This is a genomic window from Acinetobacter silvestris (genome assembly GCF_002135235.1).
Taxonomy (GTDB): Bacteria; Pseudomonadota; Gammaproteobacteria; order Pseudomonadales; family Moraxellaceae; genus Acinetobacter; species Acinetobacter silvestris.
In genome coordinates, this window is record NZ_NEGB01000002.1 from 519,042 (window position 1) to 602,763 (window position 83,722).

The following is an 83,722-nucleotide window of genomic DNA, read 5'->3' on the forward strand; positions in this document are numbered from 1 at the left end:
ACCTTTATGATTTACAAATCTTAATCATCTATGTATGCCATCTCAAAGCAAACCGAACCATCTGGCAAAACAGTTACTTACAATTCAATGCAGCTAAAGATATTTTAGAAAATTACAGATAAAAAAAGACCATGCTAGTGAGCATGGTCTATTAAAATGGTGGCTATGACGGGATTTGAACCTGTGACCCCAGCATTATGAGTGCTGTGCTCTAACCAGCTGAGCTACATAGCCTTAAACTTGTGCGCGTATTATCTACTGTAAACAACAGTACGTCAAGCACTAATTTAAAAAATTTATTGAAGTGAGCCGATAAGCCGGGTTCTGTCGTGAACGATCATTCCTCTAGGCGTACAATCACTCGTACGCTCAAGCGACCTACCCGAATCCAGCACGGGCCGTGCCTCAGGATTCCTATTTGGTCTTGCTTCTGGTGGGGTTTACCTTGCCGTGAACTGTTACCAGACACGCGGTGCGCTCTTACCGCACCCTTTCACCCTTACCTCCCATTTCTTCGAAAAGAAACGTTTATGGAGGCGGTCTACTCTCTGCTGCACTTGCCGTCGGTTTACACCGCCCAGGCGTTACCTGGCACCCTGCCCTATGAAGCCCGGACTTTCCTCCCCTGTTTCAATCACGGAGATCTACGCAGCGACGATCGTCTGGCTCACTTCGGGGCGAATCTTAACAAATTTCCAAGCTAATTACTGGTGTTTTTTTGAGCAATCAGTTTTTTATATTTTTCCATCAAATCATCATGACTTTCCACATGATTTGGATCATGCGGAATACAATCTACTGGACAGAAAAGTTCACACTGCGGTACATCATGATGTCCGACACATTCAGTACACAAATCAGGATGAATTTCATAGATGAGTTCACCCATGAAAATCGCCTCATTCGGGCATACTGGCTCACAGACATCACAATTGATGCATTCATCGGTTATATATAAAGACACTCTACCAACCTTGTTGATGCTTACGATTAAAAGCTTCTACGACACATTGTGGTACAAACTTACTCACATCACCTTTTAAGCGTGCAATTTCTCGAACCATCGTCGAGGAAATAAATGAAAATTGCTCAGAAGGTGTCAAAAATACGGTTTCAAAATGTTGGTCTAATTGACGATTCATATTTGCCAATTGAAATTCGTATTCAAAATCTGAAACGGCGCGTAATCCCCGGAGTACTGCAGTTGCATTTTGTTCACGCGCAAAGTTTACCAACAAGCCATCAAAACCGACAAATTCTACATTAGCAAGATGACTTAAAGATATTTTCGCTAATCTTACTCGCTCATCCAAACTGAATACTGGATTTTTATGATGTCCAATTGCAATTGCAACAACGACCTCATCAAACATTCTTGCTGCACGAGCAACTAAATCAACGTGACCATTGGTAATTGGATCAAACGTCCCCGGATAGATGACACGAGTTTTAGACATCCATTTTTACTCTAGTTTGTTATTTGTACCTATAGTTTACCAAAAACTTAGTTTTTAGCGAACATTCTGCTTAAATTTGAAATCACTTCACCTTATGATGAGTTTAAGGCAAAATATGTCTAATCTTGGAATATTTGTATTATGTCGAAAACAATCGTGGTTAAAAAAAATAATGGTGGAACTATCGCGCAAAATAAACGTGCGCGCCACGATTATTTTATCGAAGAAAAATTTGAAGCAGGCCTATCATTACAAGGTTGGGAAGTAAAATCATTACGTGCTGGACGTATGACGATTACTGAAAGCTATATTCTTTTTAAAAACAATGAAGCTTTTCTTTTTGGCGCACAAATTCAACCGTTGTTGTCAGCTTCGACCCATATTGTCCCTGAAGCCACACGTACCCGCAAACTATTACTGTCGCGTCGTGAAATTGAAAAGTTACTCGGAGCTGTAAACCAAAAGGGTTACTCATGTGTGCCTTTAGCGTGTTATTGGAAAGGTCGCTTAGTCAAACTGGAAATTGCACTGGTTAAAGGTAAGCAATTACATGATAAACGCGCGACAGAAAAAGACCGAGACTGGCAACGTGATAAAGCCCGTATCTTCCACAAATAAAGTTGTAAACCATAAAAAACCTCCAATTGGAGGTTTTTTTAATTTCAATCTTAATTTAAGCGATTCAACAAGAGCCCGAGATATTCACCAAATCGAGCGGCTGTTTCCAAATCCCCTTCAGGTGGCGTGATTTCAGCAGGTGCATTATCGGACTGGGTCATTAAGCCCAAAAAGCTCGACATACGGTTAATATCTTGCGCACCACGTCCGGTAGGCATAAAAGGTAAACCTGCCCACAACATCCCATGCTGCATAGCAAACAAATTAATTTGTTGTAATACTGCTAACTTATCGCCACTCAAACCACCACCATTGGTAAAACCAGCAGCGAGCTTACCCTGCCATGTTCGAGCCAACCATCGTTTAGACGATTGCTCCATAAATTGCTTCAAGGCTGAGGTCAGACTTCCCATATAAGTCGGACAACCCAAAACAATCGCATCTGCTTGATCTAGTCTCTCCCAATCCACATGTTCAATGTTCATGCAGTATACCTCTATGCCGGCTTGCTGAGCGCCTTGAGCAATAAAAGATGCAACCTTGGCAGTGTGTCCGTATGGACTATGATAAACGATGGCTAGAGATTTTGAAGATAAAGACATATCAATAAAAGCAGTAAATTTTAATGAAGTTTAACAGTTTCAAGCCATAAACACGAATGTTGCCATGCGTCCCGTTTTTGCTTCACGGCGATAGGAAAAATATTCGTCCACTTGTCTATAACTACACTGGTCGCCACCAAGTACAGTTTCGACCCCGTGCTGTTTCAAGATATAACGTGCAATGGCATACAGGTCAGCATAAAACTTGCCCACTTGCTCGCCGACTTGAAAAGCACTATCTAATTCTGGATATTGACCACAAAAAGCCAATTTTACTTCTGCACCAATTTCAAAGTTCGGCTGACTAATTGCCGCACCCAACCATGCCCACGTCGGCTGAGACTGCATTTCAGCAATGGTATTTTCAACAATACCTTGTGCCAAGCCTCGCCAACCTGCATGTAAATTGGCAATTTCACTCCCTTGAGCATTACCCAAAACAATCGGTAAGCAATCGGCAGTCATCATCATCAAGGCATGCGCTTTACGCTGCGTAACCAGACCATCCCCTTCTAATGCTGCAAATGGAATTTCTTCATTCACAGTATGACAAATGGTGCTGTGAGTTTGTGTCATCCAAGTCATTTTATTGACGCCATAAGTGGCAAACTCATCCAATAAAATCATACGATGTTTTTGCACACGTTGTGGGTCGTCTTGTACATGCAATGCTAGATTGAAGCCCTGCAATTCAGGTAGCGCGGATAGCAAGGCCTTCGGATGTTGAATATGGGTTTGCCCCACATAGATTCCTTGAGGTAAACCCTGAACGAATTGCATGTGATTACACTCTCCCTGATACTTCAAAATCAAAAGCTTGAATTAGACTAGCAACAGACTTTACGACTATTGAGCAAAATTTTATGTTGATAGCTAAATTACCCACATCAATAGCAACGTATACCTAATATGGAGAATCCTATTTAAAATAAATTTTATTTTTAAATAGGATCTAACTCCATCATACTGAATCTACTCCTCAGTACATCAAATATTAATACGCTTTATTTTCTTTACGCAGCACTTCTACCAAAGCAGCAAAGTCTTCTGCCCAAGGTGCTTCAAACATCATTTCTTCGCCAGTACGTGGATGGACTAAGCCCAATTTAGACGCATGTAAAGCTTGACGTTTAAAGCCTCTTAATGCCTCGGTTAAGGTCTCAGAAGCACCTGCAGGTATACGAATCCGCCCTACATAAACAGAATCACCCAATAAAGGATAGCCAAGATACATAAAATGCACTCGAATTTGATGGGTACGCCCCGTTTCAAGTTGCGCCTGTACTCGAGTAAAGTTTTGGAAGCGTTCCTTAACATTATAATGCGTTACCGCATCACGTCCGCCGGGTAATACTGCCATTTTGATACGATCAACTGGATGGCGTTTAATCGGCTCATCAATCGTTCCACCGGCAATGATCGTGCCATAAGTGATCGCATCATAAATACGATAAACTGATTTCTTAGCAAGCTGCTTGCTTAAAGAAAACTGTGCTTCCAAAGTTTTCGCAACCACCAATAAGCCACTGGTGTCTTTATCAATACGATGTACTAGACCTGCTCGAGATAATTCCGCCGATTTTGGATGATGATACAAGAGCGCATTTACCAAGGTTCCGTTTGGATTGCCTGCGCCAGGGTGCACAACCATTCCAACATGTTTATTGATGATGAGAATATCATCATCTTCATAAACAATATCTAAAGGAATATTTTCAGGCTGTGCTGTAGTTTGAGCTTCTAGCTCTACATCCAAAGTCAAATGCTCTGAACCATCACATTTGTACTTTGGCTTAACAATGTTACCATTCACCAACAAATGACCAGCTTGCATCCACTGTTTCAGTTTTTCACGTGAAAAATCACTCCAAACTGTGGCTGCAACTTGGTCAATTCGTTGCCCTAAATAGCTTTCATCCAGTTGAAATTGCAACGATAAACGTGTTGCAGTTGAGGCAGAAGTATGATTATCTGCATCCTCAGAATCTTCAAGTAAATTGAAATCATTTTCTGGGACATTAGAATTAGAAGATTGTGCTGAAGTCATTTGCTCATTCGGACAAAAGTGGTTTAATAGCGCAATTGTAGCCTATTGCCCGTATAAACAGAGGAATTTTTATGTCGCTACCACATTATAAAGTTACAATGCTTGCATTATCCTTAGGTTTAGCAACGGCTTTAGTGGGCTGTAGCAGCAATCCGAAGAAAGAAATTATTGATACTGGGCCAAAATCCAGTGAGCAAATTTATTTCGATAAGGCCCAAAAAGCATTGGATCGTGGACAATATGGCGATGCAGCAAAATCACTAGAAGATATTGATACCTATTATCCAACAGGTAATTATGCCCAACAGGCCCAATTAGAATTACTCTACGCTAAATTTAAACAAAAAGATTATGAGGGTACTATTGCCCTTGCAGATCGTTTTATTCGTCTAAATCCACAACACCCAAATGCAGACTATGCCTACTATATTCGTGGTGTGGCGAATATGGAACAAAACTATGACAACTTAATGCGCTACACCTCATTAAAACAAGCGCATCGTGATGTCGGTTATTTAAAAGTTTCTTATCAAAATTTTGTTGATTTTATTCGCCGTTATCCAAGTAGCCAATATGCTGTAGATGCTGCGCAACGAATGAAATTTATTGGTCAAGAATTAGCTGAAAGTGAAATGAATGCTGCTCGTTTTAACATTAAACGCCAAGCTTGGTTAGCTGCGATTGAACGCTCACAATGGGTTGTTGAGCATTATCCTCAATCGCCACAAATCCCTGAAGCATTAGCAACCATGGCTTATGCGTATGGTCAACTCGGGGACACAGCGACGGCTCAACAATATATCAATGTACTGAAACTTAACTATCCACAGCTTGTAAAAGCAAATGGTGAAGTAAATTTACGCGCTGCACGTAAAGAAGGCAGTTGGTTGAATCGTGCTACTCTCGGTGTTTTAGGTCGTCAAGAAACCACTGAAACTCAAGAATCTACGGTACAAGAAAAGTCATCAGCAACTGAACATAGCTGGTTAAACCGAATGAGTTTCGGCTTACTAGATAAATCAGGACAGCAACCCACTTCAGGTGACTATACCCCTGTAAATGAAAGCTTAAACGATAGTCAGCGCAACAAATAAAATTGTATTGAATAGCATAAAAAAGATGGGTTTTTACCCGTCTTTTTTATGCTTTGATATTTTTAAAATCAAATCTACGTTAAACTGAGCACTTTAATTTCTCAAGTTTAAGTCTGGCTTCTTTTATGGCAATTCCACAGCATACGATAGATCAAATTTTAGATCGGACAGATATTGTCGATTTAATTGGTCAACGTGTGAAATTGAAAAAGACAGGACGTACCTACTCAGGTTGCTGCCCATTTCATCAGGAAAAATCGCCATCATTCCATGTTTATCGGGATAAACAATACTTTCACTGCTTTGGTTGTCAAGCTAATGGTAATGCTATTCGCTTTTTAATGGATCTTGAAAGTCGAAATTTTATTGATGTCATCAAAGATTTATCCAGCCAAACAGGCATTGAGCTACCCCAAGATAATCAAGATCATAAGCGGCTTTCCTATAAACGAGAAATACCAAAAGTTACGGCTACAGCAACGACTCTTCCCCCATCAGTACCGCAATCCTCTGATGTTGAATCCGCCATTACCATTCCAACGGATCCTTTTGAAGCTTTTCAAAATTATCCAGATTTTGATCCAGCTCAATACGATTTTGAAGTTCCGCAACAACCCATCACTCAAGATGGAAACCTATACGATCTGCTAGAAAATGTAGCGCAGTTCTACGAACGGCAATTACCACAAAGTAAGAGTGCCCAACAATATTTTAAAAAACGTGGACTCAGCGCAGAAACCATTCAGTTCTGGCGTTTAGGCTATGCACCCGAGGACTGGCAACACTTAGAAAAAGCCTTTCCACAAGATATTGAAGGTTTAAAACTGGTCGGTTTAATTCGCTCCAGTGACAATGGTCGTGACTTCGATTTATTACGAGAGCGTGTCATTTTCCCGATTCGAGATCCGAAAGGACGTATTGTCGGTTTTGGTGGTCGTGCTTTAAATGATGAAATCAAACCCAAATACATCAACTCACCTGACTCTGAAGTTTTTCATAAAAACCAACTACTCTATGGTCTTTACGAAGGACGCAAACAAAAAGCGCAAAATTGGCTGATGGTTGAAGGTTATATGGATGTCATTGCACTTCAGCAATATGGCATTTCAGGGGCAGTCGCAACGCTAGGAACTGCAAGCAACACCGAACATTTAAATATTCTATTTAAACAAAACAATCAAATTACCATCGCCTTTGATGGGGATGCCGCAGGCCAAAAAGCGGCACGTCGAACTTTAGAAATTGCACTGCCATTATTAAATGATGGTCGCGAACTCAAGTTTTTTGTCATGCCTAAAGAACATGATCCCGACTCTCTCATCCGTAAAGAAGGTATTGAAACCTTCCACAGAGAGTGGCAACAAGCACCGTTACTTTCAGATTTTGTCTTTGCACTCCTAAGCCAACAATATGACATCACCACACCCGAAGGTAAAAGTCAGGTGATGGCTGAACTGAATCAACTAACCGAATTATTACCCAAGCTCGGTTCATATCGTTATCTGTTACGTCAATTTTTTAGAGAAAAACTGGGGTTTAATAAAAAATGGCAACCACAAGTCAATTTAGATGCTTCACTCTCTTTTAACATTCGCACCAAAGATGAAGATTTTGCAGTGGCCATTTTAATGCACCACCCCTTCTTATATATTCACTTTGAAGTGTTACGTGCCTTTATTCAACCACATGAACTGTTGGCACAAGTTCTAGCCACTTTTGACAAAATTTTTGATGAACTACCAGATAATCAAGAATTAGCTACTTATTATATTTTAGGTGCATGTAGTGCATATCATTTAGAACTTGCAGAAATTATGCAGCGTACCAATATTCAAACACTCACCCACGCCCCTGAAATGGCTGACAAATTAGCGTCGGAATACAGTTTAGCCTTACAAGAAAAGTATCTCAAAGATAAACTCAAAGCACCACAATCACTAATTGAATCGCGTAATTTAAGACAACAGCTGAACGAGCTAACCAAAAAAATTAGTTTAAAACTCATTCATAGCTAAAGAAAAAGGAGATTAATGTTGTTTGGGCTTACGTTGATTTTGGAAAATTTCATCTAAATTTTCCTGTAACCATTCAAAGTGTGAAGGATCGTCGTGTTGGGCAGCATTCCGTAATAACATAGACGTTGGATGTAAAAGTTTCTGCGTCAGTCGATGTGCAAAATTTTCTAATACTTTTTCAGGGTTTTCACCGGCTTTTAAATGCTCCAATGCGAATGCCAACTCGACATGGCTTAGCTGTTCGCCTTGCTCACGGTAATGACTAATCGTCCCACCCGCTTCATGCACTTTTTGTTGTGTAATTAACTGTGTGACCAGCTGATTGACCATCACTTCAGCTTCTACCGCAGCTTGTCTACGCTGTGCCAAATTTTCATCAATGACACTTTGCAGGTCATCCACACCGTAAAGGTAAACACCATCTAAGGTTTCTACTTTTGGATCAATGTCACGCGGTACAGCCAAATCAACCATCAGCATTTGTTTATAACGACGTTTTTTCAGCGCCGTTTTCACATCTATAAATGAAATAACCTGATGTAAACTCCCAGTACAACTCGAAATAACATCTGCACGATGCAAATGTTGTGCAAGCTCAGTAAAAGGAATCACCTCAACCGCAACACGCTCATTGATTTCTTGTGCGAGTAAGTCAGCCCGTTCTTGTCCACGGTTACAAATCAGAATTTTAGCCACGCCCATTTCAGCCAAATGCTTTGCTACAAGACTGTTCATTTCTCCTGCAGCAACCACCATTACGGTTAGTTTTTCAGGCTGACTAAAGACTTGTAAGGCCAATTGTGCGACTGAATAGCCCATCGATACCGCATGACTACCCACTGCAGTTTCAGAACGAACCCTTTTCGCTGCATAAAATGCATATTCAAAAATTTGATTTAAATTTTGTGAAACAACTTCGGCATCTTTAGCTAAAGAAAGGGCTGTTTTGACTTGACCTAAAATCTGTGGCTCACCAAGCATTAAGGAGTCTAGCCCACTGGCAACGCGCATCAAATGTGAAACTGCATGTGCATCCTCATAACGGTACACATGTTTTGACAATTGTTTTACATCAATACCATTGGTTTGGGCGAGCCAATCTAATACCATTTCAGCATTCTCTGCCATGGCATAGACTTCAGTACGATTACATGTAGAAACTACCACCATATCATTTAAAAATTGATGCTGATGCTGTACTGCAAGTAAATCCTTTAAACGTTCAGGATTAAAAGCAACTTGCTCACGTAGCTCTACAGAGGCAGTTTGATGATTGACACCTAATGCAAAGAAAGACATATCAGATCATCATTTCGCTAAATTTATGCTATTGTGCAATAACGGTGTCATAAAAAGCATTACTTGGATCAAGAGAAATTGTGTCAAACAAACAGCCGAATAAACGGCATGAATATAAAGCAATATTCTACCACATTCTTATTGATGGGTAGCATCGCGTCTAGTGCTCATATTAGAGCATCTGGAGAAATATATCATACAAAATATAATACTGAAGCTATAAAACAGAGTATGATCGCTGAGTTTGCCTTAGCCTATCATGATACAGCAACGGCTTTACATAATTATACGGTACTGGCAATCCGCAGCGATTCGACCACAGTCAAGCAACGTGCGCTCAATGTTGCGATTGAACAGAATGATTTAAAAGCCGCCCTAGATATTGCGACACATTGGGTCGTACAAGAACCAGAAGATATCCCTGCAAAATTCTATTTAGCACACATCGCATTAAAAACGCATGAATATGAATTGGCTGCTGAAACTCTGGATAGCATTCTTACCATCGATCCAAATGCCGATTTAGAAAAAATTCTAGAAGGGATTGCGCCAGAATCTGAAAAAGATCGACACAACTTACTTAAGACATTGCGTGCCAGTAAAGAAAAAGAAAATCCCTCTGTACTTATTCTGATTGCAGGTTTAGAGGCACAGAATAATGAAATTGAATTGGCTTTAAAAACAGTCAATAAAGCACTCCGAAAGCGTCCAAAAACCACAGGTTTTATCCTAATGAAAGCCAACCTATTAATGGCTTTAGGCGATGAACAAGCAACAATAGACTGGTTTGAAAACAGCAGCAAAAAGCACAAATATAATTTAGATATTCACTTAGCTGAAGTTCGGTATCTGATCAAAATCAATCAGCCTGAAATTGCACTTGATAAGCTTAAAAAAATCATTAAAACATGGCCAGATGCAGAAGAAGCTTTATTCATTGCAGGCTTAACGGCTATTGATTTAAAAAAATACGATCAAGCTGAACAGTACTTGGTCGAACTGCGCTATTCAGCACAATATCAAAATGATGCCTACTTTTACCTTGCCGTAAATGCAGAACGTAAACAACATTTTGAAACAGCTAAAGCCTATTATCGACTGGTAGATGGCAATTTATATACAGTCTCTAGACGTAATTTAATTTCAATTTATGATCAACAACAAAAACTCAATGATGCCTTACGTTTTTTAACGCAGGAACGTGTTAATTACCCACAACACGCGAGTTTTTTATATCAAGCACAGGCTGAAATTTTAAAAAAAATGAACAATAAAAAAGCAGCTTTGCGCTTACTCACTGAGGCGGTTAAAAACCTACCCGATGATCCTGAAATTTTATATTCAGGAGTGTTATTGCTCGACCCATTTCAAGACCGTGATCAACTAGATAAGGCTTTAAAAAAACTACTACAACTTGAACCGAATAGCCCAACCTATTTAAACGCCTATGCTTATACTTTAGCTTTGCAAAATAGACGCTTAGATGAAGCGCGGAATTATGTAGAACATGCCTTAGAATATGCACCAGAACAAGCTTCAATTTTAGATACGCTGGGCTATATTAGCTTTTTACAAAATGACTTTGAAACTTCATCTAAGGCTTTAGCGAAAGCCTATGAAATTAGTCACAGTGTGAATATTGGGGTGCGTTATGCCAAATCTTTATACATGCAAGGTGCTCTACCCGAATTTAGTCATGTGTTACAACAATTACAACAAAATCACCCCAATGATCCGCAATTAGAGCCATTAAACTCGTTATTGTTACCGCAACACCTTAAAAAGAGTTAACTATTTTTATGCAAGCATTGAGCAAAATTATTTTCGCGATCACTGCCACAGCAAGCTTAGGCTTTACAGGTTGTCAAAAAGTGGTAAAACCCGTACTAAGCACACCTACAATTGAAATGCCGACCAATCAAAATATTGCACAAAAGCCAATCAATCAGTTTAATTTGGAAGGTAAAATTGGGGTTAAAACGCCTCAACAATCTGGTAGTGCTTTCTATACATGGGTACAAGATCAAGAAAACTTTGACATTCAATTCAACGGTATTTTAGGTTTGGGTAAAACCATCATTATAGGTAAACCGGGCGAAGTCAGCCTAAATAGTTCAAAAACTGGATTAATAACAGCCGAAACCCCCGAAGAATTGTTGGAACGTGCTACCGGTTGGGTTGCACCCATTACCCATATTGTCGATTGGGTTCAAGCCCGACCTGCGACAAGCAATTCTCAAATCCAAACTGATTCAGCTCAACGCATTTCTCAAATTGATGAAGATGGTTGGACTGTAAACTTAAGTTATAATGATAACGCCACCTTACCAAACAAGTTAATTTTAAAGCAGCAACTTGAAGCTGGTAAAGAAAACCGTATTACAATGGTTATTCAAAATCGTTAACTTTTTAAAAAGTTTAAATTTCTATGATTCGAGTCCCCTCTCCAGCAAAACTCAATTTGTTTTTGCATATTACTGGTCGTCGTGAAAATGGCTATCACGAACTACAAACTATTTTTCAGCTGATTGATTTATTTGACTGGATAAGATTTGATCAAATAAAAAATACCGACATTTCAATTGATGGTTTAAACAGCGTCGATTTAGAAAATAATCTGATTTATAAAGCGATTCAAATTTTAAAACCCTTTGCAAAAGCACCCACTGGTTTAAAAATCAACATTCAGAAAAATATTCCGATGGGCGCAGGTTTGGGTGGAGGTTCATCTAATGCTGCAACCACACTGATTGTAGTCAATCAACTCTGGCATTGTGGTTTATCTATTGAACAATTAGCTGAATTAGGTCTGAGCTTAGGTGCAGATGTACCGATTTTTGTCCATGGGCGAAATGCATGGGCAGAAGGTATAGGTGAACAATTAACATTCATAGACTTAGATCAAAAACAATACATTGTGCTAAAACCTGATTGTTTTATCAGCACTCAATTGCTTTTTTCACAAAAAACATTGACAAGAAACACGAAGCCTACTAAATTTTGCGCCTATCAGATAAAGCCATCTGATTTTAGAAATGACTTCGAGCCATTGGCAAAAAATTTATATCCTAAAGTCGATGAAGCGATGCAATACTTAGATCAGTTCGGTATCGCAAAACTTACAGGTACAGGTGCTTGTGTTTTTACTGAAGTAACCATTGATATGAATGTTGATGAAATTTTAGCGCATTCACCTTGTAAAGCTTACATTGTGAATAGTTTAAATGAGTCACCGTTAAATCATTTCAGGGTTATATGATAGGGGCGTCGCCAAGTGGTAAGGCACCGGGTTTTGATCTCGGTATCCGTTGGTTCGAATCCAGCCGCCCCTGCCATTATTTTTCATCTGTAGATTGTGTATTTTAGGGGCGTCGCCAAGTGGTAAGGCACCGGGTTTTGATCTCGGCATCCGTTGGTTCGAATCCAGCCGCCCCTGCCATTAAATACACCATCAAATTAGGGGCGTCGCCAAGTGGTAAGGCACCGGGTTTTGATCTCGGCATCCGTTGGTTCGAATCCAGCCGCCCCTGCCATTACTTTTCAAGAAGATAGAACAAACCTATCAGTTAATTGTTAATTTACCTTGACAAATTTCGATAAAGATATTAAAGTTCTGCCGCATTAGGGGCGTCGCCAAGTGGTAAGGCACCGGGTTTTGATCTCGGCATCCGTTGGTTCGAATCCAGCCGCCCCTGCCATCTAATTTTATACATTTCAACCGCCAAGGGTGCTTCATGCCCAATCTTGTCGTTTTTAGTGGAACAGCGCATCCACAATTCGCCCAAAAAGTCGTTAGCCATTTGCATATTCCGTTAGGAGCAGCAGCTGTCGGTAAATTTTCTGATGGTGAAATCACTGTCGAAATTACTGAAAATGTGCGTGGTAAAGACGTCTTTATAGTACAACCCACTTGTGCCCCAACGAATGATAACCTTATGGAAATCCTCGTTATGGCTGATGCTTTGCGTCGTGCAAGTGCTGGTCGTATTACTGCAGTTATTCCTTACTTTGGTTACGCGCGCCAAGACCGTCGACCACGTTCAACTCGTGTTCCAATTACCGCTAAAGTTGTTGCAGATATGCTTACAACCGTGGGAATTGACCGTGTTGTCATGATTGACTTGCACGCCGACCAAATCCAAGGCTTCTTCGATATTCCTGTAGATAACATCTACGGAACTCCTGTTTTACTTGCTGACCTTCGTCAACAACAACATCATAACTTAATGGTGGTTTCACCTGACGTTGGTGGTGTAGTTCGCGCACGTGCCGTTGCCAAGCAAATGGGTGATATTGATCTAGCAATTATCGACAAACGCCGTCAGAAAGCAAATGAATCACAAGTGATGCATTTGATTGGCGATGTTAAAGACCGTGACTGTGTCATTGTCGACGATATGGTGGATACTGCAGGTACATTATGTAAAGCTGCCGATGCACTGAAAACTTTTGGTGCTCGTCGTGTTATCGCTTACGCAACTCACCCAGTTTTATCGGGTAAAGCGTTAGAGAACTTACGTAATTCTGTGATCGATGAACTTGTCGTTACTGACACAATTCCATTGTCACAAGAAGCATTAGAACTTGGTAAGATTCGCCAAGTTTCTGTAGCAAGTATGGTTGCAGAAACAATTCGTCGTATTAACAACGAAGAATCTATTAGCGCGATGTTCGATTCTTATCTATAAAGCGCAAAATTTTCAAAGCCCTGTTATTTAACAGGGCTTTATATCACTGAACTGGTCGAAGGTTCAGTTTATTTTAAATCTTAATGAGGAAATGTCATCATGGCAAACTTCGTATTAAATGCAGTAGCTCGTGACGAATCAGTACAAGGGAAAGGTTCGAGCCGCCGCCTTCGTCTTCAAGCTAAAGTTCCAGCAATCATCTATGGTGGCGAAGCTGCTCCAGTAACTGTAACTTTAGAACTTCGTGAACTTGTTAAAGCTTTAGAAAACAACGATTTCTTTGCAGAAGTTGTTGAAATCAAAATCGGTGATAAAGTTGAAAGCGTTAAAATCCAAGCTTTACAACGTCACCCAGCAAAAAACACACCTATGCACGCTGACTTTAAACGCGCATAAGTGTTAATGGTGTAATTAGTGTCAAAACTTTCACTGATTGTTGGTTTGGGTAATCCGGGAACGGAATATGCCCAAACCCGCCATAATGCAGGCTTCTGGTTCGTAGAACGCCTTGCACAACAATATGGCATTCAACTCAAAACTGATCCCAAATATAAGGGTATCAGTGGTCGCGGTAATATCGAAGGTCAAGACGTTCGTCTGCTATTACCCACAACCTTTATGAACCTTTCTGGTCAAAGTGTTGTCCCCTTCGCAAAATTCTATCAAATTGCTCCTGAAGCAATGCTGATTGCTCACGATGAACTGGATATGAACCCGGGTGTCATTCGCCTTAAATCAGGTGGTGGACATGGTGGACATAACGGTTTAAAAGATATTGTTCCACATCTTGGTGCAAACTTTCATCGTTTACGCATTGGCATTGGACATCCTGGCGCGAAAGAACGCGTATCTGGTCATGTCTTGAGCAAGGCGCCTACAAGTGAACAAACACTTATGGACGATGCAATTCATCATGCTTTAGGCCGTATCAAATTATTGGTCAATGGTGAAATCCAACAGGCAATGAATCAAATAAATGCCTATAAACCTTGAACCATAAAATTAATCTTTGTTAAACAATTTTTCTTGCCTTGATGCTATTTTGAGGGCAAAATGCGCTTTCTAACGCATCCCCCAATAAAGAAGTTATTGTTTAACTAACAGATAACTGTCTTAGGACAACTAGGAGACGCAAGCCATGCTATCTCGTTTATTAAAAGCAAAAATTCACCGTGCAGTAGTCACCCAAGCAGAACTTCATTATGAAGGTTCTTGTGCTATTGATGGCGTGTTATTAGATTTAGCTGGTATCCGTGAATACGAAGAAATCCATGTTTGGAACGTTACGAATGGTAAACGTTTCACAACTTATGCGATTCGTGGTGAAGAGCATTCAGGGATTATCTCTGTGAATGGTGGTGCTGCACATCAAGCAGATGTCGGTGATTTGGTTATTATTGCAACCTTTGGTGATTTCACTATTGCTGAAGCCAATGCACATAAACCACGTTTAGTTTACGCAAATCCAAACAATACGGTAAATCACACCGCGAACTGTATTCCCGTTCAAGTAGCCTAATACAATCAAGATCCAAAAAAACCCGCTGCTAGCGGGTTTTTTACTATATAAACCATCTAATTTTATCGTTTTCATACTCAATACTTTTTCTAAAAATATAAAACAGACCTATAAACCAACCCAATAAAACCATACTGAGTATTATTAGTGCGATTAACAGAACTGATGGTTCTAAAAATGAGGCTGATTTATTGAGAAAGTTAAGTCTATAATAATACTACATCGCTTCAGGGCGGGGTGTAATTCCCCACCGGTGGTAAGTTAAACAGACTTTTCAAGTATGATTTAATTAGCCCACGAGCCTATCATATAAATCTGAAATTTATTTCAATGAGTATTGATTCGCAGATTTGGTGAGATACCAAAGCCGACGGTATAGTCCGGATGAAAGAAGACGACGTCACACCCAACATATCCAATGTAAATAAAACATTTGGATTTGTTTTGTAACGCCACTATTTCTCATGTCCTGAAATGTTCAATCGTACTTTTTTATTACGCGAGCGTTTCAATGTCTAGTTTAATTCAACCCGAAATTTTCTTTTCAGCCCTTCCCCCTGCTGAACAACGCATTCAACAAGCCTTAGAAGACATCCGCCAAGGCAAACCCGTTTTGGTAATGGATGATTTTGATCGTGAAAATGAAGCCGATTTAATTGTTGCGGCAGAGACACTAACTGTCGAAACTATGGCACGAATGATTCGTGATGGTTCAGGCATTGTTTGTTTATGTCTAACAGAAGAATTAGCCGATCATTTAGAACTTCCTCCAATGATTACCAATAACTCTAGTCAGTTTAAAACAGCATTTACTGTAACCATTGAAGCTGCTGCGGGTGTCACCACAGGCGTTTCCGCTCAAGACCGTGTAACCACTATTCAAGCAGCTATCAAAGATGGTGCAGTTCCAACTGATTTAAGTCGTCCAGGACATGTATTTCCTCTACGCGCTCGCACCGGTGGTGTATTAGCACGTCGCGGACATACCGAAGGAACCATTGATTTAGCGCGTTTAGCAGGTTTAAAACCGAGTGGTGTACTATGTGAATTGACTAATGTCGATGGTACGATGGCATCTGGTATTCAAGTTTTAGCTTATGCACAAACCCATCATTTAACAGTTATTACGATTGAAGAAATTGTACAATATCGCTTAATGCATAATCTTTAATTCAAAAAGTGAAAGCCCCAACCTACCATTGCAAGTCGGGGCTTTTCACTGATGAGTTCACTCATCTTCATCTAATATACGCAATAAATGATGGCGCATCCCATCGGCACGTAAAAAAGCAAAATCATAACTCGCAGTTGCCAAAGCCAATACTCTTCGCTCGAACTCCTGCCAAATGGGTTTAATTTGTTGAGCGCTAAGACCTAATCCACTCTCTTCCGCTAAGTGCTTATTTTTTTCACATAATTTTAAAGCATGATACAACTTGCGACCGCAACTTGCGCTCTCCAATATCCGCACCCTCTTTCCATGAATAAAGCCCTCTACATGCTTTATATTGGCCAAAGGTAACATCGGAACTAAAATTTGATCCAATTGTGCATCCAAACGCTTCCATACCACTAAGCGCTGCTCAGCATTGTATGTATTCCAATGAATGACTTCATGGTTAAAACGTCGGCAGCCACGACATACCGCATCACCAAAGACCGTAGAACAACGTCCTGCACATGGAGTCAAAGATGGTATTCGGCGATCATTACTCAAAACAAAAACCCTCACACAAAACCATATTTATTTTATGGTTTTCTCGCTTATTTACAAAATTCGCGTTAAAATACGCGCCTTGAATTTTGTCCTATCATAATACATTTGGAGTATTCCATGAACGCTACTGTAGAACAGCTTGCACCTGTAGAACAGCAAGCGACCACAAGTTGGGTTGTTGCCGCGCTATATCAATTTAAAGAAGTTCAAGATCCCACCGATCTTCAACAACGTCTTTTAGATTTAGTGAACAGCATAAATTTGTGTGGAACTCTAATTGTTGCAAGTGAAGGCATTAACGGAACCGTTGCTGGGGATCGTAAATCAATTGATCAAATTCAAGCCTTCCTACTCAATGAAGGTTTTAATGCGATGGAATATAAAGAATCACACAGTGATGATAAACCATTCCGTAAAATGAAAATCAAACTCAAAAGTGAAATTGTTACCCTTGGAGTTGAAGTAAAGCCACGCGATTTAGTCGGCCATTATCTTGATCCGAAAGAATGGAATGAACTGATTGCACGTGACGATGTCATCTTAGTCGACACTCGTAATGATTACGAATACAAAGCAGGTACCTTTAAAGGTGCAGTTGACCCTAAAACTGAAACTTTCCGCGAATTCCCAGAATACGTTAAGCAAAATTTGGAACAACATAAAGATAAAAAAATTGCCATGTTCTGTACAGGTGGAATCCGTTGTGAAAAATCAACATCGCTACTATTACAAGAAGGCTTTAATGAGGTTTATCACCTTAAAGGTGGTATTTTAAAATACCTAGAAGAAACCCCTGCTGAAGAAAGTATGTGGGAAGGTGAATGCTTCGTATTTGATGGCCGTACTGCCGTGACCCATGGTGTAGAAGAAGGTCAAAACATTAAATGTCACGCCTGTGGTTGGCCTTTACTACCAAGCGAAGTTGAACTCCCAAGCTATGAACATGGCGTTTCATGTGTTTACTGCATCGATAAAACCACGGATAAACAAAAAGATGGTTTCCGTATGCGTCAATCACAAATTATTGCTGCTAAACGCAAACGCCTATAAGCAACTCCATTTTCAATTTAAATTGCCATCATTCTTGATGGCTTTTTTATTTTCAGCTTGTGCAAATGATGCATTTCTTAATAGCTTTTGAAACTGACTACACTCTAAAGGATTTTCATATTGACACTGAGCCACGTGACGCAGACTTTGTCTCAATGCATCTAATTGCTGTATTTGAGCATCAATTTCACTAGCACGTTGTTCAAGTTTATTTTTATCAATAGGTTGAGATTTATTCTGCAACATTTTATGTAATTGTTTAAGTGTAAATCCAGCCTGCTTTCCCAAACCAATTAATAATAATTGATCTACAACTTGAACTTGAAAAATACGTTGTAACCCTTTACGACCAATCGAACGAATCAATCCCTCATGTTCATAATAGCGAATAGTTGAACTAGGAATGCCTGTTCGTTTGACCAATTCTGCAATACTTAGCTCATTCATCTTGACTTGAAGTTCACTTCAACTTGTAAAGTAGATCAATCTAAAGTACTTCTAGTGATATTCAAATGACTTCAATCGAACTTTATAGCACCATATTCATCATAGCTATCCTAGCCACACTGTGGATTGATCTTTATTCATTCTGCTTAAAACGTTACTTTAATATTCCATCTTTAGATTATAAATTTGTCGGAAGATGGATTATCTATCTATTCAAAGGAAAGACCTTCCATCAAACCATCTTACAAACCCCTATTGTAAAAGGTGAAAAAGCAATAGGCTGGATCAGTCATTATTTAATCGGATTAATATTTAGCGCTATTTTTATTTTAATGGTCGGAAAATCATGGCTTGCCAATCCACAACTACTGCCCGCACTCACTTTTGGACTAAGCACTGTGATATTCCCTTTTTTAATTATGCAACCCTGTTTTGGTTTTGGTGTAGCTGCATCAAAACTCCCACAATCGAATAAGGCTCGACTAAAAAGTTTATCTACCCATGCTTTATTTGGAGTTGGTTTATATTTAGGCGCTATAATTTTAAAGATGTTACATCCACTTTAAATAGCATAGGCATCATTCATACAATGAGTAATAAAATTAAATATACAAATCAGTGATGTAATTCTTTTTTATTAAATTTAGGATAGGACTAAAAATAATGTATCGAAACTATGACTGACTGGATTATTTCCATTATGGAACAACTAGGCTACTTTGGGATTGCCATCCTAATGTTCCTCGACAACGTGTTTCCACCGATTCCCTCTGAGGTCATAATGCCCTCAGCAGGCTTTACCGCATCCAAAGGACAACTGCTGCTTTCAGGTGTTATTATTTCAGGCAGTTTAGGATCACTCATTGCAGCAGCTTTGCTCTATTGGATTGGTCACAAAATTCCAAATCAAAAAATTTTTAACTGGATTGATCGCTACGGTAAATTTCTTTGGATCAAATCTAAAGATGTAGAAAAAGCCTTAGATTGGTTTGAAACATACGGGCATCGAATCGTATTTTTTGGACGAATGATTCCAGCTATACGTTCACTCATCAGTATTCCTGCGGGAATGAGTCACATGCCCTTCTGGAAATTTATGACCTATAGTGCTTTAGGAACAATCATTTGGACAACGTTTCTAGCTTGTATTGGTTATTATTTTGGTAATAACATTGCACTAATGCAGGAAATTCTTAATCGAGTCGGTTATGTGATATTAAGTCTCGTATTTATTTTTTTAATATATTGGGCTTACCGCAAATTTTATGCAAAAAAATAATTTTGCCGTATAAAATACAAATGAAATCGTTTTTCTCAACAACATATACCGTTGCATTAATTTCATCTAACAGCCTCAATCAATAAATTAAAGACAATTTAAATATGAAGTATATTCTGTTTACACTACTTTCTTAACAATGATTGAATCCCAAGTCTTAATACACTTTCAAGCACACTCAAAACCCTATTAAAAAATTCCAATTCCATAAAAAAACACCTCAATTGAGGTGTTTTTAAAGAAACTCGATGATTATTTTGGTGTGTGATACATCAAATAAATTTCATTTAAGTTTGCAGGAATTTCTTCTGCAATTTCATCCATCAACTGGCCATTACGACGGAAAGATTCCATTTGTGGATCTTCATCATCTACACCACTAAACACCATCATTGGTAAAGATAAATCAACCAATTGTTCTTCATGTTCAGGTGTGAACCAAGCTTCTTCGTTAAGGAACATTGCGTCAACAAAGCCAACACTCCAATCACCTAAACTTGACTCTACCTCAGCTTCTTCAATCTCAAAAGGAAACTCAATTCCTTCTTCATTGGCTAAGTTCTGACGAATTGCTTCTAACCATGCCTTAATTTGCTCAATGATTTCCTTCGGAACTTTATTTTGATTTTTATCAAAAAGCTCGTCTAACCATTGATCAAAAGCTGGGCCTACTGCAGTTGCGCATAAAAAACCATGAGTTGCAGCAAAATCTAGACCATGCTCATTTTGGTCACCATCTAGATACTCACTCAACAGGTCCAAATCTAAAGCACTCATTTCGATTCCAACATATCTGAATTAGGGAGTAGCATAGCATTTTCACAGGCTATACCCAATCTGAATTTATTCGTCTTTATCATCAAAATCATCATCATCATCCAGATCATACTCAAAATCTTTCAGTTCACGATCTAAACGGCGTTGTTCAAGTAAATCATCTATCAAACGGCGCTTTTCCAAAGACTCTTTGGCGCTTATTTTGCTAGGTGACTCTTCAAAACTAACATCATCATCACCGTAGTTATCATCTAGTTCAAAATCTGTAGAAGACACTAAAACTACCTCAATGTGAAAAAATGTGAATGGGTCTAGGCGCTATTTATCTTAATTTTAAAATATTGTCAATATTTATTTAATTTTTACATATAAAATCAAGATCAGACTTCTATTCAACGCCATTTTTATGTCATGATTAAGCCAATAATTACACAATTTATAATACATTTGTAAAAAATAGCAATCTGGCTTGAAAATAATTTTCACGCCCCAATCTTGATCACAGTAGCTATTAAACTTTAAAGATTTTTCAAACAGATTTGAGCTACCAACTCAGATACTATTTTAGCGAATTGTGCTATCATGCACGGTTTTTCACTGTCACAGATTCAACGAGAAGAGAGCAAAGATGAGCGATAAGCATTCCCCTACTTCGCAAGTAGCGGCTCTGATTAGCCGAGGCAAAGAACAAGGTTACTTAACCTACGCTGAGGTTAACGATCATCTACCAGACTCAATCACAGAAAGTGAGCAAATTGAAGACATTATTCAAATGCTTCAAGATGTGGGCATTCCTGTGCACGAACGTGCGCCTGAATCTGATGATACGATGTTCGAAGGTAATAATGAAGCTGCGGATGAAGTTGCAGAAGAAGAAGCTGCAGCCGTACTTGCCTCTGTAGAAAGTGAACCTGGACGTACCACTGACCCTGTTCGTATGTATATGCGCGAAATGGGTACAGTTGAGCTTTTGACTCGTGAAGGCGAAATTAATATTGCGAAACGTATTGAAGAAGGTATTCGTGACGTTCTTCATTCAATCGCTTATTGGCCAAATGCAGTTGAAGTTGTATTACAAGAATATAATGATTATGAAGTCGGCGAACGTCGTTTAGCAGATCTCCTGTCTGGTTACTTAGACCCTGAGTCTGATGAACCAATTCCAGAAGTCTTAGAAGATGTGTCTGAAGAATTAGATGAAGTTGAAGAAGATTCATCTAAAAAACCAGCCAAAGATGTAAAACTCGATGATGACGAAGAAGAAGAAGCTGAAAGCGATGACGATGATTCTGAAGGCGAGTCTGGTCCAGATCCTGAAATTGCAAAAGCACGTTTCGACGAATTAAAAAATGTTTGGAACAATGCGAAAGCGATCATTGCTAAAGGTGGACGCGATACGGCTGATGCTAAAGAAGCAATGGAAGCACTTGCCACTGTATTTATGATGTTTAAATTTACGCCTCGTTTATTTGACATCATTTCAGAAATGATCCGTGGCACGCATGAACAAATTCGTACTTCTGAACGTGAAGTGATGCGTTATGCCGTTCGTCGTGGTCGTATGGATCGCACGCAATTCCGTACTTCTTTCCCTGGTCAAGAATCCAATCCAGCTTGGTTAGATGAACAAATTGCGAAAGCACCTGCTGACCAAAAAGGTTATTTGGAAAAAGTACGTCCAGATGTTCTTGCATTCCAACAAAAGATTGCTGACCTCGAAAAAGAATTAGGCTTAAGCGTTAAAGACATTAAAGATATTTCTAAACGTATGGCAATTGGCGAAGCCAAAGCACGTCGCGCGAAGAAAGAAATGGTTGAAGCCAACTTACGTTTGGTGATTTCGATCGCGAAAAAATACACTAACCGTGGTTTGCAATTCCTTGACTTGATTCAAGAAGGTAACATCGGTTTGATGAAAGCCGTAGATAAGTTTGAATACCGTCGTGGTTATAAATTTTCGACCTATGCAACTTGGTGGATTCGTCAGGCGATTACACGTTCTATTGCCGATCAAGCACGTACCATTCGTATTCCAGTCCACATGATTGAAACAATTAACAAAATCAACCGTGTATCTCGTCAACTTCTTCAAGAAATGGGCCGTGAGCCAACACCTGAAGAATTAGGTGAACGTCTGGAAATGGACGAAGTTAAAGTACGTAAAGTGCTTAAAATTGCCAAAGAACCGATTTCGATGGAAACACCGATTGGTGATGATGAAGATTCGCATCTTGGTGACTTTATTGAAGACGGTAATATCACCTCTCCAATTGATGCAGCGACTTCAGAAGGATTAAAAGAAGCAACGCGTGAAGTGCTTGAAAACTTGACTGAACGTGAAGCCAAAGTCTTAAAAATGCGTTTTGGTATTGATATGCCAACCGATCACACTTTAGAAGAAGTGGGTAAACAATTTGATGTAACACGTGAACGTATTCGTCAGATTGAAGCTAAAGCATTACGTAAACTTCGTCACCCTTCTCGTTCTGAACATTTACGTTCATTCCTAGAAAACGACTAATTTTACGCGATATAAATGGGAGCTTGAAAAACCGTCAAGCATCCCCATTTATATTATTATGAAATAACACAACGCCTGCAATTATGCGGGCGTAATTAATATAAAAGAGGTGACCATGACTCTATTAGACCGTACACCATCACGTGAGCTTCGAGAAGATCTTTGGGTTTTTCCTATGGATTATCCAATTAAATTAATTGGGGAAGCCCACGAAGATTTACATGTTGCTGTAGTAGAAATTATGGTAAAGCACTTCCCTGATTTTGATGGTACAAGTATTAAAGTACAACCATCACGGACTGGGAAATATCATTCGCTAACTGCACAAATTACTTTTGTAGAACTTGAACAGGTTCACGCACTGTATGCAGATCTAGCAGCTTGCCCATTAATTAAAACAGCACTCTAAGTCTTAAAAATAAAAAACACGCCTTAATGCGTGTTTTTTATTTTTAATATTTACAACTTAACTTAAACTACAACTCAGCTCTAGATATCTTCTTAATCTTGCGAATCTTTATTCATAACAACCTATAAAATAACAGTTTATTCAATAATTAAAAATCACTCCTCCTGTTTTCACATCATAGCTTCTTACCATAAAACAGTAGTTATGATCCTCTAAAAACGCAAACATCATTATGAATTTTATTTTAACGATCAAAATAGATAGACCTTCATAATGAATATTAATTATACAAACTCATTTTAGTAAATTGATTTGAAATACCAAGATATAACCTGACAAGTCCTCCCTATTGCCGTTCTATTTATTTATAATTGATACATTCTTTTGTATTCAAGGACGCATATCACGTGAATAATGCTGTTCTAAAACCCTCTTTAGTTGTGCGCCAGTATTCGGAACTCACTCCCTATGCTGAACGCTTTCAAGAAATGAAAAGCTACACCGAGCAACGTGATGAACATTCGCCAGACCAACTCTGGATTTTGCAGCACCCCAATGTTTTAACCCAAGGACAGGCTGGCAAACCTGAGCACATTCTCATACCCAGTGATATTCCGATCGTTCAATCTGATCGTGGCGGTCAAGTCACTTGGCATGGCCCAGGGCAAATGGTGATTTATTTTATGTTTGATCTTAATCGGCTCAAATGGAATGTCCGCACACTCGTTTCCTTTGCTGAAAATTTAATGATCAACTTATTAAAAAAATCTAATATAGAAGCCTACGCAAAAGCCGATGCACCAGGGGTCTATGTCAATGATCGTAAAATCGGCTCTTTGGGTTTTAAAATTCGTAAAGGTCGTAGTTATCATGGCTTAGCATTAAATATTGATTGTGATTTAACTGGATTTAATACGATTAATCCTTGCGGCTACGCTGGTTTAGAAATGATCCGCATTTGTGATCTTTTACAAAATTATCCCAACTATGCACAGTTATGTATGGATGTGATTGAATATATGAACAATAGCGGTTACTTTAGTGACCTTGAAGTCATTCCATTATAAATGGCTTTATTTTTATCCGAGAATAAATTAGAGTAATTACTCTAAAACATAAATAGAATTTTTTATCAAAGGGATAAGCGAGTGATTTCAACCAAATCAGTAAAACCCGCTTTAGAACAAGCCTACATCAAACTCATGATGGATGTGATTGGTCGAGGCTTGGTGATGGCGAGTCAGGTCGATGATGAAATTAGACATGAAGTGTCTAAATTTCCTGTTGGATTTACTTTATCTATGGATGTCTTTCAAAATGACATTGCATTTATTGCTAAAGTGACGCCACAGCAAGATTTAGAACTCCTTAAATCTTTAGAAGGTAAGCCTGATCTAACCATTACCTTTAAACATTTACATCATGCTTTTTTAGTTTTTTCATTTCAAGAAAGTACTGCGCAAGCATTTGCGAATGACCGTATGATTGCTGACGGTGATTTAAGTTACGCCATTCGTTTAGTCCGCTGCTTAAATAAAATGGAAGCTTTAATCTTACCCAAACTTGTCGCAGAACTCGCAGTGAAAGAATACCCAAGCGAATTAACGTTAAAAGAAAAATTGACTGGCGCAGCAAATATTTACTTAAAAGTTGCGCAATCTTATTTAAAAGGGAGTGTATAACACATGGCTAAACCATATTACGAGTTCTTTTGTCCTGTCAAAGTGATCGCTGGTCATGCCGCGTTAGAACATATTCCTTACGAACTTGCAGCATTAGGCTCTAAACGCCCAATGATCATTACAGACAAAGGTGTGCGTAGCAATCACCTTTTAGCACCCATTGAAGCGGCTTTTGAGCCGACTGATGTTGAAATTGGCTTTATTTTTGATGATGTTCCACCAGACTCTAGTTTGGAAACTGTACAAGCTGCTGCAAAAGCTTACCGCGAAAATGGATGTGATGCCATTATTGCTGTCGGTGGTGGCTCAGTCATTGATACGTCTAAAGCGACCAATATTTTAGTCACTGAAGGCGGTGATGACCTGACCAAATATTCAGGTGCACACAACCTACCAAATCCTTTAAAACCATTTTTCGTGATTCCAACCACATCTGGAACTGGCTCCGAAGTGACGATGGTTGCTGTGGTTTCTGACAACCAAAAACATGTAAAAATGGCATTTGCTTCAAATTATTTGATGCCACACGCCGCGATTTTAGATCCGCGCATGACGCAAACCTTGCCACCACACTTAACCGCAATGACAGCCATGGATGCCATGACACATGCGATTGAGGCATATACATGCATGGCGGCAAATCCAATTTCGGATGCTTATGCAACTGCTGCGATTAAAAAAATCAGCAATAACATGTTCAATGTCTTAGATAATCCAAACGATGCTCAAGCACGTTTAGAGTTGGCTCAAGCATCAACCATGGCTGGCATTGCATTCTCCAACTCCATGGTCGGTATCGTTCATTCGTTAGGACACGCATTAGGTGCTGTTGCGCATTTACCGCATGGTTTATGTATGAACTTATTCCTTCCTTATGTGCTGGAATACAACAAAGAAATCAATGGTGACAAAATTGCCGATCTGTTACTTCCGTTAGCAGGTGCGGATATTTATGCACAAACACCAGCTAATCTACGTGCAGACAAAACCATTGCCATGTTAAACACCATGCGTGACCATCTCTATGCACGGACTAAACTTCCACGTACATTAAGTGAAACTGGCAAAGTGAGCAAAGAGCAATTAGATGATGTGGCTGAAAAGGCACTGAATGATGGCTCGATTATTTATAATCCGAAAGAAGCAACATTCAAAGATTTGAGAAATATCTTAGAAAAAGCTTGGTAATGATTCAAAAATAAGCCGCGTTATAATTAAACTAAGCCTGATGATTTTTATAAACATCAGGCTTTTCTCTAATTAGAAATAAAGCCTTTAGCTTTTTGTATAAAAAAGCATCTTTTTTTTGCTAAAAAATCACAAAGTTACTGACAAAAGATATCATTTAGAGTAGATTGGCGCACTTTTGTTTTATTCGTAGGGGGGATCGTTTCGTCTCAAACGGTCCTTATAAACATGACTGATCCTTGATCAACGATTAAGAGGATAACGCCGTTGACTATTAACACTGGGACTCAACCGGCAGCTAAACTGCAAAAAACGCTAGGTTTCTGGCACATCATTATTATCGGTTTAGCTTATATTCAACCCATGACCTTATTTGATACTTTTGGTTTAGTATCAGAAAAAAGTCATTTTCACGTTCCTACCTCATATATTTTTGCGCTAGCCGCAATCTTACTGACGTCGATCAGTTATGGGCATATGATTAAACGTTACCCTTCTGCGGGTTCAGCGTATACCTATGCCCAAAAATCGATTCATCCCAATGTTGGCTTTATGGTCGGATGGTCTTCTTGGCTAGACTATCTACTCTCGCCAATGGTGAATATCATTCTGGCAATTATCTACTTGGAAGCACTCTTCCCTGACGTTAATCACTGGATCTGGGTTTTCACATTAACTGCAGTGATGACCGCAGTTAACTTACGTGGCGTGCGTTTCGTTGCCAACTTTAACAGCCTCATTGTTTTATTCCAGCTGATTGTGATTGCTGCATTTACGTATCTTTTATATACGAAATTAAATGCAGGGATGAATGCAGATGGCGTAATGAGTGCTGAGCAACGCGCCCATTTATGGAGTCTTACACCTTTCTGGAACGAGCTCACACAAGTGGGTGCACTGATTACTGGTGCAACGCTACTGTGCTTCTCTTTCACTGGCTTTGACTCACTCAGTTCTCTAGCTGAAGAAACCAAAGATACTGAACGCACATTACCACGCGCAATCTTTATGACGGCTTTATTTGCTGGGGTGATCTTTATCATTAGTACCTACATTATGCAGTTGTACTATCCTGGTGACCCTAAAACGTACTTTAAAGATATTGCCGCAACTCAGCCTGAAATTCTATTGATTGGTGGTAGCTTATTCCAATCTGTTGTCTTAGGCTTTGCGATTATTACGGTGATGGCATCGGGTATTTCAGCACATGCAGGCGTATCTCGTCTAATGTATGTGATGGGCCGTGATGGTGTGATTAATAAAAAGATTTTTGGTCATATTAGTCCAAAAAGCTTTACGCCATCCTACAATATTTTAATTGTAGGTGCTGTAGCCTTAACTGCTGGTTTCATGAATCTGGACATGGTAATTTCACTGATTAGTTTTGGTGCTTTAACTGCTTTCACGTTTGTAAACTTATCTGTGATTTCACGATATGCTTTACGTGATGGCCGCACTAAAAATGTCAAAGACATTATCAATTATGTGGTTATTCCATTATTAGGCTTCTTTAGTATCTTTGCTTTATGGCTTGAAATTGAAGCAACCTCATTGAAATATGGTTTATGGTGGGCAATGTTCGGTATTTTATATCTTGGTTATAAAACCAAAGGTTTCCGTTACCCTGCACCACAGCATAATGAACACGAATAATTTCTAATTATTCAATTCAAAAAAAGGCGCTTAATGCGCCTTTTTTATGCAATATAAATTTTCATATACACATAAAAATGCTCTCCTCAGAGCATATTTAAATGACTAAATTGGGTTATTTTAATTCAGCGAAACCTTGTTGACGCCATGCTTCATACAAAATCACAGCTGTCGCATTGGATAAGTTCAAACTGCGTGAATTCGCTGCCATAGGCAAACAAATCCAATGTTTTTCTGGGAACATCATACGGACACTTTCAGGAAGACCACGTGTTTCAGGCCCCATCAACAATGCCACTGGACGGTTTAAATTTGAAGTATGTGGCGTTTCAGAACCTTTAGTTGTTAACGGATAAATCGCATCATTTTCAATGCCATGCTCTTTTAAGAAAGCCAAACAATCAGCAAAGTTTTCCCACACTTTCATATGCGCCCACTCATGATAATCCAATCCTGCACGTCTAAGCCTTTTATCATCCAGTTCAAAACCTAATGGCTTGACCAAATGCAACTGAGCTCCTGTATTCGCGCATAAACGGATGATATTCCCAGTATTTGCAGGAATTTCGGGTTCGTATAAAACAACATGAATCACAAGATTTCTCTACTCTTTCAATGCAACTGGGCTTGAATTTAGCCCTGCCACTGTAATTGTTCACGTAAGCTCACGACCTCACCAATAATGGTCAATGTCGGTGCTTGAATTTGATGTTCTGAAACTTTAGATGCAATATCAGCCAAAGTCCCCACCACCACTTTTTGCTCAGGTGTCGTGCCTTTAGAGATTAATGCTACTGGCATATCTGGACGTTGCCCATGTGCAATCAATTGTTGGCAAATTTTCTCTAATCCAACCAAGCCCATATACAACACCAAAGTTTGATTTGCATAGACCAATTCATGCCACGGCAACTCAGGTGAACCTTCTTTTAAATGACCAGTAAGAAACCGTACACTTTGTGCATAATCGCGGTGCGTGAGAGGAATACCAGCATAAGCGGAACAGCCTGAAGCAGCAGTAATTCCCGGCACAACTTGAAAGCCAATACCCGAGGCGAATAATTCTTGGATTTCTTCACCACCCCGCCCAAAAATAAATGGATCACCGCCTTTTAAGCGACACACACGTTTGCCTTGTTCGGCATATTTAACCAAAAGTGCATTAATACCTTCTTGTGGCACAGCATGATTAGAACGTGCTTTCCCCACATAAATTTTTTCAGCATCACGGCGGCATAAATCTAAAATGGGTTGCGACACCAAACGATCATAGATCACCACATCGGCTTGTTGCATCAAACGTAATGCTTTCAGTGTCAGTAGCTCAGGATCACCTGGCCCTGCACCAACTAAACAAACCTCACCTTTCGGTGTTTTCCATTGTTGCAAAGCTTGCTCAATCAACTCATCTGCAACAGAAATTTTGTCATTAAATACTTGTTCTTTGAGTGGACTCGCATACAAATCCTCCCAAAAAATACGGCGTTCATCGGGGTTTATAATTTTTTCTTTAACCGCAGCACGCCATTTACCTGAAAACTCAGCCAGTTTGCCCATACCATGTGGAATAGTTGCTTCAAGTTGAGTCCGAATCTGGCGGGATAAAACTGGCGATGTACCATTGGTTGCTATAGAAACCACTAAAGGAGAACGATCAACAATCGCGGGTACCATAAAACGACAATGTGGTGGATCGTCCACACTATTCACCAATACATTTTCAGCTTCACAGGCTTCGAAAACTTGGATATTGGTCGCTTTGTCATTGGTTGCTGCAATCACCAAACGATAATTGCGGAGTCGAATATCTGGGCTAAAAGGTACTTGAACATATTGCCCTTGACTGGCAATTACAATCTCAAGTAAAGAATTTTCAATTTCAGGTGCAACCACATCAATGATTGCCCCTGCTTTCGCCAAAAGTATTGCCTTACGATAAGCAATACGCCCACCACCAACAATCAGACAAGGTTGCTGTTGCAACTTTAAAGAGATTGGAAAAATATCCACAAACTACCTCAATATTTTAGATCTGATTGTCTTAAGCAATTTTCATGCACAAAATTGTGCTGCACATTAATTTATTCATTAATTCATAAATTAATCAATAAAAGTTGCACCACCCATATATGGACGAAGTACTTCAGGAATTTCAATTGAGCCATCTGCACGTTGATAGTTTTCCATCACTGCCAACAAAGTACGCCCCACAGCCAAACCAGAACCATTTAAAGTATGCACTAGCTCTGTTTTCTTTTGGTCTACACGGTAGCGTGCCAACATACGGCGTGCTTGGAAATCACCCATGCATGAACAGCTTGAAATTTCACGATAGGTATTTTGGCTCGGCACCCAAACTTCTAAATCGTAAGTTTTGATTGCACCAAAGCCCATATCACCACCACATAAGATGATTTTACGATACGGTAAACCGAGTGCCTGTAAAATACCTTCGGCATGCCCTGTTAAATCTTCAAGTGCTTGCATTGATGTTTCAGGTTTAACAATTTGCACCATTTCAACTTTGTCGAACTGATGTTGACGAATTAAACCACGAGTATCACGACCATAAGAACCAGCTTCGCTACGGAAACAAGGTGTGTGCGCTGCATACTTCAACGGTAAGCGATCTGCATCAATAATTTCATTGCGCACAAAATTGGTCACTGGAACTTCAGCAGTCGGAATTAAATAATATTCTTTTTCGCCCTGAATTTTGAATAAATCTTCTTCAAATTTAGGCAACTGCCCCGTACCACGCAAAGAATCTGCATTGACTAAATAAGGTACATACGCTTCGGTATAACCATTTTTAAGTGTGTGTGTATCCAACATGAATTGAGTCAAAGCACGTTGTAAACGCGCCAATGGGCCTTTAAGTACGCTAAAACGTGTACCCGTCAATTTAGTTGCAGTCTCAAACTCAAGACCACCCATCATTTCACCAAGGTCGGTATGATCTTTAACATCAAAATCAAATTGACGTGGTGTACCCCATGTTAAGATTTCAACGTTATCACTTTCATCTTTACCTTCTGGTACAGATTCATGCGGCAAATTGGGAATAGATAAAGATTTTGCTTCAATCTCTGCTTGCAGTTCATGCAATGCAGCCTCAGCAGCTTTTATTTCATCACCAATCGCACCCATACGTGCCATGATTTCTGAAGCATCGCCACCAGATTTTTTAATTTGGCCTACTTGCTTAGCACCCGAATTACGTTCCGCTTGTAAAGCTTCAGTTTTGGACTGAATATCTTTACGGTGAGCTTCTAGAGATGCCCACTCGTTTACATCAAGTTGCACACCACGTTTTGCTAAGGCTAAATTTACAGCCTCAATATTATTTCTGAGTAATTTTGGGTCAATCATAGCCAATCTTTAAGAAAGAAAAAAACTGACGATAGTGTAAGCTCTTAGCACTTAAAAATACAGTGAAAGAGCAATTCACAGGTTATGTTTCGAATAATAAGACGACAATTTTTAAGTTTGAGGTTTAAAAATTACGGATTACTATATTCTGGCAAACTTGGTAAATACTCGGTTTTAACCAAGTCTTTCGCCATAACATAAGGAAGCGTCAACTCAGACATGCCTTCTGCATAAGAAGCAAGTTCATACAATGGATAAACAAAGACTATACCGTTAACCCCAAAGTAATAGTTATCACTCAATTGCAATTTAGCACGTTCAATATTGTGCTGTTGCAACCAATTCATGTTGGCTTCATAGAGCACATCGGCTACTTTCGCTTCAACATTCGGTTTTAAAATATCAGTTAATGCTAAACGTTTATGCGTAGTCAAATCGAATGTCACAAATTCTTGATGCGACATACCATGCGCAGCACCTGCACTATAAATATAAGACTGAATTGCAAAGGTCGCTAAATTATAATGTTGTGCAATGAATTGCACATAAATTGTATTTTGATTCAAGCCTTTCTGGGTATCTACTTCTGTGCGTGCTTTTGCATCAACCGCAAAAGCATCTGGAACATCTTTTTTAATGCGATTTAAAAAATAACTGTCAATCCACGGGACACCGGTTTGAATCGTTTGCAAATCATACTGTGTACAGCCATCCTCATCACAGTATTGCTTTTTGGAAAGTTCAACACGAGTCACTTTGGCTTGAATTAATGGAATTGTATTTTGTTTTTCTTCGGTAACCGTCTTGACCTGCGGTGCAGGCTTCTCCTGACAGCCAGCCATTAAAACTACAGCGACAGATATCGGAACTGCCCAAAACCATGGTTTCATTACATGTTGTGTCATTTTATTTTCAAACCTTATTACCCTTACCTAGCCCATGCACTATACAAAGCTCTGTAACTCAATGAAATTTAAAAATGTATCTTGAGTAAATAAATTCAAAATTTAAGGCTAAATCCTGACCTTATTGAGGAAAATCCACCCAATTCCCATGAAACCCCAATGGAACACGCACACCCAACTCAATTTCAGCGTGTAATTGCATCTCGGTACCATGCACTTTCAAAATGACAACCTTACTGGGTAAAGCATCAAGATGATGTACATAGGACATTAAGTACCCCACACCTTCCAAGCTCAGCTTGGATTCAGGAATAAAAATAACCTCACCTGTCATCCACTCTTCTCCAAAAGAATACGTGGTTAAGCGTTGCTCTAAGACATCATGACAACGCAATTGATTTGCTGCTGTCATTTTCTTTTCATCAAAACTCACTGTGTAAATATAGCGATGCATCTCACCGGTATAACGCTCATCAATTCGAGGGAATTCTTGTGCTTGAGCATCAATAACGTTACGTTGAATTGAAAGTGCTTTTAAATCAATAACCCAGCGTTCTAATTGTGCTTTTTGCTGTTCAAATGGGCCTTGCTGAGACTGCTTGAACATGTGTTGATGTACCACAAGATCAACAACAATCTGGTTTTTCTCATTTCGATAAGCATTAGCAGCATGAAAAACAAAGCATGGCGTGATATCAATCCACTGAATTTCATTCGCTTGACCAAATTTAGGCAACACTCCAATTCGAGCTTGATGTTGATCATTCCAACAATAAGGTAGACTACTTCCTTTCAAGAGCTGCGCTACAGAAAAAGTGACTGGCAAATCAAAAATTAAAATATCCGTTGCTGTGATGGCGCAGTCATGAATCATTGGACCATGCTTTACAGGAATTTTTACAAAATGAATTAAATATCCATCTTGATCTAAAACCTCATAATAAGCATGCCGAAGATCTAATGCATCATAACAAATCGCATGTAAATACCCTGTTTGATTGTCTTTATGCGGATGCGCAGTAAAAGGTAAATCTGCATCTGTATTAAAAAATTGATGTGTTTCCGTATTTAAATCTAAGTCTAAACGCGCAGGAAAAGTACCCGCTTCAATTAATGCCCAAATCTTATTGGCATGAAAAACCACATTGGTATTCACCACACCATTTGATCCACGGCGAAAGCCATTTTTTAGAGGCAGTTGCTTAGTGTGCTGTACCACATCCGTTTCAATGAAACAGCTTTTAAAACTGATCGCTCGTCCATTTTCAATACGTAAAACATGCAACATTCCATCACCAACAAACCAATGATAAAGCGATGGATTTCCCACATGTATCGGATTTGGTCCAATTCTAAGCAACATTCCATTGAGCTGTGGTGGAATTTCACCATAAACATTTAAATCAAACTGCTCGACTTCAGTGACAGGTGCAAAAACACCCTCTAAATAGGGATTACTTCCCTGATGTTGAGGCTTTCTGTGTAACCAATGCATCCCTTTTTGCATGATACTTTGTCGAAACAGGTTAAGTTTTGATTTCAGCGGGGTCATTCGTGGATAGTCCGTGATTAATCTATTTTCATTATTTTTGAAGTGATTATTATTTTCAGCAGCCATTAAATCCAACCTATTATTCTTGTATTAATTTATATCCTCATAAAGTTTATCTCGACATAAAAGATACATTTTGTTTTTTTAGATTAATGGTTTTTGATTGACTTAAACATAAAAAAAGCAACCCGAAGGTTGCTTTAAAAATATCAGCATAGTGCAATATTTTACTGATCAATAATATCGGTACCTTTAGGCGGCACAAAATTAAAAATGCTTGCAGGAATCGCTGAATTAACTTTCACATTATTAAATTTCACAGTAGTCGTTTGACCCAGCGAATCTTGGAGCACCATTAAATTTGGCGTATTTTGAGCACCAAAGCTAATCGTTAGACTTTGGAAAGCACCATCTTTCTGCTTAGGATACAAAGTATAATAGGTCTTGGTCGCATTCGGTTGAGTAATACGATATGCCTGCATAATTTGCGAAGTATTACCACTTAATAATAAAGCAGGTGTGTTGGCTACTTGGTCATCTAAGCTTTGGCGGACTGCTTGCTGTAGATCTGGATCATAAATCCAAACGGTTTGACCTGTGGTAATAATGGTTTGTTTTGCTGGAGATGCTATTTCCCAATAAAACTTACCTGGGCGTGCAACTTTCATCACACCTTTAAAAGTTTGATTCATATGCTGAGCAGATAAACCTTTCTTTTGTGGAGCTTTACCACCACTCGTCACCTGAGTCGTTTGTTCAAAATTTGCCGTTAGACTTTTAATACCACCTAACTGTTTAACAAGGTTTGCTGTTGCTTGTTGCTCCGATGCAGCAGTTGCCGCAAAAACATTAGTGCTCATTACAGGTGCAAGCATTACTGCACTCATTGCGACAGCAGCCATCGTTTTACGAAGCATATTCATAGGTTCACCTTTTATCTATTTGCTCAAGTGCAATTTATTTAATGTCTCATCTTAAACCAAATTTAATTGCTAATAATTGAGAATATAAGAAGTTTTGTATTTTTATTGCTGTCAATTGTAGAAATTCATCCATCATGATGAAGACATTTCCACCTTGAATACCTATTTTTCTCAATAAAAAACCCGCAAAAAATGCGGGTTTTTTTTTAAAAAAATTAAAACTTATGCAGTTTCAACTTTTACGTAGCGACGGCCAAACTGACCTTTCACTTCGAATTTGATCACGCCATCAGCAGTAGCAAATAAAGTATGGTCACGGCCCATACCTACGTTTGCACCAGCGTGGAATTCTGTACCACGTTGACGAACGATGATGTTACCAGCAGTCACAGATTGACCACCGTACATTTTAACACCTAACATTTTAGGGTTTGAGTCACGACCATTTCGTGTCGATCCACCGGCTTTTTTAGTTGCCATGTCTATTTACTCCTCGTAATTAGCCTGAAATAGCTGTAATTTTCAACTCAGTGAACCATTGACGGTGACCTTGTTGTTTACGATAGTGCTTACGACGACGCATTTTAACAATACGAATTTTGTCGTGACGACCATGGCTAACTACTTCAGCAGTTACTGTAGCACCAGCAACAACTGGAGCACCAATTTGAATGCTTTCACCGTTTACAAGCATTAATACGTCATCAAACGTAATAGTTGCGCCTGTTTCAGCTTTCAACAATTCTACTTTAAGGGTTTCACCCTCAACAACACGGTGCTGTTTACCACCGCTTTGGATTACTGCGTACATAATGTACTCCAAACTAGCCCGTGTCGTCGTGCCGATACTGGAATATATCGATCTTAATACGAACGCCACTGGGAGTTATATAAGGGCAAAGATTTTAAGTGATAATTAATTAAACAACAAGTAATTTTGGCTATTTATTAACATCTAGGTCAAATATTTATAGCTGAATGCTATTTTACAAAATTTGATATCTGTTTCTCATCAATTTTTATAAAAATTGAAATAGATTTTTAAAACAAATCGGCTACTATGTAGTGCAAAAGAATGACGCTGCACTCATTTTTGGATAAATTCAATACAAATCATTAAGATTCGTAAACGTATCTGTTTGTATAAATTACATGACTTGATATTAATTGTTACACTACTCATCAAATTGAATACATTTGCAAGAGGACTCCTTTCACATGACCATCGATTTTAAGCAAGATATTCTCGCCCCTGTTGCCACTGACTTTGCTGCGATGGACAAGCTTATTAATGAAGGCATTAGCTCGAAAGTTGCCCTTGTAATGTCGGTCAGTAAGCATGTGGTTGAAGCAGGTGGAAAGCGTATGCGTCCCATCATGTGCTTATTGGCAGCGCATATTTGCGAAGAACCCAATTTAGTCAATGCTCAAAAGTTGGCTGCGATTATTGAAATGTTGCACACTGCAACGCTGGTGCATGATGATGTGGTCGATGAGTCGGGCTTACGTCGTGGTCGTCCGACTGCAAATGCCACATGGAATAATCAAACTGCTGTGCTTGTCGGTGACTTCTTAATTTCTCGTGCTTTCGATTTGTTGGTCGATTTAAACAATATGGTCTTACTTAAAGACTTTTCCACAGGGACTTGTGAAATTGCAGAAGGTGAAGTTTTACAACTGCAAGCGCAACATCAACCTGATACAGATGAAGCCACTTATTTAAGTATTATTCATGGAAAAACGTCACGCTTATTTGAATTAGCAACAGAAGGTGCTGCGATTCTGGCAGGTAAACATGAATACCGTGAACCATTACGTTTATTCGCTGGCCATTTTGGTAATGCGTTCCAAATTATCGATGATATTTTAGATTACACCTCAGATGCGGAAACATTAGGTAAAAATATTGGTGATGATTTAATGGAAGGTAAACCAACCTTGCCACTCATCTCTGCCTTACAGAATACAACGGGTGAAGAACACGCCATCGTCCGTAAAAGTATCGCAACTGGCGGTATCGCAGACTTAGATCGTGTTATTGAAATCGTCAATAGTTCTGGTGCACTAGATTATTGTCGCCAACGTGCCCATGAAGAAACCACATCGGCTCTTAACGCTTTACAACAATTACCTGAAAGTGACTATCGTCAAGCACTACATAATTTGGCACAACTTGCCTTACATCGAATTCAATAAATTGAAGTTACTTTTTTGCCTATGCATATAATTTTTAATGATCTCTTCCAGAACATGCAGGAACAGCTTGAAATACCTCAAGCGGTTCCTGATGAAAACATCCTCATTGAACTGGTAAAGCGTATACGACCAGAAGACATTAACAATTCAGATGAATCCAATAAAAAATTTAAATCACTCATTCAAGCTTTATTAATTTCACCCAATGCCGCGTCCAATTTTCAAGGCTATTTACTCAAACTAATTAATCACTATAAACAAGCCAATTTATATGCTGACAGTGGCATTTTGTCTTTAGATGGGTTTTGGAATCAACTTGGGCAACGTTTAGGTGCGCATTTTCTACCTTTACTCAAAGATGAATCTGATCTTGGCTATTTAGTTGCTAAAGTCTTTTGCTTAAAAACGGATATAGAATGGTTAGATCAAATTGATGAAAATTTATGGATTCAGCTTTTTCAACTATTAGATCTGGGTCATAGCTTTCAGCATGAAAAGTTAGATATTCAACGTGAAATCATCAAAGCAATTACCGTTTTATCTTACCGAATTAGTGGTATTGGTCTATATCCTGAATTCATTAATGCTCAACCTGAGTTGACCGAATATGAGTCGCCATTTTTAGTCCAAAATCGTGAAATTATAGAATTCATCGAATCCTACAAAAAAATAGCCCAAAATCGTGACAATATGCATGTCATTGCACCACCCAATGCAGACCAAGCTTTGGTCATGATTGAACAATGTCGTGATATTGTTTTCAAAGTTAGACGTGCAATCAAACGTATTGGTGTCAGTTTAAGTTTGACCTACTTATTGGCATTACTTGAGCAATGTTTAGATCGTATTGAGCTACTTTTAAATATCGTCATTAAAGATCCTCAAATTCGCTATCAGTCCTTTGCAACATTATTAAAAGACGTCGTGGATGCTCACTACAGTGAAACGAGTGTGCGTGAATTACTCAAAGCCAATAGCGAACTGATTGCCTTACAAGTCACCGAAAATGCTAGTAAAACGGGTGAACACTATGTAAGTACCGATAAACAAGGATTTCTTGGCATGTATTTCGCGGCGGCTGGTGCAGGCGTGATTATTGCCATCATGGCGACTTTAAAAATACTGGCCAGTCGATTAATTCTGGCGCCATTAATGCAAGCTTTCATTTATAGCATGAATTATTCCTTGGGATTTATGCTCATCCATGTGTTGCATTTTACCGTGGCCACCAAGCAACCAGCAATGACAGCCGCAGCTTTAGCCTCTACTGTTCAACATCAAAAAGGCTCTAAAACTGCTCAAATTGCTGAGCTTGCTGGGTTAATTATTAATATTATTCGAACACAATTTATTGCGATTTTAGGCAATATTTCAATTGCCATTCCAACAGCTGCACTCATTACCTACCTTTGGCAAGCGGTCATGTTTGAGCCTTTACTCACACATACCAAAGCAACAGCACTGTTACATAGTCTAAATCCTTTCAGCTCTTTAGCCATTTTTCATGCAGCAATTGCTGGGGTCTGCTTATTTTTATCTGGTTTAATTGCTGGTTATTTTGACAATATGGCAGTTTATCGCAAAGTAGGCCCACGCTTAAAGGCCCATCCAAAACTCAAACGAATGATGGGGCAACCTCGGTTAAATTCATTTGCAGACTATATCGAGCGGAACCTGGGTGCATTGGCAGGTAACTTCTTATTTGGAATGATGCTCGGCAGTATGGGAACCATTGGTTTTATTTTAGGTTTACCACTGGATATCCGCCATATTGCTTTTGCATCAGCAAACTTTATACAAGGTTTAATAAGCATTAATGGTGCACCCGATATAGGCTTAATCATCGTGTCCTTTTTAGGCGTCATGCTCATTGGTCTTACTAACCTTTTTGTCAGTTTCACCCTCACCATTATTGTAGCTTTAAGAGCAAGACGAGTCCGTTTTGAACAATGGAAACCTCTAGCAAAATTGGTCTTAACACACTTCGTGACACGACCACTCGATTTCTTTTGGCCGCCTCAACAACCATTAAAAATTGAAGATGAAAATTCGACACAATAAAAATTAAATCATTAGATTTTTGTTATTTTTTGTGCAATTTCTTACAGGTTTTTGAAAATGAAATTAGTATAAATTAGCTATTTATACTGACTTGAAAAAAAGTGTACTGACAAGTACACTTCGGGGCATCAATTATTCTCAGTCAAAGCAATGAATATAATCAAGGTGGTTTAATGCCTTATTTACTCCTATTTATCGGCTGTATTGGATTAATTTTCAGCAGTATTGGCTTGCATACTCCTTATATCCAACACTTTGATAATTTTGCTGTTGAATGGATAAGTTTACATCGTTCATCTTTTTTGAATGATTTTAGTGTAAGTTTATCTTATATCGGAGGATTACCTGCCACATTACTTATATGTGGTAGTTGGTGTTTATATCTTTTTTGGCAAAAAAAAATTGCGAACATTCTGTTTATTTGCTTAGGCATTTCAGGAAGTGTAGTACTAGGTTGGTCATTAAAATATTTAGTAGATCGGCCTAGACCCGATACTATATATCAAATGGTTAACACCTATGGTGCTTCTTTCCCAAGTGCGCATAGTCTTTATGCAGCTGTACTGGCAAGTTTAGTCATATTTATATTTTATAAACGTGCACATGCTAAGTTAATCAATGCTCTTGCCTGTTTATGGTGCTTGAGTATGGGGTTTTCAAGAGTTTATCTTGGAGCACATTTCCCTACAGATGTGATTGCAGGCTGGGGTATCGGTTTTATATGGATCGCTTTACTGTGGTTAATAATTTCGCGATCTTTATTGAGAAAACAAATTAATGTTAGATAAAAATCTAAACGAGGTGGAACAATGATGTCGGCAAAGCTTTGGGCTCCTGCCCTTACTGCTTGTGCTTTAGCAACAAGTATTGCACTTGTGGGTTGCAGCAAAGATCCAAAACAAGCACAGCAAGGTGCTGCTGCCCAAAAAATGCCGCCTACAGAAGTTGGTGTCATTGTTGCTCAACCACAAAGTATTGAACAAACAGTTGAACTGTCGGGTCGAACTTCGGCATATCAAATTTCTGAAGTCCGTCCTCAAACAAGCGGTGTCATTTTAAAACGCTTGTTTACTGAGGGGAGCTTTGTACGCGAAGGTCAGCCTCTTTATGAAATTGACGCTGGAATCAATCGCGCGAATGCAGACAGTGCTAAAGCTGCACTTGCTCGCCAACAAGCGAATTTAAATGCATTACAAGTGAAAGCAAATCGTTATCGCCAATTGATCGGAATTAATGCCGTATCAAAACAAGAGTATGATGATTTAGCTGCACAAGTAAAACTTGCTGAAGCAGATGTTGCTGCATCACAAGCTGCTTTGAAAAGTGCTCAAATTGATTTAGGTTATTCAACTGTTCGCTCTCCAATTTCAGGTCAATCTGGTCGTTCTACCGTAACTGCTGGCGCATTAGTGACTGCAAATCAAGCCAATGCTTTGGTGACGATTCAACAACTTGATCCAATTTATGTCGATATTAACCAGTCAAGCACTGAGTTACTTCGTCTAAGACAACAACTGAGCCAAGGTAGTATTGATCGCAGCAATAACACCAAAGTTCGTTTAAAACTTGAAGATGGTACGAACTATCCAGTGGAAGGTAATCTTGCATTTTCTGATGCAAGTGTAAATCCAGATACTGGTACCATTACTTTACGTGCAGTTTTTTCAAATCCGAACCATTTATTGCTTCCAGGTATGTTTGCCAATGCACAAATTGTGCAAGGTATCATTCCAAATGCCATATTAGTTCCACAAGCAGCAATTACTCGTACCCCAACGGGTCAAGCAATGGCAATGATTGTCAATGCAAAAGGAGCTGTTGAACCTCGTCCTGTAACGACTTCTGGTGCACAAGGTCAAAACTGGATCATCACCCAAGGCTTACAGACGGGCGATAAAATCATTGTCGATGGTATTGCGAAAGTAAAACCTGAACAACAGGTTGTCACTAAACCGTATCAACCAGCGGCTGCACCACAAGATCAACCTACGACAGGTACAAAACAAGCGAATGCTGCTCAACCAGCACCAGAAGCAAAAATGCCTGAACAAAAATCTACTTCACACGCATAAGGGGTAGACTAAATGGCTCAATTTTTTATTCATCGCCCTATTTTTGCATGGGTGATTGCACTGGTTATTATGTTGGCAGGTATTCTTACGCTAACTAAAATGCCGATTGCACAATACCCAACTATTGCACCTCCGACGGTCACTATTGCTGCGACTTATCCTGGTGCATCTGCTGCAACTGTTGAAAATACAGTTACGCAAATTATTGAACAACAAATGAACGGCCTAGATGGCTTACGTTATATCTCATCGAATAGTGCGGGTAACGGTCAGGCATCTATTCAATTGAACTTTGAGCAAGGGGTCGATCCTGATATTGCACAAGTCCAAGTTCAAAATAAATTACAATCTGCAACTGCACTTTTACCTGCAGACGTACAACGTCAAGGTGTAAAAGTTACCAAATCAGGTGCAAGTTTTTTACAGGTCATTGCTTTTTATTCACCGGACGAAAGCCTCTCCGCTGATGATATTAAAGACTATGTAAACTCTAATATTTCTGACCCACTGAGCCGTGTTGAAGGCGTGGGCGAAGTACAAGTGTTTGGTGGTTCTTATGCTATGCGTATTTGGCTAGACCCTGCAAAAATGACCAGTTTACAAATCACGCCTAGTGATGTTGCAGCAGCAATTCGTGCGCAAAATGCGCAAGTTGCGGTTGGTCAGCTAGGCGGAGCACCCGCTGTTGAAGGCCAAGTACTGAATGCAACAATTAATGCACAAAGTATGTTGCAAACACCTGAACAGTTTAAAAATATATTTTTAAAAAATACGGTGAGCGGTGCTCAAGTCCGTATCGGCGATATTGCCCGTGTTGAACTTGGTGCGGATAACTATCAATTTGATTCTAAATATAATGGTAAACCTGCAGGTGGTGTTGCAATTAAACTTGCAACAGGCGCCAACGCCTTAAATACAGCCAAAGCAGTTGAAGCGCGTTTAGTTGATTTACGTAAAAACTATCCAACAGGTATGAAAGACCAATTGGCCTTTGATACAACACCGTTCATTAAACTGTCGATTGAAAGTGTCGTACATACCCTAATCGAAGCAATTATCCTTGTATTCATTGTCATGTTCTTGTTCTTACAGAACTGGCGTGCAACGATTATTCCGACACTTGCAGTACCTGTTGTCGTATTGGGTACTTTTGCAGTTATTAATGTTTTTGGTTTTTCAATTAATACATTAACCATGTTTGCCATGGTTCTCGCCATTGGTCTACTGGTCGATGATGCGATTGTTGTCGTTGAAAACGTTGAACGAGTGATGCAAGAAGATCATCTCGATCCTGTTGCAGCAACTGAAATATCAATGAAACAGATTTCCGGTGCGTTGGTTGGTATTACCAGTGTATTGTCTGCAGTATTCGTACCTATGGCATTTTTTGGTGGAACAACGGGGGTAATTTATCGTCAGTTTTCTATCACACTGGTCACCGCAATGGTACTCTCGTTAATCATTGCATTAACATTTACCCCTGCACTGTGTGCAACCTTATTAAAGCCACATGATCCAAATAAAGAATCAAGTAATAATATTTTTGCTCGCTTCTTCCGTTGGTTCAACAGCAGCTTCGAAAAAACAGCACAGAAGTATAAAAACGGTGTAAACCGTATGACACACCATAAGGTCTTCTCTGGTGTAATTTATGTGGCAGTTATTGGTGTATTGGTCGTTCTGTTTAAAATACTGCCTTCTTCATTCTTACCAGAAGAAGATCAAGGTGCCGTCCTGACACTAGTACAACTACCACCAAATGCAACATTAGATCGTACAGGTAAAACCATTGATACAATGACCGACTTTTTCTTACATCAAGAAAAAGATACTGTTCAATCTGTATTCAGTGTTACTGGTTTCTCTTTCACTGGTGTCGGTCAAAATGCTGGACTTGCATTCATTCGTTTGAAAGACTGGAAAGACCGTACAACGCCTGAGCAACAAATTGGCGCTCTCATTAAGCGTGGTATGGCTTTAAATATGATCATCAAAGATGCGACATATGTCATGCCTTTACAGCTTCCTGCAATGCCTGAATTGGGTGTGACTGCTGGTTTTAACTTGCAACTTAAAGATGCAGGTGGCCTAGGACACGAAAAACTCATTGCGGCACGTAATGCAATTTTAGGTATGGCTGCTCAAGACAAGCGTCTTGCTGGTGTTCGTCCAAATGGTCAAGAAGATACACCTCAGTATCAAATCATGATTGATCAAGCACAAGCAGGTGCAATGGGCGTAAGTATTACCGAAATCAACTCAACCATGAGTATGGCTTGGGGTGGTTCGTATATTAACGACTTCATTGATCGTGGGCGTGTGAAAAGAGTCTATGTTCAAGGTGAAGCGAATACTCGCATGATGCCGGAAGATTTGAACAAGTGGTACGTCCGTAACAATCAAGGCACAATGGTTCCTTTCTCTGCTTTTGCAACAGGTAAATGGACTTATGGTTCGCCACGTTTAGAACGTTATAACGGTATTGCTTCTGTCAATCTGCAAGGTACACCTGCACCAGGTGTCAGTTCAGGTGATGCGATGAAAGCGATGGAAGAAATTATCGCTAAATTGCCATCTATGAATCTACCAGGCTTTGACTATGAATGGACTGGATTATCTTTAGAAGAACGTGAGTCTGGCGCTCAAGCTCCATTCCTGTATGCTCTTTCTTTATTGATTGTCTTCCTCTGCCTTGCTGCATTATATGAAAGTTGGTCAATTCCATTCTCTGTATTGCTTGTTGTTCCATTAGGTGTTGTCGGTGCCATGGTACTTACCTATCTAGGTATGACCCTTAAAGGTGATCCAAATCTTTCCAATAACATTTACTTCCAAGTCGCGATCATTGCAGTCATCGGTTTATCTGCCAAAAATGCGATCTTGATTGTAGAGTTTGCGAAGGAATTACAAGAAAAAGGTGAAGAGCTTTTTGAGGCAACATTACATGCTGCAAAAATGCGTTTACGTCCAATTATCATGACCACACTGGCCTTCGGTTTCGGCGTACTTCCTCTTGCTCTTGCAAGTGGTGCAGGTGCAGGTAGCCAACACTCTGTCGGTTACGGTGTACTTGGTGGCGTAATCAGCTCAACCCTTTTAGGAATCTTCTTTATTCCAGTATTCTTCGTCTGGATCCGTAGTATCTTTAAATATAAACCAAAGAACATTAACAATCAGGAGCAATCATCGTGATGCAAAAAATATGGTCTATTTCAGGTCGTAGCATTGCGGTATCTGCACTTGCGCTTGCTTTGACAGCTTGTCAAAGCATGCGTGGCCCAGAACCCGTAGCTCAAGCAAGTATTCCAGAAGGTTATTCAAGTAACACTTCTGGTACTTCAATTGCTGAACAAGGTTATAAAGACTTTTTTGCAGATCAGCGTTTATTACAAGTGATTGATCTTGCTGTCGCAAATAACCGCGATTTACGTACCGCAGCTTTGAATATTCAACGTGCCCAGCAACAATACCAAATCACTGAAAACAATCAGTTACCCACGATTGGTGCGAGTGGTGGCATATTACGTCAAGACACTGCAACGTCAAATGGTGCAAACACCGTTTATAATGTGGGTCTAGGCGTAACAGCTTACGAGCTTGACTTTTGGGGTCGTGTACGCAGTTTGAAAGACAATGCGCTGGATAACTTCTTAGCCACTGCAAGTGCACGTGATGCGACACAAATCGCATTAATTGGTCAAGTTGCTCAAGCATGGTTAAGTTATTCCTATGCTAATGCCAACTTGAAACTTGCTGATCAAACATTAAAAGCCCAACTTGAGTCTTATAACCTCAATAAAAAGCGTTTTGATGTCGGGATCGACAGTGAACTTCCAGTCCGTCAGGCGCAGATTTCTGTAGAAACAGCGCGCAATGATGTGGCGAACTATAAGACTCAGATTGCACAAGCCAAAAACTTACTCAATCTACTGGTAGGCCAACCTGTTCCAGACAACTTATTATCAAGTCAACGTGTAACCCGTATTACCAATGCATCTGCATTATCTGCGGGTTTACCAAGTGACTTGTTGAATAATCGTCCTGATGTACGTAGTGCTGAATATCAGTTGTCCGCTGCTGGTGCGAATATTGGTGCAGCTAAGGCACGCTTATTCCCAACCATTAGCTTAACAGGCTCTGCCGGTTATGCATCAACCGATTTAAGTAATTTGTTTAAAACTGGTGCATTCGTTTGGTCACTTGGGCCAAGTTTGGATATTCCACTTTGGGATTGGGGCACACGTAAAGCCAACATCAAAATTTCAGAAACAGATCAAAAAATTGCATTATCTGGCTATGAAAAATCACTACAATCGGCTTTCCGTGAAGTGAATGATGCTTTGGCTACACGCCAAAATATTGGTGATCGCTTATCTGCTCAGCGTCGCTTAGTCGATGCCACCAATACCACTTATAAACTAGCCAATGCACGTTTCCGTGCGGGTATTGATAGTTTTTTAACGGTATTGGATGCACAACGTTCATCTTATGCAGCTGAACAAGGTTTGTTATTACTTGAACAAGCTAACTTGAATAATCAAGTTGAACTGTATAAAACCTTAGGTGGCGGTGTAAAAACCAACACCACGGATCAAGTTATTCAACAACCTTCAAGTTCTGAGTTAAAACAACAAGCGCAGAGCCAAAACCCAAAATAATTTGATTTAAATTCTAAAGCTCACTTCGGTGGGCTTTTTTGTTGCCTTTGTGATTGTTTTTATCTATCTTCAATGACCGCCTTATTATTAATAATCCCTTATGCAATTAAGTAATCTAGAAAGTGTTCCAGGTCATCACATCATTAAACAATTAGATGTTGTTTATGGCAGCACTGTGCGGAGCAAACATGTTGGACGTGACCTCATGGCCAGTTTAAAAAATATTGTGGGTGGTGAATTAACCGGTTATACCGAACTTTTAGAAGAATCTCGTCAAGAAGCGATGGATCGGATGATTGTAAAAGCACGCAGTTTAGGTGCCAATGCCATTGTGGGTATTCGCTTTTCAACGTCGAATATTGCACAAGGTGCATCTGAATTGTTTGTCTATGGCACTGCTGTTGTTATAGAAACAAATACGCCTAAATTAGCTGATCCCTTTACGGCACACGTTTAATTATGGATGGCTTAATTTTTAAAATCATCCTAACCAGCATCCTTTTTACAATCGGTTGGGGCTTTGGCCGACATATTGAGCGTAAGCATTTTAAAGAACTTGAAGAACAAGAACGTAAACTTGCTTATATTCGTATAGATACCAATAAATTCCAAACCTCAGATTCTCAAGGACAATTGATCAGTAGTAATGTGGTCATTTCACATGACTACTTTAAATATATTATTGCCAATATTCAGAATTTCTTTGGTGGACGCTTAACTGCCTATGAAAGTGTCGTGGATCGAGCACGTCGAGAAGCCATGGTTCGCCTAAAACTGGAAGCTGAAAAAATAGGGGCGACTCACATTATGGGGCTCAGACTCAGTACGACTGAACTTGGTATGCAAGGCGGTATGGTTGAAGTTTTTGCCTATGGTACAGCCATCCTCAACCCACATTAAAATTGAAAATACATGTCCTGAGCATTATAAAATGACAGGACATAAAACACTTACTGCTCAAAAATAGCTTGCCAATAGTGATAGGTCATTTCTTCACCACCATCTAATTTAAACTCATAAAACATCTTTTTAGTTTCAATAATATTGAAATCAACTGAATGTTGAAATGGTCCACCCGCATAAGAAAACGTATGATATTCACCATTTTCACCACAAATATCAACTTCAGCTGGCATTAAATCAATCACTGCCGAACCAATGTCCTGTCCAATAAAAGTTGCATCGAGTTTACTGGCATCCGTCACGATAATTTTGGTTTTTATACCTGAAGCGAAGAAATCTTGTATGACTTCAGTTGAATTTTGATTCCACAAAGGCTCAACCACTTCTATTCCCAATGGATGTAATCTATCTTCGCGATACTTACGCACATCGGTTAAATAAATATCACCAAAAATAAAATGCGCTACACCCTGCGCTTTAAAGTGATTCGCTGCATCTAACATTCGTTGCTCATAGATATCAAGATCTTGAGGCAAAAATACGGGATACAGCGGAATACCAATACTCTCTGCTTGCTTCACCACCAATGCATGAGGAATCGCATGCATTGAAGATAATTTTGTTTCTTCATTTACCGTGGTTAATAATGCAACTACTTCAAATTGATTTTGCTGTAAAATTTTATACAGTGCTAAAGCTGAATCTTTACCACCACTCCAGTTAAATACGGCTTTCTTACGGATATCCACTGATCATTTAACTCGCATTTTTCGGATCATTTTATATAGCGTTCGTGGTGAAAGACGAGAAACAAAAACGCCTAATTTCTCTTTCGCTCCACCAACCACAATATATTCTTCGCCACTCATTAAAGCTTTAATACTTTGCGTTGCAAATTCATCTGCATCTAAGCCATTGGCAGTCGCTTCATTATCATGCCCTTGCGCTTTGCCATCACCATTTAAAGCATTAATAGAGACATTGGTTTTCACGAAACCAGGGAATATCACGGAAACATCGATCCCATCCTGAGCAACTTCAGCACGTAAACTATTCGCCCACATGTGAATTGCCGCTTTCGCAGCAGAATAAGACGCGCGATATTGAGTTCCCAATAAACCAGCTACGCTAGACACAAAAACAATACGCCCCGATTTTTGCTTTAAAAAGGTCGGCAAGACTGTTTTAGTGAGAAAAACTTGAGAAAAATAGTCAACTTCCATAATGGCACGTTCGGTCTGCATGGTTGTTTCGCTAATTAATGCACGTTGACTTAAACCCGCATTATTAATCAGCCAATCGATACGTCCTTTTTTCGCTAATACTTGCTCATAAGCATGACGAACTTGAGACTCATCAGTAATGTCCATCGCAATTGAGATGTGATGATCAGGATGCAACAATCCCACTCGGACATTTTCCAATTCATCAAAGCGACGCGCACTCAAAATAATCTGTGCACCTTGCAAAGCACATTCTTGTGCCAATGCTTTGCCCAAGCCTGAAGATGCTCCAGTAATCCAAACAACTTTATTGTCTAAGCTATCCAAATTCGCCATTTTGCTTTCCTTATTGATTTAGAATGAATTTTAACTTCAATTTTTAGGCTCAGCATTTAAAAAATTTAAAAAATGCTCAAAAAACTGACTTAGCGTTTTTGCATCATACATCGTACCTAATTTATCAAAGCGCTTATAACCCAATTGTGTCGTCACATTAATCACGCCATTTAAGGTTTTATCCACCACTAAATTGAATTTTAACATTTTTTTAGGTTCACGAATTAGGCTCGTCACCCCTTGATCAACCACTTGTGTAAATGCTTTGAGCGCGGGAATAATATATTGATCTCGCTCTTGTTTAATATGTTCAACATGTCCCAATAACTCGGTAATTAAATGATGATCAACTTGATAGGTTAAATAATTTTGCCCATCTTTGACCTCAATCAAATTTTCCAAATAATTCACCATCGGGATTAAACGCTCATTGCCAAAGAATGAGACTGACCAAGGCATATATTTACGCAAGGTATCTAAAATCTGCCCCAATACTTTTTCTGATTCTTTATCACCAGAACTGGATAAAGTGACCATCTGACCAAAAACTTGATCAATCACTTCACAAGCAATATCTGCTAAATTTTCACCTAAAGGCTTGGCTAAATTGTTTTTTTCACCGGCATTGAGTTGCGTATAAATCTCTTGGAATTGCTGATAAGTTTCTGGCTTTAATTTTAGAGCAATCGTATGTGGCATATTTTTTCCCTGTATATAAATTATGCTTTAATCTAATTGTTTTCCTCACAATATTATCAAAGCTGAATGCAATTAACATTGCCTTTTTGACAGATATGCTACGACATAATTCCTAAAATTGGCACGATAAACATACTGAAGGTGAAAGGTGCAACTTCCATAGAAAAATTTGAAAAAATAAGACCACAATACGAAGCAACAAAGCTTTAAATATTTTGCTACAATAGATCTAATTTTTTACTCACTTTTGATCTGTTTTTACTATGACTGATTCTGCGCAAAATATTGCTACGACCTACGATCCAACCGAGATCGAGAAAAAATGGTACAAGACTTGGGAAGACAATGGCTACTTCAAGCCATCTCAAAAAGGCGACTCATTCTGTATCATGATTCCGCCGCCAAACGTCACTGGTAGCTTGCACATGGGTCATGGTTTTAACAATGCCATTATGGATGCCTTGACGCGCTATAACCGTATGTCGGGTAAAAATACCTTATGGCAACCGGGGACAGACCACGCAGGTATTGCAACGCAAATGGTGGTTGAACGCCAATTGGCTGCGCAAGACATTAGCCGCCATGACCTTGGTCGTGAAAAGTTCATCGACAAAATCTGGGAATGGAAAGAACAATCAGGTAATAACATTACCAACCAGATTCGTCGCTTAGGTTCATCTGTAGACTGGTCACGTGAACGCTTTACTATGGATGATGGCTTATCCAATGCAGTGAAAGAAGTGTTCGTTCGTTTGCATAAAGACGGTTTAATTTACCGCGGTAAACGTTTGGTGAACTGGGATCCTAAATTACAAACGGCCCTGTCTGACTTAGAAGTTGAATCAATAGAAGAAAAAGGTTCACTTTGGCATTTCAAATATTTCTTTGAAGATAAGTCACTTCGCACCAAAAATGACAAGGACTATTTAGTTGTTGCAACAACACGTCCTGAAACAATATTTGGTGATGTAGCCGTTGCTGTACATCCTGAAGATGATCGCTATAAACATTTAATTGGGCAAATGATCAAACTTCCTTTTACAGGTCGTCTAATTCCTATTATTGCTGATGATGTTCACGTGGATAAAGAATTCGGTACAGGATGTGTAAAAATCACTCCTGCGCATGACTTCAATGACTATGAAGTTTGGAAACGCTTCTCAGATAAGGCTGATAATGGACAACAAGCTTTAATCAACATTTTGAATAAAAATGCCCATTTATTATCTATGTCTGATGTTAATACTTTAGAAGATATTCTGTCAGCTTATCTACGTGGAATGGTTTTTGACCGCCCTTTAACATTCCAATTATTAAAAAATACTGAATACCCACAAAACGACTACGAAGCCCCTCTCCCATCTGCAACAGAATTTTCAAAACTACATGAAAAACGAAAATCTATTTTTAAAGATAAAAATATCTTTAAAAATATTTTAAATCAGATTATTCCTGAAGAGTATCAGGGTCTAGAGCGTTTTGCAGCACGTAAAAAATTGGTTGAACAAGCGGAAGCTGAAGGCTGGTTAGAACAAATTCTACCACATGATCTTAAAGCACCACGCGGTGACCGTTCAGGCGTGATCGTTGAGCCGTTATTGACCGATCAATGGTATGTAAAAATTGCGCCATTGGCTGAGCCTGCAATTAAAGCTGTGAAAGATGGCGACATTAAATTTGTACCTGAGCAATACAGCAACATGTACATGGCTTGGATGAACAACATTCAAGACTGGTGTATTTCTCGTCAATTGTGGTGGGGTCACCGTATTCCAGCTTGGTACGATGTAGATGGCAACGTTTATGTCGGTCGTAATGAAGCTGAAGTGCGCGAAGAAAATGGCATTGCTGCTGATGTTCAACTCACCCAAGACGAAGATGTTTTGGATACATGGTTCTCTTCAGGTTTGTGGACATTCTCAACTTTAGGTTGGACAGGCGACGCGAAGAAAGATGCGGAAAACTATTTCCTCAATACTTTCCACCCAACCGATGTATTGGTCACTGGTTTTGACATCATCTTCTTCTGGGTTGCCCGCATGATCATGATGACCATGCACTTCATGAAAAATGAAGACGGCACGCCACAAGTTCCATTTAAGACTGTGTATGTACATGGCTTGGTACGTGATGGCGAAGGTCAGAAAATGTCTAAATCAAAAGGCAACGTGCTTGATCCTTTAGACCTTATTGACGGTGTAGATTTAGAAACTTTGGTACAAAAACGTACCACAGGACTCATGAACCCGAAACAAGCTGCGAAGATTGAAAAATCAACGCGTAAAGAATTCCCAGAAGGTATTCAAGCTTACGGTACAGATGCGGTTCGTTTCACTTTCTGTGCACTTGCCAACACGGGTCGTGACATTAAATTCGACATGAAACGTGTTGAAGGCTACCGTAACTTCTGTAACAAAATTTGGAATGGTACACGTTTCGTTCTGATGAATGTTGAAGGTCAAACGGTGGGGCAAACGGCTCGTCCTGATCTTTGGGAATTGCCTGAACAATGGATCGTGAGCCGTTTACAAAAAGCGGAAGCTGCGGTTCAACAAGCCTTTGCGACTTATCGTTTAGACTTGGCTGCACAAGCGATTTACGAATTCATTTGGAATGAATACTGTGACTGGTATGTAGAGCTAACCAAGCCAGTTTTAAATGATGAAAATGTGGCTGAAGAGCGTAAAGCGGAAGTTCGTCGTGTACTTCTTGCAGTGATGGAAGCATCGTTACGTCTTGCTCACCCAATCATGCCATACTTGACCGAAGAAATTTGGCAAACCCTTGCACCAATGATTGGTTTGGGTGCCAAAGTCGGTCAAAGTACCATTATGACTGCGGCTTACCCTGTTGCTGACCCAGCGAAAATCAATGATCAAGCTGAAGCAGATATGCAATGGTTGCAAGGTTTAATTGGTGCGGTACGTAATATTCGTGGTGAAATGGGCTTAGGTAATGCACGTTTATTGCCTGTGTTACTGCAAAACACCACTGATGCTGAAAAAGCACAGATTGCCCGTATTGAACCATTGGTTAAAGCATTGGCTAAAGTTGAAAGCATTACTTTCTTGACGGATGCTGAACAACCACCATTGTCTTCATCAAGCGTAGTAGGTCATGTGTCTGTATTTGTTCCAATGAAAGGTTTAATTGACCCGAAAGCGGAATTGAGTCGTTTACAGAAAGACTTCGACAAAGTTCAAAAACAGCATGACCAAATTGCAGGAAAACTTTCAAATGAAGGTTTTGTGGCGAAAGCACCTGTTGCTGTGGTTGAAGGTGAGAAAGTGAAGCTTGCTGAATTTGCAGATCAGTTAGTGAAGATTCAAGCGAATATGGATCAGATTGCGGCGCTTTAATGTGTTGCTAGTTTGATGTAGTTTGTGTATAAAGGGCTGATTATTCAGCCCTTTATTTCTTATTTGGTAAATCCTCTCATATCAACTAGATAAGGTGAAAATAAAATACCTACCCTTTTTGTTTCCTCATTAAAGCCTAATCTAGATGTTTCTAAAAGATGTTCTATTTGTTCTTTAATATTCTCATTTAATTTACTTAAAATATAACTTATGAAATTTTTCACAACTTCATATTCACCATGAATTGATTCAATATTCATAGTACGAATGGATACACCTATACTTTTTTCCCAAAAATCTTCATATTCATCAAAAATAGGCATTTTTTTATCAAAATATACATTTCCAAATGCCTGCTTATTGATATTTACATTACCATGAAGAAGATCATTTCTTTCATTCATCAAAGTATGAAACTTTTTACATTCCTCTGTTGTATAATCAACACTGGATGAAAATCCATTACAATTTAAATGCAATGATTGAACTCTAATATCTATAGGCTGTCTAAGAGTAGTTTGATAGAGTCTGTCATTTGATTTAATTTCAGGCCTAGCTAATATAAATAATAAAAAATTTACAAAAGATTCTGCCATAACAGGCAACATGGCTCTTAAACCAAAAACTTGCCCAACTGCAAAATCATATTTTTGAAGTGTTTGTGTCCACCTTTCTTTTACTTCCTCAAACTCCAATTGATTTTGAGTGATCTTTAAATCGATACGGTCTTGCTCTAAGTTTAAATTCAGCTCATTTAACTTTATAAAACTTTGTTCAATCGTAGACTTAATACGATAATACGGATTAATAAATTCAGTCCATTTTTCTAAGGACTTTTTAGTTATAGATATACCTTGTCCATAATTTTTAAAATCTGCTTTAATTTGGCTAATGAAGTCGAACTTATTTAGTCCAGACTCGATAACTTCACCACTAACATGTATTTCTGTTCTGAAATTATGTCCTTGAATATGAACTAATCCTTTAGGGGAATCTAACATCCAATCCCAATGAATTAAATTATCTGAATCGTCATTTTTTAATATTGTTAAAATTCCATTAGGGTCACCGTATTTTGCTGATAAATAGCAAAATAAATCAATTGGTTTGATCTCGTTTGTAATTTCCCAAATTTCGCCTTTTTTTGAGCTGCTATTTAACTTTTTTTTATCCAAAAGTTCTAAAATTTCTTTAGGACTAAGGTCTTTCAACTCCAAGAAAAAAATTTCCATTTTTATCAACGCAACATAATTTTTTATGATAATACACTTGCTTATCATCTAAAGGTTATCAAAATATTTCAAATAATTTGTTTATAATTCAGAGCATATATTCCACAAATCCTCCAACACCACATCCGTCTGCCCCAATACATCATGATTCCAATACCGTACCACTTTTAAATCCAAAGCCTCTAAAAAGTGAGTCCGTTCAGCATCATATGCTTTTCCATCTTCAGTATTGTGCTGACCGCCATCCAACTCAATCACTAAACCAATTTCATGACAGTAAAAATCCACAATATAAGGTTTGATCACATGCTGACGGCGAAATTTTAGATTCATAAAACGTTTGGCGCGAAATAACTGCCACATTAAAGTTTCTGCATCAGTAGCATTGGTACGCATAGATTTGGCGAAAATTAAGAGTTGGGGATCGAGTTTATTATTCATTGGGATTTAATTTTTTATTTTTGATAATTATAGCAAATTTCCCTCACCCTAGCCCTCTCCCAAAGGGAGAGGGAACTTTCATTGTGGATCTAATTTTTATTATCAAACTTCATAATAATTTTATAGCTAAGGTTATAGCCTAAATAAAATCTGTAATGGATTTTCCCTCTCCTTTTAGGAGAGGGTCAGGGAGAGGTGCTTTTAAAAATTATAAAACTCCATGCTCCAACAACATCTCCAACTCTTTCACCTTCCCCATATACTTCAACCGTTCTTTTTCCCATTTCACTTGCTGTTTTAAAGCCGAAGTATCTGCATCAATCTGCTTATATAAATCACTAATTTGGAACTTACCTTTCAATTTTTTTACCGTAATTTTCGCACTTTCAGACCAAACCAATGTATCAATTAAATTATCTATTTCACTTTGTAATTTCTGACTTTGTGCATCCAGCGCCAATTTATAAAACTTCACTTGATCCGCAGTTAAACCCTTTTTCGACACACTTTGATTCTGCTCTATCTGTATTTGCAGCTTTAGTAAATAAAATAAATCCTGCTGTTCATAAGCGGTATTGGCTTGTTGCAACAGTTCTGTTTTTTCAACTTTCTTGCTTTCATCTTGCTCACGGTCAGGGTGGATGATGGATGCAATTTTTAAATACACGGTTTTTAAAGATTGTGTTGTGAGCTTTTCAGCTTGAACCTGTTTTTCTTGCTGACGTTTGAGTTTGGCTTGTGCGCGGGCTTGGCGATATGACTCGGTGCTCCATTCCTCTACATCATCAAACTCTGTTTCATCTGTATAAGTTTTGCCATTAAAAAAACCTTCAGCATCTGATATTTTTTTCTTTTTGCTTTTCTTGTTTTGTGCATATTCAGCAGATTGTAAATAGTAAATATATAGCTCATTCACCTTCTTCAACTGTTGTTGATTCAATAATTTAGAATCTTGCAGCATTTTTGCTAAGGCATAAATTTTATCATCTAACTGCCTAACATCGACTTTATTCAATTCATAATTGCTTAGACCATTCCATAACTGTTCCAACTGATCAAACAACACTTGATGCAATTCAGTGTATACGGGCATGAATGTCTTCTGTGTATATTGCTGAATCTCATCTTTGGCTTTTTGCCACATTTCGAGTTGGATTTTTTGCTGTTCAATTTGCTCAATCAGCCGATTTAGCTTTTTTTGTTGTGATGATAAATTTTGCGAATCTTGCTGCACACTGAGTTTTAAATCGAACGACATAGAAAAATAAGCAAAAGGAAAACGATCTCAATAATAACATTCCAGCAGCACAAAGCTAATGATGCTTTTATAACGTAACTGCAAAGCTTTGTTAGAATTAAGAAAGTTATCCTTCATTAAACTACCAATCCAACATAGACTAGACTCAGTACAACAAAAACAACCATGAGGAAAATATGGCACTTACACAAGCCAATCTTATTTTTAATCAGGAACTTGCTGCTTGGGTACAAGCCCTTGGTTCAGTTATTGCCATCTTTGTCGCCGTTGCGGTTCCCCTGCATTTTGACCGCAAACAACGCTTATATGAACAGCAAACTCTGGAAAACCAAAAACAAAAGTTTTTTATTACCCTATTGCCTACACTTTACCAACTTCGCAATAGCACTTTCACATTCCTTCAGCAATTTCAGCATCAGCAAAAAAGCGAAATAGATGCGATTAAAACTTTAGAATCTGAATACCTAAACTTGATACCAGTCTTTGCCAAAGAACTGCACATTTTTGTGCATAGTAATATTTACGATGAACAACTCAACCAACTGGCTTTTGAACTTTTTCATTCTGAAGAAATTTTATCACAACATTTACGTCTGCCTTCAGAACAAAAATGGATCGAGCATCAACAGAATTTAATTCAGCATGCGCAGCAAATTGACCAGTTCACCTCACAAATCATTCAAAAAATTGAAACCAATTATTCCGTAACCTAACAGAGTGTTCGCTTCTAGGCGTTACGTTAAATAATAAAGTAAATAATAAAGTAAATAATAAAGGGTAAAGTCAGCGCAGAACATAAAGTTTGTAAGCTAATCACGCCTGCCATCAATTGACTATCACCAGCTAAAACTTTCGTTAGAATATAAGCTGCCGAAGCCGTAGGTAAAGCAAAAAACACCACCAAAACTTGTGTTTCTAAAACCGATAAATTCAGCATCTTACAAATCAAAAATGCCAAAGCAGGTACAATCAGCAAGCGACCAAAGGTATTTAAAAACAATATCATGGCATCCTGTTTGAAGGCCATAAACTGCAAGGCGGCACCGACACAGAGTAAACCTAAAGGCAAACTACAGATCGCCAACTGCTTAAGCAAACTTTCCAAACCAGCCCATAATGAAAAACCAAGAACATTAAATAATATACCGATGACACAAGATAAAATTAATGGGTTTTTAACCAAAGAGAAAACAACGGAGCGGAAAACCATCCCTTCACTTTTCATCAAAGATAAGACCGATAGAATATTGACCACAGGGATAGCAATACTTAAGGTAATGGCTAAAATCGTCATGCCTTGTGTATGAAAAAGTGCAGCAACAACAGCAAGTCCCATATAGGTATTAAAACGCACCATACTTTGCATATACACACCAAAACGTGCTGATACCGTTTTATAAATCAAGCGCAGCCCATATAAAGCGATACATATAAGACTGAGAACGATAGCTAAAACCACAACAATGGTTTTAACAATATTCAGCTCTAAAGTTGCAGTCGCAAGGTTCCCAAACAACATGGCAGGGAAAAGAATATAGTAGTTAAGTTTCTCTGCACCAGCCCAAAAACCATCACTCAAAAAGTGTAATCTTTTAAAAAGATAGCCCGTGGCAATTAAAGTAATCAGCGGAAATAACGACAGTAAAATACTATACATAACAAAATTGACCCATCACTCTACTGTTGATTAAGGAAATCACCGATTTTTAATATGCCAGATAAAAGCAAAACTTCATTTATGAGTAGAGCTTAATTCAAAATGATCTGCTATTCACATTAATCATTCTGAGCTATTTAAACTAGCCTATAAAACACATCATTGTTTAGAATATTGTCTTTCCTTACATCGTACCAATCTATATTTTTGTAAAAACCTAACCTCAATATTCAGCTCTGCATTTTTATAGATTCCATCATTTCAGCACCCTCTATTTTAAATTTTAAAATAATTTATATTTTTCAATGAATTAAAAATTGACGTGAATTTTCATTTTGCCCAAGTACAGTGCACAAAATCCAATTTGGTGCATCAGTTTGTTTTATATCGAGTCTTGCACATTTTTAGAATGTGTTAATCATTTTTTTCATCTGACCAAATACTTCACGCCACAAAATGTATGGTTATACTGGTACGGAAGTGACATCGAGCAGCAATAGAATCGCCATGCAAAATACTGATTTACTCTTTCTTCTTCTCGGTGCAATCCTCGTATTGGCAATGCATGCCGGTTTTGCTTTTTTAGAACTTGGGACTGTACGCCATAAAAACCAAGTCAATGCACTCAGTAAGATTTTGACTGATTTTTCTATTTCAGCCATCGCCTATTTTTTTATAGGTTATTACATTGCCTATGGACAGCATTTCTTCCATTTAGGTACGACTTTAGCCAGTGAACATGGCTATAACCTAATGCGCTGTTTCTTCCTGCTCACCTTTGCTGCGGCAATTCCTGCGATTATTTCAGGGGGAATTGCGGAACGTGCCAAAATGCGGACTCAAGCCATTGCAACTTTGTTTCTGGTGGCTTTGGTTTATCCATTCTTTGAAGGTATTGCATGGAATGGCAACCTTGGCTTACAAGCTTGGTTAAATCATACCTTCGGTGCAAGTTTTCATGACTTCGCCGGTTCTGTGGTCGTGCATGCCATGGGAGGCTGGATGGCATTGGCTGCTGTGCTATTACTCGGTGCTCGGCATGGTCGCTACAAAAAAGATGGTCGTGTTAGTGCCCATCCACCTTCTTCTATTCCCTTCTTAGCGCTGGGTTCTTGGATATTAATTGTTGGGTGGTTTGGCTTTAATGTCATGAGTGCGCAGCGACTAGATGCTATTTCAGGGCTCGTTGCGATCAATTCACTCATGGCGATGGTCGGTGGTACCCTTGCTGCCAATTTTTTTGGTAAAGAGGATCCGGGCTTCTTACACAATGGCCCACTGGCAGGTCTAGTCGCCATTTGTGCAGGCTCGGACATTGTACACCCTGTTGGCGCACTCATTATTGGTGTATGTGCAGGCTTCTTATTTGTTAAATTATTCACCTATACTCAAAACAAACTTAAAATTGATGATGTCCTTGGTGTATGGCCTTTGCATGGCGTTGGTGGTACTTTCGGTGGAATTGCTGTCGGAATATTTGGACAACATTGGATGGGGGGCTTAGGTGGTGTTTCTATGATGGCACAAATCATTGGAACCATGCTCGCCATCATCATTGCATTAAGTGGTGGTTTTTTGGTGTATGGTCTTTTAAAACTTACAATGGGCATTCGTTTAACCCAAGAAGAAGAATTCCGTGGTGCAGATTTATCCATCCATAAGATTTCTGCAAATTCGGAAGATGCAATTTTCTAAATATGCATATTGCTCATAAGTAAAGTGTAGCGGCTCAAATCGAGTCGCTGTCACATTTTGCTTTAATTCTTTAAATAATATTGATGATGACTAGTATTTTTTAAATATTGCTTTTAAGGCATATTTAAGGTTAATTTATTGTAATAGCTATAAATTTTAATTAACACATTTCTGTAATCTGATTATGCTAACATCTAATTTTAAAAAGTTCTTTTTGAGCAATGTATTAGCTCTTGCATTCACTATGCTGATTCTCATCTTTTATTTTCCAGTGGGTGGTGCAATTGATATGCACTTAATCCAACCCTTTATCGATGCATCTGGAAGTTTTCCATATCGAGATAATTGGTATTTAGTTCACATCAATCATAAAATTTTTAAAAATATTCTCATCGCTGTTTATCTTGCATTTTTAATCCTATGGTTAGCTTCATTTAAAATACAACGATTAAAAACAAAGCGCTGGCTCTATGGTTATATGTTTTTCGTTTGTATCTTATCGACCTCAGTCATCGGAATCTTAAAGTCACAGTCTGCACATGCATGTCCATGGGAGATGACGCAACCCACAACACTCGGCTATATTTGGAATTTTTCAGCCACGAATGGACATTGCTTTCCCGGTGGGCATGCCAGTACAGGCTTTGCTTTATTAACGGGTTTCTTTGTCTATCGCTTGGTACAACCAAAACTGGCTTATGCCTTTTTAGGTTTAGGTTTAGTGATTGGTTTTATTTTAGGATGGGGACAAATGATGCGGGGTGCCCACTTTCTCAGTCATAATCTATGGACAGGTTGGATTATTTTTGCATTTAACTTACTGCTCTATTGTTGTTTTTATAAAAAGTTTAAAGAGAATGCTCAAAATCTTGAAAGTAACGTTCCATCCGCATAGATTTTTTCTAAAGCTGCTTTAACGTTCTCAGGTTACTTAGATATATTTAATTTAAAAGTAACATCAAAAGTCGATCTAGATAGGTTTTTTAAAGACTCCTATGAGATCGACTTTATGTATTTTATTCGGACTCTCAATTTATCAAAATCAAGTACAAACGTTATGCATGATGATAAATTTTAGGAAGTTTAACCAATACACTTAAACCACCCAACTCACTACTTTGATCAAAGCTTAATTGACCACCCAACTGCTGAGTGGCTTTATCCACAATAGATAAGCCTAAACCGCTGCCCACTTCCAAATGATGATAAATACGATAAAAACGCTTGAGCACCTTATCATACATTTCTGCATCTATACCCGGCCCACTGTCTTCAATCTGTACATACGCATTATTCTCGACATCTTCAAATACCGAAATATTAATAATCCCCGAAGGTGGCGTATATTTGATCGCATTATCAATCAGGTTAAAGATAATAGAATGAATCGATTGCTCGATACTTTGCATTTCAATCAATTCATTGCGTTCAAAACCGAGATCAATCTCTTTTTCCATGGCGAGGTTCATCAATTGCTCAACACAATTCAACGCCACATCATTCAACTTAAACTTGGTAATTTGAATATCATGACTCAAGGTCGCATCTTGTTTAGCCAATGATAAAAGTTGCGAAACCAAATGCTGCATCCGCGCCAAACCTTTACTTAAATTGACCAAATTTTCCTCATCAGGAAATTGGCTCATTAAAATTTTAGTTTGTAAATTCAATGCAGTAATCGGAGTTCTTAATTCATGTGCTGCGTCCGCAACAAATTGCCGTTGTTCTTGTTGTGCTATTGAAATCCGCTCAAACAGATGATTCATCTCATTAATCGTGGGAACCAATTCTTCTGGATATTGCGTATTTTGGATAGCCAGTAACGAATTGGAATCACGCTGTGCCAGTTCAGATTTAAAATCATCCAACGGTTTTAAACTACGTCGAATAATATAAATCAGTCCAAACAATGCGAAAGGAATAATCATCAAATAGGGTAAAAACATGGTCACAGCAAATTCTAAAGCCAAATGCTGTCGAACTTTTTTCTGTTGGCTCACTTGAATTTGAAAATCTTTGGTCGGCAATACATAGGTGATCCAATCCCCATGTAGCGATTCTTGCGAATAAAAACCCGCCTTTTGTTTCGGTTCAACCAAAAGATGATGCTCATGTGTGACATCTGTTTTATCCGCATAAGCCCACACATCGACAAATAAGTCTTCCTCATGATAGCGTTTATGCTGATCAAAATTACTTTGCAAAGGCCGAGCATTTTGCGCAACACGTTCCGCTAAATATTCCATTTGTGCATCCAAAATTTCATTTATTTCTTCAAGAGAAATTTTGTATGCTGCCGTAATTAGAATACAGCCCAATATCACACTAAAAATAGAGGTGTAACGTATGAGCTTTCTTTTTAAGGAATAATGTGTGGTCATATGACTTATACTTTTTGTGCCTGCCCTAACCGATATCCCAAACCACGAATGGTTCGGATAATGTCTTTACCCAATTTAGTGCGAATATGATGCACATAAACTTCAATCGTATTGCTGTTGACTTCACTGTCAAAATCGTAAAGTTTATCTTCTAAATTTGACTTCGAGAAAATTTTGTTTGGATGGGTCATTAACGGAATAAGAATTGCCCATTCACGATTCGATAATTCAACTTGCTCACCTTTGAGTGTCGCAATATGTTGATCAACATCTAAAACCACATCCCCATTACGTAAAATACTCGACTCTTGCCCCTGTTGTTGGCTATTGCCTCCACTTACACGGCGTAATAAGGCATGAATACGTGCAACGAGCTCATCAAACTCATAGGGCTTAATCAGATAGTCATCCGCCCCAAGGTTTAATCCATCTACCCGATTCTGCAATTGGTCACGGGCTGAAATGATTAGCACTGGAATGGCAACTCTTTGCCGAATTTGTTTCAGCACTTGCATGCCATCCATCATCGGCAAACCCAAATCCAATAAAATCAAATCAAATGTGTTTTGCGTTAATTGTTTTAAACCATCTAGACCATTATTGACCCATTCAACTTCAAATTGATGAAATCTGAGTAACGTCATGGTGGACTCAGCAATCATAAAATCATCTTCAATCATTAAGATTTTAGTCATGGATTGATTTCCTCATCTCAACTATGCGGTACACATTGATGCAACATATTGTTATTTTGATCAATAACACCAGTTTGAATATCTAATAAGCTTAATAAACTTGGGAACAAATTATCCTGACTCAGGGTTTTAGTCTTTTGTTTTTCTAAACAATTGATCTGAGTCGCAGCATTATTTTTCCACGCATCTGAAAACCACATCATCATTGGAATATGGGTTTGTTGACTTGGTGCAATCCTATAAGGTGCGCCATGTAAATACATACCATGCTCACCAGTTGATTCACCATGATCAGATAAATACCAAAATGCAGTCCTATACTTCGGTTGATTCTTTAATGTTTCAATGACTAGATTTAAAATATGATCGGTATACACAATGGTATTATCATAAGAGTTAATTAAAGCTTGCGGTGTACAACCCTGAATTGCATTGGTGTCACAAGTCGGTTTAAAACGTTGGAATTCTGCAGGTGCACGTTTGTAATACGCTGGTCCATGGCTGCCCATTTGATGTAAAACAATCAAATGCGGTGTTTCATCATTTTTAGGAAGACTCTTAATATATTGGTCTAAGCTCTCGACTAAAACCTCATCTAAGCACTCACCATCCTTACACCATTTTTGTTTTAACGGTTCAGGAATAACAAACTGTTCCACACGGTCACAAGTACCTTTACAGCCTGAATTATTATCAATCCATGTGACTTTATAACCAGCACGCTTCGCAACATCGAGTAAGCCTTCGCGATGACTGGCCAATTGTTCATCATAATCTTTACGTGGCATACCTGAAAACATACAAGGTACAGAAACAGCCGTTGCCGTACCACAAGAGCTGACTTGACTAAAATTAACTAAGCCCGCTTGTTTCGATAATTCTGGATTGGTATTTTGGGCATAGCCATTTAAAGAAAAGCTTTCTGCACGAGCCGTTTCACCCACCACCAAAACCACCAATTTAGGTAAGTTCGAGGTTGGGGTTTGTGCAGCAATATGTGCATCTTCCCCATAAGAAACTAGGGGTAAATCTTTTTTAGGGGCTTTTTTATGATAATAGGAAAAGGTCGAAGCAATCGTATTTTGCGGAGAAATCATGCCTTTAAGCTCACGATGTTCACGGAAAATCGCAGCATAATCGACATAGAAGATAAATAATAAACTGGCAATAACTGCAAAAGAAGCAACAATACTGGCTAGTTTTTTGAGCATTGATTTGCCAATACTGTCAGGTTTAATTTTGACCCAAACAATTGCGACAATCGGCAAAACGACAAAACATAACGTCCAAATGAAAAATTGCGGTGAGAGTAAATCCACCACTTCCGATGGGTCTGTCTGCATCAGATTTTGGACTTGATCAGGCGAAATAACCACACCCAGTGAATTCACAAAATAAGCACTAAATCCACCAATAAACACCAACAGAATTGCGACTGCTTTACTGGTCCACTTCCATCCGAGTATATGTAAGATGAGATTATACAAAGCAATTAAAACACATGCCGTCGCGATTAAGAATAAATTAGCTTTAAGCCCTTGATATGGCGTAAGTGTTTGTACTTTTTTTAAAAAATCAAAATTAAGAATTAATCCGAGCCAAACTGCTAAAATAAAATGGAAGGCGGTTTGAGATAAAATAATTTCACGTTGTTTTATTCGCTGGATAAAATTTAGCATTACTCTAATTACATTGTTTTACAGACATTTTAACTTAATCTATCAAACTTAAATAGAGCTTAATACGACTAAACCCCAAAAATGTATCTTGTCATCAAAACAAACTTCCTTTTTTCTTTTTAGATTAATCCCCCTATTTTAGGCATCTGAAATACTTAGAAATTTCTGCCCAGATTACAGATCAATTTAGTTATACAAACTCATCCATCCAAACTGTTTGATATTCACTTTGCCATTTAGTAAATAAACACCCTCACTCGCCAATTTAAGTTGCTGAATATTTTCACCTTGAGTATTCAGCTTATTCAAGCTAATTTTTCCTTGTGCATTAATCACTCTATGCCAAGGTATATCTGTTTCCGTTTCTAAATGTTTTAAAACATAACCGACCAAGCGTGCATGTTTGGGCAGACCAGCCATTTGTGCAATTTGTCCATAACTGGCGACTTTTCCATAAGGAATCCGAATGATGACTTCCAAAATGAGCCGCTTGAGTTCATTTGAAGTGCTATGTTTTAAATTTTGCATCACATTGACTCGAAAGCTGCTGAATTTATAATTTATGCAAATGTATTGGATAAAAATTTATATTATGTTAAGGCTTACTTAGACATCAAGAACAACAAGAGTACTGTACATGAAAAGGACTTTTTCAAAACTATTTCTAACGGTTGCTTTGTCTTTAGGCACAGTTGCAATTTCAAGCGTCTCTACAAATATAATGGCTGCTGCAAGTATTGATATCCAAAGCGTCCTTCAACAAGAGCGTGTATGGGCAGGTCTGCAAACCAAACGGCTTAAAGTGGGTGATATTGACTGGGCTTATAGCGAAGGTGGACAAGTTGGAAAACCAACACTCATTCTTGTACATGGTTTATCAGGTAGCCGCGATAACTGGAATCGCTTTGCTCGCAACCTGACGCCCTATTATCATGTGGTCATTCCAGATTTACCTGGTCAAGGTGACAGTAAAGCTCCTGCTGACTTTGAATATTCAATCCCCAACATCACTGAAAAACTACGTCGTTTTGCAGAAGCGGGACAATTTGAAAAGGATGCTCATATTGCTGGTCACTCTATGGGCGGTGCAGTTGCACTACTTTATACTGCACAATATCCAATCGATACCAAATCATTATTTCTGATTGATAGTGCTGGTGTGTTTAAAAGCGCGAATACACCTTATTTAAAAGATCCAGCAACACTCAGAAACATGGTGGTGGCTAAACCCGGTGATTTAGATCGTCTATTAAACATTGCGACGCATCTCCCTCCTTTTATTCCGAAAGAATTAAAAGATTCTCAGGAAAAAATGATGATTTCTCAATCTGTGAATACATCTAAGTTGGTAGAACAACTTATTTTAATGTCTAAAATGTATACGCCTGATAGCTTTGCCATTGCAACACGGGTGATTGATCAACCGGTGTTAATTGCATGGGGAGATAAAGATCAGATTATCAATGTTGAGGCTGCGACTGAATTAAAAAACTTACTCAAGAATGCTCAAGCTCCGATTATTCTAAAAAATGTGGGTCATATGCCGATTATGGAACAAGAACAATTGTTAGTTCAGCCCTATCTTGAGTTCTTAAATAAATACAAATAAGATTCAATTTTACAAAAGCCAAGTAAAACTTAATTTACTTGGCTAATGTTCCTAGTAAATGTCCCATACATTCCACAGCTGTGCTCTCTTCCCCTAAAGTCTGAAGCTTAAATCATCCTCTAGCCTTGCTCACAGGCCTTGCTCTATCTATAATCATAAAAATTTATTTAATATATAACAAATATTTGTGTGGAATTACAAATGAATGAATCGTTCTCTGAACATGAGGTTCTCAACTGTTTTCAAACTCAGCTCTTACCGCTTTCAAAAAATTTAACTGAGATGCTAAATGAACATTTTAGTCATCAAACGGAACGACGTGGCTGTGGCTTTACGCAAGCAACACGCGTGATCGCAGACTTTATTAATTTGGCTGCTGATGAAACTGACTTTAAAGACTTTAAAGTTTTTAGTGATTACGACACTAAACGCTTAAGGACCATTCTCAGCACAGCTAAGTCCTATGGCTTAGACCTCAAAACTTGGCGTGATCTAGATCAAAATCACGAGGTACAATTATTCCTAAGCAAAGCATTAAAAAATGATGTTTTTTATAATGCTTTAAATGCTGAAGTTAAATTTCAAAGCCAATTAAGAAGCATTGCTCAATATGTAAAACATGAAGAAAGCAAACTAATTTGTGATTTTTTAGAAGACATTATCTTAAGAAAATATGATTCACCCCTCATCGAACTTAAGAGCTTAGTGGAGAAACCGAAGGTCGGCTCATGCCCTATGGCTGAAAATTTCTTCCTTAAAATTGCACATCGAAAGTTTCTAAGACATGGTTTAATCAATATTTTTGTCAATGATAAAAATGAACCGATCCTTATCGAAAAAGTCAAAATGGGTGATGACCATTCTTGTATCAACTTAGTCCCAGTCATCATGAATGGTATTCGTATTCCTGAAGGAAGTTTATTTTCAGTTCAATACAATGAAGCTAACATTCAAAAAATCGCCAACAAAACCTATAAAGGATTTGTCATTCCTCTCTCCGAAGTAGAGGGTTTTTGGTTTTTAAGATTAACTACTTTGGCAGTCTCTCCCCAAAATAGACAACGTGCTTTTACCTCTCACTTTAAACAACAAATTGATAATGGATTGTTTAGTCCCGGCACCACACAATTAGCTCAATTAAAAACCGTGGCTTTGGAACAAATTTAGATTAGGTATTGAATTATGTTGAAAGCTTGCTATTCCTCACGGTACTTTGCGCAAACGCATACCAATAGCATGGAAAAATTGACTGCTGTCGCCGAGGTTTTAGAGCAACAGCAAATTGCAGATTTGGTCGATCCGGAAAGTATTGATCATAAAATTTTATATTCAATTCATGATCCAAATTACGTAAAAGCCTTTATGACAGGCAAAAAACCACTCGCTACGACACAAGGTTTTAAGAATTGGACCCCACAATTTCGTGAAGCAATTTTATCCATTCAAGCCGGTCAATTACTCGCAACCAGTATTGCATTCAAACAAGGAATTTCTGCAAATATTGCCCAAGGCTTCCATCATGCCGTGTATGAACGTGGCAATGCCTATTGCACCTTTAATGGGTTAGCTTTAATTGCCAAGCAATTTCCGCATAAGAAAATTTTTGTCCTTGACTGTGATCAGCACGGCGGCAATGGTACGGCTGAATATACGCAAAGCATTACTAATTTATATAATTTTAGTATTTATGCTTTAGCTTTTGGCTGCACATCATCTGAACGAAGTTTAACGCGGCATATTCATAATAAAAAAGGTTCCTTTGATGAATATGCTGAAGCCGTCGTAGAAGGTTTTGAGCATGCTCTGGATTGGCAAGCCGATTTAATTATTTATCAAGCAGGAATGGATTGTCATCAAAATGATCGTTGTGGTTCTAAATGGTTTACCACTGAAATGCTGTATCAGCGTGATTTAATGGTGTTTAAGCTCGCAAAAAAATATGATATTCCAATCATGTTTGTTCTGGCTGGTGGATATCAAAAACTCGATGATTTAGTACCATTGCATGTCAATACCTTTAAAGCGGCAAATCAAGTCTATTTCAACTCTTAATGGATCTATGACCGCGCATAAAAATGAAGGCTAAATGCCTTCATTTTTATTTAGATTCGTTACTAGTTACGAAGATAGCTTTAAAAGTTACTTGGATTTTCCAAGCGTTTCACTTCCTGAGCCTTATCTGGATGATGTACTGTTGCAATACCGTCCTCTGTCTTTTGGTCAACTAAAGCTTCAGGGTTGTAAATCGTAATGGTTTCATTTCCATACGCATCCTCGCCCACAATATATTGAAAGCCTTTACGATTCATGCGATGACACAAACGTTGATACCAGCCTTTAAAGCCATCCTTATCTTCATTGGGATTGTAATAAAAAGCATTCATGACGGCGGGTAAACCTAAGCCACAAACAATCCCCGAAAGCAGAACACTAATAAAGGTATAGCCAATTAAAATACTACTGTACTCACGCAACTCAGGAACGTTCGCTACCGCAAGAATTAATGCCAATGAAATACCACCACGAACGCCTCCCCAAGACAAAATCGTGAGACTACCATTATAACTTTTGTGTCTAAAACTTGGGAAAAATGCAAAAGCGAGGAAATTTGCTGCAAAACGAGAAAGATGTAAGGCAAAAAAGGCAAATATTCCGCCTAAAATCATACTGGTACTTAAATCAAGAATGAAAATTTCTAAACCAATTAAGGTGAATAGGAATGAATTGATAATCCCTTCAACCGTATGCCAAAAATGATTAACTTCACGAATTTCACGTTCTTGTAAGATTTCTTTCCATTTATTTCCGACAATCAATCCCCCAATGACACAGGCAATAGGTGCAGAAGCATGCGCAAACAACGCCACCAAATAAGAACCACATGCCAATAATGCCGTGGTTAAAATTAAGGATTCCATCTCATGTTTACCACGCAGTAAACGTAAAATTCCCAATCCAAAGGCCCAACCAATAATGACAGCCACCACAATTTCATAAAGCAAGGTTTGTAATGTAGCAACTAGACTAAAATGTTCACCTTCTAAAACATTTAATAAAGTCATAAAAACGGCAATACACATCGCATCATTAAATAGTGATTCGCCTTCTAACTTTACAATCAAATGATGCGGTGCACGAACCGAGCTTAATACACCTTTAATCCCAATCGGATCTGTCGCACCCAATGCTGAACCAAGTAATAGTAAAATTAAGATGGGAACTGGATTGCCAATTAAATATTGAAAACCAAACACCATTCCCGCAAAAAATAATGCACACAACACCAACGCAATAGTTGCCAAGATCGTAATTGGCTTCCAAAAGACTTTTAAATCAGAGACTCTGAACTTTAATGCGGATGAAGTCAGAATAAAACAAATCACACCATTGACTAAAAAGTCATAAAAATCAATATGACGTACCGCTTCTTCAATATTATGAATGTTAATCGAAATAAATTGATTACCATTCAGCAGGCTGGCTCCCCACTGTAAAATAAAGACAAAAACTGCTGAAACTAAAGGAACACCAATCGCTTGTGGAAAACCCAAAATTCGTTTATTAAAAATTGTCGTCGCAATGGATAATGCAAAAACTACTGTAAATACTTGGAGAAAAAAATAATTACCCATGCGAATCCTAATCGTGCTTTTTAATTTAATGTAAATCAATCAGTGCTTAAACATTTCTAAATTAAATCGGTCAATGAAAACCATTTAATAACCTAATAATTTTACAAGCAATACGGAATTTAGTCCGAAATAGATAAGTTTTTTAACATAAAACTGAAAAATAACGGATCATTCCTTAATAAAGCATAAATATTTGCAAATATTCTCATTTATTTTAGGATAGCGTCTTTCCAAATTTATAGATGACATCTGCCCCATGAACATCAAAACGGTATTCCGCTCTTTTTATGCGGCGCTCATCTTTATGATTACCCTTATACTAATTTGGACGAGCATCGTAAAAGCGCAGGAAATTCTACACGCTCAAGATGTAGCACCCAGATTTTTTAATATCCAGTCGAATGAAAAAGTTGAATATCGGCTGAGTAGCCATCGCGCTAAACCTGATCAAAATATTTATGTGCATATTCCCAATCAAGGCTATATTGTAAAAATAAGTTGCGTACACTATTTACAAGATATCTGTACCGAAGCCGATAATCAAAACCAATTCAGAAAAATTTTAAATATGGATTTAGTCGCTTATAAAAACAATATTTATATTAAAAATTTGAAATATATCAACACCCAAAATATGCAACAAAAAGCGATCCAATATACCGACCAACAAATCCATGATTTTTATCACACCGATACTCAAAACTTACAGTATCAACTCTTCAGTATGGTTCTATTTAGTTTATTTGCCGTGTATGTCAGTTTTAGAGTTTTACGCAATTTTAAAAGTTTTTTGACTAAATAAAAAAGAGAGCGGCTGCTCTCTTTTAATTCTCTTTATGTTTGATTTGCAAGCCTGAGCTCAGTAATGTTCAAATTGATGATCCAAATGTATCACAGTTATTAATGTTTCCAGATTTCAATCCCGTTTGGAACCACTGCATGCGCTGCGCACTACTACCATGGGTAAAACTATCAGGTACAACAGTTCCTCTCGCGCGTTTTTGTAGATAGTCATCACCAATTTTATGCGCAGCATCCATTGCTTCTTCAATATCACCTTGCTCTAAAAACTGAGTGCGTTGTTGCGTTCTATTTGCCCAAACCCCAGCTAAACAATCTGCTTGCAATTCTTGACGCACAGAAAGCTGATTACTCTGGGTTTGATTGGATTGCTGACGTGCTTTTTGTACTTGAGCAGAAATACCTAATAGATTTTGTACATGATGCCCCACTTCATGTGCAATCACATATGCTTGTGCAAAATCACCAGCTTCATCTTTAGCAGTCAATTCAGTCTGATTCTGTTCACCAGAAATCCCCATTTGAGTGCGCATATCTTTAAAGAATTCGGTATCAATATAAACTTTTTGATCCGCGGGACAATAAAAAGGTCCCATTGCGGATTCTGCTGTACCACAACCCGAATTTACCCGACCACTAAACATGACTAATTTAGGTGGAATATACTGAGCGCCTTGCTGTTGAAAAATTTGCGACCACGTATCTTCTGTATCCGCTAAAATGGTACCCACAAATTGAGCCGCCTCTTGCTGCTGCTGCGTTGGGTTTTTGATCGATCCTGTAGTTTGAGTCTGTGCACCAGCAGTAACTTGCTGAGTCGCCTGATAAGCCTGTTGAGGATCAACCCCAAAGAATTTCCAAGCTACAAATGCAATCACTAAGCCTAAAATACTGATCCCGCCAGCTTTTACACCTCCGCTGCCACGAGCATCTTCTACATTTTCACTGACACGACGTCCTTTCCAACGCATAGCTCTATCCTTTTTTTAATATATTTTGTTTTATTCTACTGACTTTAAAATATCATGCCGATTTAGATTTCGAACGTACAGATTCAATTATTTTTATCACTAAAATGACGGCTAATCCAGCGACTATACCAATGACCATATTGATTAATGTCGGAGTCACTGCACCCAAAATATTACCTACATTTGGAATCAATGCAACATGATCTACAGCTTCTTCAGTCAGGTGATGTAATGAAGAGACTGCATGCGTGATAATTCCTCCACCGACCAAGAACATTGCAATTGTGCCGACAATGGTCAAGGTTTTCATCAACTTTGGTGCAAAAGCCAGTAATCCACGCCCAAGACTTTGCTTGGTATTCGATGTTTGTTCGGTTAAATATAACCCAAGATCATCAATTTTTACGATCAGGGCAACAAAACCATACACGCCCACGGTCATTAAAATCGCAATCACTGACAGTACCATTACTTTTGTTCCCAACGCAGCCGTTGCGACAGTACCTAAAGAAATCACTACGATTTCAGCAGACAAAATAAAATCGGTACGAACAGCCCCTTTAATTTTATCTTTTTCAAAAGTCTCTAAATCTGCTTCAATCGCCTCTAATTCAACTTCAGCAGCTGCTTCAGTATGCGCTTTTTTGTGCTGCAAACTGTGTAGCACCTTTTCTACACCTTCATAGCATAAAAATAGACCACCCAGCATTAATAATGGATTGATCAACCAAGGCACAACCACACTAATTAACAAAGCTAGAGGTACTAGAATGAGTTTATTAATAAACGAGCCTTTTGCAACGCTCCAAACAACAGGAAGTTCACGTTCCGAACGAACTCCACTCACTTGTTGCGCATTGAGTGCTAAATCATCCCCCAAAACACCCGCGGTTTTTTTCGCAGCCATTTTACTCATGACAGCGACGTCATCTAATACCGTTGCAATGTCATCTAATAATATTAATAAACTACTCGCCATAATTTTTATCCTAATTACTTTTATTTGCACATTTTAATTAAATTAATAAACGCTTTATACATTTTCTTTGTTGCTTTAGACAGCGGTTTATTTTTCATCAAGCTGTCTATTTCCGCTGACATTAAAAAATTTTATACCGTACAATACGGGCCATTCGTAGAAACAACTGATGTCGTCTCTAGAGCGGCTGTGGAATAGATCATGAGTAATCAAGACAATCGTCCTGTCATTTTAACGGGCGACCGTCCTACTGGACAACTGCATTTAGGTCACTTTGTTGGCTCACTACGCTCTCGCGTAGGTTTACAAGACTCACATCATCAACATTTACTGTTAGCAGATGCTCAAGCACTCACAGATAATGCGGATAACTTTGAAAAAGTCCGTCGTAACATTATTGAAGTGGCAACAGACTATTTAGCTGTTGGTATTGATCCAACCAAAACGACCATCTGTGTTCAATCTTGCTTACCGGCACTGAATGAACTCACTATGTTGTATTTAAACTTTGTGACAGTTGCACGTTTAGAACGTAATCCAACCATCAAAGCTGAAATTCAACTGCGTGGTTTTGAGCGTGACATTCCTGCTGGTTTCTTGTGCTATCCCGTTGCACAAGCGGCGGATATCACGGCTTTTAAAGCCAGTGTTGTGCCTGTAGGTGATGACCAAATTCCGATGATTGAACAGACCAATGAAATTGTACGTCGTTTGAATCGTCAAATTGGTCATGAAGTCCTTCCAGAATGTAAAGTTTTGCTTTCAAACATGAGTCGTTTACCTGGGTTTGATGGTAAAGCCAAAATGTCAAAATCTTTAGGCAATACCATTGTTCTGGATGCTTCAGATAAAGACATTAAGAAAGCTGTCAATGCCATGTATACCGACCCTAACCATCTTCGTATTGAAGATCCAGGTCAAGTTGAAGGTAATATTGTATTTACTTACTTAGATGCTTTTGATCCCAACCAAGAAGAAGTTGCTGAGTTAAAAGAACATTATCGTCGTGGTGGTTTAGGCGATGGTACGGTGAAGAAACGCCTTGAAGGGGTACTAAAAGAACTGATTACGCCAATACGTGAACGTCGTATGGAATTAGCTAAAGATCCTGATTACATCATGGATATTTTGAAAACAGGTACAGAAAAATGCCGTGTTATTACGCAAAATACTTTAGATGAAGTCAAAAATGGATTAGGTGTATTTCATTTTTAAGATTTCCCAATAATAAAAAAAAGCCTTTCATTTGAAAGGCTTTTTTTTAAACACTCAAAAGTAAAAAATTTTTTACGAGAATTAACATTTACTTACGTATCTACTCATGAACTTTTAATCAATAAAAATTATCATTTATCCATAGTTATGAATACCCCCTAAATTCATAACGTTCTCCTTCAACCGAAACTGTTTATTCAGATTCGTTGTTCTACGCAATGGTCACCCCAATCATTGCGTATTTTTTTATCTCCATTTTGTCGAAGTGGCTCATTTTTTAGAGAACTATCTCTACATTCACAGATCTTTTCTAGATATCTATCTGTAATATTAAAAACTTCAACCTATAATTAACACATTGATTTTAAATTATTATTAAGATTTCCATTGTTGCAAAAATTAAATTTTGTATATAAACTCAATAGCTTAATAGAATTAATTCATGATTAATACATCTTCTATATTCAAAAATAATGAGATTAATCGGGATATTAAAAACAGTGATTCAAACTGATACAAAAAATTTAAAAGAGCATTCAATATGTGGGAATTATTCATAAATCCATCCAATCTTTTTTTTAGCGTAAGTCTATGCTTCATGCTCTTTTTGGGTGTATTTGAGTGTCTTTTACTCCTCATTGGCTTTAGCACGCAAGGTTTTTTAGATCAATTTATTCCCGATCAACTACTTGAAGCACAATACCCTGATTTAGAAATCAATGTTGAACAAAATGGATTGCTGCAATTTTTAGATTGGCTTTATTTAGGCAGAATTCCAGTTCTTGTTTGGTTAATCATTTTTTTAACTATTTATGCTTTATTTGGTTTTATTGTCCAAGCTATTTTTTATCATTTGACCCAAAGCTATTTTCCAGTATGGATCATTGCTCCGGCTTGTTTAATCCTTTGCATGCCTTTGGTGCGTCTCAGCGCTGCTGCAATTGCAAAAATTTTACCCAAGGATGAAACCACAGCCATCAAAATTGAAGAGCTGATTGGACGGACTGCACACATTATTTTAGGCAATGCCAAACTTAATTACCCTGCTCAAGCCAAAGTTAAAGATCAGTTTGGGCAAATGCATTACATCTTAGTTGAACCAGAAACAGATATCATTTTTCATCAAGGTCAAGACGTTATACTCACCCAAAAAACCAAGATTGGCTTTCAGGCCATCGCAATTTCCACATCAATAACTTAGACAAGAGATAATAAATGTTGAGTTCTTCTTTATATCAAATACTTATTTTTACAGGCATCATTTTTGCTGCTTTCATTATTATTGGGGTGATTATTGCCCGACTTTATACGCGCTCAATTCATGGTGGTGATATTAATGGTTTGACTCAAAGTTTAAAACCTAAATCAGAATCATCAAGAGTACGCTAACTTCAAAAGCTTAAATTTCAACAAGCCTCTATATTTTGAGGCTTGTTTACAACTATAATGACCTAAAGATTAAGTACGACATGATCATAATGACATGCTTTTATATCCCCATTTCACTCAAAATCACTAGAACTTAAAACCAAATCAGTACTGACATCCTCATTTGAATCATCAGCAGTAATCTTTAGACTCTGTTACGTGTTTAATTTGAACTAAACCTCTCACAACTCATCGATTTTATTTAAAAAGAGGCTATATAATTTCATAGAATAGGCATACAATTTTCGCACCTCATTTTCATATAATTAATATAATGAAAACCTCATTTTTATTAAGTGTTTTTTTACTCTTAACAGGATGTGCAATTGGCACATCGAGCGAAGTTAAAGTCGCTGAAAAAATGCTCAATCAATTTGAGTGTAAAAATATAGAAAGTTCAGAATTAAATCATAGTAACATCACCAGTTACCATGAACGATTGCTCACCATAAGTAAAGATAAAGTCGGCTCTTATATTGACAGTTACAAGTCTGGGAATGTTTTGTTTAAAATTCCTCTAGAGCAAGTAATTCAACAACAATATGATATTTACAAATCTGCTTGTGAAGCTTTGGGCGGTGTGAAAAAAGATAATCTTTTAATTGAATAATAAACAACTATATTAAAATCAATTAATGAATGTTATTTCTTATTTTTTAAAGTACACGCTAATGTAACAATGATAAAACTCTAAAAATTCATGGTAAATCATTTTTCATCAACAAAAAATTATATAAAAAAGACAGAGTTAGCCCCTGTCTTTTTAATCTATTTATTTTGAAGAATAACGTGTATCTACACTAAATAACTCTGGAAATTTTGGATTAATTTGTACATAAAAATCCATAATTTCAGCCATATCTTTTTCATAATCCCCTGTAGGATATACAATTTTTCCTACCCCAGTTTTTTTCTTAACATAGTCCATATACGCTAAAGCAATTGGCACACCTGCTGCTATCGCCACATGATAAAAACCTGTTTTCCATTGTTCTTGTTTTGCACGTGTTCCCTCTGGCGTGATGATCATCACCAATTTAGGATGAGTCTTAAATAAATCACTCATTAACTCCACCATACTTGGTCGAGCTTCCCCCTCTTTTTTAGCACGACGATCAATGCCAATACCCCCCATAGCACGAACAAAAGGACCAAAAGGAAGTTTCATATAACTGTCTTTAATGGTGAGTCTGACATGTACACCCATTGCTTTTAATGCCAGTCTCGCATACAGCGCATCCCAATTACTGGTATGTGGTGCAGCAATCATCACGCATTGATCTAAATCCAACGGCCAATGATTATCAATTTCCCAACCCATTAACCCCAAACTTTGTTCAGCTAATTTCTCGAACACAAAATGCACCGCGATATAATAATTTCGCGCGAATTGTAGCAATGCCTATAAAATAAGAAAGCTCAACATGCTGAATTAATCAACGATTAATATATGGGTGTATAAAATGTCTATCTGTTCAATTTTACCTAGTAATACTTAATTTTTAGCTAAGAATTTGCGTATGTTAATTATTAAGTACATTAAAAGGTTTAATTTCACCCACTTTTCGATAATAATTATCAAAATAAATGCGCTTCACAAACCATTACCGATTATTTTGTAATATATTTACTAACAAATAATTTGCAGAATGATCCACTTATCTTATTTTTAATTAAAATAATTTACCTTTTGTACTAGCTAACTCATCTTCTCATTCAACATTAATTTTTTATTTTTAAAGAAGAGACAGAGTTTGTATTATTTAAGGTCTTTATTTATTAAAACAATGAAATCCACATGAACAACAGTATTCATTTTTTACACTGAATTATATTTTTATACACAAATCCAATTTAAATAAATACCAAGCATATCCGTGTTTTCACTTTCCAATCATTTAATAGAAACCTCTAAAATTCAAGAGGTTTCTATTGGCTTAATCTAAATTAAAAACTATCTGCGGGAACTCTGACCCAACCTTCCATCAATACACGAGCACTTCGACTCATAATAGCCTTCTTGACCACCCACTGATCATTTTCTTTGAGTGCTTGAGCACCAACTCTTAACGTTCCGGATGGATGCCCAAAACGTACTGCTTCACGTTCGCCACCACCCGCTGCCAAATTAACCAAGGTATTTGGAATTGCTGCGGCAGTACCAATCGCCACTGCTGCTGTTCCCATCATGGCATGATGTAATTTACCCATCGACAAAGCACGGACCAATAAATCGACATCGCTAGCATTCACAATTTTTCCACTTGAAGCTATATAGGTTTGCGGTTTAGAAACAAAAGCTACTTTAGGTGTGTGTTGACGACTAGCCGCTTCTGCAACATCCTGAATCAGACCCATTTTGACTGCGCCATAAGCACGAATTTTTTCAAATTTTGCTAATGCCTCAACATCACTATTAATCGCATCCTGTAATTCAGTGCCTTGGTAGCCTAAATCTTCAGCATTTAAAAAAATAGTTGGAATACCTGCATTAATAAAAGTTGCTTGGAATGTACCAATTTCAGGTACAACTAATGTATCGACAACATTTCCTGTTGGAAACATTGCTCCACCATCTTCACCATCATCTGCTGGATCTAAGAATTCAATTTGTACTTCTGCAGCAGGGAATGTCACCCCATCCAACTCAAAATCACCCGTTTCTTGTACCTGACCATTGGTTACAGGAACATGTGCGATAATGGTTTTTTTAATATTGGCTTGCCAAATACGGACCGTACACACACCATTTTCAGGAATTCGTGCTGCATCAACGAGCCCATTAGAAATCGCAAAGGAACCAACTGCAGCGGTTAGATTTCCACAATTGCCACTCCAATCTACAAATGCTTGATCGATAGAGACTTGTCCAAATAAATAATCAACATCATGTTCTGGCTGAGTACTTTTGGCAAGAATCACTGTTTTACTGGTACTTGAACTCGCTCCACCCATACCATCAATCTGCTTACCGTAAGGATCTGGACTACCAATAACGCGAAGTAATAATTGATCTCTGGCCTTTCCAGCGACTTGAGCAGATTCTGGTAAGTCATCCAATTTAAAGAAAACACCTTTACTGGTTCCACCGCGAAGATATGTTGCTGGCACTTTAATTTGAGGAGCAAAACTCATTTGTCTGTTATTCCCTTGGTTTATCGTTGTTGTTACAAATACTGAATTATCATTCAATTGATATTAACCTGTTTTTAAATAAAAAATATTAACTACAGGACTTAAGTATAAAATATAGATAAAAATCTTTTAATTCGATTAATGAATAATTTATTTATAAACAAAAGTTTTAAATTTCAAAACCTTAATTCATATAAAGTAAACTGACTTTATAGTTTAGCCTCGTACCCCTATCCTGCACTAGGCTAACGGTTACCAATCAATTACAATCATTGCATTCATTTAATAAGAGCTGAGCACTTTGAGCAACGAGTCTACAAATCTTCAGCGAGGACTTAAAAACCGGCATATCCAACTCATCGCCATGGGCGGTGCAATTGGGACAGGCTTATTTCTAGGTTCTGCGCAAGTCATCGAAAAAGCGGGACCCTCAATTATTCTTGGTTACGCAATTGGCGGTTTCATTGTATTTTTAATTATGCGCCAATTGGGGGAAATGATTGTACATGAGCCAGTCTCTGGTTCATTCAGTCATTTTGCGAATAAATACTGGGGGAAATTTCCTGGTTTTTTAACCGGCTGGAACTATTGGTTTCTGTATATTCTCGTTGCCATGACCGAACTTACCGCTGTCGGTAAATACATCAATTATTGGTGGCCTGAAATTCCTGGGTGGATATCGGTCTTATTCTTCTTTGTGGTGATTACCTTAGTCAATCTCGCCAATGTAAAATTTTACGGCGAATCCGAATTTTGGCTTTCGATTATTAAAGTCACAGCCATTATCTCCATGATTGTTTTTGGGATATATCTCATTTTAACTGCCGATATTACATCTGGCATTGCTTTTTCAAACCTTTGGTCACATGGTGGATTTTTTCCAAATGGCTTTGAAGGCTTGTTCTATATGCTTGCATTCCTGATGTTCGGTTTTGGAGGAATTGAATTAATCGGAATGGCTGCTGCTGAAGCAAAAGATCCTGAGAAAACTATTCCTAAAGCCATCAATCAAGTTGTGCCACGTATTTTAATTTTCTATGTTGGCTCAATGATTATTCTATTGTCTCTTGTGCCATGGAATCAATTAAATCTGGGTGGTCTAGATAAAAGTCCATTTGTCATGGTTTTTAGTATGATTGGGATTGCTTGGGCTGCCCATTTGGTCAACTTCATTATCTTAACGGCAGCACTGTCTGTTTATAACAGTGGTATGTATGCCAATAGCCGTATGCTTTATGGTTTAGCAATGCAAGGCAATGCACCAAAAATTTTTACTAAAACCAATAAGCAAGGTGTACCGATTCCAGCTGTATGGTTTTCTGCATTATTAATTTTAGGTTGCGTACCTCTAAATTATTATTTACCTGAAGATGCTTTAAGCCACTTAATGTATGTTGTTGTCGGTGCGTTAGTTTTAAATTGGTTGATGATTACCTTGACACATTTAAAATTTAAACGTGCGCTCAGACTCACCAATCAAACCAGTAAATACCCAGCGCTATGGGCACCTTTTAGTAATTATATTGTGGTTATTTTTATTGGTGTTGTCTTGTATATCATGTGGAATCAAGGTTTCAAGGAATCTGTTCTGATGATTCCTGTTTGGATTACACTCATGCTCGTTTTATTTGATCTTTTAAATCCAAGTGAAATAAAACAAGACAAAAAATAAATTTCTTTTTAAAAGCTATTATTTCGATAATAGCTTTTTTTTCATATGCATATACGGTAAATTAACTCCTGTCTGCGCTCTTAGCTTAACTGGATAGAGCAGTTGCCTCCTAAGCGACCGACGTGGGTTCGAGTCCCGCAGAGCGCACCACTTTATGGTTTGTTTTGATCTAAAACACTCCAAATCAATGCAAAAAATATATTAATTTCAATAATTTAATAAAAATTAAATTCCAACTTAAAACATATTTTTTTGCGGTAAAATGTGTTACCGTAAAAATGCCAAAAATCGTTATACCTCGAACCAACACCAAAATTAAGACTATCAAAGCAGACTCTACAAAAGTTCAGAAGCTTGCCGACGGTAATGGTTTATTTTTGATAATCTCTAAGACTGGGGATAAGAGCTGGAGATTTGATTACTCACGTCCCTATACCAAAAAGAGAAATTCCTTAAGTTTTGGTTCATACCCTACAGTCTCATTAGCAGATGCAAGAATTAGACATGAAGAAGCCCGTACCCTTCTCTCAAAATATCGACCCGCATGTTGAAAAAGTTAGAATTGAGAATGAGATATTAAGTACGAATAATAATACTTTCTAAAATATTACAAATGAGTGGATGGCAAAGCAAGACTTTGCTGAGTCAACGATTAAAGGAACGATCTCCCCTCCCAAAGTGACACATATGGCAGCCTTGGTAGAACCTAAAGATTTTGCCTTACTCTTAAATGATATTGATCATTATGAGGGTTCTGTCATCACACGATATGCTCTACGTATTGCTCCTTTAGTTTTTGTTCGCCCAGGTGAATTAAGACATGCTAAGTGGCAAGATATCGACCTTCAAAAAGGCTTATGGAGTTACACCCCTCCCAAAACAAAATCAAAGACAAGAGTCCAACATATTGTCCCCCTATCAACGCAAGTCATTCATTTACTTTCTGAACTGGTTCAAATTACTCGATATAAAAGTGAATATGTGTTTCCTGCAACAACATCCAATTTAAAACCGATGTCTGAAAATACAGTTAATCAGGCTTTACGTCGCCTAGGCTATACAAGTGAACAAGCATGTGGACATGGTTTCCGAGCATCCGCACGTACCATTTTAGAAGAGATTTTGGATTTTCCAATTGAACTTATTGAGCAACAACTTGCTCATCAGGTAAAAGATATGCATGGTCGTACTTATAACCGTACCAAACACTTAGACAAGAGAAAGATCATAATGTAGAAATGGACAGGTTATTGTGATGAAATTAAAAAGGATTTAAATAGCCTTTGATCTATAAGACTAGCTTATTTTGACATTCAACAGGCTCAAGATAGTTCAATGCCAACAATAGAATGATGGTGTACATTACTCAATTATCTATTTACCTAGATTGTCGATTAAACAACATAGGGGCTTTGTTGCACAAACCTACCATTGAAGGCTTATTCAACAATATAATTATCAGATGAATAAGCCCGCATCTAAAATTTATCATCCTCTCAATTGGTCCACCTACAATCGAGCCTTAATCAATCGAGGAAACATATCTGTTTGGTTTGATCCTAGCACTCAATGGTATGTACAACTACAAGGCAAACAAAGTCGAAATCAAACTTATTCCGATGCAGCTATTCAATGTTGTCTCATGATTAAATCTCTATTTCGACTCTCTTTACGGATGGTTACAGGCTTTGTTCAAAAGCCTCATTAGACTATGTGGTTTGAGTTGGACAGCTCCAGATTACTCCACCCTATGTAGAAGACAAAAGCCTATTGATATTGCAATTAGCTATCAAAAAAGTAGTGATGGACTGCCTTGCGCAGTACACTGCTCATCATAGATTCCACTGGCTTGAAGTTTTAGGTGAAGGTGAATGGAAACGTAAGAAACATCAGCCTGAATATCGTAGGCAATGGCGTAAGCTCCATATCGGTATAGATGCTAAAACCCTACAAATACATGCTGTACAGCTGACCACGAACAATGTCAGTGATTCGCAAGTACTTGGGGATTTACTTGATCAAATTCCACTAGATGAGCAAATTGATTCTGTCTATACAGATGGGGCTTATGATACGAAATACTGTAGAAAAGTCATTTTAGATCGACAGGCACATGCTGTAATCTACCAAGAAAAAATGCGAAGCCTTGGAAAGACAAGCAAGTGAGATCTTTAGAAAGGAATGAATTATTAAAAACAGTCAAATGCCTAGGAAGAACAATTTGGAAAAAGTGGTCTGGGGACCATCGTCGAAGTTTGGTAGAAACCAAGATGCATTGCATCAAATTATTGAGCGATAAACTCAGTGCAAGGGGCTTTCGAAGCCAAGTTAATGAGATTTATGCACGTGTAGCAGTCACGGAATTAGGTCAACCTCATACCCAAGTTGTCTCTTAAATTTGAGTAGTTCTAGGATAGCTTCAACTTATACATCTTTGTGCAACAAAGCCTCTCTATTAAAACAGCCCTTAAAATGAGAATTTTCAATATATGATTCGATTATAAGCCCGAAAGCTTATAATCGAAAATGATAAATTAACCAATAATAATCTGATTTTGATTTAGCAAATCTTGCAAGCCCAAATCAGCTTTATTTTCAATAATCAATAGATCTGTTGCTTGATACTTCGCATCCTTACCATCACGGTCTACCCTAATAACAGCATTGCCTTGGCCATCATTCTCAACAGTAATATAGTCTGCAAGATTACTCCTATCCTCTAATAAACCTTCAAAGAAGTCTGCACTGAAGTTAATCTTATCGTTTACATCATAATCTACCCACGTGTCAGTTCCATTACCACCTGTTTCATCAGTAACACTTAACAGATCATACATAATGGTGTCTTTACCACGCCCTGTAGAAATAATATCATCTCCCAAACCACCATAAATGATGTCATCACCAGCACCAGCAATAATAATATCATTACCTGCTCCACCATAAATCTTATCATTACCACCTTTAGTTGCTAAATCAGTAGCATCAGCAGCAATAAAATCACGGAAATTATCTTTGATATAATCATAGATATCTTGTCGTGTTGGCTCAATCCCCCCCGTAACCTCAGCTTTAAGATAAGCAATTAAAGTAGAATAGCCAGAATATTTTGGATATATCAAATTATCTTTTCCAAGCCATGTCAGGTGATTTGTATTCATCGCATCACCAAACAAAATGTCATTTCCAGCCCCCCCATCTATGATATCGCTGCCGACTTTTGCAGGTTCAAAATTTTCAGAACCACCAATGAGATAGGCTATCAGCTTGTTGGCATCAGTAAAGACATCTGCTTCACCATGATTAGTGCTACTCCAATTCTCCTTCTTTGTACCATCTGCATTGGTATTGTCGTAACGTGACACTGTACTATCAGATACGTTCGCACTCACACCAATCGCAAAAACTTTACTTTGTTCTGCTAATGGTTTAAATGCACTATCAATTTTATTTTTGGTCGTATCCTGAATCCAATTTGTAGGTTCACCGTCTGAAATGAAATAAGTCTGATTTTCAAAACCATTTTTACCAATATCTTTAAACCACTCATTCGCTTTATTAAAGCCTAACTCAGGCTGTGTTCCTCCTGCGGCTTGTAAACCATCCGTTTTACCGGTACCAATAAACTTTAAAATCTCATCAATATTATCAACAGTAACATTTTTGAAAACTTGGTTATAACTATTACCTGTACCTGTATCACCTGGATTTCCATTTCCAGAAAAAGAAGCTATTTGTAAATTAATCACACCGTCATGACCTGCCATTTGCTGAATAAAAGCTTTCAAACCTTTTTTAGCAATCTCAAGACGGGACTCCCCTAGCAAAGGATTTTGCTGATTTGCACTGCCACCATTAGTAGGGGCATCCATTGACCAATTCATACTTCCAGACAAATCCAAAACGATCGAAACGTTATAGTCTTTTCCAGCTGAAAAGTTAGTTTTTAAACCACCTGCATCACCTACAAGTAGATCATTACCAGTATTCCCTATCAAAGTATCATTACCATTAGAATCAATAGTAAGTTCAGGTGGTGCTGTGGTATCTGCTACTGTAGATTGATCACTACCTTCTGCTGATGTATTACCGGCTTTGTCTTTGATGGTTGCTTTAACTTCAACGTCACTACCATCTGTAGGTTTATCAAATTCAATGCTAATACCGTTGCTATTAATGTCATCTTTATTCGATGCATCAACCACAACTTCTTTTGTTGAACCATCTGGACGAGTAATGGTGATCACATCGCCTTCTTGGACTGGATCGACTGGCTTAACTGTCGCAGTAACTTTGCCATTGACCAGATCTGCGGAATCAATGCTGCCATCATTACCATCATTGATCACCACGTTCGGTGCTGTTGGTGCTGTGGTATCTGCTACTGTAGATTGATCACTACCTTCTGCTGATGTATTACCGGCTTTGTCTTTGATGGTTGCTTTAACTTCAACGTCACTACCATCTGTAGGTTTATCAAATTCAATGCTAATACCGTTGCTATTAATGTCATCTTTATTCGATGCATCAACCACAACTTCTTTTGTTGAACCATCTGGACGAGTAATGGTGATCACATCGCCTTCTTGGACTGGATCGACTGGCTTAACTGTCGCAGTAACTTTGCCATTAACCAGATCTGCGGAATCAATGCTGCCATCATTACCATCATTGATCACCACGTTCGGTGCTGTTGGTGCAGTGGTATCTGCTACTGTAGATTGATCACTACCTTCTGCTGATGTATTACCGGCTTTGTCTTTGATGGTTGCTTTAACTTCAACGTCACTACCATCTGTAGGTTTATCAAATTCAATGCTAATACCGTTGCTATTAATGTCATCTTTATTCGATGCATCAACCACAACTTCTTTTGTTGAACCATCTGGACGAGTAATGGTGATCACATCGCCTTCTTGGA

At 38.3% G+C, this 83,722-nt stretch carries 76 protein-coding genes, 6 tRNA genes, 1 other RNA gene, 2 pseudogenes and 1 riboswitch; of the genes and pseudogenes, 48 read left to right on the forward strand and 37 right to left on the reverse strand.

The genetic code is table 11. The features are described from left to right. Positions 1-157 precede the first annotated feature (157 nt). The 4 genes from B9T28_RS05645 to coaD form a co-directional block, all read right to left on the reverse strand. Positions 158-234 (reverse strand) — tRNA-Met (locus tag B9T28_RS05645). Between the two features lie 63 nt (positions 235-297). Further along, positions 298-674, reverse strand: an RNA gene (gene rnpB, locus B9T28_RS05650) — RNase P RNA component class A. Positions 675-700: 26 nt separating this feature from the next. Next, the gene (locus B9T28_RS05655; RefSeq protein ID WP_086202961.1) at positions 701-964 is read right to left on the reverse strand and encodes a YfhL family 4Fe-4S dicluster ferredoxin; all 264 of its coding nucleotides are present in this window, start codon (positions 962-964) and stop codon (positions 701-703) included. A gap of 1 nt (position 965) precedes the next feature. After that, positions 966-1,457, reverse strand: a complete 492-nt coding sequence (gene coaD / locus B9T28_RS05660; protein WP_086202962.1) for a pantetheine-phosphate adenylyltransferase — start codon at positions 1,455-1,457, stop codon at positions 966-968. A 141-nt stretch (positions 1,458-1,598) separates the two neighbouring features. Between coaD and smpB the strand changes: the two genes are divergently transcribed. Beyond that, positions 1,599-2,075: an SsrA-binding protein SmpB gene (gene smpB, locus B9T28_RS05665; protein ID WP_086202963.1), complete on the forward strand. Its 477-nt coding sequence runs from the start codon at positions 1,599-1,601 to the stop codon at positions 2,073-2,075. Between the two features lie 50 nt (positions 2,076-2,125). Here the strand turns inward: smpB and B9T28_RS05670 are convergent, their stop codons facing one another. The 3 genes from B9T28_RS05670 to rluD form a co-directional block, all read right to left on the reverse strand. Continuing rightward, entirely contained in the window at positions 2,126-2,677 is a 552-nt protein-coding gene (locus B9T28_RS05670; RefSeq protein WP_086202964.1) for a flavodoxin family protein, read from the reverse strand. 39 nt (positions 2,678-2,716) lie between these two features. After that, entirely contained in the window at positions 2,717-3,457 is a 741-nt protein-coding gene (gene pgeF, locus B9T28_RS05675; protein ID WP_086202965.1) for a peptidoglycan editing factor PgeF, read from the reverse strand. 214 nt (positions 3,458-3,671) lie between these two features. Continuing rightward, a complete protein-coding gene (gene rluD / locus B9T28_RS05680) occupies positions 3,672-4,724 on the reverse strand; it encodes a 23S rRNA pseudouridine(1911/1915/1917) synthase RluD (protein ID WP_086202966.1) in 1,053 nt (350 codons plus the stop codon). A 71-nt stretch (positions 4,725-4,795) separates the two neighbouring features. Between rluD and B9T28_RS05685 the strand changes: the two genes are divergently transcribed. Together B9T28_RS05685 and B9T28_RS05690 are read left to right on the forward strand one after the other, a co-directional pair. Next, complete coding sequence (locus B9T28_RS05685; protein ID WP_086202967.1) at positions 4,796-5,818, forward strand: outer membrane protein assembly factor BamD; 1,023 nt, start codon at positions 4,796-4,798, stop codon at positions 5,816-5,818. A 125-nt stretch (positions 5,819-5,943) separates the two neighbouring features. Beyond that, positions 5,944-7,833: a DNA primase gene (locus B9T28_RS05690; RefSeq protein ID WP_086202968.1), complete on the forward strand. Its 1,890-nt coding sequence runs from the start codon at positions 5,944-5,946 to the stop codon at positions 7,831-7,833. 12 nt (positions 7,834-7,845) lie between these two features. Here B9T28_RS05690 and hemA read toward each other — a convergent pair whose 3' ends face one another. Then, a complete protein-coding gene (gene hemA, locus B9T28_RS05695) occupies positions 7,846-9,132 on the reverse strand; it encodes a glutamyl-tRNA reductase (RefSeq protein ID WP_086202969.1) in 1,287 nt (428 codons plus the stop codon). Between the two features lie 78 nt (positions 9,133-9,210). On the opposite strand from hemA, the gene B9T28_RS05700 reads away from it, so the two are divergent. The 12 genes from B9T28_RS05700 (at position 9,211) to ribB (ending at position 16,510) form a co-directional block, all read left to right on the forward strand. Then, the gene (locus B9T28_RS05700; RefSeq protein WP_213032967.1) at positions 9,211-10,923 is read left to right on the forward strand and encodes a tetratricopeptide repeat protein; all 1,713 of its coding nucleotides are present in this window, start codon (positions 9,211-9,213) and stop codon (positions 10,921-10,923) included. Between the two features lie 8 nt (positions 10,924-10,931). Next, positions 10,932-11,537, forward strand: a complete 606-nt coding sequence (lolB, locus tag B9T28_RS05705) for a lipoprotein insertase outer membrane protein LolB (protein WP_086202971.1) — start codon at positions 10,932-10,934, stop codon at positions 11,535-11,537. A 23-nt stretch (positions 11,538-11,560) separates the two neighbouring features. Continuing rightward, positions 11,561-12,391, forward strand: a complete 831-nt coding sequence (gene ispE, locus B9T28_RS05710) for a 4-(cytidine 5'-diphospho)-2-C-methyl-D-erythritol kinase (protein ID WP_086202972.1) — start codon at positions 11,561-11,563, stop codon at positions 12,389-12,391. Between the two features lies 1 nt (position 12,392). Then, positions 12,393-12,467, forward strand: a tRNA-Gln gene (locus tag B9T28_RS05715). Between the two features lie 29 nt (positions 12,468-12,496). Continuing rightward, positions 12,497-12,571, forward strand: a tRNA-Gln gene (locus tag B9T28_RS05720). Positions 12,572-12,590: 19 nt separating this feature from the next. Beyond that, a tRNA-Gln gene (locus B9T28_RS05725) sits at positions 12,591-12,665 on the forward strand. Positions 12,666-12,755: 90 nt separating this feature from the next. Then, positions 12,756-12,830 (forward strand) — tRNA-Gln (locus tag B9T28_RS05730). Between the two features lie 36 nt (positions 12,831-12,866). After that, positions 12,867-13,820, forward strand: coding sequence for a ribose-phosphate pyrophosphokinase (locus B9T28_RS05735; RefSeq protein WP_086202973.1), 954 nt, complete (start codon positions 12,867-12,869; stop codon positions 13,818-13,820). Between the two features lie 99 nt (positions 13,821-13,919). After that, positions 13,920-14,216, forward strand: coding sequence for a 50S ribosomal protein L25 (gene rplY / locus B9T28_RS05740; RefSeq protein WP_086202974.1), 297 nt, complete (start codon positions 13,920-13,922; stop codon positions 14,214-14,216). Between the two features lie 18 nt (positions 14,217-14,234). After that, a complete protein-coding gene (gene pth / locus B9T28_RS05745) occupies positions 14,235-14,813 on the forward strand; it encodes an aminoacyl-tRNA hydrolase (protein ID WP_086202975.1) in 579 nt (192 codons plus the stop codon). Positions 14,814-14,958: 145 nt separating this feature from the next. Further along, entirely contained in the window at positions 14,959-15,339 is a 381-nt protein-coding gene (gene panD, locus B9T28_RS05750) for an aspartate 1-decarboxylase (protein WP_086202976.1), read from the forward strand. Between the two features lie 220 nt (positions 15,340-15,559). Beyond that, positions 15,560-15,739: riboswitch (FMN riboswitch) on the forward strand. Between the two features lie 111 nt (positions 15,740-15,850). After that, the gene (ribB, locus tag B9T28_RS05755) at positions 15,851-16,510 is read left to right on the forward strand and encodes a 3,4-dihydroxy-2-butanone-4-phosphate synthase (protein WP_086202977.1); all 660 of its coding nucleotides are present in this window, start codon (positions 15,851-15,853) and stop codon (positions 16,508-16,510) included. A 57-nt stretch (positions 16,511-16,567) separates the two neighbouring features. Here ribB and B9T28_RS05760 read toward each other — a convergent pair whose 3' ends face one another. Then, positions 16,568-17,056: a DUF1289 domain-containing protein gene (locus B9T28_RS05760; RefSeq protein WP_086202978.1), complete on the reverse strand. Its 489-nt coding sequence runs from the start codon at positions 17,054-17,056 to the stop codon at positions 16,568-16,570. A 117-nt stretch (positions 17,057-17,173) separates the two neighbouring features. Between B9T28_RS05760 and trhO the strand changes: the two genes are divergently transcribed. Beyond that, on the forward strand, positions 17,174-18,106 hold the full coding sequence (gene trhO, locus B9T28_RS05765) for an oxygen-dependent tRNA uridine(34) hydroxylase TrhO (RefSeq protein ID WP_086202979.1): 933 nt from the start codon (positions 17,174-17,176) through the stop codon (positions 18,104-18,106). A gap of 12 nt (positions 18,107-18,118) precedes the next feature. On the opposite strand, the gene B9T28_RS05770 is transcribed toward trhO, so the two are convergent. Continuing rightward, entirely contained in the window at positions 18,119-18,553 is a 435-nt protein-coding gene (locus B9T28_RS05770) for a helix-turn-helix domain-containing protein (RefSeq protein WP_086202980.1), read from the reverse strand. 65 nt (positions 18,554-18,618) lie between these two features. On the opposite strand from B9T28_RS05770, the gene B9T28_RS05775 reads away from it, so the two are divergent. Together B9T28_RS05775 and B9T28_RS05780 are read left to right on the forward strand one after the other, a co-directional pair. Beyond that, positions 18,619-19,119 carry a DUF2938 domain-containing protein gene (locus B9T28_RS05775; protein WP_086202981.1) on the forward strand — a complete coding sequence of 167 codons (501 nt, stop codon included), beginning with the start codon at positions 18,619-18,621 and terminating at the stop codon, positions 19,117-19,119. Between the two features lie 110 nt (positions 19,120-19,229). After that, positions 19,230-19,832: a DedA family protein gene (locus B9T28_RS05780; protein WP_252053498.1), complete on the forward strand. Its 603-nt coding sequence runs from the start codon at positions 19,230-19,232 to the stop codon at positions 19,830-19,832. Between the two features lie 252 nt (positions 19,833-20,084). Here the strand turns inward: B9T28_RS05780 and B9T28_RS05785 are convergent, their stop codons facing one another. Both B9T28_RS05785 and B9T28_RS05790 read right to left on the reverse strand, forming a co-directional pair. Then, the gene (locus B9T28_RS05785; protein WP_086202982.1) at positions 20,085-20,609 is read right to left on the reverse strand and encodes a YecA/YgfB family protein; all 525 of its coding nucleotides are present in this window, start codon (positions 20,607-20,609) and stop codon (positions 20,085-20,087) included. Between the two features lie 66 nt (positions 20,610-20,675). Beyond that, positions 20,676-20,885 carry a PA3496 family putative envelope integrity protein gene (locus tag B9T28_RS05790; RefSeq protein ID WP_086202983.1) on the reverse strand — a complete coding sequence of 70 codons (210 nt, stop codon included), beginning with the start codon at positions 20,883-20,885 and terminating at the stop codon, positions 20,676-20,678. Positions 20,886-21,183: 298 nt separating this feature from the next. Between B9T28_RS05790 and rpoD the strand changes: the two genes are divergently transcribed. The 6 genes from rpoD (at position 21,184) to B9T28_RS05820 (ending at position 28,062) form a co-directional block, all read left to right on the forward strand. Then, entirely contained in the window at positions 21,184-23,130 is a 1,947-nt protein-coding gene (gene rpoD / locus B9T28_RS05795) for an RNA polymerase sigma factor RpoD (RefSeq protein WP_350308294.1), read from the forward strand. Positions 23,131-23,245: 115 nt separating this feature from the next. Further along, a complete protein-coding gene (locus B9T28_RS05800) occupies positions 23,246-23,539 on the forward strand; it encodes a YbeD family protein (protein ID WP_086202985.1) in 294 nt (97 codons plus the stop codon). A 407-nt stretch (positions 23,540-23,946) separates the two neighbouring features. Continuing rightward, entirely contained in the window at positions 23,947-24,606 is a 660-nt protein-coding gene (gene lipB / locus B9T28_RS05805) for a lipoyl(octanoyl) transferase LipB (RefSeq protein ID WP_086202986.1), read from the forward strand. 81 nt (positions 24,607-24,687) lie between these two features. Beyond that, on the forward strand, positions 24,688-25,221 hold the full coding sequence (locus B9T28_RS05810) for a hypothetical protein (protein ID WP_086202987.1): 534 nt from the start codon (positions 24,688-24,690) through the stop codon (positions 25,219-25,221). Between the two features lie 3 nt (positions 25,222-25,224). After that, positions 25,225-26,409: an iron-containing alcohol dehydrogenase gene (locus tag B9T28_RS05815; RefSeq protein WP_086202988.1), complete on the forward strand. Its 1,185-nt coding sequence runs from the start codon at positions 25,225-25,227 to the stop codon at positions 26,407-26,409. Positions 26,410-26,676: 267 nt separating this feature from the next. Further along, positions 26,677-28,062, forward strand: a complete 1,386-nt coding sequence (locus B9T28_RS05820; protein WP_086202989.1) for an APC family permease — start codon at positions 26,677-26,679, stop codon at positions 28,060-28,062. A gap of 115 nt (positions 28,063-28,177) precedes the next feature. Here the strand turns inward: B9T28_RS05820 and B9T28_RS05825 are convergent, their stop codons facing one another. The 8 genes from B9T28_RS05825 to rplU form a co-directional block, all read right to left on the reverse strand. Beyond that, a complete protein-coding gene (locus B9T28_RS05825) occupies positions 28,178-28,657 on the reverse strand; it encodes a tRNA (cytidine(34)-2'-O)-methyltransferase (RefSeq protein WP_086202990.1) in 480 nt (159 codons plus the stop codon). 38 nt (positions 28,658-28,695) lie between these two features. After that, on the reverse strand, positions 28,696-30,072 hold the full coding sequence (cysG, locus tag B9T28_RS05830) for a siroheme synthase CysG (RefSeq protein ID WP_086202991.1): 1,377 nt from the start codon (positions 30,070-30,072) through the stop codon (positions 28,696-28,698). Between the two features lie 90 nt (positions 30,073-30,162). Then, entirely contained in the window at positions 30,163-31,434 is a 1,272-nt protein-coding gene (serS, locus tag B9T28_RS05835) for a serine--tRNA ligase (RefSeq protein WP_086202992.1), read from the reverse strand. Positions 31,435-31,565: 131 nt separating this feature from the next. Next, positions 31,566-32,339 carry an RsiV family protein gene (locus tag B9T28_RS05840; RefSeq protein ID WP_086202993.1) on the reverse strand — a complete coding sequence of 258 codons (774 nt, stop codon included), beginning with the start codon at positions 32,337-32,339 and terminating at the stop codon, positions 31,566-31,568. Positions 32,340-32,460: 121 nt separating this feature from the next. Next, complete coding sequence (locus B9T28_RS05845; RefSeq protein WP_252053500.1) at positions 32,461-33,957, reverse strand: carotenoid oxygenase family protein; 1,497 nt, start codon at positions 33,955-33,957, stop codon at positions 32,461-32,463. Positions 33,958-34,118: 161 nt separating this feature from the next. Next, the gene (gene lolA, locus B9T28_RS05850) at positions 34,119-34,814 is read right to left on the reverse strand and encodes an outer membrane lipoprotein periplasmic chaperone LolA (protein ID WP_086202994.1); all 696 of its coding nucleotides are present in this window, start codon (positions 34,812-34,814) and stop codon (positions 34,119-34,121) included. Between the two features lie 222 nt (positions 34,815-35,036). Further along, positions 35,037-35,294: a 50S ribosomal protein L27 gene (gene rpmA / locus B9T28_RS05855; RefSeq protein WP_086202995.1), complete on the reverse strand. Its 258-nt coding sequence runs from the start codon at positions 35,292-35,294 to the stop codon at positions 35,037-35,039. 19 nt (positions 35,295-35,313) lie between these two features. Continuing rightward, on the reverse strand, positions 35,314-35,625 hold the full coding sequence (gene rplU, locus B9T28_RS05860) for a 50S ribosomal protein L21 (protein ID WP_004651211.1): 312 nt from the start codon (positions 35,623-35,625) through the stop codon (positions 35,314-35,316). A gap of 407 nt (positions 35,626-36,032) precedes the next feature. Between rplU and sdsA the strand changes: the two genes are divergently transcribed. The 8 genes from sdsA (at position 36,033) to B9T28_RS05900 (ending at position 46,701) form a co-directional block, all read left to right on the forward strand. Then, on the forward strand, positions 36,033-37,010 hold the full coding sequence (gene sdsA / locus B9T28_RS05865; RefSeq protein ID WP_086202996.1) for an All-trans-nonaprenyl-diphosphate synthase: 978 nt from the start codon (positions 36,033-36,035) through the stop codon (positions 37,008-37,010). 21 nt (positions 37,011-37,031) lie between these two features. After that, a complete protein-coding gene (locus B9T28_RS05870; protein WP_213032968.1) occupies positions 37,032-39,071 on the forward strand; it encodes a site-specific recombinase in 2,040 nt (679 codons plus the stop codon). Positions 39,072-39,244: 173 nt separating this feature from the next. Further along, complete coding sequence (locus B9T28_RS05875) at positions 39,245-39,859, forward strand: phosphatase PAP2 family protein (RefSeq protein ID WP_143222596.1); 615 nt, start codon at positions 39,245-39,247, stop codon at positions 39,857-39,859. Between the two features lie 21 nt (positions 39,860-39,880). Next, entirely contained in the window at positions 39,881-41,143 is a 1,263-nt protein-coding gene (locus B9T28_RS05880; protein ID WP_086202998.1) for an efflux RND transporter periplasmic adaptor subunit, read from the forward strand. A 12-nt stretch (positions 41,144-41,155) separates the two neighbouring features. After that, positions 41,156-44,335: a multidrug efflux RND transporter permease subunit AdeJ gene (gene adeJ / locus B9T28_RS05885; protein ID WP_086202999.1), complete on the forward strand. Its 3,180-nt coding sequence runs from the start codon at positions 41,156-41,158 to the stop codon at positions 44,333-44,335. Next, positions 44,335-45,801 (forward strand): multidrug efflux RND transporter AdeIJK outer membrane channel subunit AdeK, encoded by a 1,467-nt coding sequence (gene adeK / locus B9T28_RS05890; RefSeq protein ID WP_086203000.1) that lies wholly within the window; start codon positions 44,335-44,337, stop codon positions 45,799-45,801. The genes adeJ and adeK overlap by 1 nt, the downstream gene beginning before the upstream one ends. Before the next feature lie 100 nt (positions 45,802-45,901). After that, complete coding sequence (locus B9T28_RS05895) at positions 45,902-46,258, forward strand: YbjQ family protein (protein ID WP_086203001.1); 357 nt, start codon at positions 45,902-45,904, stop codon at positions 46,256-46,258. Between the two features lie 2 nt (positions 46,259-46,260). After that, entirely contained in the window at positions 46,261-46,701 is a 441-nt protein-coding gene (locus tag B9T28_RS05900; protein WP_086203002.1) for a YbjQ family protein, read from the forward strand. A gap of 50 nt (positions 46,702-46,751) precedes the next feature. On the opposite strand, the gene B9T28_RS05905 is transcribed toward B9T28_RS05900, so the two are convergent. Genes B9T28_RS05905 through B9T28_RS05915 form a run of 3 tightly spaced genes read right to left on the reverse strand, consistent with a single transcriptional unit; the run spans position 46,752 to position 48,962 of the window. Further along, complete coding sequence (locus tag B9T28_RS05905; RefSeq protein WP_086203003.1) at positions 46,752-47,453, reverse strand: Dph6-related ATP pyrophosphatase; 702 nt, start codon at positions 47,451-47,453, stop codon at positions 46,752-46,754. A gap of 3 nt (positions 47,454-47,456) precedes the next feature. After that, on the reverse strand, positions 47,457-48,263 hold the full coding sequence (locus B9T28_RS05910) for an SDR family oxidoreductase (RefSeq protein ID WP_086203004.1): 807 nt from the start codon (positions 48,261-48,263) through the stop codon (positions 47,457-47,459). Positions 48,264-48,299: 36 nt separating this feature from the next. Continuing rightward, complete coding sequence (locus B9T28_RS05915) at positions 48,300-48,962, reverse strand: hypothetical protein (protein WP_086203005.1); 663 nt, start codon at positions 48,960-48,962, stop codon at positions 48,300-48,302. Between the two features lie 263 nt (positions 48,963-49,225). Here B9T28_RS05915 and B9T28_RS05920 point away from each other — a divergent pair, with 263 nt between their 5' ends. Then, positions 49,226-52,321, forward strand: a complete 3,096-nt coding sequence (locus B9T28_RS05920) for a valine--tRNA ligase (protein WP_086203006.1) — start codon at positions 49,226-49,228, stop codon at positions 52,319-52,321. A gap of 59 nt (positions 52,322-52,380) precedes the next feature. On the opposite strand, the gene B9T28_RS05925 is transcribed toward B9T28_RS05920, so the two are convergent. From B9T28_RS05925 to B9T28_RS05935, 3 genes are all read right to left on the reverse strand, one after another. After that, on the reverse strand, positions 52,381-53,553 hold the full coding sequence (locus B9T28_RS05925) for a hypothetical protein (RefSeq protein ID WP_086203057.1): 1,173 nt from the start codon (positions 53,551-53,553) through the stop codon (positions 52,381-52,383). 81 nt (positions 53,554-53,634) lie between these two features. After that, positions 53,635-53,994: an endonuclease domain-containing protein gene (locus B9T28_RS05930; protein ID WP_086203007.1), complete on the reverse strand. Its 360-nt coding sequence runs from the start codon at positions 53,992-53,994 to the stop codon at positions 53,635-53,637. Between the two features lie 208 nt (positions 53,995-54,202). Beyond that, a complete protein-coding gene (locus B9T28_RS05935) occupies positions 54,203-55,252 on the reverse strand; it encodes a molecular chaperone DnaJ (RefSeq protein ID WP_086203008.1) in 1,050 nt (349 codons plus the stop codon). Positions 55,253-55,428: 176 nt separating this feature from the next. On the opposite strand from B9T28_RS05935, the gene B9T28_RS05940 reads away from it, so the two are divergent. Then, positions 55,429-55,965 carry a hypothetical protein gene (locus tag B9T28_RS05940; RefSeq protein ID WP_086203009.1) on the forward strand — a complete coding sequence of 179 codons (537 nt, stop codon included), beginning with the start codon at positions 55,429-55,431 and terminating at the stop codon, positions 55,963-55,965. Between the two features lie 26 nt (positions 55,966-55,991). Here B9T28_RS05940 and B9T28_RS05945 read toward each other — a convergent pair whose 3' ends face one another. Continuing rightward, entirely contained in the window at positions 55,992-56,909 is a 918-nt protein-coding gene (locus B9T28_RS05945; protein ID WP_086203010.1) for an AEC family transporter, read from the reverse strand. Positions 56,910-57,416: 507 nt separating this feature from the next. Between B9T28_RS05945 and B9T28_RS05950 the strand changes: the two genes are divergently transcribed. Both B9T28_RS05950 and B9T28_RS05955 read left to right on the forward strand, forming a co-directional pair. After that, positions 57,417-58,604, forward strand: coding sequence for an ammonium transporter (locus B9T28_RS05950; protein ID WP_086203011.1), 1,188 nt, complete (start codon positions 57,417-57,419; stop codon positions 58,602-58,604). A 184-nt stretch (positions 58,605-58,788) separates the two neighbouring features. Then, on the forward strand, positions 58,789-59,499 hold the full coding sequence (locus B9T28_RS05955) for a phosphatase PAP2 family protein (RefSeq protein WP_086203012.1): 711 nt from the start codon (positions 58,789-58,791) through the stop codon (positions 59,497-59,499). 160 nt (positions 59,500-59,659) lie between these two features. Here B9T28_RS05955 and B9T28_RS05960 read toward each other — a convergent pair whose 3' ends face one another. From B9T28_RS05960 to B9T28_RS05975, 4 genes are all read right to left on the reverse strand, one after another. Next, complete coding sequence (locus tag B9T28_RS05960) at positions 59,660-60,985, reverse strand: ATP-binding protein (protein WP_086203013.1); 1,326 nt, start codon at positions 60,983-60,985, stop codon at positions 59,660-59,662. Positions 60,986-60,990: 5 nt separating this feature from the next. Beyond that, positions 60,991-61,680: a response regulator transcription factor gene (locus B9T28_RS05965; protein ID WP_086203014.1), complete on the reverse strand. Its 690-nt coding sequence runs from the start codon at positions 61,678-61,680 to the stop codon at positions 60,991-60,993. 17 nt (positions 61,681-61,697) lie between these two features. Then, positions 61,698-63,359, reverse strand: a complete 1,662-nt coding sequence (locus B9T28_RS05970) for a phosphoethanolamine transferase (RefSeq protein WP_086203015.1) — start codon at positions 63,357-63,359, stop codon at positions 61,698-61,700. Positions 63,360-63,545: 186 nt separating this feature from the next. Continuing rightward, positions 63,546-63,887, reverse strand: a complete 342-nt coding sequence (locus B9T28_RS05975) for an MGMT family protein (protein WP_086203016.1) — start codon at positions 63,885-63,887, stop codon at positions 63,546-63,548. 109 nt (positions 63,888-63,996) lie between these two features. On the opposite strand from B9T28_RS05975, the gene B9T28_RS05980 reads away from it, so the two are divergent. The 3 genes from B9T28_RS05980 (at position 63,997) to B9T28_RS05990 (ending at position 67,020) form a co-directional block, all read left to right on the forward strand. Then, entirely contained in the window at positions 63,997-64,968 is a 972-nt protein-coding gene (locus B9T28_RS05980) for an alpha/beta fold hydrolase (protein ID WP_086203017.1), read from the forward strand. 201 nt (positions 64,969-65,169) lie between these two features. After that, on the forward strand, positions 65,170-66,135 hold the full coding sequence (locus tag B9T28_RS05985) for a hypothetical protein (protein ID WP_086203018.1): 966 nt from the start codon (positions 65,170-65,172) through the stop codon (positions 66,133-66,135). A 15-nt stretch (positions 66,136-66,150) separates the two neighbouring features. After that, the gene (locus B9T28_RS05990; protein ID WP_086203019.1) at positions 66,151-67,020 is read left to right on the forward strand and encodes an arginase family protein; all 870 of its coding nucleotides are present in this window, start codon (positions 66,151-66,153) and stop codon (positions 67,018-67,020) included. 80 nt (positions 67,021-67,100) lie between these two features. Here the strand turns inward: B9T28_RS05990 and B9T28_RS05995 are convergent, their stop codons facing one another. Then, positions 67,101-68,600, reverse strand: coding sequence for a cation:proton antiporter (locus B9T28_RS05995; RefSeq protein ID WP_086203020.1), 1,500 nt, complete (start codon positions 68,598-68,600; stop codon positions 67,101-67,103). A 304-nt stretch (positions 68,601-68,904) separates the two neighbouring features. On the opposite strand from B9T28_RS05995, the gene B9T28_RS06000 reads away from it, so the two are divergent. Further along, positions 68,905-69,402: a hypothetical protein gene (locus B9T28_RS06000; RefSeq protein WP_086203021.1), complete on the forward strand. Its 498-nt coding sequence runs from the start codon at positions 68,905-68,907 to the stop codon at positions 69,400-69,402. 67 nt (positions 69,403-69,469) lie between these two features. Here the strand turns inward: B9T28_RS06000 and ypfJ are convergent, their stop codons facing one another. Continuing rightward, positions 69,470-70,372 carry a KPN_02809 family neutral zinc metallopeptidase gene (gene ypfJ / locus B9T28_RS06005; protein ID WP_086203022.1) on the reverse strand — a complete coding sequence of 301 codons (903 nt, stop codon included), beginning with the start codon at positions 70,370-70,372 and terminating at the stop codon, positions 69,470-69,472. A gap of 52 nt (positions 70,373-70,424) precedes the next feature. Further along, complete coding sequence (locus B9T28_RS06010) at positions 70,425-71,351, reverse strand: DUF808 domain-containing protein (RefSeq protein WP_086203023.1); 927 nt, start codon at positions 71,349-71,351, stop codon at positions 70,425-70,427. Positions 71,352-71,552: 201 nt separating this feature from the next. Between B9T28_RS06010 and trpS the strand changes: the two genes are divergently transcribed. The 4 genes from trpS (at position 71,553) to B9T28_RS06025 (ending at position 74,604) form a co-directional block, all read left to right on the forward strand. Then, on the forward strand, positions 71,553-72,566 hold the full coding sequence (trpS, locus tag B9T28_RS06015) for a tryptophan--tRNA ligase (protein WP_086203024.1): 1,014 nt from the start codon (positions 71,553-71,555) through the stop codon (positions 72,564-72,566). Between the two features lie 541 nt (positions 72,567-73,107). Then, positions 73,108-73,767 carry a YqiJ family protein gene (locus B9T28_RS06020; RefSeq protein WP_086203025.1) on the forward strand — a complete coding sequence of 220 codons (660 nt, stop codon included), beginning with the start codon at positions 73,108-73,110 and terminating at the stop codon, positions 73,765-73,767. A gap of 14 nt (positions 73,768-73,781) precedes the next feature. After that, positions 73,782-73,955, forward strand: coding sequence for a hypothetical protein (locus B9T28_RS14855; RefSeq protein ID WP_171263450.1), 174 nt, complete (start codon positions 73,782-73,784; stop codon positions 73,953-73,955). A 313-nt stretch (positions 73,956-74,268) separates the two neighbouring features. Continuing rightward, positions 74,269-74,604, forward strand: a complete 336-nt coding sequence (locus B9T28_RS06025) for a hypothetical protein (protein ID WP_086203026.1) — start codon at positions 74,269-74,271, stop codon at positions 74,602-74,604. A 162-nt stretch (positions 74,605-74,766) separates the two neighbouring features. Here the strand turns inward: B9T28_RS06025 and B9T28_RS06030 are convergent, their stop codons facing one another. After that, a complete protein-coding gene (locus B9T28_RS06030) occupies positions 74,767-75,351 on the reverse strand; it encodes a 1-acyl-sn-glycerol-3-phosphate acyltransferase (RefSeq protein WP_252053502.1) in 585 nt (194 codons plus the stop codon). Positions 75,352-75,941: 590 nt separating this feature from the next. Then, positions 75,942-77,129: a 2-methylaconitate cis-trans isomerase PrpF gene (gene prpF, locus B9T28_RS06035; protein WP_086203027.1), complete on the reverse strand. Its 1,188-nt coding sequence runs from the start codon at positions 77,127-77,129 to the stop codon at positions 75,942-75,944. Between the two features lie 301 nt (positions 77,130-77,430). On the opposite strand from prpF, the gene B9T28_RS06040 reads away from it, so the two are divergent. The 4 genes and pseudogenes from B9T28_RS06040 (at position 77,431) to B9T28_RS06055 (ending at position 81,197) form a co-directional block, all read left to right on the forward strand. Next, complete coding sequence (locus B9T28_RS06040) at positions 77,431-78,801, forward strand: amino acid permease (RefSeq protein WP_086203028.1); 1,371 nt, start codon at positions 77,431-77,433, stop codon at positions 78,799-78,801. A 74-nt stretch (positions 78,802-78,875) separates the two neighbouring features. Next, positions 78,876-78,951, forward strand: a tRNA-Arg gene (locus B9T28_RS06045). A gap of 128 nt (positions 78,952-79,079) precedes the next feature. Then, positions 79,080-80,037: pseudogene (locus tag B9T28_RS06050) on the forward strand (tyrosine-type recombinase/integrase). A 226-nt stretch (positions 80,038-80,263) separates the two neighbouring features. Further along, positions 80,264-81,197, forward strand: a pseudogene (locus B9T28_RS06055) (IS5 family transposase). Positions 81,198-81,335: 138 nt separating this feature from the next. Here B9T28_RS06055 and B9T28_RS06060 read toward each other — a convergent pair. Beyond that, positions 81,336-83,722: VWA domain-containing protein (locus B9T28_RS06060; protein ID WP_086203029.1), on the reverse strand; the 2,387-nt coding region annotated here is incomplete at its 5' end.

Coding starts and splice junctions, on each gene's coding strand:
- coaD (WP_086202962.1), bottom strand. CDS start 1,457: ATGTCTAAAACTCGTGTCATCTATCCGGGGACGTTTGATCCAATTACC.
- smpB (WP_086202963.1), top strand. CDS start 1,599: ATGTCGAAAACAATCGTGGTTAAAAAAAATAATGGTGGAACTATCGCG.
- B9T28_RS05670 (WP_086202964.1), bottom strand. CDS start 2,677: ATGTCTTTATCTTCAAAATCTCTAGCCATCGTTTATCATAGTCCATAC.
- pgeF (WP_086202965.1), bottom strand. CDS start 3,457: ATGCAATTCGTTCAGGGTTTACCTCAAGGAATCTATGTGGGGCAAACC.
- rluD (WP_086202966.1), bottom strand. CDS start 4,724: ATGACTTCAGCACAATCTTCTAATTCTAATGTCCCAGAAAATGATTTC.
- B9T28_RS05685 (WP_086202967.1), top strand. CDS start 4,796: ATGTCGCTACCACATTATAAAGTTACAATGCTTGCATTATCCTTAGGT.
- B9T28_RS05690 (WP_086202968.1), top strand. CDS start 5,944: ATGGCAATTCCACAGCATACGATAGATCAAATTTTAGATCGGACAGAT.
- hemA (WP_086202969.1), bottom strand. CDS start 9,132: ATGTCTTTCTTTGCATTAGGTGTCAATCATCAAACTGCCTCTGTAGAG.
- lolB (WP_086202971.1), top strand. CDS start 10,932: ATGCAAGCATTGAGCAAAATTATTTTCGCGATCACTGCCACAGCAAGC.
- ispE (WP_086202972.1), top strand. CDS start 11,561: ATGATTCGAGTCCCCTCTCCAGCAAAACTCAATTTGTTTTTGCATATT.
- B9T28_RS05735 (WP_086202973.1), top strand. CDS start 12,867: ATGCCCAATCTTGTCGTTTTTAGTGGAACAGCGCATCCACAATTCGCC.
- rplY (WP_086202974.1), top strand. CDS start 13,920: ATGGCAAACTTCGTATTAAATGCAGTAGCTCGTGACGAATCAGTACAA.
- panD (WP_086202976.1), top strand. CDS start 14,959: ATGCTATCTCGTTTATTAAAAGCAAAAATTCACCGTGCAGTAGTCACC.
- ribB (WP_086202977.1), top strand. CDS start 15,851: ATGTCTAGTTTAATTCAACCCGAAATTTTCTTTTCAGCCCTTCCCCCT.
- trhO (WP_086202979.1), top strand. CDS start 17,174: ATGAACGCTACTGTAGAACAGCTTGCACCTGTAGAACAGCAAGCGACC.
- B9T28_RS05770 (WP_086202980.1), bottom strand. CDS start 18,553: ATGAATGAGCTAAGTATTGCAGAATTGGTCAAACGAACAGGCATTCCT.
- B9T28_RS05775 (WP_086202981.1), top strand. CDS start 18,619: ATGACTTCAATCGAACTTTATAGCACCATATTCATCATAGCTATCCTA.
- B9T28_RS05780 (WP_252053498.1), top strand. CDS start 19,230: ATGACTGACTGGATTATTTCCATTATGGAACAACTAGGCTACTTTGGG.
- B9T28_RS05785 (WP_086202982.1), bottom strand. CDS start 20,609: ATGAGTGCTTTAGATTTGGACCTGTTGAGTGAGTATCTAGATGGTGAC.
- B9T28_RS05800 (WP_086202985.1), top strand. CDS start 23,246: ATGACTCTATTAGACCGTACACCATCACGTGAGCTTCGAGAAGATCTT.
- B9T28_RS05815 (WP_086202988.1), top strand. CDS start 25,225: ATGGCTAAACCATATTACGAGTTCTTTTGTCCTGTCAAAGTGATCGCT.
- serS (WP_086202992.1), bottom strand. CDS start 31,434: ATGATTGACCCAAAATTACTCAGAAATAATATTGAGGCTGTAAATTTA.
- B9T28_RS05840 (WP_086202993.1), bottom strand. CDS start 32,339: ATGACACAACATGTAATGAAACCATGGTTTTGGGCAGTTCCGATATCT.
- B9T28_RS05845 (WP_252053500.1), bottom strand. CDS start 33,957: ATGGCTGCTGAAAATAATAATCACTTCAAAAATAATGAAAATAGATTA.
- lolA (WP_086202994.1), bottom strand. CDS start 34,814: ATGAATATGCTTCGTAAAACGATGGCTGCTGTCGCAATGAGTGCAGTA.
- rpmA (WP_086202995.1), bottom strand. CDS start 35,294: ATGGCAACTAAAAAAGCCGGTGGATCGACACGAAATGGTCGTGACTCA.
- rplU (WP_004651211.1), bottom strand. CDS start 35,625: ATGTACGCAGTAATCCAAAGCGGTGGTAAACAGCACCGTGTTGTTGAG.
- sdsA (WP_086202996.1), top strand. CDS start 36,033: ATGACCATCGATTTTAAGCAAGATATTCTCGCCCCTGTTGCCACTGAC.
- B9T28_RS05870 (WP_213032968.1), top strand. CDS start 37,032: ATGCATATAATTTTTAATGATCTCTTCCAGAACATGCAGGAACAGCTT.
- B9T28_RS05875 (WP_143222596.1), top strand. CDS start 39,245: ATGCCTTATTTACTCCTATTTATCGGCTGTATTGGATTAATTTTCAGC.
- B9T28_RS05880 (WP_086202998.1), top strand. CDS start 39,881: ATGATGTCGGCAAAGCTTTGGGCTCCTGCCCTTACTGCTTGTGCTTTA.
- adeJ (WP_086202999.1), top strand. CDS start 41,156: ATGGCTCAATTTTTTATTCATCGCCCTATTTTTGCATGGGTGATTGCA.
- adeK (WP_086203000.1), top strand. CDS start 44,335: ATGCAAAAAATATGGTCTATTTCAGGTCGTAGCATTGCGGTATCTGCA.
- B9T28_RS05895 (WP_086203001.1), top strand. CDS start 45,902: ATGCAATTAAGTAATCTAGAAAGTGTTCCAGGTCATCACATCATTAAA.
- B9T28_RS05900 (WP_086203002.1), top strand. CDS start 46,261: ATGGATGGCTTAATTTTTAAAATCATCCTAACCAGCATCCTTTTTACA.
- B9T28_RS05910 (WP_086203004.1), bottom strand. CDS start 48,263: ATGGCGAATTTGGATAGCTTAGACAATAAAGTTGTTTGGATTACTGGA.
- B9T28_RS05915 (WP_086203005.1), bottom strand. CDS start 48,962: ATGCCACATACGATTGCTCTAAAATTAAAGCCAGAAACTTATCAGCAA.
- B9T28_RS05920 (WP_086203006.1), top strand. CDS start 49,226: ATGACTGATTCTGCGCAAAATATTGCTACGACCTACGATCCAACCGAG.
- B9T28_RS05925 (WP_086203057.1), bottom strand. CDS start 53,553: ATGGAAATTTTTTTCTTGGAGTTGAAAGACCTTAGTCCTAAAGAAATT.
- B9T28_RS05930 (WP_086203007.1), bottom strand. CDS start 53,994: ATGAATAATAAACTCGATCCCCAACTCTTAATTTTCGCCAAATCTATG.
- B9T28_RS05935 (WP_086203008.1), bottom strand. CDS start 55,252: ATGTCGTTCGATTTAAAACTCAGTGTGCAGCAAGATTCGCAAAATTTA.
- B9T28_RS05940 (WP_086203009.1), top strand. CDS start 55,429: ATGGCACTTACACAAGCCAATCTTATTTTTAATCAGGAACTTGCTGCT.
- B9T28_RS05945 (WP_086203010.1), bottom strand. CDS start 56,909: ATGTATAGTATTTTACTGTCGTTATTTCCGCTGATTACTTTAATTGCC.
- B9T28_RS05950 (WP_086203011.1), top strand. CDS start 57,417: ATGCAAAATACTGATTTACTCTTTCTTCTTCTCGGTGCAATCCTCGTA.
- B9T28_RS05955 (WP_086203012.1), top strand. CDS start 58,789: ATGCTAACATCTAATTTTAAAAAGTTCTTTTTGAGCAATGTATTAGCT.
- B9T28_RS05960 (WP_086203013.1), bottom strand. CDS start 60,985: ATGACCACACATTATTCCTTAAAAAGAAAGCTCATACGTTACACCTCT.
- B9T28_RS05965 (WP_086203014.1), bottom strand. CDS start 61,680: ATGACTAAAATCTTAATGATTGAAGATGATTTTATGATTGCTGAGTCC.
- B9T28_RS05970 (WP_086203015.1), bottom strand. CDS start 63,359: ATGCTAAATTTTATCCAGCGAATAAAACAACGTGAAATTATTTTATCT.
- B9T28_RS05975 (WP_086203016.1), bottom strand. CDS start 63,887: ATGCAAAATTTAAAACATAGCACTTCAAATGAACTCAAGCGGCTCATT.
- B9T28_RS05980 (WP_086203017.1), top strand. CDS start 63,997: ATGAAAAGGACTTTTTCAAAACTATTTCTAACGGTTGCTTTGTCTTTA.
- B9T28_RS05985 (WP_086203018.1), top strand. CDS start 65,170: ATGAATGAATCGTTCTCTGAACATGAGGTTCTCAACTGTTTTCAAACT.
- B9T28_RS05990 (WP_086203019.1), top strand. CDS start 66,151: ATGTTGAAAGCTTGCTATTCCTCACGGTACTTTGCGCAAACGCATACC.
- B9T28_RS05995 (WP_086203020.1), bottom strand. CDS start 68,600: ATGGGTAATTATTTTTTTCTCCAAGTATTTACAGTAGTTTTTGCATTA.
- B9T28_RS06000 (WP_086203021.1), top strand. CDS start 68,905: ATGATTACCCTTATACTAATTTGGACGAGCATCGTAAAAGCGCAGGAA.
- ypfJ (WP_086203022.1), bottom strand. CDS start 70,372: ATGCGTTGGAAAGGACGTCGTGTCAGTGAAAATGTAGAAGATGCTCGT.
- B9T28_RS06010 (WP_086203023.1), bottom strand. CDS start 71,351: ATGGCGAGTAGTTTATTAATATTATTAGATGACATTGCAACGGTATTA.
- trpS (WP_086203024.1), top strand. CDS start 71,553: ATGAGTAATCAAGACAATCGTCCTGTCATTTTAACGGGCGACCGTCCT.
- B9T28_RS06020 (WP_086203025.1), top strand. CDS start 73,108: ATGTGGGAATTATTCATAAATCCATCCAATCTTTTTTTTAGCGTAAGT.
- B9T28_RS14855 (WP_171263450.1), top strand. CDS start 73,782: ATGTTGAGTTCTTCTTTATATCAAATACTTATTTTTACAGGCATCATT.
- B9T28_RS06025 (WP_086203026.1), top strand. CDS start 74,269: ATGAAAACCTCATTTTTATTAAGTGTTTTTTTACTCTTAACAGGATGT.
- prpF (WP_086203027.1), bottom strand. CDS start 77,129: ATGAGTTTTGCTCCTCAAATTAAAGTGCCAGCAACATATCTTCGCGGT.